The 111,872-nt window shown below is 64.1% G+C and carries 104 protein-coding genes, 2 tRNA genes and 1 pseudogene (2 of these 107 cut by a window edge); 48 read left to right on the plus strand and 59 right to left on the minus strand.

Features of this window, described 5'->3' with window-relative positions:
• On the minus strand, positions 1-86 hold the 5' portion of the coding sequence (folB, locus tag FJW07_RS13395; protein ID WP_140642958.1) for a dihydroneopterin aldolase. It extends 274 nt beyond the left edge of the window; the window shows 86 of its 360 coding nt (coding positions 1-86); the start codon lies at positions 84-86; the stop codon falls past the left edge of the window.
• 2 nt (positions 87-88) lie between these two features.
• Positions 89-943: a dihydropteroate synthase gene (folP, locus tag FJW07_RS13400; protein WP_140856906.1), complete on the minus strand. Its 855-nt coding sequence runs from the start codon at positions 941-943 to the stop codon at positions 89-91.
• Between the two features lie 84 nt (positions 944-1,027).
• Here folP and FJW07_RS13405 point away from each other — a divergent pair, with 84 nt between their 5' ends.
• Both FJW07_RS13405 and FJW07_RS13410 read left to right on the plus strand, forming a co-directional pair.
• The gene (locus FJW07_RS13405) at positions 1,028-1,648 is read left to right on the plus strand and encodes a DUF922 domain-containing protein (protein WP_140856908.1); all 621 of its coding nucleotides are present in this window, start codon (positions 1,028-1,030) and stop codon (positions 1,646-1,648) included.
• 223 nt (positions 1,649-1,871) lie between these two features.
• Positions 1,872-3,356: an MDR family MFS transporter gene (locus FJW07_RS13410; RefSeq protein ID WP_140856910.1), complete on the plus strand. Its 1,485-nt coding sequence runs from the start codon at positions 1,872-1,874 to the stop codon at positions 3,354-3,356.
• Positions 3,357-3,415: 59 nt separating this feature from the next.
• On the opposite strand, the gene FJW07_RS13415 is transcribed toward FJW07_RS13410, so the two are convergent.
• The 3 genes from FJW07_RS13415 to FJW07_RS13425 form a co-directional block, all read right to left on the minus strand.
• Complete coding sequence (locus FJW07_RS13415; RefSeq protein WP_140708651.1) at positions 3,416-4,447, minus strand: NAD(P)/FAD-dependent oxidoreductase; 1,032 nt, start codon at positions 4,445-4,447, stop codon at positions 3,416-3,418.
• A gap of 90 nt (positions 4,448-4,537) precedes the next feature.
• Positions 4,538-4,858: a 2Fe-2S iron-sulfur cluster-binding protein gene (locus FJW07_RS13420; protein WP_140642970.1), complete on the minus strand. Its 321-nt coding sequence runs from the start codon at positions 4,856-4,858 to the stop codon at positions 4,538-4,540.
• A 213-nt stretch (positions 4,859-5,071) separates the two neighbouring features.
• The gene (locus FJW07_RS13425; RefSeq protein WP_140856912.1) at positions 5,072-5,440 is read right to left on the minus strand and encodes an Hpt domain-containing protein; all 369 of its coding nucleotides are present in this window, start codon (positions 5,438-5,440) and stop codon (positions 5,072-5,074) included.
• A 301-nt stretch (positions 5,441-5,741) separates the two neighbouring features.
• Between FJW07_RS13425 and FJW07_RS13430 the strand changes: the two genes are divergently transcribed.
• Positions 5,742-12,044 carry a kinesin gene (locus tag FJW07_RS13430; RefSeq protein ID WP_140856914.1) on the plus strand — a complete coding sequence of 2,101 codons (6,303 nt, stop codon included), beginning with the start codon at positions 5,742-5,744 and terminating at the stop codon, positions 12,042-12,044.
• Between the two features lie 79 nt (positions 12,045-12,123).
• Here FJW07_RS13430 and FJW07_RS13435 read toward each other — a convergent pair whose 3' ends face one another.
• From FJW07_RS13435 to FJW07_RS13450, 4 genes are read right to left on the minus strand one after another with little or no spacing between them, the layout of a single operon-like run.
• The gene (locus FJW07_RS13435; RefSeq protein WP_140782875.1) at positions 12,124-12,834 is read right to left on the minus strand and encodes an ABC-type transport auxiliary lipoprotein family protein; all 711 of its coding nucleotides are present in this window, start codon (positions 12,832-12,834) and stop codon (positions 12,124-12,126) included.
• The gene (locus FJW07_RS13440; RefSeq protein WP_140648092.1) at positions 12,815-14,188 is read right to left on the minus strand and encodes an MlaD family protein; all 1,374 of its coding nucleotides are present in this window, start codon (positions 14,186-14,188) and stop codon (positions 12,815-12,817) included. Before FJW07_RS13440 ends, FJW07_RS13435 begins: the two co-directional genes overlap by 20 nt.
• Before the next feature lie 14 nt (positions 14,189-14,202).
• The gene (locus FJW07_RS13445) at positions 14,203-15,015 is read right to left on the minus strand and encodes an ABC transporter ATP-binding protein (RefSeq protein ID WP_140708645.1); all 813 of its coding nucleotides are present in this window, start codon (positions 15,013-15,015) and stop codon (positions 14,203-14,205) included.
• Position 15,016: 1 nt separating this feature from the next.
• Entirely contained in the window at positions 15,017-16,201 is a 1,185-nt protein-coding gene (locus FJW07_RS13450) for an ABC transporter permease (RefSeq protein WP_140648090.1), read from the minus strand.
• 77 nt (positions 16,202-16,278) lie between these two features.
• Between FJW07_RS13450 and dgcA the strand changes: the two genes are divergently transcribed.
• Positions 16,279-17,262: an N-acetyl-D-Glu racemase DgcA gene (gene dgcA / locus FJW07_RS13455; protein ID WP_140856916.1), complete on the plus strand. Its 984-nt coding sequence runs from the start codon at positions 16,279-16,281 to the stop codon at positions 17,260-17,262.
• On the opposite strand, the gene FJW07_RS13460 is transcribed toward dgcA, so the two are convergent.
• Both FJW07_RS13460 and FJW07_RS13465 read right to left on the minus strand, forming a co-directional pair.
• On the minus strand, positions 17,233-18,447 hold the full coding sequence (locus FJW07_RS13460; protein WP_140856918.1) for an MFS transporter: 1,215 nt from the start codon (positions 18,445-18,447) through the stop codon (positions 17,233-17,235). The two genes, dgcA and FJW07_RS13460, sit on opposite strands and share 30 nt — an antisense overlap.
• Positions 18,448-18,646: 199 nt before the next feature.
• Positions 18,647-19,477 carry a UDP-2,3-diacylglucosamine diphosphatase gene (locus FJW07_RS13465; protein ID WP_140648087.1) on the minus strand — a complete coding sequence of 277 codons (831 nt, stop codon included), beginning with the start codon at positions 19,475-19,477 and terminating at the stop codon, positions 18,647-18,649.
• A 119-nt stretch (positions 19,478-19,596) separates the two neighbouring features.
• On the opposite strand from FJW07_RS13465, the gene FJW07_RS13470 reads away from it, so the two are divergent.
• The 3 genes from FJW07_RS13470 to FJW07_RS13480 all read left to right on the plus strand — a co-directional run bounded on the left by FJW07_RS13470 (position 19,597) and on the right by FJW07_RS13480 (position 24,305).
• Positions 19,597-20,376: an SDR family oxidoreductase gene (locus tag FJW07_RS13470; RefSeq protein ID WP_140856919.1), complete on the plus strand. Its 780-nt coding sequence runs from the start codon at positions 19,597-19,599 to the stop codon at positions 20,374-20,376.
• A 162-nt stretch (positions 20,377-20,538) separates the two neighbouring features.
• Positions 20,539-22,863, plus strand: a complete 2,325-nt coding sequence (locus tag FJW07_RS13475; RefSeq protein WP_140856921.1) for an NADP-dependent malic enzyme — start codon at positions 20,539-20,541, stop codon at positions 22,861-22,863.
• 239 nt (positions 22,864-23,102) lie between these two features.
• Positions 23,103-24,305, plus strand: a complete 1,203-nt coding sequence (locus FJW07_RS13480; protein ID WP_246680754.1) for a DUF2865 domain-containing protein — start codon at positions 23,103-23,105, stop codon at positions 24,303-24,305.
• Here the strand turns inward: FJW07_RS13480 and gltX are convergent.
• A complete protein-coding gene (gene gltX, locus FJW07_RS13485) occupies positions 24,223-25,596 on the minus strand; it encodes a glutamate--tRNA ligase (protein WP_140856925.1) in 1,374 nt (457 codons plus the stop codon). The genes FJW07_RS13480 and gltX overlap by 83 nt on opposite strands.
• 713 nt (positions 25,597-26,309) lie before the next feature.
• Between gltX and FJW07_RS13490 the strand changes: the two genes are divergently transcribed.
• From FJW07_RS13490 to FJW07_RS13505, 4 genes are all read left to right on the plus strand, one after another.
• Positions 26,310-30,086, plus strand: coding sequence for a vitamin B12-dependent ribonucleotide reductase (locus tag FJW07_RS13490; protein ID WP_140708631.1), 3,777 nt, complete (start codon positions 26,310-26,312; stop codon positions 30,084-30,086).
• Between the two features lie 136 nt (positions 30,087-30,222).
• A complete protein-coding gene (locus tag FJW07_RS13495; RefSeq protein WP_140856927.1) occupies positions 30,223-30,717 on the plus strand; it encodes a hypothetical protein in 495 nt (164 codons plus the stop codon).
• A gap of 21 nt (positions 30,718-30,738) precedes the next feature.
• Positions 30,739-31,122, plus strand: coding sequence for a hypothetical protein (locus FJW07_RS13500; RefSeq protein ID WP_140856929.1), 384 nt, complete (start codon positions 30,739-30,741; stop codon positions 31,120-31,122).
• A 33-nt stretch (positions 31,123-31,155) separates the two neighbouring features.
• The gene (locus FJW07_RS13505) at positions 31,156-31,527 is read left to right on the plus strand and encodes a VOC family protein (protein ID WP_140856931.1); all 372 of its coding nucleotides are present in this window, start codon (positions 31,156-31,158) and stop codon (positions 31,525-31,527) included.
• A 279-nt stretch (positions 31,528-31,806) separates the two neighbouring features.
• Here FJW07_RS13505 and FJW07_RS13510 read toward each other — a convergent pair whose 3' ends face one another.
• The 3 genes from FJW07_RS13510 to FJW07_RS13520 form a co-directional block, all read right to left on the minus strand.
• Entirely contained in the window at positions 31,807-32,925 is a 1,119-nt protein-coding gene (locus FJW07_RS13510) for a GH25 family lysozyme (protein WP_140856933.1), read from the minus strand.
• 153 nt (positions 32,926-33,078) lie between these two features.
• Complete coding sequence (locus FJW07_RS13515; RefSeq protein ID WP_140856935.1) at positions 33,079-33,864, minus strand: phosphodiester glycosidase family protein; 786 nt, start codon at positions 33,862-33,864, stop codon at positions 33,079-33,081.
• 148 nt (positions 33,865-34,012) lie between these two features.
• Positions 34,013-34,885, minus strand: a complete 873-nt coding sequence (locus FJW07_RS13520) for an undecaprenyl-diphosphate phosphatase (RefSeq protein ID WP_140856937.1) — start codon at positions 34,883-34,885, stop codon at positions 34,013-34,015.
• Between the two features lie 205 nt (positions 34,886-35,090).
• Here FJW07_RS13520 and FJW07_RS13525 point away from each other — a divergent pair, with 205 nt between their 5' ends.
• On the plus strand, positions 35,091-36,020 hold the full coding sequence (locus FJW07_RS13525; protein ID WP_140856939.1) for a hypothetical protein: 930 nt from the start codon (positions 35,091-35,093) through the stop codon (positions 36,018-36,020).
• Between the two features lie 20 nt (positions 36,021-36,040).
• Here the strand turns inward: FJW07_RS13525 and FJW07_RS13530 are convergent, their stop codons facing one another.
• The 3 genes from FJW07_RS13530 to FJW07_RS13540 all read right to left on the minus strand — a co-directional run bounded on the left by FJW07_RS13530 (position 36,041) and on the right by FJW07_RS13540 (position 37,144).
• Positions 36,041-36,253 (minus strand): hypothetical protein, encoded by a 213-nt coding sequence (locus tag FJW07_RS13530; RefSeq protein ID WP_140647475.1) that lies wholly within the window; start codon positions 36,251-36,253, stop codon positions 36,041-36,043.
• A 129-nt stretch (positions 36,254-36,382) separates the two neighbouring features.
• Positions 36,383-36,778, minus strand: coding sequence for a GFA family protein (locus FJW07_RS13535; RefSeq protein ID WP_140659981.1), 396 nt, complete (start codon positions 36,776-36,778; stop codon positions 36,383-36,385).
• A 117-nt stretch (positions 36,779-36,895) separates the two neighbouring features.
• Positions 36,896-37,144: a ParB N-terminal domain-containing protein gene (locus FJW07_RS13540; RefSeq protein WP_140856941.1), complete on the minus strand. Its 249-nt coding sequence runs from the start codon at positions 37,142-37,144 to the stop codon at positions 36,896-36,898.
• Positions 37,145-37,291: 147 nt separating this feature from the next.
• Here FJW07_RS13540 and FJW07_RS13545 point away from each other — a divergent pair, with 147 nt between their 5' ends.
• The 4 genes from FJW07_RS13545 (at position 37,292) to FJW07_RS13565 (ending at position 42,061) form a co-directional block, all read left to right on the plus strand.
• Positions 37,292-38,932 carry a N,N-dimethylformamidase beta subunit family domain-containing protein gene (locus FJW07_RS13545; protein ID WP_140856943.1) on the plus strand — a complete coding sequence of 547 codons (1,641 nt, stop codon included), beginning with the start codon at positions 37,292-37,294 and terminating at the stop codon, positions 38,930-38,932.
• Position 38,933: 1 nt separating this feature from the next.
• Complete coding sequence (locus FJW07_RS13550) at positions 38,934-40,316, plus strand: aspartate aminotransferase family protein (RefSeq protein WP_140856945.1); 1,383 nt, start codon at positions 38,934-38,936, stop codon at positions 40,314-40,316.
• Between the two features lie 222 nt (positions 40,317-40,538).
• Positions 40,539-41,030 carry a GNAT family N-acetyltransferase gene (locus FJW07_RS13560; RefSeq protein ID WP_140856947.1) on the plus strand — a complete coding sequence of 164 codons (492 nt, stop codon included), beginning with the start codon at positions 40,539-40,541 and terminating at the stop codon, positions 41,028-41,030.
• Positions 41,031-41,032: 2 nt separating this feature from the next.
• Positions 41,033-42,061 carry a histone deacetylase family protein gene (locus FJW07_RS13565; RefSeq protein ID WP_140783329.1) on the plus strand — a complete coding sequence of 343 codons (1,029 nt, stop codon included), beginning with the start codon at positions 41,033-41,035 and terminating at the stop codon, positions 42,059-42,061.
• A 6-nt stretch (positions 42,062-42,067) separates the two neighbouring features.
• Here FJW07_RS13565 and FJW07_RS13570 read toward each other — a convergent pair whose 3' ends face one another.
• The 3 genes from FJW07_RS13570 to FJW07_RS13580 all read right to left on the minus strand — a co-directional run bounded on the left by FJW07_RS13570 (position 42,068) and on the right by FJW07_RS13580 (position 45,013).
• Positions 42,068-43,336, minus strand: a complete 1,269-nt coding sequence (locus tag FJW07_RS13570; protein WP_140856949.1) for a cysteine desulfurase-like protein — start codon at positions 43,334-43,336, stop codon at positions 42,068-42,070.
• 34 nt (positions 43,337-43,370) lie between these two features.
• Positions 43,371-44,438 carry an aldo/keto reductase gene (locus FJW07_RS13575; RefSeq protein ID WP_140856951.1) on the minus strand — a complete coding sequence of 356 codons (1,068 nt, stop codon included), beginning with the start codon at positions 44,436-44,438 and terminating at the stop codon, positions 43,371-43,373.
• Positions 44,439-44,554: 116 nt separating this feature from the next.
• On the minus strand, positions 44,555-45,013 hold the full coding sequence (locus tag FJW07_RS13580; RefSeq protein ID WP_140647523.1) for a hypothetical protein: 459 nt from the start codon (positions 45,011-45,013) through the stop codon (positions 44,555-44,557).
• 392 nt (positions 45,014-45,405) lie between these two features.
• Here FJW07_RS13580 and FJW07_RS13585 point away from each other — a divergent pair, with 392 nt between their 5' ends.
• Entirely contained in the window at positions 45,406-45,570 is a 165-nt protein-coding gene (locus FJW07_RS13585) for a DUF1127 domain-containing protein (RefSeq protein WP_095765222.1), read from the plus strand.
• 55 nt (positions 45,571-45,625) lie between these two features.
• Here the strand turns inward: FJW07_RS13585 and FJW07_RS13590 are convergent, their stop codons facing one another.
• The gene (locus FJW07_RS13590) at positions 45,626-46,132 is read right to left on the minus strand and encodes a DUF1993 family protein (protein ID WP_140856953.1); all 507 of its coding nucleotides are present in this window, start codon (positions 46,130-46,132) and stop codon (positions 45,626-45,628) included.
• A gap of 141 nt (positions 46,133-46,273) precedes the next feature.
• Between FJW07_RS13590 and FJW07_RS13595 the strand changes: the two genes are divergently transcribed.
• A complete protein-coding gene (locus FJW07_RS13595; protein ID WP_140856955.1) occupies positions 46,274-47,323 on the plus strand; it encodes a DUF1176 domain-containing protein in 1,050 nt (349 codons plus the stop codon).
• Between the two features lie 14 nt (positions 47,324-47,337).
• Here the strand turns inward: FJW07_RS13595 and FJW07_RS13600 are convergent, their stop codons facing one another.
• The 7 genes from FJW07_RS13600 to FJW07_RS13630 form a co-directional block, all read right to left on the minus strand.
• Positions 47,338-48,225: an alpha/beta fold hydrolase gene (locus tag FJW07_RS13600; RefSeq protein ID WP_140856956.1), complete on the minus strand. Its 888-nt coding sequence runs from the start codon at positions 48,223-48,225 to the stop codon at positions 47,338-47,340.
• 33 nt (positions 48,226-48,258) lie between these two features.
• Complete coding sequence (locus FJW07_RS13605) at positions 48,259-49,875, minus strand: molybdopterin-binding/glycosyltransferase family 2 protein (RefSeq protein WP_140856958.1); 1,617 nt, start codon at positions 49,873-49,875, stop codon at positions 48,259-48,261.
• Complete coding sequence (locus FJW07_RS13610) at positions 49,872-50,576, minus strand: XdhC family protein (protein ID WP_140856961.1); 705 nt, start codon at positions 50,574-50,576, stop codon at positions 49,872-49,874. Before FJW07_RS13610 ends, FJW07_RS13605 begins: the two co-directional genes overlap by 4 nt.
• A 5-nt stretch (positions 50,577-50,581) precedes the next feature.
• A complete protein-coding gene (locus FJW07_RS13615; protein WP_140647488.1) occupies positions 50,582-50,920 on the minus strand; it encodes an XdhC family protein in 339 nt (112 codons plus the stop codon).
• Positions 50,921-50,983: 63 nt separating this feature from the next.
• Complete coding sequence (locus FJW07_RS13620) at positions 50,984-52,234, minus strand: VWA domain-containing protein (protein ID WP_140856963.1); 1,251 nt, start codon at positions 52,232-52,234, stop codon at positions 50,984-50,986.
• Positions 52,235-52,239: 5 nt separating this feature from the next.
• Complete coding sequence (locus tag FJW07_RS13625; RefSeq protein WP_140856965.1) at positions 52,240-53,163, minus strand: MoxR family ATPase; 924 nt, start codon at positions 53,161-53,163, stop codon at positions 52,240-52,242.
• Positions 53,164-53,192: 29 nt separating this feature from the next.
• On the minus strand, positions 53,193-53,687 hold the full coding sequence (locus FJW07_RS13630; RefSeq protein WP_140659849.1) for a flavin reductase: 495 nt from the start codon (positions 53,685-53,687) through the stop codon (positions 53,193-53,195).
• A 192-nt stretch (positions 53,688-53,879) separates the two neighbouring features.
• On the opposite strand from FJW07_RS13630, the gene FJW07_RS13635 reads away from it, so the two are divergent.
• The gene (locus FJW07_RS13635; protein WP_140856967.1) at positions 53,880-54,965 is read left to right on the plus strand and encodes a branched-chain amino acid ABC transporter substrate-binding protein; all 1,086 of its coding nucleotides are present in this window, start codon (positions 53,880-53,882) and stop codon (positions 54,963-54,965) included.
• Positions 54,965-55,981, plus strand: a complete 1,017-nt coding sequence (locus FJW07_RS13640; RefSeq protein ID WP_140856969.1) for a P1 family peptidase — start codon at positions 54,965-54,967, stop codon at positions 55,979-55,981. The genes FJW07_RS13635 and FJW07_RS13640 overlap by 1 nt, the downstream gene beginning before the upstream one ends.
• Before the next feature lie 7 nt (positions 55,982-55,988).
• Here the strand turns inward: FJW07_RS13640 and FJW07_RS13645 are convergent, their stop codons facing one another.
• Positions 55,989-56,246: a DUF2171 domain-containing protein gene (locus FJW07_RS13645; protein WP_040982323.1), complete on the minus strand. Its 258-nt coding sequence runs from the start codon at positions 56,244-56,246 to the stop codon at positions 55,989-55,991.
• A 308-nt stretch (positions 56,247-56,554) separates the two neighbouring features.
• Between FJW07_RS13645 and FJW07_RS13650 the strand changes: the two genes are divergently transcribed.
• Together FJW07_RS13650 and purB are read left to right on the plus strand one after the other, a co-directional pair.
• On the plus strand, positions 56,555-56,968 hold the full coding sequence (locus tag FJW07_RS13650) for a hypothetical protein (protein ID WP_140856971.1): 414 nt from the start codon (positions 56,555-56,557) through the stop codon (positions 56,966-56,968).
• Positions 56,969-57,030: 62 nt separating this feature from the next.
• Entirely contained in the window at positions 57,031-58,338 is a 1,308-nt protein-coding gene (purB, locus tag FJW07_RS13655; RefSeq protein WP_140856973.1) for an adenylosuccinate lyase, read from the plus strand.
• Between the two features lie 189 nt (positions 58,339-58,527).
• On the opposite strand, the gene FJW07_RS13660 is transcribed toward purB, so the two are convergent.
• The gene (locus tag FJW07_RS13660; protein ID WP_140856975.1) at positions 58,528-59,340 is read right to left on the minus strand and encodes a VOC family protein; all 813 of its coding nucleotides are present in this window, start codon (positions 59,338-59,340) and stop codon (positions 58,528-58,530) included.
• A gap of 203 nt (positions 59,341-59,543) precedes the next feature.
• On the opposite strand from FJW07_RS13660, the gene FJW07_RS13665 reads away from it, so the two are divergent.
• Positions 59,544-60,101 (plus strand): alpha/beta hydrolase, encoded by a 558-nt coding sequence (locus FJW07_RS13665; protein WP_140647497.1) that lies wholly within the window; start codon positions 59,544-59,546, stop codon positions 60,099-60,101.
• Between the two features lie 7 nt (positions 60,102-60,108).
• Here FJW07_RS13665 and FJW07_RS13670 read toward each other — a convergent pair whose 3' ends face one another.
• Positions 60,109-60,882: an HpcH/HpaI aldolase/citrate lyase family protein gene (locus FJW07_RS13670; protein ID WP_040981238.1), complete on the minus strand. Its 774-nt coding sequence runs from the start codon at positions 60,880-60,882 to the stop codon at positions 60,109-60,111.
• On the opposite strand from FJW07_RS13670, the gene FJW07_RS13675 reads away from it, so the two are divergent.
• The gene (locus FJW07_RS13675; protein WP_140647498.1) at positions 60,872-61,099 is read left to right on the plus strand and encodes a hypothetical protein; all 228 of its coding nucleotides are present in this window, start codon (positions 60,872-60,874) and stop codon (positions 61,097-61,099) included. The two genes, FJW07_RS13670 and FJW07_RS13675, sit on opposite strands and share 11 nt — an antisense overlap.
• Before the next feature lie 2 nt (positions 61,100-61,101).
• On the opposite strand, the gene FJW07_RS13680 is transcribed toward FJW07_RS13675, so the two are convergent.
• Positions 61,102-61,422 (minus strand): DUF1476 domain-containing protein, encoded by a 321-nt coding sequence (locus FJW07_RS13680; RefSeq protein WP_140647499.1) that lies wholly within the window; start codon positions 61,420-61,422, stop codon positions 61,102-61,104.
• A gap of 274 nt (positions 61,423-61,696) precedes the next feature.
• Here FJW07_RS13680 and purC point away from each other — a divergent pair, with 274 nt between their 5' ends.
• From purC to FJW07_RS13705, 5 genes are all read left to right on the plus strand, one after another.
• Positions 61,697-62,491 carry a phosphoribosylaminoimidazolesuccinocarboxamide synthase gene (purC, locus tag FJW07_RS13685; protein ID WP_040995384.1) on the plus strand — a complete coding sequence of 265 codons (795 nt, stop codon included), beginning with the start codon at positions 61,697-61,699 and terminating at the stop codon, positions 62,489-62,491.
• A 65-nt stretch (positions 62,492-62,556) separates the two neighbouring features.
• Entirely contained in the window at positions 62,557-62,796 is a 240-nt protein-coding gene (gene purS / locus FJW07_RS13690) for a phosphoribosylformylglycinamidine synthase subunit PurS (RefSeq protein WP_140647500.1), read from the plus strand.
• A gap of 2 nt (positions 62,797-62,798) precedes the next feature.
• Complete coding sequence (gene purQ, locus FJW07_RS13695) at positions 62,799-63,467, plus strand: phosphoribosylformylglycinamidine synthase subunit PurQ (protein ID WP_140710352.1); 669 nt, start codon at positions 62,799-62,801, stop codon at positions 63,465-63,467.
• A 40-nt stretch (positions 63,468-63,507) separates the two neighbouring features.
• Positions 63,508-63,918, plus strand: coding sequence for a hypothetical protein (locus tag FJW07_RS13700; RefSeq protein ID WP_140856977.1), 411 nt, complete (start codon positions 63,508-63,510; stop codon positions 63,916-63,918).
• Positions 63,919-63,925: 7 nt separating this feature from the next.
• On the plus strand, positions 63,926-64,588 hold the full coding sequence (locus FJW07_RS13705) for a Pr6Pr family membrane protein (RefSeq protein WP_140856979.1): 663 nt from the start codon (positions 63,926-63,928) through the stop codon (positions 64,586-64,588).
• 4 nt (positions 64,589-64,592) lie between these two features.
• On the opposite strand, the gene FJW07_RS13710 is transcribed toward FJW07_RS13705, so the two are convergent.
• The gene (locus FJW07_RS13710) at positions 64,593-64,841 is read right to left on the minus strand and encodes a DUF1127 domain-containing protein (RefSeq protein WP_140857161.1); all 249 of its coding nucleotides are present in this window, start codon (positions 64,839-64,841) and stop codon (positions 64,593-64,595) included.
• A gap of 91 nt (positions 64,842-64,932) precedes the next feature.
• Here FJW07_RS13710 and FJW07_RS13715 point away from each other — a divergent pair, with 91 nt between their 5' ends.
• The 6 genes from FJW07_RS13715 (at position 64,933) to FJW07_RS13740 (ending at position 71,523) form a co-directional block, all read left to right on the plus strand.
• On the plus strand, positions 64,933-66,342 hold the full coding sequence (locus tag FJW07_RS13715; protein WP_140856981.1) for a PLP-dependent aminotransferase family protein: 1,410 nt from the start codon (positions 64,933-64,935) through the stop codon (positions 66,340-66,342).
• 149 nt (positions 66,343-66,491) lie between these two features.
• Positions 66,492-68,723 carry a phosphoribosylformylglycinamidine synthase subunit PurL gene (purL, locus tag FJW07_RS13720; protein WP_140856983.1) on the plus strand — a complete coding sequence of 744 codons (2,232 nt, stop codon included), beginning with the start codon at positions 66,492-66,494 and terminating at the stop codon, positions 68,721-68,723.
• A 24-nt stretch (positions 68,724-68,747) separates the two neighbouring features.
• Positions 68,748-69,275, plus strand: coding sequence for a hypothetical protein (locus FJW07_RS13725; RefSeq protein ID WP_140783306.1), 528 nt, complete (start codon positions 68,748-68,750; stop codon positions 69,273-69,275).
• A 100-nt stretch (positions 69,276-69,375) separates the two neighbouring features.
• Positions 69,376-69,609 carry a BolA family transcriptional regulator gene (locus tag FJW07_RS13730; RefSeq protein ID WP_140647507.1) on the plus strand — a complete coding sequence of 78 codons (234 nt, stop codon included), beginning with the start codon at positions 69,376-69,378 and terminating at the stop codon, positions 69,607-69,609.
• Positions 69,610-69,760: 151 nt separating this feature from the next.
• Complete coding sequence (grxD, locus tag FJW07_RS13735; RefSeq protein WP_059185116.1) at positions 69,761-70,096, plus strand: Grx4 family monothiol glutaredoxin; 336 nt, start codon at positions 69,761-69,763, stop codon at positions 70,094-70,096.
• 158 nt (positions 70,097-70,254) lie between these two features.
• Positions 70,255-71,523 (plus strand): multidrug effflux MFS transporter, encoded by a 1,269-nt coding sequence (locus FJW07_RS13740; protein WP_140650837.1) that lies wholly within the window; start codon positions 70,255-70,257, stop codon positions 71,521-71,523.
• 148 nt (positions 71,524-71,671) lie between these two features.
• Here FJW07_RS13740 and FJW07_RS13745 read toward each other — a convergent pair whose 3' ends face one another.
• The 4 genes from FJW07_RS13745 to FJW07_RS13765 form a co-directional block, all read right to left on the minus strand.
• Positions 71,672-72,499 (minus strand): inositol monophosphatase family protein, encoded by an 828-nt coding sequence (locus tag FJW07_RS13745; protein ID WP_140783305.1) that lies wholly within the window; start codon positions 72,497-72,499, stop codon positions 71,672-71,674.
• Positions 72,489-73,373: a tRNA 2-thiocytidine(32) synthetase TtcA gene (gene ttcA, locus FJW07_RS13750; protein WP_181181733.1), complete on the minus strand. Its 885-nt coding sequence runs from the start codon at positions 73,371-73,373 to the stop codon at positions 72,489-72,491. Before ttcA ends, FJW07_RS13745 begins: the two co-directional genes overlap by 11 nt.
• A 111-nt stretch (positions 73,374-73,484) precedes the next feature.
• The gene (gene rpsD, locus FJW07_RS13755; RefSeq protein ID WP_140627561.1) at positions 73,485-74,102 is read right to left on the minus strand and encodes a 30S ribosomal protein S4; all 618 of its coding nucleotides are present in this window, start codon (positions 74,100-74,102) and stop codon (positions 73,485-73,487) included.
• 635 nt (positions 74,103-74,737) lie between these two features.
• Positions 74,738-74,920: a DUF3008 family protein gene (locus FJW07_RS13765; RefSeq protein ID WP_140647513.1), complete on the minus strand. Its 183-nt coding sequence runs from the start codon at positions 74,918-74,920 to the stop codon at positions 74,738-74,740.
• Between the two features lie 178 nt (positions 74,921-75,098).
• On the opposite strand from FJW07_RS13765, the gene FJW07_RS13770 reads away from it, so the two are divergent.
• Complete coding sequence (locus FJW07_RS13770) at positions 75,099-76,481, plus strand: RNB domain-containing ribonuclease (RefSeq protein WP_140856985.1); 1,383 nt, start codon at positions 75,099-75,101, stop codon at positions 76,479-76,481.
• A 152-nt stretch (positions 76,482-76,633) separates the two neighbouring features.
• Here FJW07_RS13770 and murI read toward each other — a convergent pair whose 3' ends face one another.
• The 3 genes from murI to FJW07_RS13785 form a co-directional block, all read right to left on the minus strand.
• Positions 76,634-77,434, minus strand: a complete 801-nt coding sequence (gene murI, locus FJW07_RS13775; RefSeq protein ID WP_140647515.1) for a glutamate racemase — start codon at positions 77,432-77,434, stop codon at positions 76,634-76,636.
• 176 nt (positions 77,435-77,610) lie between these two features.
• Positions 77,611-78,219: a hypothetical protein gene (locus FJW07_RS13780; protein WP_140710324.1), complete on the minus strand. Its 609-nt coding sequence runs from the start codon at positions 78,217-78,219 to the stop codon at positions 77,611-77,613.
• Positions 78,220-78,300: 81 nt separating this feature from the next.
• A complete protein-coding gene (locus tag FJW07_RS13785; RefSeq protein ID WP_140710322.1) occupies positions 78,301-79,149 on the minus strand; it encodes an RNA methyltransferase in 849 nt (282 codons plus the stop codon).
• Between the two features lie 208 nt (positions 79,150-79,357).
• Here FJW07_RS13785 and FJW07_RS13790 point away from each other — a divergent pair, with 208 nt between their 5' ends.
• Both FJW07_RS13790 and FJW07_RS13795 read left to right on the plus strand, forming a co-directional pair.
• Positions 79,358-80,569, plus strand: coding sequence for an NADP-dependent isocitrate dehydrogenase (locus FJW07_RS13790; protein ID WP_140647518.1), 1,212 nt, complete (start codon positions 79,358-79,360; stop codon positions 80,567-80,569).
• An 83-nt stretch (positions 80,570-80,652) separates the two neighbouring features.
• Positions 80,653-81,279 carry a glutathione S-transferase family protein gene (locus FJW07_RS13795; RefSeq protein WP_140856987.1) on the plus strand — a complete coding sequence of 209 codons (627 nt, stop codon included), beginning with the start codon at positions 80,653-80,655 and terminating at the stop codon, positions 81,277-81,279.
• A 240-nt stretch (positions 81,280-81,519) separates the two neighbouring features.
• On the opposite strand, the gene alaS is transcribed toward FJW07_RS13795, so the two are convergent.
• Positions 81,520-84,189, minus strand: a complete 2,670-nt coding sequence (gene alaS, locus FJW07_RS13805; RefSeq protein WP_140856989.1) for an alanine--tRNA ligase — start codon at positions 84,187-84,189, stop codon at positions 81,520-81,522.
• 442 nt (positions 84,190-84,631) lie between these two features.
• Positions 84,632-85,729: a recombinase RecA gene (recA, locus tag FJW07_RS13810; protein WP_095765184.1), complete on the minus strand. Its 1,098-nt coding sequence runs from the start codon at positions 85,727-85,729 to the stop codon at positions 84,632-84,634.
• A gap of 281 nt (positions 85,730-86,010) precedes the next feature.
• On the opposite strand from recA, the gene FJW07_RS13815 reads away from it, so the two are divergent.
• A complete protein-coding gene (locus FJW07_RS13815) occupies positions 86,011-86,949 on the plus strand; it encodes a carbohydrate kinase family protein (protein ID WP_140856991.1) in 939 nt (312 codons plus the stop codon).
• A gap of 39 nt (positions 86,950-86,988) precedes the next feature.
• Entirely contained in the window at positions 86,989-87,906 is a 918-nt protein-coding gene (locus tag FJW07_RS13820) for a pseudouridine-5'-phosphate glycosidase (protein WP_140856992.1), read from the plus strand.
• Positions 87,907-88,161: 255 nt separating this feature from the next.
• Here the strand turns inward: FJW07_RS13820 and FJW07_RS13830 are convergent, their stop codons facing one another.
• Entirely contained in the window at positions 88,162-88,485 is a 324-nt protein-coding gene (locus FJW07_RS13830) for a TfoX/Sxy family protein (protein ID WP_140783295.1), read from the minus strand.
• A gap of 89 nt (positions 88,486-88,574) precedes the next feature.
• Between FJW07_RS13830 and FJW07_RS13835 the strand changes: the two are divergent.
• A pseudogene (locus tag FJW07_RS13835) lies at positions 88,575-89,071 on the plus strand (GFA family protein).
• Positions 89,072-89,086: 15 nt separating this feature from the next.
• Entirely contained in the window at positions 89,087-89,545 is a 459-nt protein-coding gene (locus FJW07_RS13840; RefSeq protein WP_140856994.1) for a RidA family protein, read from the plus strand.
• Between the two features lie 22 nt (positions 89,546-89,567).
• On the opposite strand, the gene sufA is transcribed toward FJW07_RS13840, so the two are convergent.
• The 8 genes from sufA to FJW07_RS13880 form a co-directional block, all read right to left on the minus strand.
• Positions 89,568-89,948, minus strand: coding sequence for a Fe-S cluster assembly scaffold SufA (gene sufA / locus FJW07_RS13845; protein WP_140647787.1), 381 nt, complete (start codon positions 89,946-89,948; stop codon positions 89,568-89,570).
• 88 nt (positions 89,949-90,036) lie between these two features.
• Complete coding sequence (locus FJW07_RS13850) at positions 90,037-90,429, minus strand: SUF system Fe-S cluster assembly protein (RefSeq protein ID WP_140647788.1); 393 nt, start codon at positions 90,427-90,429, stop codon at positions 90,037-90,039.
• A 5-nt stretch (positions 90,430-90,434) separates the two neighbouring features.
• On the minus strand, positions 90,435-91,676 hold the full coding sequence (locus FJW07_RS13855) for a cysteine desulfurase (protein ID WP_140856996.1): 1,242 nt from the start codon (positions 91,674-91,676) through the stop codon (positions 90,435-90,437).
• 99 nt (positions 91,677-91,775) lie between these two features.
• Entirely contained in the window at positions 91,776-93,047 is a 1,272-nt protein-coding gene (gene sufD / locus FJW07_RS13860; RefSeq protein WP_140856998.1) for a Fe-S cluster assembly protein SufD, read from the minus strand.
• Between the two features lie 22 nt (positions 93,048-93,069).
• Positions 93,070-93,825 carry a Fe-S cluster assembly ATPase SufC gene (gene sufC / locus FJW07_RS13865; RefSeq protein WP_140856999.1) on the minus strand — a complete coding sequence of 252 codons (756 nt, stop codon included), beginning with the start codon at positions 93,823-93,825 and terminating at the stop codon, positions 93,070-93,072.
• 33 nt (positions 93,826-93,858) lie between these two features.
• Positions 93,859-94,098: a hypothetical protein gene (locus tag FJW07_RS13870; protein ID WP_140647792.1), complete on the minus strand. Its 240-nt coding sequence runs from the start codon at positions 94,096-94,098 to the stop codon at positions 93,859-93,861.
• Positions 94,095-95,618, minus strand: coding sequence for a Fe-S cluster assembly protein SufB (sufB, locus tag FJW07_RS13875; RefSeq protein WP_140647793.1), 1,524 nt, complete (start codon positions 95,616-95,618; stop codon positions 94,095-94,097). The genes FJW07_RS13870 and sufB overlap by 4 nt, the downstream gene beginning before the upstream one ends.
• Before the next feature lie 239 nt (positions 95,619-95,857).
• Positions 95,858-97,018, minus strand: coding sequence for a cysteine desulfurase family protein (locus FJW07_RS13880; protein ID WP_140857001.1), 1,161 nt, complete (start codon positions 97,016-97,018; stop codon positions 95,858-95,860).
• 260 nt (positions 97,019-97,278) lie between these two features.
• Between FJW07_RS13880 and FJW07_RS13885 the strand changes: the two genes are divergently transcribed.
• A complete protein-coding gene (locus FJW07_RS13885; protein ID WP_140647795.1) occupies positions 97,279-97,953 on the plus strand; it encodes an alpha/beta hydrolase in 675 nt (224 codons plus the stop codon).
• Between the two features lie 26 nt (positions 97,954-97,979).
• Here FJW07_RS13885 and FJW07_RS13890 read toward each other — a convergent pair whose 3' ends face one another.
• Both FJW07_RS13890 and FJW07_RS13895 read right to left on the minus strand, forming a co-directional pair.
• Positions 97,980-98,849, minus strand: a complete 870-nt coding sequence (locus FJW07_RS13890) for a phosphatase PAP2 family protein (RefSeq protein WP_140857003.1) — start codon at positions 98,847-98,849, stop codon at positions 97,980-97,982.
• 47 nt (positions 98,850-98,896) lie between these two features.
• Positions 98,897-100,540 carry a glycosyltransferase family 39 protein gene (locus tag FJW07_RS13895; protein ID WP_140857005.1) on the minus strand — a complete coding sequence of 548 codons (1,644 nt, stop codon included), beginning with the start codon at positions 100,538-100,540 and terminating at the stop codon, positions 98,897-98,899.
• A gap of 223 nt (positions 100,541-100,763) precedes the next feature.
• Here FJW07_RS13895 and tyrS point away from each other — a divergent pair, with 223 nt between their 5' ends.
• Entirely contained in the window at positions 100,764-102,017 is a 1,254-nt protein-coding gene (tyrS, locus tag FJW07_RS13900) for a tyrosine--tRNA ligase (RefSeq protein ID WP_140857007.1), read from the plus strand.
• A gap of 11 nt (positions 102,018-102,028) precedes the next feature.
• Here tyrS and FJW07_RS13905 read toward each other — a convergent pair whose 3' ends face one another.
• Positions 102,029-105,457: a DUF3971 domain-containing protein gene (locus tag FJW07_RS13905; RefSeq protein WP_140783285.1), complete on the minus strand. Its 3,429-nt coding sequence runs from the start codon at positions 105,455-105,457 to the stop codon at positions 102,029-102,031.
• 95 nt (positions 105,458-105,552) lie between these two features.
• Here FJW07_RS13905 and FJW07_RS13910 point away from each other — a divergent pair, with 95 nt between their 5' ends.
• Both FJW07_RS13910 and FJW07_RS13915 read left to right on the plus strand, forming a co-directional pair.
• Positions 105,553-106,020, plus strand: coding sequence for a peroxiredoxin (locus FJW07_RS13910; RefSeq protein ID WP_140783284.1), 468 nt, complete (start codon positions 105,553-105,555; stop codon positions 106,018-106,020).
• Positions 106,021-106,160: 140 nt separating this feature from the next.
• Positions 106,161-107,441: a M23 family metallopeptidase gene (locus FJW07_RS13915; protein WP_140783283.1), complete on the plus strand. Its 1,281-nt coding sequence runs from the start codon at positions 106,161-106,163 to the stop codon at positions 107,439-107,441.
• Between the two features lie 17 nt (positions 107,442-107,458).
• Here the strand turns inward: FJW07_RS13915 and FJW07_RS13920 are convergent, their stop codons facing one another.
• Both FJW07_RS13920 and FJW07_RS13925 read right to left on the minus strand, forming a co-directional pair.
• Positions 107,459-108,685: an amidohydrolase gene (locus tag FJW07_RS13920; protein WP_140783282.1), complete on the minus strand. Its 1,227-nt coding sequence runs from the start codon at positions 108,683-108,685 to the stop codon at positions 107,459-107,461.
• Positions 108,672-109,850 carry a M24 family metallopeptidase gene (locus tag FJW07_RS13925; RefSeq protein ID WP_140857009.1) on the minus strand — a complete coding sequence of 393 codons (1,179 nt, stop codon included), beginning with the start codon at positions 109,848-109,850 and terminating at the stop codon, positions 108,672-108,674. The genes FJW07_RS13920 and FJW07_RS13925 overlap by 14 nt, the downstream gene beginning before the upstream one ends.
• 377 nt (positions 109,851-110,227) lie before the next feature.
• Between FJW07_RS13925 and FJW07_RS13930 the strand changes: the two genes are divergently transcribed.
• The gene (locus FJW07_RS13930) at positions 110,228-110,767 is read left to right on the plus strand and encodes a hypothetical protein (RefSeq protein WP_348639925.1); all 540 of its coding nucleotides are present in this window, start codon (positions 110,228-110,230) and stop codon (positions 110,765-110,767) included.
• Positions 110,768-110,847: 80 nt separating this feature from the next.
• Here FJW07_RS13930 and FJW07_RS13935 read toward each other — a convergent pair.
• Positions 110,848-110,923 (minus strand) — tRNA-Val (locus FJW07_RS13935).
• A 218-nt stretch (positions 110,924-111,141) separates the two neighbouring features.
• Between FJW07_RS13935 and FJW07_RS13940 the strand changes: the two genes are divergently transcribed.
• Positions 111,142-111,218 (plus strand) — tRNA-Asp (locus FJW07_RS13940).
• A gap of 45 nt (positions 111,219-111,263) precedes the next feature.
• Here the strand turns inward: FJW07_RS13940 and FJW07_RS13945 are convergent.
• A protein-coding gene (locus FJW07_RS13945) for a hypothetical protein (protein WP_140857011.1) crosses the window boundary here: on the minus strand, positions 111,264-111,872 show its 3' portion. 579 nt of this gene lie beyond the right edge of the window; only the last 609 of its 1,188 coding nucleotides appear in the window; its start codon lies beyond the right edge, outside the window; the stop codon is at positions 111,264-111,266.

Here is a 111,872-nt window from a genome sequence, read left to right on the forward strand (position 1 = left end):
TAGAAACGCTGGCCAAGCGTCTCCTCCTCGTCCAGCACGCCGTGGCGGGCGAAGAAGGCGCAGTTCTTCATACGGATGACGTACATGATCAGTGTCCGGGAGGAAGCTCGGTTTCGCGTTGAAGCATAGCATCGGTCACCGCCAGCGCATCCACGTTGATTGCGACATCGTGGACGCGAAACAGGTCGGCTCCCTTCAAGCGCAGGATGACGCTGGTGGCAGCCGTGCCGGCTGCCCGTTCGGCGGGCTCGCGCCCGGTCGCGGCGCCGATGAAGCGCTTGCGCGAGGTTCCGGCCATCAACGGGTAGCCGAGCGCCCGGAGCTCGGAAAATCGCGCCATCAGGTCGAGGTTTTCCTCCGCCGTTTCCTTGGCGAAGCCGAAGCCGGCATCGAGCACGATCTGGCTGTCGGCGACATTGCCGGCGCGCGCGATCTCCAGCGATCTGCGCAAGAAAAGCAACTGATCCTCGATCACGTCGGGCAATTTGTGCCGTTCGCGCCCAGTATGCATGATGACGAGCCCGGCCCCGGTCTCGGCGGCGACGCGCGCGATGCCCGGCTCGCGCTGCAGCCCCCAGACGTCGTTGACGATATGGGCGCCGGCGGCGACGCCAAGCCGCGCGGTTTCCTCCCGATAGGTGTCGACCGAAATCAGCGCCTCGCCGGAAGCGGCGAGCGCCGAGATGATGGGCAGCACGCGCGCCTGCTCTTCCTCGGCCGTGATCGGGGCGAAACCCGGCCGCGTCGACTCTCCGCCGACATCTATGACGGCCGCGCCCTCCTTCACCATACGGCGCGCTTGCTCCAGCGCCTTTTCAGGCGCGATGAACAGGCCGCCGTCCGAAAAACTGTCGGGCGTGACGTTCAGGATGCCGACGACGACCGCCTTCGGACCGAGGTCGAGATAGCGCCCATGCGCCAGCTGCCATCGCCTTGTCGTCATCATCCATCAACCATGCGTGATCCGCGCGAAATCAATTCCGTTGCGCTGGTGACGGCCCTAAAGCAAGGTGCGTGAAGAGGCAATATGATGAACCGATCCCTTCTCTGCGCCCTGATGCTCGCGTTGACCGCCATGCCGGCGGGCGCGGCCAATCTGGTCAAGACTTACAGCTATTTCAGCGTCGGTGGCCGCACGCTCGACGATATCCAGAACCAGCTGTCGAGAAACGGCCCCAAGGTGAAGAGCACCGGCTTGCGGCATCCTGGCGCCACGCAGATGGCCTTCACCACCCGCATCAGCTACGCGCAGAGTGCAGGGTCCTGCCGCGTCGCCGACGCGGCCGTCACCGTGAAGGTCAAGGTGATCCTCCCCGAATGGCGGCGCCCGCGCAAATCCGATCCCGGCGTCAGGCTGGTCTGGGATACGCTGTCGGCCGACATCAAGCGGCATGAGGAGCGCCATGTCGAGATCGCCAAGAACCATGCGCGCCTGCTCGAGGATGCGCTGAAGGCCGCCCCCGTGCAGAAGACTTGCGAACAGGCGAAGGCGAAGGCCGCCGCGATCCAGGCAGCCGAGCTCGCCAGGCACGATCAGGACCAGTTGCGCTTCGACCGCGTCGAGAGCGTCAATTTCGAAAGCCGCATCCTTCGGCTGATGCGCTACCGCATGGAACGCGTCGAAGCCGGCCAACTGCCGCCGCCTTGACTTGAGAGTCAGCCCCATCCCGGGCCAATTTCGTCCAAGCATGGTGCCAGACTGGAAAAACTTTCGAGCGGCGGTCGAAATCGGCCTATATCGAACGACAGATAGCGGGTTCGAAGCAGCCCTCCGGGCCTCGAACAGTGAAGAGAAATAACAGACGCCAGGCACGACGGGTCGGCCGCAGCCGTTTTGGCGCACTGAGCATCAGCCTTTGAAAGAATGACGCATGGACCAGACCGTCGAGAACCAGGCGATGGCGCCGAAAGCCGCGCCGACGATGAGCGAGAGCGAGAAAAATGCCATCATCGGCGGCGTGCTGTTGTCGATGTTGCTGGCGGCCCTTGATCAGACCATCGTAGCTCCTGCCCTGCCGACGATCGCGCGCGCGCTCGGCCATGCCGAGTATCTGCCTTGGATCGTCACCGGCTATCTCTTGACCGCGACCGCGATGGCGCCGCTCTACGGCAAGATTTCCGACGTCTACGGACGCCGCCCCGTCATCTACGCCGCCATCCTCGTCTTCCTGCTCGGGTCGCTGGTCAGCGCGCTCGCGCCCAACATGCTGGTGCTGGTCATCGGCCGCGCCATCCAGGGCGCCGGCGGCGGCGGTCTCTTCGCGCTGGCCCAGACGGTCATCGGCGATCTCGTGCCGCCGCGCGAGCGAGCGCGTTATGCGGCCTGGATCTCCGGCACCTGGGCGGTCGCCAGCGTCGCCGGCCCGCTGCTCGGCGGCGTATTTGCCGAACATTTGCACTGGTCGCTGATCTTCTGGATCAACCTGCCTATCGGCTTCCTGGCCATGGCCATCATCAACAACCCGCTGAGGAAGCTGCCGATCGCGGCCAAGAACCACCGCATCGACGGCCTGGGCGCGGTGCTGCTGGTTATCGCCACGTCGCTGCTGCTCCTGGCGCTCAATTGGGGCGGCAGCGCCTATCCCTGGTTCTCCCGCGAAATCCTTGGGCTGGTCGCCTGCTCGGTCGTATTCTGGGCCTTCTTCGCGTTGAGGGTGCTCAAGGCGGCCGAGCCTTTGATCTCGCTCGAAGTCCTGAGCAACCCGATCGTGCTCGCCGGCACAATATCGATGTTCCTGCTGCAGGCCGCCAACATCGGCGCGTCGGTATACCTGCCGGTCTATCTGCAATCGGTCGTCGGGCTTTCGGTCAGCGAATCCGGCACCGCGATGCTCGGCCTCTTGCTGGGCACGGTCGCCGGCGCGACCTTCAGCGGCCGCACCATCCCGCGCTTCGTCCACTACAAGCGCATCGCCATGATCGGCGTCAGCTTGGCCATCGTCTGCATTGGCGTGCTCAGTGCCATTGCGGAACACGCCTCGCTGCTCGAGGTGGAAATCCTGACCACTCTGATCGGCCTGGGCAGCGGCACGACATTCCCGGTCGCCACCGTCTCGGTCCAGAATGCCGTCGATCGCGCGCATCTGGGGGTCGCGACAGGCGTGCTGACCTTCCTGCGCACGCTGGGCGGCGCGCTCGGTGTCGCTTTGCTTGGCGCCGTTGCGCTCGGCTACGGCCTGCCGCTCTCCGCCGAAGGCTCGCAGACGCATATCCAGCTGGCATCGGCGTTGCCGTTCGTGATGATTTTCGTCGCCGCCGGCATCATGCTCGTTCTGGCGCTTGCCGTGCTCTTCCTGATGCCGGAAAAGGAACTGCGCGGCCGCGACGAGCACGCCGCGCCTGTGCTGGCGGAATAGGTGTTGAGATTCAGGTGCTGCCGTTCGCAGGGCCGGCGTCACCTGGATATCAATACGCCTTAATCGTGGACGCCGAGCTTCTTCTGCAAACTGGTCGACGAGGTCGTATACTGGAAAACGATCCGCTCGCCCGGGCTGACGATGCGCTTGGCGGCCTGCGCCATCAGCGCCACCTCATGGAAGCCTGACAGGATCAGCTTGAGCTTGCCGGGATACCAGTTGATGTCGCCGACGGCGAAGATGCCCGGGATCGACGTCTGAAACTTCTCGGTGTCCACCGGGATCAGGTTCTCGTGCAGGTTAAGGCCCCATTCGGCGATCGGCCCGAGCTTCATGGTGAGGCCGAAGAATGGCAGCATGCGGGTGCACGGCACCTCGACGTCGCCGTCCGGGCCGCCCTTGATGGTTGCCGATGCGAGCTGGCCGTCGGCGCCGGCTAGGCCGCTGACCTGGCCGACCAGGAATTCGAGCTGCTTCATCTCCTGCATGGCATACATCTTGTTGACGCTGTCGGGCGCGGCCCGGAATTCCGGACGGCGATGCACCAGCGTCACGCTTTTGGCGATCGGCTGCAGGTTGAGCGTCCAGTCGAGCGCCGAATCGCCGCCGCCGACGATGACGAGGTCATGGCCGCGGAATTCCTCCATGCGCCGGACGGAATAGAAGACGCTCCTGCCTTCATAGGCCTCGATGCCCGGAATGGGCGGACGCTTGGGCTGGAACGAGCCGCCGCCGGCGGCGACCACCACCACCTTGGCCTCGAACATCTCGCCTTCGTCGGTCGCGACGCGAAAGGTTCCGTCCTCGAGCTTTTCCAGGCTCGACACCATGCGGTTGAAGGTGAAGTCCGGCTTGAACGGATGGATCTGCTCCATGAGCTTGTCGACCAGGCCTTGCGCGGAGATCGTCGGCCAGCCGGGAATGTCGTAGATCGGCTTTTCCGGATAGAGCTCTGCGCATTGCCCGCCGGGACGGTCGAGAATGTCGATGAGGTGGCATTTCATGTCGAGCAGGCCGAGCTCGAACACGGCAAACAGGCCGACCGGCCCTGCCCCGACAATAAGAACGTCCGTCTTGATAGTCTCGCTCATGCGCTGCGCCCCAATTGGGAATGCCGCGAGACTGCATGAGCTATCGGCTGCTGCCAAGCAGCCAGCGCGAAAGAAAATTGGAAAATCGGCTTAACCCTGGCGTTCGGGGACCCGAACGATCAGCCCGTCCAGCGCGTCGCGCACCTTGATCTGGCAGGAGAGGCGCGAGTTTGGCTGGACCTCATAGGCGAAGTCCAGCATGTCCTCCTCCATCGCCTCCGGCTCGCCGACCTCTGCCGTCCATGCTTCGTCGACATAGACATGGCAGGTCGCGCAGGCACAGGCGCCGCCGCATTCGGCTTCGATGCCCGGAACCGCGTTGCGGATCGCGTTTTCCATGACCGTCGAGCCGTTTTCGGCTTCCACGTCAAATCGGGTCCCGTCATGGGCGATGTAAGTCAGCTTGGTCATTAAGTCACCTGAGGAGTCGCAGCCGAGATAATCACTCTACCGGACAAGTCAACTGCGGCGCGAAAGCGCCACGAAATGACGTTTTTCAGAAAGATAGCGCTAGAGCATGATGCCGAAAAGTGTGAAGCGGTTTTCGGGCGACACCATGCTCTATCCCTTTGATCTAGAGACGGATTCAGATTTCAGGTCGATTCGACCTGAAATCGTCCGGCTCTAGCGGCTGATGCCGGCGATGAAGTCGCGCACTTCCTCGATCAGCGTGCCGAGCCGCTTGAGCGCCCGGACGTCTTCCGGCTGCCCTTCGATGATCGCCGCGCAATCGGCCACCGCAAAGGCGCCGATGCCGCGCGCCGAGCCTTTCAGGCCATGCGCCAGAAGCACCCTTTGCCTGGCGTCGGCATCCGCGATCTGGTCGCGGACGGACAGCGACTGTTGCACGAACAGCGCCAACACTTCCCGTTCGAGGTCACGGTCGCCCATCGTCTGGCGCGCCAGATGGCCGAGGTCGACCGGTCGGGCTCCGGCCGTTCCGGAGGCATCTCCCCCCGGCATGGAAAACGCAATACCACTTTCGCCACGCATACGCACTGCAACTCCATCAAGCGGGCAGACGGGCCCACGAAAATAGGCGCTTCCGGTCGCCAACGGGTTAACGATTGCAGGGGAAAAATGTTGTCACGGAGGCAGCCGGATCACGTCTCCGTTAACCTTATATTTAAAGTTTTACGTATCTCCCGGAATGCATGTTTTCTTTACCCCTGTGTGTCATTACGATACGAAGGTCCATTTTTCAGCCTCCTGCTCGGGATAGACAAGCCAGAATCGGGCCAGAATCAGGCCAAAATCATAAGTCCCGCGGCAGCTAGTACAGGGTAGCGAAGGCATGGCTAAGAAACCAACGACGACCAAGTCTCTCGAGAATGACGTAGCCGCGGAACTGGAAAAGGCGCTTGACCTTGACCTTAACGGCGACGACGGCGGCCTCGATATGGCGGCGTCGATGGAGGATCTCGAAGCGCAGATTTCGGCGGCGGCCGATGAACTGGCGCGCGAAGGCCGCAGCCAGAGGACGGAGCCGGCAAACAATCCCCAGCCTGGCAACCCCCAGTCTCCCAGGGCGCCCGCGGCCAAGCCGGCCGAGTTGCGCCCGGTCGAGCCGCGTAATGGGCAGCCGTCCGGCCTTACGCCTCCCACCGGCTTCACGCCCGCCAATGACGACCGCCAGAAAGACTATAAGACGCTGCTGCACAGCCTCAACCGCCGTGCGTCGAGCACCGTCTACTGGGTGATCGCCTTTATCTCGCTGGCCTGGATCGCCGGCGCCGGCGGCCTGGCCAACCTGTTGTTCGGCCCCGGCATCTGGAAGATCCGCACCTTCGACCAGTTCTTCGCCCGTCCCGAGCTGATTGGCCTGGCGGTTGCCGCGATCGTTCCGGTCATCCTGTTCTGGGCGTTCGCCGCCATGATCCGGCGCGCGCAGGAAATGCGTATTGCCGCGCAATCCATGACCGAGGTCGCCTTCCGCCTGGCGGAGCCCGAAAACCTCGCCCAGGACCGTGTCATGATGATCGGCCAGGCCGTTCGCCGCGAGGTGGCGGCCATGGGCGAAGGCATCGAGCGCACCCTGGCCCGCGCGGTCGAGCTCGAAACGCTTGTCCACGGCGAAGTCAGCCAGATCGAGCGCTCCTATTCCGAGAACGAGGCCCGCATCCGTTCGCTGGTCGATGGTCTCGGCAGCGAGCGCGAGGCGGTCGTCACCCATGCCGAGCGCGTGCGCGCCTCCATTGCCAGCGCTCACGAGACGCTGCGCGACGAGATCGGCTCGGCCAGCGATATCATCCGCGACTCCATCCTTAACGCATCGACCAAGCTGTCGATGACGATCAACAATTCCGGCGACACGCTGATCGATCGCATCAATGAAAGCTCGACGTCGATCTTCGATTCCGTCGAATCGCGCCTGGACAACATCACCGACCGGCTTTCGACCTCCGGCGAGGCTTTCGCGAGCCTCCTCGACACCCGTATCGCCAAGCTGACCGACACCACGGACGGCCTCACCCGCTCGCTGACCGACCTGCTCGATGACCGCACCAATGGCATGGTCTCGCTGCTCGGCGGCGCGGCGCGCACCTTGAGCTCGGAATTCGAGACCAGCCTCAGCGGTATCGAACGGACGCTTGCCGAACGGGGCCAGGCGCTGATCAGCGAATTCCAGACCCGCGCCGAGGCGCTCGACACCGGCACGCAGAAGCTCAACGCCGCCCTCGAGGCGCGCGCCCGCCAGATCAACGAGACGATGGTGGAGCGCGCGAAGGAAATCGCCCACGCCTTCGCGGAGAGCAAGGACACGCTGTCGGCGATGATCGATCAGGGCAAGACCCAGATCGGCGCCGATATGGCCGACATCATCTCGTCGACCTCCTCCATGCTCGAAGCCCGCGCCACCGACTTCGCCGGGCGCATGGAAGCGGCCCGGCATGTGGTGTCGCGCTCCTTCGATTCCGACATCCAGCGGCTGGCCAATGCCCGTGTCGGCATCGAGGAAGCGGTCGAGAACCACAGCCGCGCGCTCTCGGAGAGCCGCGAACGCATGGCCACCGCTATGCAGGCGGACCTGGCGAAATTCGCCGAAAGCCGCGCGGCGATCGATTCCGCCGTCACCAACCAGGTGCAGAAGCTGGCGGAAGGCCGCGGCCTGATCTCGCGCGCGCTCGAAGAAGATCTGCGCAAGGTCAACGAGTCGCGCGCAGCTATCGATGCGTCGCTGGGCGGCCATCTGGAGCAGCTCGAGGAAGGCCGCAATCGCTTGTCTCAGGCCTTGAACGAAGACTCCGGCAGGCTCGTCCAAGCCCGTACAATGATTGACGAAATGGTCGCCGGCCATGTCGGGAAGCTGGCCGAGGGCCGCAACATCCTGGCACGCGCCCTGGAGGCCGATCTCGGCAAGTTGCAGGACAGCCGCGCCTCGATCGACGGCATTGTCGCCGGTCAGGTCGAGAAGATCGCCGAAGGTCGCGCCGTGCTCGCCAAGGCGCTCGAAACCGACATCATCGGCATCAGGACCCTGATCGAGACGCACTCGAGCAAGCTCGCCGAGGACCGCGGCGAACTCAGCCGCGCGCTTGAAAACGATCTGAGCGGCATCCGCGGCCTCATCGACAGCCACGCCGGCAAGCTCGCCGATGACCGCGGCCTGCTTTCGCAGACGCTGGAAGCCGACCTCGCCAAGCTGGCCGAAAGCCGCGCCTCGATCGACGGTCTTGTCGCCGGCCAGGTCGAGAAGCTCGCCGAAGGCCGCGATATCCTCAAGCGCGCCCTGGAGGCCGACCTCAACACCATCAAGGGTGCCATTGCGGGACATTCGGACAAGGTGCTGGAAGATCGCTCGCAGCTGTCGAAAGCGCTCGAAGCCGACCTGCAAGCCGTCAGCGGCGCCATCGCCGATCACCAGGACAGGCTCGCGCAGGATCGCTCGACCTTGTCGAGGGCTCTGCAGGACGACCTCCAGAATGTGAGCGGCGCCATTGCCGACCACCAGAACAGGCTCGTCCAGGATCGTTCGGTGCTGTCGAAGTCGCTGGAGGACGATCTCGCCAAGCTGGCCGAAAGCCGCTCCAGCATCGATGGGCTGGTCGCCGGCCAGGTCGAGAAGCTCGCCGAGGGCCGCGATATCCTCAAGCGCGCGCTGGAAGCCGACCTCAACACCATCCAGGGCGCGATCGTCGATCATTCGCAGAAGATCACCGACCATCGCGCCGAGCTTTCGCGTGCGCTCGAAGCCGATATGGCCAATGCCAGCGGCCTCATGCAGACCCATGCCGACCAGCTGTCGCAGAACCGCACGTCGTTGTCCAAGGCGCTTGAGGACGATCTTGCCAAGCTCGCCGAGAGCCGCGCCGGCATCGACGGCCTGGTGTCCGGCCAGGTCGAGAAGCTCGCCGAGGGCCGTGACATCCTCAAGCGTGCGCTGGAGGCCGACCTTGCCAAGCTGGCCGAAAGCCGCGCCTCGATCGACGGCCTCGTCGCTGGCCAGGTCGAGAAGCTTTCGGAAGGCCGCGACATCCTCACGCGCGCGCTTGAAGCCGACCTCGCCAAGCTCGCCGAGAGCCGTTCCGGCATCGACGGCCTTGTCGCCGGCCAGGTCGAGAAGCTCGCCGAAGGCCGCGATATCCTCAGGCGCGCCCTCGAAGCCGATCTCCAGAAGCTGACCGAGAGCCGCTCGGAGATCGACGACGTCATCGCCGGCCATGTCGGCAAGCTGTCCGAGGGCCGCGACATGCTTGCCAGGGCCCTGGAGGACGATCTCGTCAAGCTCGCCGACGCGCGCAAGGACGTCGATCGTTCGGTTTCCGGGCATATCGACCAGATCGCCGCCAGGAGCAGCGACATCTCGGCGGCCATTGCAGCCGACGTCGAGAAGATCGAGCAGGCCTTCAGCCGGCAGACCGGTGTGATCGAAGAACGCGCCGGCACCATGGAGCGCGCGCTGTCGACCGGCGTCGACAATGTCCGCGGCGTGCTGGAAAAGACCGCAGTGTTCGTGGCGGGCGCGCTGCGCGACAAGGTCATGGAAGTCACCAGTGCCCTGCATGAGCAGGCAGGTGCTGCCTTCAGCGACGCGGACCGCAAGATCGCCGAACGCGCCGAGCAGACGTCCTCCGCGCTGCTTTCCAGGGCCGAGGACATCGCCCAGGCCTTCGAGGCGGCGGACCGCCGCCTGCACGAGCGTGCCCAGGATACGTCCAACATGCTGATGGCGCGCGCCGACGATGCGTCGAACGCGATGATGGCCCGCGCCGAGGAAACCGCGGACAAGCTGGCGACGCGCGCCGGCGAGATCGCCAACACCTTCGACACGGCCGACCAGAAGCTGGTTGCCCGCGCCGTCGAAACGGCGCAGTCGCTGGCCGCCCGCGCCGGCGACATCCTGCGCAACTTCGAGGGCGCCGACGAGCGGCTCTCGATGCGCATCACGGAATCGGCCGAAGCGCTGGCCGCCCGCGCCTCCGATCTCGGCCGCATCTTCGACAGCGCCGACCAGCAGCTCATGTCGCGCATTGCCGAGGGTTCGGAAGCGCTTTCCGCTCGTGCCGGCGAGATCGGCCGCATCTTCGACGACGCCGACAACCGCCTGGTGTCGCGCATTGCCTCGAGCAGCTCGACCATCGGCGAGCATGCCGACACGATCGTCAGCGCCTTCGCCGCCACCGAGCAGCGTGTCGCAGACCGCGCCCGCCAGACCGGCCAGGAACTTGCCGTGCATGCCCGCGAGATCGAGCAGGCGCTGGCCGGCGCCGACGAGCGGCTGGCCGCAAGCGCCTCCGCCGCGGCCGCCCGTGTCGAGGACCAGGTCGCGAGCGTGGAAAACCGCCTCGCCTACACCGCCGAGACCATGGGCCAGAAGCTCAACGAGCAGGTCTCCAGCGCCGAGGCCCAGCTCATCTCGCGCGCCAATGTCATCGCCGAGACCTTCACGGCGGTCGGCCAGCATATCGGCCAGAGCACCAACGAGGCCGCGCGCACGATCGGCGCCAACACCCGCGAGCTCAACACCATGCTGGCGGCGCGTTCGGCCGAGATGGCGAAAATCCTCGACGAGACGGCCAAGCCGCTGGTCGAGCGCTTCGCCCAGGGCGGCTCCGAACTGCAGCGCAGCATGGAAGAGGTCACCGAACGGGCGGCCGAGAAGCTGCGCAGCGAGAACACGAACCTCGTCAACGCGCTGGCCAGCCGCACGGCCGAGACCCTGTCGGCCGTCGAAGGCGCGCGTTCCTCGCTTGCCGACAGCGTGGCCGATCTCATCGGCCGCATGACGACCTCCAGCGCGCAGCTCGGCCAGCTGATCGAGCAGGCTGCCGTCAACCTCGGCCAGGTCGAGGAGCGGCTCTCCGGCAGCACGCAGAGCTTCGCCACGACCACGGAGAAGGCCGCCCAGACCTTCGCCAGCTCCGCGCGTCTCGTCGATTCCAACACGACGCGGCTCACCGATCTGTCCTCGGCAACGCTGCGTGAGGTGGCCTCGATCGCGACCAAGTTCGACGAGCACAGCCGCCTGCTCTCCAGCGCCTCTAACCTGCTCAGCTCCGCGCAGAGCAATCTCGAGCACACGCTGGAGCGTCAGTCCTCGCTGGAAGACCTCGCCGTCGGCCTGGTCAAGAAGTCGGAAGACCTCGAGAAGGTGATGCGTTCCTTCGAAAGCCTCGTCGGCCAGACGATGCAGACCGCGGAGGGCCGCACGATGGAATCGGCGGAAAAGATCCGCACCGCCATCGCCGAGGTCGTCGATTCGGCGACGCGTCGCTTTGCCGACGCGACCGAGGAGATGCGCCGCACCGCGGGCTCGATCAAGAGCGAGCTCGACCTGACCCGCGCCGAGCTGAAGAAGGGCGTCATCGAGATGCCGGAAGAGGCCAAGGAATCGACCTCGGCCATCCGTCGCGCCGTCGCCGAGCAGATCAATGCGCTCAAGGAACTGTCGGATATCGTTGCGAAATCCGGCCGCAGCGGCAGCAGCGAACAGGGCGAACCGCGCGGTCTGCGGCCTGCTCCGCAGGCGCCGGCCCGCGCCGCCGAGCCGCCGCTGCGCCGTCCGCCGGCCCCTCAGCCCCAGCCGCAGCCCACGGCTCGCGCCCCTCAGGCGCCGCTCGCCGAGACCACGCTGCGCGGCACGCTCGACCTCGAACGTCCTGCCGAGGCGCCGCGCCGCGACCCGAACAGCAAGCCGCCGCAGGGCGGCTGGGTGCGCGACCTCCTGACCAACGCTTCGCGCGAGGAGGAGCTGCGGCCGGCAGCGCCGGCGGAAGCGCCGCGCGCGACCCCTGCCCAGCGCTCGCCGCTGCATGTCATGGAGTCGCTCAATTCGCTCTCCGTCGACATCGCTCGCGCCATCGACCATGACGCTTCGATCGAGCTCTGGAACCGCTACCGGCGCGGCGAGCGCGACGTCTTCACGCGCCGCCTCTACACGCTGAAGGGCCAGCAGACTTTTGACGAGATCCGTCGCAAGTACCAGGCAGAGGCGGAATTCCGCGCCGCGGTCGATCGCTACTGCGAGGATTTCGAGAAGCTGCTCAAGGATGTCTCGCGCAACGACCGCGACAACATCATGGCGCAGACCTATCTGACGTCCGACACCGGCAAGGTCTACACCATGCTGGCCCACGCCAGCGGCCGCCTGCACTGAAGCCGATCGGCGGACTGAAACAGAAAGGCGGGCCGGGGTCCGCCTTTTTTATGTTGGAGTTTGATTGCCTGTCCGGCGCTCAGATCGCCGAATCCGTCCAGCGGACGATGTCGGTCGCCGCTTGGCCGAAGGCGTTGTCCAGCGCGCCGACATAGGCAGCGTTGCCGCTGCCGGAGACCGGCGCGCTCGCGGTGAAGTTCTTTGAGGCGCGCACCTCGCCATCGCGGTCGTTGAGGATGCGTACGAACAGGTCGACATCGGCATGCTCGCCGCCATCGACGCGCACCTCGAAGGAGCGTACCTCGACGATGATCTGGTAGTCGATCGCCAGCCCCTCACCCGGCTTGCCGACACCGGCAAAGCTGCCGGAGCGCTGGAAGGTTTCGGCCAGCCTCGCCTGCACGATCAATGGCAGCCGGTCCGCCCATTGCGCGCCCTTGAGGAACTGGATCGACCGGTCGGAAGGCCTGATGACGATGTTCTGGCTGTCCAGCGCCTTGAGCGCCGACGGCTGGGCTATCAGGATCTGGCGGCGGCTGTGGGCATGCATGTCGACCGACGGCGCCGACAATTCGAACGTGTCGAGCGGCGCCGGCTTGCCGCCCAGGGCCGCGCAACCGGCAACCGAAAGCACCAGCAACGCTGCCGCGGACAATCTCAGACGACCCGCTCCCACCCTGACCGACTTCACGCGTGATCCCCGTTGTCCCCGGATCTTACGATCAACCCGCATTCGCGGTTCATTTTCTTGGCGGTCGCGGCAGCCGAAGTCAACGCCGTGTCCTTCCATCGAACTGCCGAACCTCGCCGTCGCCACCGGACAGAATGCGCTGCGGATTGCGGCTGAGGTCGGTCACCGCTTCCTCGATGCGGTTGATCGAGCGCCGGCTGTCCTGCACGAGCGCCTCGACGTTCTGCAGGCCCTGGCCGGAGAAACGCGCCAGATTGTCGGTGATGGTGCCGAGCCGCGCATTCAGCGTGTCGGCCACCTGCTTGAAGGATTTCAGCGTCGCCCTGGCATCGGCCATCACGCCGTCGGCCTCGCCCGAGCCGAGGATCTTGTCGACCTTGGCCAGGATGCCGTCGACGCGCACCGAGGCATCGTTGAGCCGCTGCGCGAGCTGGCGGGCGTCCTTGATGGTCTGGTCGATATCGTCGGAGCGGTTGGCGATCTTGTCGGTCACCTTGGCGATGTCCGAGGCCGCCTTGTCGGCGCTGGCGCTGGCCTTCTGGATATTGGCCAAAGCGGCCTTGACGTCGGCCGGATCGATGCCGTCGAGCACGCCGTTGACCTTGGCCAATGTCCCTTGCGTCTGCTTGGCGAAATCGTTGATCGAGCCGACTGCCGTGTTGACGTTGCCGATGACTGTATCGAACTGCTTCGAGGTCTCCTTCAGATTCGCCGTCACCGTGTCGACATTGGCCACGATGCTCTTGATCTGGTCCTTGTCGACGGAATTGAGCAGGCCTTCGGCGGCCTTCAGCGTGCTGTCGAGTCGGCCCGAGACATTCTTCAGTTGATCCGAAAGCGAGCTCACCGCCGACAGGAACTTGTCGATCCCGTCGGAGTTCTTGGCCAGCGCATCCGAGAAGGTCTCGACATTCTTGACCGTCTGCGTCAGCGGGCCGCGAACGTCCTTGGTGAAGCCTTCGAGCTCGCTCAGCACCTTGTCGGCGCGGGTGAAGATGTTCTGCGCCGTCTGCAGAAGGTTGGTGACCGCCGACGGATTGGCGGTTATCTCGGGGATCCTGCCCTCTTTTTCCGCCTCGTCGAGCAGCTTCGCTTCCTTGGGGTCGGCGCCCCGGAGTTCGATATTGGCCTGGCCGGTCAAGCCGGCAAGGCCAATATCGGCCTGTGTCGACTTGGTGATCGGCGTCATGCGGTCGATCTCGGTGTCGGCAATGGCTACCGTCGGATTGTCGACGTCGATATACACACGTTTGACGTCACCGACCTTGACGCCGTTGAACAGCACGAAGCTGCCGCGGCCGAGGCCCGAAGCCGAACCTGGAATGCGCACGCGCAGCATTGTCGTTTCGCCTCTGTCGCCGATCGCCGCGGTCCAATAGACGAAGGCAAAGGCCGCCAGGATCGCACCCAGCGTGAAGATGCCGACAATAATGTAGTTGGCTCTTGTTTCCATCGCCTCACTTATGGCTATGCGCGCGCCGCAAGATCAAGTTGCCGGGCCCGTTTTCCGCGGAAATAGGACTTCACCCACGGCTCCTCGCTCTTCAGCATATCGTCGATCGTGCCTTCGACCAGCACCCGCTTCTTGCCGAGCACCGCCACGTGGTCGCAAGCGGTGAACAGCGTGTCGAGATCGTGCGTGACCATGTAGACGGTCAGGTCCATGGTGTCGCGAAGCTTGACGACCAACTCGTCGAATTCGGCCGCGCTGATCGGATCGAGGCCGGAGGTCGGCTCGTCGAGAAAGACGATGTCAGGGTCGAGCGCCAACGCACGGGCGAGCGCCGCGCGCTTGATCATGCCGCCGGACAACTCGGACGGAAACTTCTGCGCGGCGTCGGCCGGCAACCCGACCAGCTCGATCTTGAGCAAGGCGAGCTCATCCATAAGCGCCCTGGGCAGGTCGAGATATTCACGCATCGGCACCTGCACGTTTTCCAGCACCGTCAGCGCCGAAAACAGCGCGCCATGCTGGAAAAGGACGCCGAGCCGCATGTCGATGCGCAGGCGGTCGGCGTCGCTCGCCTTGTCGACATCGACGCCGAACAGGCTGATCGTCCCCGATTGCTTCGGCATCAGCCCCAATATGGTGCGCAACAGCACCGATTTGCCGGCGCCCGAAGCGCCGACAAAGCCAAGGATCTCCCCGCGCTTGATGTCGAGCGAGAGCTTGTCGAGGATCAGCTTGCCGTCGATGGCCACGGTGACGTTGCGCACCGAAAGCACGATTTCGTCGTCGTTGGTATCCTGCGCTGCCGCTGCGCCGTTGCCGTTCGCCATCTCAGAACCCGATCGCTGCGTAGAACATGGCGAAAAGCCCGTCGAGGATGATGACGACGAAGATCGACTTCACCACCGATGCGGTCACGTGCAGGCCGAGCGATTCGGCGCTGCCGCCGACCTTCATGCCCTCGACCGAGGCAATGATGCCGATGATCAGGGCCATGAACGGCGCCTTGATCAGGCCGGCAAAGATGGTGCTGAGATCGATGGCGACGCGCAGCCTGTCGATGAACGCGGCCGGTGGAATATCGGAATAGAGCCAGGCGGCGACGATCCCGCCGGCAAGCGCGGCGAAATTGGCGATGATGGTGAGGCACGGCAGCCCGATCACCAACGCGACGAGCCGCGGAAAGACCAGCACGCCGATCGGATTGAGGCCGATCACCTTCAGCGCGTCGACTTCCTCGCGCATCTTCATGGAGCCGATCTCGGCGGTGATGGCGCTGCCTGAACGTCCCGCGAGCATGATCGCCGTCATCAGCACGCCGAGCTCGCGCAGGATCAGCACCCCGACCAGGTCGACGACGAAGATGTTGGCGCCGAAATAGCTGAGCTGGTAGGCGCCCTGCTGGGCGACGATGGCGCCGACAATGGCCGACATCAGCACCACCACCGGTATCGCGCCGACGCCCATGCGATCGATCTGGTTGAAGATCGCGGCCAGGTTGACCGCGTGGCCGCGGCCAAGCTTCATCTGCGCGCCGCGGATCGTGGCGCCGAGGATGTTCATCGAAGCGAGGAAATCGTCGCGCATCTCATAGACCCGCCGGCCAACCAGCTCCAGCGCACGCAGGATGATGTTGGGCGGCCCGGACGGGCCTGATTCGGGCTCACGGCGAACCGCATCGCCGACCGCGCCGAGCAGGATCGAGGCGATCTCGCTCTGCCCCTGCAAATGGACCTCGACGCCTTTCTTCTCGAAGGCGCTCGCCAGTCGGTCGATAAGCCAGGCGCCGGCTGTGTCCATCTTTTCGATGTGGGAAAGGTCGAGCATCAGCTGCTTTGCGCCGCTTTTCCCCTCGATCTTGCGCATGTCGGCATCGACCAGAGCCACGGTGCGCGTCGTCCACACACCAGAAAAGGCGCAGCCCAGCACGCCTCCTTCCTCGCCCACGGCAACGCGTGGCCGATGCTCGGCGTCCTTGGCCTCGCCGCTTGCGTCGCGTTTGCGAATGGTCAACATGGCGTCCTGTTTAGCGTGACCGGACTGGCGTGTCGATTTGCCTGCAGACTGGTGTCGCATAGCCGGAGAAGAAAATTATGGCGCGTGTCATTTCGGTCGAAATGGAGCGATTTCCGATCGCCGGCACCTTCACCATCTCGCGCGGATCCAAAACCGAGGCCGAAGTCATCACCGTAACGATCGCTGACGGGGGACGTTCCGGCCGTGGCGAATGCGTGCCCTACAAGCGCTACGGCGAGACCATGGAGGGGGTGCGCGCGGCCATCGAGGCGATGCACGATCCGATCGTCGCTGGCATCGACCGGACCGCCCTGCTTGCGGCCATGCCCGCGGGCGCGGCGCGGAACGCCATCGACTGCGCCCTATGGGACCTGGAAGCCAAGCTGACCGGCACGCCGGTGGCGGCGGCAATCGGGGCCCTTCCTGCCGAGCCGCTGGAAACCGCCTACACCCTGTCGCTCGCCACACCGGAGGCCATGGCCGCGCAGGCGCGCGCCAACGCCACGCGGCCCTTGCTCAAGGTCAAGATCGGCGGCGACAATGATATGGCCAGAATCCGTGCGGTGACGGAAGCCGCTCCCGAAAGCCGCATCATCCTGGATGCCAATGAGGGTTGGACCGACGAAAATGTCGAGGCGAACCTCGCTTTCGCCGCGCAGCACGGCATAGCGCTGGTCGAGCAGCCGCTGCCGGCGGGCAAGGACGACATCCTGCGCCGGATCGCACATCCGGTGCCGGTCTGCGCCGACGAAAGCGTTCATGCGGCGAAAGACCTAGATGCGCTGGTCGGCCTCTACGACGCCGTCAACATCAAGCTCGACAAATCAGGCGGCCTGACGGAGGCGTTGAAGCTGCGCGACCGCGCGCGCGACCTTGGCTTCGGCATCATGGTGGGTTGCATGGTCGGCACCTCGCTCGCCATGGCGCCGGCGGTGCTCCTGGCGCAGGACGCGGACTTCGTCGACCTCGACGGCCCGCTGCTGCTTGCGCGCGATCGCGAGCCCGGCCTTGTCTACCGGGGATCGCTGGTTTCACCCCCTGAGCGGGTGCTTTGGGGCTGAGCGGGAAGCGAGGCCTATCAGCACCATGCCGATGATCGCGATCGGGATCATCGCCAGGAAACCGTCGACGCCAAGCCGCTCATAAAGGGGGCCGGAAGCGAGCGTCACCGCCGCCATGAAGAAGCCGTTGAAGAAATAGGCGATGCCTTGCGCAGCGCCCGTCCGCTCTTCGGAGACCGTCTCGCCAATCATCTTCTGCAGGCCGATCAGCACCATCGCCACCGACACCGAATGCAGCGTCTGGACAAGGAAGAAGCCGGCGACGCCCAGGCCGAGCGGCCAGACCAGCGGAAAGGCGATCCAGCGCACGATCGAACCGATACCGGCGATCACCATCACCCTGACAACCGAGATGGATGCAAAAATACGGTTGAAAAACAGGAACATGCAGACTTCGGAGACCACGCCCCAAGCCCATAGCAGGCCAACGACGGAATCGCCGATGCCGATCGATTTCCAATAGATCGAGACGAAGCCGTAGAGGAAGGCGTGGCTGGCGGTGATGATGCCGACGCCAAGCGTGAAATAGAGGAAATAGGCGTTGAACAGGCTCGGCGCCTTATGCTGGATCTCGGTTGCCGAAAGCGGCGAAGCCTTGCGTGGCCGCCCCATGCGCGGCGCCGCCAATGCCGCGACCAGGGCCGCGCCGAGGGCAAAGAAGATGATGACCGGAACCGCCCGCGGACCCGTGGCTGCCAGGATGAAGCCACCCACGACATTGGCGCCGAGATACGAGATCGAGCCCCATTTGCGCATCGCCGTGTAATTCGAGCCGAAGCGCCGCACGCCTGACAGCGCCAGCGAATCGGCCATCGGCGAATGCGGCGTCCAGACGATCGTCAGCAAAAGCGAGACGGCGAGCACTATGGCGTAGGTGGCCGGCAGGAAATAGCCGGCGGAGACGACCATCGAGCCGGCGACCAATGCGATATAGACATTGGCGCGGTCATTCGCGCGGTCGGCGAACGCGGTCAGCACCGGCGTCGTCACGACACGCAGGAACATTGGCGCCGCCAGGATGACCGCGATCTGCTCGGCATGAAAACCTTTCGCCTGCAGCCAGAGCGGAAAATAAGGCAGATGGGTGCCCTGCGACACGAACAAGGTCGCGAAGATCAGGCTCATGCGCAGTTCGAAATGGCTTGGCTTGACAAGTTGTTCTGGCGATAGCGGCGGCAGCGACATGAATCGATCCAATTTCGCTGCATACGACACCCATGCAACGTGTCTCGATCCCTAACATGCAGCAAAGCGCGGCGGAACTGGCTGGATCAATCGATCAAGAGCAAAGCTGTTGACGGACGGGGCCCGGGAGTGAGCGCCGCGCGCGCCCCATGTCAGCGCGACCAGGGAAGCAGGCGGAACCGCGAAAAGGCAGCTGCATTCAAGCCGCCTGAGCCGCCCTGCCTTTCAGGTCGATGATGTCGACCGGCACCAGCACGTCGCTGCCTGCCGTGGTCTCAGGTAGGACATGCGCCCAAGTCAGGATCTCCATGCGGCCATCGAAATGCTCGACCACCGCCGTGCAGCTTTCCACCCAGTCGCCGGTGTTGATGTATTGCACGTCGCCATAGCTTTCGATCGCCGCGTGATGGATGTGGCCGCAGATCACGCCGTCGACATGCGAGCGCCGTGCCTCTTCTGAAAGCACGGTCTGGAACGAGCCGATGAAGTTCACCGCCTTCTTGACCTTGACCTTCGCCCATGACGAGAACGACCAGTAAGGCAGGCCGAGCAGGTGGCGCAGCTTGGTCACCACCCGATTGATCACCATCGCCGTGTCATAGGCATAGTCGCCGAGATAGGCGAGCCAGCGCTGGTTGTGCACCACCGTGTCGAACTGGTCGCCGTGGATAACCAGCAGGCGCCGGCCGTCGGCGGTCTCATGGATGGCGCGGTCGGCGACGACGATTCCGCCGAAATGCACACCCTGGAACTGGCGGGCGAATTCGTCGTGATTGCCGGCGATATAGGTGATCGAGGCGCCCTTGCGCGCCTTGCGCAGCAGCTTCTGCACCACGTCGTTGTGGCTCTGCGGCCAGTGCCAGCTGCGCCGCAGCCGCCAGCCGTCGACGATATCGCCGACCAGATAGATGATTTCGGCGTCGTGATAGCGCAGGAAGTCGATCAGGAAATCGGCCTTGGCCGCTTTCGAGCCGAGATGCACGTCGGAAATGAACAGGGCGCGGAAAGTGCGGGGCTCTGGGTCTGACATGACGATTTTACCCTTTGCTTTCGCGTGCCTATGCCCCGATTCATGCAACAACCGTATGACGGTTGCGGTTGGTCCAGCCCAGGCGCTAGCTTGCGCAAGTCAATCAGGAGAAAACCGTCATGGATCTCGGCATTCGCGGAAAGAAGGCCATCGTCTGCGCCTCGAGCAAGGGACTGGGGCGCGGCTGCGCCATTGCACTTGCCGAAGCCGGCGTCGATCTCGTCGTCAACGGCCGCAACGCCGAACTCTTGGCCAAGACCGCCAAGGACATCCGCGACTGGTTCGGCGTCAAGGTCATCGAAGTTGCCGGCGACGTGTCGAAGCCGGACGTGCAGAAAGCGATACTCGCCGCCTGCCCCGATCCCGACATCCTCGTCAACAACAATGGCGGCCCGCCGCTGCGCGATTTTCGCGAGCTCGACCGCGCAAAGATCCTCGAGGGCGTTACGCAGAACATGGTCACGCCGATCGAACTCGTCCAGGCGGTGATCGACGGCATGGCCAAGCGCGGCTTCGGCCGCATCGTCAACATCACCTCGCTGTCGGTCTATGTGCCGATCCCCGGCCTCGACCTGTCGTCCGGCGCGCGCGCCGGCCTGACCTCGTTCCTCGCCGGCGTGGCGCGCACGGTGATCGACCGCAACGTCACCATCAACAGCCTCTTGCCCGGCAAGCTCGATACCGACCGGCTGCGCGGCCCGCATGAGGCCGGCACCGAGGAAGATCCGGCCGCGGCCGCCGCGCGCAAGGCCCGCATCAGCGCCGACGTGCCGGCAAAACGTCTCGGCACGCCGGAGGAATTCGGTCAGATCTGCGCCTTCCTCTGCTCCGTCCATGCCGGCTACCTCACCGGCCAGAACATCCCGGTCGACGGCGGTCTCTACGTCAGCGCGTTTTGACCGCCGCCAATCCAATACGCCTGAGGCTTCCGAGCCAACCGTCTGGAATCGGTTGATTATTTTTGCTCCGGCATTGTGAAGGCCGGGGTCCGCGATTTGCCGTCGCGAAGACTCGCCGGCGCATGCTAAAAGGCTCCAAATCACGAACAGAGGGAGGGCCGGATGGACGGCGAGAGCAAGAAAACGGCCCGGTCGGACCTCGACGAGGCCGCCCTCTTCTTCCACAAGCATCCGACACCGGGAAAGCTCGAAATCCAGGCGACGAAGCCGCTCGGCAACCAGCGGGATCTGGCGCTTGCCTATTCGCCGGGCGTCGCCGCGCCCTGCCTCGAGATCCGCGACGACCCGGCAACCGCCGCCGACTATACCGCCCGCGCCAACCTCGTCGGCGTCGTTTCCAATGGCTCCGCCGTGCTTGGGCTCGGCAATATCGGTCCGCTCGCCTCCAAGCCGGTGATGGAAGGCAAGGCGGTGCTGTTCAAGAAATTCGCCGGCATCGACGTCTTCGACATCGAGATCGATGCGCCGGAGATCGACCGCATGGTCGAGACCGTCGCGGCGCTCGAACCGACCTTCGGCGGCATCAACCTCGAGGACATCAAGGCGCCTGAATGTTTCGAGGTCGAGGAGCGGCTGAAAGCCCGCATGGGCATCCCGGTCTTCCACGACGACCAGCACGGCACCGCGATCATCGTTGCAGCCGCGGTGCTCAACGGGCTGGAATTGGCCGGCAAGGCAATCTCCGACATCAAGATCGTCACGTCCGGAGCGGGTGCCGCGGCGCTCGCCTGTCTCAACCTTTTGGTCTCGCTCGGCGCCAGGGTCGAAAACATCTGGGTCACCGACCGTTTCGGCGTCGCCCACAAGGGCCGCGTCGAGGAGATGGATCGCTGGAAAGACCCGTATGTGAAGGATACCGAGGCGCGCACGCTGGCCGACGTCATCCCCGGCGCCGACGTCTTCCTCGGCCTTTCCGCCGCCGGCGTGCTGAAGCCGGAACTGCTGCAGCATATGGCGCCGAAGCCGCTGATCCTGGCTTTGGCCAACCCTAATCCCGAGATCATGCCGGAAGCGGCAAGAGCCGCGCGGCCGGACGCCATGATCTGCACCGGGCGCTCGGATTTTCCCAATCAAGTCAACAACGTGCTCTGCTTTCCTTACATCTTCCGCGGCGCGCTCGATTGCGGCGCCAGCGCCATCAACGAGGAGATGAAGATGGCGGCGGTCCGCGCCATCGCCGCCCTTGCGCGCGAGGAGCCATCGGATGTCGCGGCGCGCGCCTATTCCGGCGAGACGCCGATGTTCGGTCCCGATTTCCTGATCCCCTCGCCCTTCGACCCGCGCCTTATCCTGCGCATCGCGCCGGCGGTGGCCAAGGCTGCCTGCGACACCGGCGTCGCGACGCGGCCGATCGCCGACTTCGCCGCCTATATCGACAAGCTCAACCGCTTCGTCTTCCGCTCCGGCCTGGTGATGAAGCCGGTGTTCTCCTCCGCCAAGGCTTCGAGCGCCAAGCGCGTCATCTATGCCGACGGCGAGGACGAGCGCGTGCTGCGCGCCGCGCAGGTGGTGCTGGAGGAAGGCATCGCCGAACCGACCTTGATCGGCCGCCCGCATGTGGTGGAGGTCAGGCTGAAGCGCTACGGCCTGCGCATCCGGCCGGGCGTCGATTTCGCCCTGATCAACCCGGAGGACGATCCGCGCTATCGCCACTATGTCGACCTCCTGATCGAGCTGGCCGGCCGGCGCGGCGTGACGACGGAAGCCGCCCGCACCATGGTGCGTACCGACAACACGGTGATCGCGGCCCTGGCGCTGAAGCGCGGCGACGCGGACGCGATGGTCTGCGGCCTCGAAGGCCGCTTCGAGCGGCATCTGCGCAATGTCACGCTGATCATTGGGCCGCGCGCCGGCATCAAGGATCATGACCTGTCGACGCTGTCGATGCTGATCTCGCAGCGCGGCATCATCTTCCTCACCGACACACATGTCTCGGTCGACCCGACCGCGGAGGAGATCGCCGAAATGACGGTGCTGGCGGCGGAGGAAATCCAGCGCTTCGGCATCGAGCCGAAGGCAGCGCTTCTGTCGCATTCGGATTTCGGCTCGCGCGATTCCCCGAGCGCGCTGAAGATGCGCCGCGCGGCGGAAATCCTCGGCCGCATCGCGCCCGGCTTGCAGTGCGACGGCGAAATGCACGCCGATACAGCACTTTCGGAACATCTGCGCCAGCGCGTCTATCCGCATTCCAGGCTGAAGGGCGAAGCCAATCTGCTGGTTTTCCCGAACCTCGATTCGGCCAACATCACGCTGACGGCGCTGCGCGCCATGATGGACGCGCTGCATGTCGGGCCGATCCTGCTCGGCACGGACAAGCCCGCGCATATATTGACGCCGTCGGTGACGTCGCGCGGCGTCGTCAACATGACCGCGCTAGCCGTGGTCGAGGCAGCGCACAAGGCGCAGGCGCTCGTCGACTTGAACTGAGGTGGCGCGACAAAGCGCAATTGTGCCGGGTCGCAGACAAGAGCAATTCCAGGAAAAGCGTGAGCGGTTGGGCTCGGCGACTCCGTAGCCTTCCGTCGGAATTGCGTAAAAACAAAGAAATAGGGCGTTTCGCCGTTTCCGTGAAACGGTGAAACGCATAGCGAACAGTTAACCACGAACGCGATAGTCTTCCGGCCACGGGAAATCGGGATTCCAGGCGAATGAAGGGGCTGAAGCTGATGCATCTTGCGACGCTGCTTGCAGCGCTTGCAGGCTCAGCTGTCGCCGTCGCAGAATCCCAGGCGGCCTCTCGCATATGCAGGCAGCTCGAAGCCGAACTCGCCGCGACACGCGGTGGCGGCGGAGGGCCGGGCATCGTGCGCAAATATGATGATGCCATCCAGCGCCAGCGCGAGCAGCTTGCCAAGGCCCGCAGCCGGGCGGGCGACGCCAATTGCGGCTTCACGCTGTTTTCGCGCAATGTCAGCCAATGCGCGGCGATCAATGCCTCGATCCAGCGCATGAACGCCAACCTCGACACGTTGCAGGCCAAGCGCGAGCGGCTGGCCGCCGGCGGCACGCGGCGCGACCGCAGCCGCATCCTGGCGGCGCTCGACGCCAATGACTGCCGCGATGACGAGATCGCGCCGCGCCGCGCCCCGCTTCGGGAGGCGGCCCGCGACAATGGCGGCGGCAATCTGTTCGAGCAGCTTTTCGGCCGCCAGGACCAGCAGCTCGAAACGCCCGATGCCCCCGATATGCCGGACTCGGAGGTGCCTTCCGATGATCCCGGCGAGCGCAACATCCGCCGCGTCATCAACCAGCCGGACGGCATGGACCTGCCGCGACTGGGCGGCGAGTTCCACACCATGTGCGTGCGCACCTGCGACGGCTATTTCTTCCCGATGTCGAACGCGGCTTCCATCGGCGACTTCGAGCGCGACCAGAAGAATTGCGAATCGAGCTGCCCGGGCACCGAAATGCAGGTCTTCTATTCGCGTGGAATGGACGACGACTCTGGCTCGATGACTTCGTCGGCGACCGGTCAACCCTACAGCGAGCTGCCGACCGCCTATCTCTACAAGCAGGCCAATTATTCACGGCCGCCGACCTGCGGCTGCAACGCGCAGGCCGGCAACTTCACGATCATCGGCGGCAACCCGCCCAATCCCGAACAGTCGCAGCCCGACGGCGAGGCAGCGCCCTTCATTCCCGTGCCGGCGTCCAAGCCGGATCCCGGCGCCGATCCGGAAACGCTCGCCAATGCCGAGGGCGGGCTGGACCAGGCTGCGATGACGCGGCTGACCACCAAGGTGCCGGTGTCGCCGGTCTCGGCGCTGCCGCCGGATCAGCGCAAGGTCAGGGTCGTCGGGCCAGCGTTCCTTCCCGACCCATCAGCGGCAATAGATCTGAAAGCTCCGGCCCCGAAGTCCGCCCGGTAAGGGCGAGCCTCAGCGGCATGAACAGCGGCTTGCCCTTGCGCCCCGTTGCTTCCCTGATCTTGCCGGTCCAGTCCTTCCACACCGTGCCGTTCCACGGTTCCTCCGGCAAAAGCTCGAAAGCCTGATTGAGGAAATCACGGTCCTCGCCGGAAAACTCGGCCGGCTCCTGCGGGCCCTCGCTCAGGATTCGCCACCAGGCGACCGCGTCCGACAGGCGGTCGAGATTGCCGCGCACGGCCATCCAGAACGGCTCGGCCTTGTCGCCGGAAATGCCCAGCACCATCAGCCGGTCGCGCGCCTCCTCGAAAGGCATATGATGGATCAGCGTGCGGTTGAGCACGAAGAGCTCGTCCGGGTCGAATTTGGAGGCGGACTTGGACGTCGCCGCCGGGTCGAAATGGCCGGCAAGCTCGTTGAGGTCATGCGCGGCGGTGACATTTTCCGACGTGCCGACCAGCACCGCCAGCGAAGCCACCGCCATCGGCTCGATGCCGTCCTCGCGCAGGCTTTCGATCGACAGCGCGCCGGTGCGCTTCGACAGCCCCTCGCCCGACACAGTAGTGAGCAGATTGTGGTGGCCGAAGACCGGCGGCTCGGCGCCGAGCGCCTTGAAGATGGCGATCTGCACGCCGGTGTTGGTGACGTGGTCGTCGCCGCGAATGACGTGGCTGACGCCCATATCGATGTCGTCGACCACCGAAGGCAGCGTATAAAGGTAAGTGCCATCCTCGCGAACCAGGACGGGATCCGACAGCGAGGCGAGGTCGACGGTCTCCTCGCCGCGCACCAGGTCATTCCAATGCACGTCGGTGCGCTCCGGCTGCAGCGGATCGCCGATGAAGTTGGGCAACAGGAAACGCCAATGCGGCCGGCGGCCATCCGACTGGTATTCGGCCACCTGCTCCGGCGTCAGCGTCAGCGCCTCGCGGCCATAGACCGGCGGCAGGCCGCGCGTGCGGCGCACCTTGCGGCGCAGATCGAGTTCTTCAGGCGTTTCGTAGCAGGCATAGAGCACCCGCGCCGCCTTCAGCCGCTCGACCGCAGCGTCATAAATCTCGAAGCGACGCGACTGGTATTCGGTGACATCCGGGAAGATGCCCAGCCAATGCAGGTCGTACAGGATGGAATCGGCATATTCCTGCTTCGAGCGGGCAATGTCGGTGTCGTCGAAGCGCTGGATGAAACGGCCCTTGTTGTTCATGGCGAAAAGCCAATTGAACAGCGCGGTGCGCGCATTGCCGATATGGATGCGGCCGGTCGGCGATGGGGCAAAACGTACAGTAACTGTCATGAGCGGGGCGTAGCGGATGCTTTTGGTGTTGACAAGGCGCGCCCCCGCGCGAACGCAACAGATAGTGCAAGCCAGCTAAAATGAAAAGCCGACGGCCCGACACGGCTTCGCGGCAGACTGATAAACCGCGTCAAGTGCCTGCGAACCCAAGCTTCCTATGTCCCCGTTATCCACATATGTGACACACAAGATGTTGGGGTCACAAAAGCTACAAAAACGAATCCTTGACGGGTCGGAACGAGTCGCTTTTTATAGGCCATGCGCTCCTGTTGCGGGCGCGACCGGAGAGTTTCGAGCCCGGTCTTTTTTCCCGGATTTTGTGCGTTTTGCCCGGATTTCCGCCTGTTCACGAGGCCGGCGGAAGCGTGGGGATCTTTAGAGCTTGGGTGGGCGAAAGGGAGAATTGTCGGTCTGGAAAAAATGATCTGTTAACACTATATTTAGTGTTTGCAGGCAGGCTCGACGCTAGATAGTGTGAACCTCCCTCTACGGAGGGAATCGACAAAAGTTTCAGTTTAGGGACCCGCGAGGGTCGGCCTGCAGCCCGGGCGGATGCTTGGGAAAGCGTCTTGCTGTCTGCGTGCCGGCACTTGCGACGAGGAGAGTGTCGGCGTCGCCCGCGATGCCGGCAAACGGCGGACTGCGCTTTTCGCCATGTGGGGCAGCAATCCCTGGGGAAAAGCGCTATATATAGACACAAAGGAACGGGACCAATGCGCATCGAGCGTCGCTTCACCAAGCCAGATCAGTCTGCCTATGCGGAGATCGAATTCCGCAAGGCTTTGTCGGAGATCAAGAATCCCGACGGCTCGGTGGTGTTCCGCCTCGATAACATCGATGTGCCAGCGCAGTTCAGCCAGGTCGCGGCCGACATCCTGGCGCAGAAATATTTCCGCAAGGCCGGCGTGCCGGCGCGCCTGAAGAAGGTCGAGGAGAACGACGTCCCCTCTTTCCTGTGGCGTTCGGTTGCCGACGAGGCTGAGCTCGCCAAGCTGCCCGAGGCTGAGCGCTATGGTTCGGAAACCGACGCCCGCCAGGTCTTCGATCGCCTCGCCGGCACCTGGACCTATTGGGGTTACAAGGGCGGCTACTTCAAATCCGAGGACGACGCGCGCGCCTTCCGCGACGAGCTCGCCTATATGCTCGCCACCCAGCGCGTCGCGCCGAACTCGCCGCAGTGGTTCAACACCGGCCTGCACTGGGCCTACGGCATCGACGGCCCGAGCCAGGGCCACTTCTATGTCGACCCCTTCACCGGCAAGCTGACCAAGTCGAAGTCCTCCTACGAGCATCCGCAGCCGCATGCCTGCTTCATCCAGGGCGTGCAGGACGATCTCGTCAACGAGGGCGGCATCATGGATTTGTGGGTGCGCGAGGCGCGCCTGTTCAAATACGGCTCCGGCACCGGCTCGAACTTCTCGATGTTGCGCGGCGAAGGCGAAAAACTGTCCGGCGGCGGCCGCTCGTCCGGCCTGATGAGCTTCCTCAAGATCGGCGACCGCGCGGCGGGCGCCATCAAGTCGGGCGGCACGACGCGCCGCGCGGCGAAAATGGTCATCGTCGACGCCGACCACCCGGATATCGAGGACTTCATCGACTGGAAGGTCAACGAGGAGCAGAAGGTCGCCTCGCTGGTGACCGGCTCCAAGATCGTCAAGAAGCATCTCGAAGCCATCATGAAGGCCTGCGTCAATTGCGAAGGCCATGACGACGACTGCTTCGATCCGGCTTTGAACACCGCATTGAAGCGCGAGATCAAGGCGGCCAAGAAGGACGCCGTGCCGGAGAACTACATCTACCGCGTCATCCAGTTCGCCCGCCAGGGCTACACCTCGATGTCGTTCAAGACCTACGACACCGACTGGGATTCGGACGCCTATCTCACCGTCTCCGGCCAGAACTCCAACAACTCGGTGTCGCTGAAGGACAATTTCCTGCGCGCCGTCGAGGCCGATGGCGACTGGCAGCTTACCGCCCGCAAGGACGGCAAGGTGCTGAAGACGCTGAAGGCGCGGGATCTGTGGGAAAAGATCGGCTACGCCGCCTGGGCTTCCGCCGATCCGGGCCTGCATTTCAACACGACGATGAACGACTGGCACACCTGCGCTTCCGCCGGTGCGATCCGGGCCTCCAACCCGTGCTCGGAATACATGTTCCTCGACGACACGGCCTGCAACCTCGCCTCGATCAACCTTTTGCCCTACCGCCGCGAAGACGGCACGATCGACATCGCCGCCTACGAGCACACCGTTCGCCTGTGGACCGTCGTGCTCGAAATCTCGGTGATGATGGCGCAGTTTCCGTCCAAGGAGATCGCCAAGCTCTCCTACGACTACCGCACGCTCGGCCTCGGCTACGCCAATATCGGCGGCCTGCTGATGACCTCGGGCATCCCTTACGACTCCGACGAGGGCCGCGCCATCTGCGCAGCGCTCACCGCCATCATGACCGGCGTTGCCTATTCGACTTCGGCCGAGATGGCCGCCGAGCTCGGCGCCTTCCCGGACTATGACCGCAACGCACAGAACATGCTGCGCGTCATGCGCAATCACCGCCGCGCCGCCTACGGCGACAAGGACGGCTACGAGAAGCTCGCCGTCAACCCGGTGCCGCTGGTCGCCGCCGACCTGAAGCAGCAGGCTTTGGCCGAGCATGCCCGCGCTGCCTGGGACCGCGCCATCGAACTCGGCGAGGAGCATGGCTACCGCAACGCGCAGGCGACCGTGATCGCGCCGACCGGCACGATCGGTCTGGTCATGGATTGCGACACCACCGGCATCGAGCCCGACTTCGCGCTGGTGAAGTTCAAGAAGCTCGCCGGCGGCGGCTATTTCAAGATCATCAACCGCGCCGTGCCGGAAGCGCTCAGGACGCTGGGCTACTCCGAAAGCCAGATCGCCGAGATCGAGGCCTACGCGGTCGGCCACGGCAACCTCAACCAGGCGCCCGGCATCAACCCGTCCTCGCTCAAGGCCAAGGGCTTCAGCGACGAGAAGATCGCGGCGCTGAATGCCGCGCTGAAGTCGGCCTTCGACATCAAGTTCGTGTTCAACCAGTGGACGCTCGGCGCTGACTGGGTGAAGGAGACGCTCGGCTTCACCGACGAGCAGCTCGGCGACATCTCCTTCGAGATGCTGCCGGCTCTCGGCTTCTCGAAGAAGGACATCGACGCCGCCAACATCCATGTCTGCGGTGCCATGACGCTCGAAGGCGCGCCCTTCCTCAAGGCCGAGCATCTGCCGGTGTTCGATTGCGCCAGCCCCTGCGGCAAGATCGGCAAGCGCTCGCTCTCGATCAACAGCCACATCCTGATGATGGCGGCCGCGCAGCCCTTCATCTCGGGCGCCATTTCCAAGACCATCAACATGCCGAACGAGGCGACGGTCGAGGACGCCAAGAACGCCTATATGCTGTCGTGGAAGCTGGCGCTGAAGGCGAACGCGCTTTATCGCGATGGCTCGAAGCTGTCGCAGCCGCTCAATGCCTCGCTGCTCGCCGACGGCGAGGACGACGAAGACGAGGCGGTCGAGCAGCTGATCGCCGCGCCTGCCGCGCAGCGCGCCGTCCAGGTGACGGAAAAGATCGTCGAGCGCGTCATCGAGCGGCTCTACCGCGACCGCGAAAAACTGCCGAACCGCCGCAAGGGCTACACGCAGAAGGCCGTCGTCGGCGGCCACAAGGTGTATCTCCGCACCGGCGAGTTCGACGACGGCCGCCTGGGCGAGATCTTCATCGACATGCACAAGGAAGGCGCCGCCTTCCGCGCCATGATGAACAACTTCGCCATCGCCATCTCGCTCGGCCTGCAATATGGCGTGCCGCTCGATGAATATGTCGAGGCCTTCACCTTCACCAAGTTCGAGCCGGCCGGCATGGTGCAGGGCAACGACGCCATCAAGAACGCGACGTCGATCCTCGACTATGTGTTCCGCGAGCTTGCCGTCTCCTATCTCGGCCGCCACGACCTCGCCCATGTCGACCAGTCGGACTTCGACAAGACCGCGCTCGGCCGCGGCATCACCGAAGGCAAGGCGACGCCCTTCTCCAAGGGCCTCTATCGCGGCGCCTCGCCGGTGAAGCTGGTGTCAGCTGCTGGCTCAGACCCGAAGGGTTTCGGCGGCTCGGGGCCGTCGACCGCCCCTGCCCGCGCGGCGCCCACCGCCTTCTCAGGCTCCAACGTGCTGGCGCTGAAGCCGGCCAGCGACGAGGCCATCGCCTACAAGCGCGACTATGAGGAGCGCGCCAGGGAACTGGCCGAGGATATGGTGGAAGAGGAAGCCGAGGCCGCCGGCGGCGCGGAAGCCCTCTTCACCGACGCTGCCGCCAACGAGGCCGCCGAGGCGAAGAAGCTCGCCGCGACAAGGCGCCAGCAATCGCTGCTCCAGGGCTACACCGGCAACGAATGCTCCGAGTGTCACAACTTCACCATGGTGCGGAACGGCACCTGCGAGAAGTGCGATACGTGTGGTTCCACGAGCGGGTGCAGCTGAGACAGGGGCCACCACCATGGCGCCTCGGGAACGTCCCAGCTTTCGATTGATTGAGGGCGGCAACCAAAGGTCCTCCAAGTGGTTGTCGCCTCCGTCGACAACCATCGGAAGGTCGCCTCTGGAGATGGACCGGATCATGGCCTACAGGGTCGCGACCGGTGACGTTCGAAAACATTTGCAGGCAGGCAGGCGACAGCCAATTTTGGACCTATGGTGGCACGTTCATGGAGAGGTACCGCCGGTGCCCGGCGTATCTGCTTCCAGCATTGGCAGCTCCCAAGGAACGCCCGGCTTGGCCGGCGCGCATGCTTGTTTTCGAGGTCTGATGCGGCCTGCCGGGGAAGACGACCGCGGCTTCGATTTCGCGGCATTTATAACCAAACCGGCGACGGGATTTAGGTATGAGCCGTCTATGGCCTGCCCAATCAGGCAGTACCAGATTCCGGGCGACCTGGTGTTTGTGATCTACGCTCGCCTTGATTTTCCAGAGGGCCGAAGGCATAATCCAGTAGATGGCAAGCCGCCGGTCACTGAAGGCGTGATCATGCTTTGGCAGTTCGTTGAGTGCGATCCCAAAGACCCCATGCTGCCAATCGATCATCAATTGCGGTTTCGTCGAAGACTGTGGTAAAGCAGGGTTAACGCGATGGGCATGTCGGCCACGCCCTTGGATATTTACAAGCCAAAGGCTCTATACTACGAAGACGCTGACTCGCTTGAGTATGTCAGAGTTGATGTACCCTCTGTCTACAGGCGTATCGACGAATTCCTCACTTTGATACTTGATCTTGAGACCAGAGAGCCCATCGGATTCAAGATAAAAGGCTTTAAAAACTTTTATCTGCGGACAATACGGCCGAACTCGCGGAACGCGGAAGCTCCATTCCTTCGATTAATAACTGTCGTTGAGAGCTTGATGACTGAGCTGGGCGCCGGAATATTTTCCGAAACACCACGCCGTGATGCCTATAAGACGGCCGCTGATATCGCAAGCGAGGATCAGGTGATCTTGTCCGACCTACCAAAGGCCGCATAAGAAGGTCGCCACAGCCAAGCTGTCCCACACATCATGATCGACCACATCACCATCGAAGTGAGCGACCTCGACAAGAGCAAGCTCTTCTACGAACAGGCTTTTGCGCCTCTGGGCTACAGCCTGTCCTTCGGCAAGGAAGGCGTCTTCTGGGCCTTCAGTATCGGCAATGGCTGCCTGTTCGAGATCCAGCGCACGGGCGAGAAGCCGCCGCTCACCCATCTGCATGTCGCCTTCCGGGTGAAGAGCAAGGCCGAGGTCGACGTGTTCCATCGCGCGGCGATCGAGGCGGGCGCCGCGGACAAGGGCGCGCCCGGTCCGCGCCCGGACTATGGCCCGAATTACTACGCTTGCTTCGTGCTCGATCCCGATGGTTACAACATCGAGGCGATGATCAACGAGGCGTAGTGTGGCGGCGGCCCTCCGCTTCGTCATTCCAGGGCGGAGCAAGGAGCGCAGCGACACGCGCAGACCCTGGAATCCATGCCGTTACATCAACACGTTGCAACGGTTCAGAATTCTGCGCCGTTGCGCCCTACGATAAAGGTCACGGCATGGATCCTCGGGTCTGCGCGCGTCGCTTCGCTCCTTGCTCCGCCCGTGGATGACGAAGGCGTGCGATGCCCGATTCTTCAACGGAGCGGCCTTCCCTGGAGCACTCCTCTCCGGCCGACTCCAGAAAAAATCCTAATCCGCGTCGGCCACCATCTGCCCGCCGCCCAGCCAGGCGCGCCACTGGCGCTCGTCGCCATGGAACACGTTGAGGTCGATGCGGCCGCTGACACCATGCGACAGGCCGGAGCCCGAATACTGCCAGAACAGCCACCTGCGGCCCGGATAGACTTTTGAAGGGTGCGCCGCCACCGCGCGCAGCCAGAAGGGATAATCCTGGAAGGCGCCGCGCAGGTTGTCGCGATAGAAGTCGGGGCTGGTGTAGATGATGGGCCGCTGGCCGTAGTGGCGTTCCAGTTTGTCCATGAACACCTGCATTTTTTCCAGCACCTTTTCGCGCGATGGCCGGCGCTTGCAGGAGGAATCGCCGTTCCACTCGACGTCGATGACCGGGGGCAGCGCGCCATCGACTTTCGGCACGTTGCGGATGAACCAGTCGGCCTGCTCGCCGGCGGTGCGGCACCAGTAGAAGAAATGATAGGCGCCGCGCTTAAGCCCGGCGGCATCGGCGTTGCGCCAGTTCTTCATGAACATCGGGTCGAGATGGTCGCCGCCGTCGGTCGCCTTGATATAAGCGAAGTTGGCGCCCTGGGCGCGCAGCTTCTGCCAGTTGATGTTGCCCTGCCAGCGCGAGACATCGACGCCGTGAACGGCCAGATGGCGAGGTGAAGAGCGGCCGAAATTGATCGGCTTGGCGTCGCGGAACGCATAACGGGTGACCGGGCCGGCGAGCATAGCGGGCGCGGCACGCGACAGCCGCTTCGGCGGCGAGACGAGCGCTGCCTCCTGCACCGGCGGCTCGACGCTGTCCGGCAATTCGGTCGCGGGAAAATTCACCGTCTCCTCCTCGGCAAGGCCGAAGGGGCGAGTGTCCTCGTCGCCGGGGCTCGCGTTACCCTCGTCGAGCAACGGCGCCGGCGGCTTGATGCGCGCGGCGCCCGACATCGACGCGGTCTCGACGGTTCTTTCGGTGACCGCGGTCCTCGCGCCCTTCGACACCGGCGCGCTCGGCCGCACGACCGAGCTCGTCGTCTCGTTGGACGGCATCTGCAAGGCATCGACGCCCGACGTCGACGAGCAGCCGGCAAGGCATAGCGATGCGAGCACGAAACTGACGACGCCAAAAATCCGCATCTTGACCTGTACGCAAAAACAAAACAGACCGAAGGCAGGAACAGCGCCGCCGGAACCCCCATTCCTAATGAGAAATTACCAACAAAGTTTGAATCAAAATTTACCTTTGGCGCGACCGGATGATTCGGAGCAGCGCCGAAGGGAGCTTCTTGGCTAGCGCCTGAACACGCCGATCATCGGACCGAGATTCCAGAAATCGTCGTTGCGGCCGATCGCGGGCGCATAGAGGCTCGAGATCGAGCCGTCGAGGAAGAGCGCGTTCGGGCAGCCGAGTTGGTCGCGGAAAAGCCGCGCGAATTCGTGAAAGGTCACGACACCGTCCGAGATCGCGAAGACCGCGACCCCGTCGGCGCGCACGCCAACGCCGTCGCGGATCTTGCGCGAGGTGCCGTCGTAACGGAATTTCGGATGCAGCTTGCCGTCGATGACCAGCATCGGCCCGGACTGCGTCGCGTAATCCACGCGCGGCGGACGCTTGAGGTAATCCTTGGTCGCGCGAACGCCGGCCTTGCCGGCGCTGAGATAGAAGATGCCGTTGGGCTGCATGGAGAAATTGCCGGACCCCGATCCGGTCTTCGCCGACGTGATCTGCTCGCCGCGTTCGACATAGAGCCCGACCGGCGCGAGGTTCGGATGATACATGCCCGCATTGATGCCGAAAAGCAGGGTGCGCCCGGTCGCTTGCTGCGCGCTGCGCAGATTGTGCAGCGACCGGTAGAAATCGCCGTCCTTGTTCTTCCAGAACAGCTCGATGGAAAAATGCTCCGGATCGGCTTCGCAGACCAGATAGGCCGCGTTCTCGAAGGTCTGGTCGCGGCAGGGCGGCAGCGCCGCCAGCCATTGGCCAAGGCCCATGCCGGCGCCGATTGCCGCCGGCGCCGCCGATTTCACCAGCGTCGCCAGCAACGGCACGGATTGCAGCAGAGTCACAAGATCCATCAGCGCACCCGAGCGTCGGCGTCGATACAGCGGATTGGGTCGAGACCTCTAATGCATGTCGCGCAAAAGTGGCCTCGGTTTTGCGACAACGACATGCATCAAGCAACGACCTAAAGCGTCGCGTGAATCCGTTTCGACGCGACGCGCTTTAGACAAGCCAGCCAGTGGCGACCCCGATCAGCAGCACCACGCCGAGCAGGCCGCGATAGATGACGAACGGCCAGGCGGAGAAGCGCTCGAGCACCCGCATCAGCCCCCATATCGCGAAGAAGGCCGAGATCGAGGCGACGACAAGGCCGACGGCCAGGATCGACCAGCCATGCGCGTCGAGATGCACTTTGTGTAGTTCATAGAGCTCCTTGAGGCCGGCCAGCGCGATGGCCGGCAAGCCGAGCAGGAACGACAGGCGCGCCGCCTCCGGCCGGGCAAAGCCCAGCCCCATCGCCGCCGTCAGCGTCGAGCCCGAGCGCGAGACGCCGGGAATGAGCGCGCCGACCTGGGCGATGCCCACCAGCAGCGCGTCGAGGATCGATGCCTGGCGCAGCACGAGCTTGTGGCTGGCGAAGATTTCGGCGAGCGCCAAAAGGATCGCCATGGCGATGCAGGCCCAGCCGATGACGGCGAGCCCGCGCAAGGGCGAATTGCAGGCGTTGAGCACGCCGGAAAGGGCAAGGCCCGCAATGACGATCGGAACGGTCGCAAGCACGATGCTGATCGCGAGGCGGAAATAGCGGTCGCCGAAATCGCGGCGCGAGATCGCCGACAGCGATCCGAACAGCACGTCCCTGACATCGCTCCAGAAATAGCTGATCACCGCCGCCAGCGCCGCCAGCTGCATGGCGGCGGAGAAGGCCGAGCCGGGGTCCTGCCAGCCCAGCACGGCCGGCACGATGCGCATGTGCGCCGTGGATGAGATCGGCAGCAATTCGGTGATGCCTTGCACGATGCCGAGGAACGCCACCTTGGCGTAACCCAGGCCGACAAAGCCGGTATCCAGTCCTTGCGTGCAGACGTCGGTCATCCCGGTCCTTTCCCCGTGCCCCGGCCGTCATCCGGGGCAAAAAGTGAATCGTCATCGAAAGCCCATCGGGGACAGGCTTAGCCTCACGACAGCGTGATTCCAACTCACGGATTTGTAAGGTGCCGCTAATCCTGCTTGACAACAGGCGACAGCATATTATTCTCCACTAATCTTACACTGTAAGGCAAATCGGAGGAGCATCCCCATGTCGACCGCCGCCCTCTCGGAACTGCAGCCAGTCGTGCCGCCGCAAACGCACGTCCCGGACATCGCGATCGAGCCGGTGTCGCGCGATTTCAGCCGCGCCATCGAACGCGCCGAAGTTGCTGCCTGGCTCGACCTTTACGAGGCGGCGCCCGTCGATTTCGCGGCACGGCAAGGCTTGTCGATCGCCAAGGACGGCGACCTTGTCTGGACCACCTGCACGACGATCCCTTTCATCCATTTCAACTGCGTGAAGAATATCGGCGTCGATGGCCCGGCGACGGAAGAACAGGTCGATGCGCTGCTCGCGCACTACCGCGCGGCCGGCATCGTGCGGCCGTGGTTCTATACCAATCCGCACACCGAGCCGTCGCGGCTGAGATGCTGGCTGGAAGCGCGCGGGATGCAGCAGCAAAGCGGCTGGGAGCGCATCTATCGCGACGCGACGCCGCTGCCGGACGAACCGCTTTTCCCGGGCGACCCGCTGATCCCGGTCGACGATCTGGCGATCGAGGAGATCACACCCAAGACAGCTTCGGAATGGGCTTCTTTCATCGATGCCAAATACAGGCTTCCCACCTCGCCCTGGCTCACGGCGCTTGTCGGTCGTAAGGGCTGGCGTCATTACATGCTGAAACGCAAGGGCGCGGTCGCCGCCGTGCGCTCGCTGTTCATCTCAGACGGCGCCGCCTGGAGCGGCATCGACGCCCCAGTGCCGGGAATCATGGCGCCGAGCTTCGATCTTGATGCCATGCTCGGCGAAAGGCTGGTTCGCGACGGCATCGCCGCCGGCGCGAAACTGTTTGTCGCCGACATCGAGGCGCCGCGCCCCGACCGCGATGGACCGGCCTATCGCAACTACGACCGGCTCGGCTTCAGGCTCGCCTATTTGCGCAGCCACTACAGTTACTTGCCCGCGAATTCGAGCTGACCATTTTCTGCGGAGTTGCCTCAACGGTACAACCACTGCTTCAGGCAGCTTCTTGCCACAACATGCGCTGGCGGCACCGAAGCCTGGTCGATGCGAGAATCCTCGCCCGCCCTGTCGCGAGCCTTTTCCAGAAGCAGGCGAAGCTCGGCGGGGCGCACGCGGTCGCGCGCCATCACGAGCTGGACCATCGGGTCGTTCAAAAGCTCGTCCAGGGTGTTGATGCTCTCGCTCATCCGTCGCCTCCTCGATGCCTTCCCGCATGGCGCTTAGATAGGCAGCCAATGATGGCCCGCCAATGACGCTTTGCCGGCTATCTCGTGAATCCAAGATGAAATTTTTGTGCAGGCCTGCGTCGCGATGACTCAGGCCGGCGGCGCGCCTTCATGTTGCGGCAGGCCATCGTCAAGCATCAGCCAGGGCTGCTTCGAAGCAGTCCAGAAATGCATGTCGGGCTTGAACAGCGATGGATCGTCGAGCGAGCCGGACGTGACGCCGAGAATGCCCCTGGAGTCGCGGCGCGAAAACATCGTCGTGCCGCACACCGGACAGAAGCCGCGCTGGAGGTCGGGCGTGGAATTGATCGTCGCCACCGGCCCCTCGATCGTCACATCGTCGATGCGGAACAGAAGCCGCGCGTTGAATGCGGCGCCGATCGCCTTCTGGCAGATCCGGCAATGGCAAACCCGTTCGTTGACCGGCTCGGCATCGGCCCGATACCGCACCGCGCCGCACAAGCAACCGCCCTCATACTTCGCCATGATAAGCATCCTGTTCGCGAGTATCGGAACGCTCTAGCCGCCGGCATGGCGGCGTCAATCAAAAAGCTTTGATGGGACGCGATCGCTAACGGTGATAGGCCAGCCCCGGACGAGAGATCAATGGCGCTTGGCCTGGACGAGATAGGCGTCGATCACGGTCTCGCCGAGCCATTTCGCGGCTTCGAGCCTATGCAGCCCCTCGACCAGAATGTGGCGCTTGCCGTCGTGCCGCACCTGTATCGGCGTCTTCATGCCGTTTTCGAGAATATCCTCGGCGAGATGGCGCACCGTCTCGGGATGCAGCGTCTTGCGCCGCGCCGTCGGCACGTAGATGTCGTCGACCTTGACCTTTTGCACACGCAGCATGTCGGCTCCTCGGCGGAGAATGTCGCCTCAGCATGAATAGTTGGTTTGCCGGCGGCGGCCAAGCGCGAGCCCGCTGGCCCGATGCTTTCCATTTGACGCTTGGCCAGCCGATGGTCTCAATGACGGCCTCGTGATCTCAGGTGTTCCTTGACGCAACTGCCCAGTGAATTCCCCGATTTCGGGCTGACGCCCGAGCAGCGCCGCGAGGCGGTGCGCGGCCACTATTACGAATGGCCGGGAATGGATGGCTCGAGCGGCGAGATCTGGTGCTACAGCGACCGGTTTTCCTATCGCCCCGGCGAGCTAGTCACGCTCTTCGTCAGCGCGTCGGCGCCGCAATTCAGCCTTGCCGTCGTTCGCGACGGCGACCGCGAAACAATAGTCTTCGAGGGAGCGGGGCTGTCGGCGCGCTGGCAGGACACGCCCGACCAATGCTCTGTCGACGGCTGCGGCTGGGAGGCCTCGTTCGAATTCCGTGTCGGCGACGATTGGCCGTCAGGCGCCTATCGCGTGACGCTCTCGGCCGAGGGCCGTGGCGGCAAGCCGATCCACAGCCAACATCTCTTAATCGTCACACCCCTGCCCGGACGCAAGCCCGGTCGCCTGCTGCAGGTCGCCGCCACCGGCACGTGGCTCGCCTACAACACATGGGGCGGCTCGAACCACTATCAGGGCATCACCGGCGCGAACCGCGACCAATACGCGACGATGGTGTCGACGCAGCGTCCCTGGTGCCGCGGCTTCATCGTGCTGCCCAAGGATGCGCCGCGCGTGCCGCTCGAAGTCGCGGTGCCGCCGAAGGCCGTGCCGCGTTACCCGCATATGGAATGGGCTTTCGCCACCGGACATTCGAAGAAATACGCCTCTTCCGGCTGGGCGAGCTATGACAGCCATTTCTTCCGCTTCGCCGAGCGCGCCGGCTATGCGGTCGACCTTGCCAGCCAGCACGACTTGCATTTCTTACCCGAAATCCTCGATGGTTATGACTGCGTCGTCTTCGTCGGCCATGACGAATACTGGACCTGGGAGATGCGAGACGCGGTCGACACCTATGTGACCAGCGGCGGGCATGCGGCGCGCTTCGCCGGCAATTTCATGTGGCAGACGCGGCTGGAGGACGAGGGCCGCCGCCAGGTTTGCTATAAATACAAGGCGCGCGCGCAAGATCCCGCCTATCGCGGCGGCGATGTCACCCGCGCCACCAATTCCTGGGAAGCGCCCGAGATCGGCCGTCCGGGCAGCGCCACCTTCGGCCTCAATGCGACGCGGGGCGTCTATGCCGGCTGGGGCGGCTGCGCGCCGCGCGGCGTGCGCGGCTTTCCCGTCTACCGTCCGGAGCATTGGGCCTTCGCCGGCACCGGCGTCTATTATGGCGACCTGCTCGGCGCCGACAGCCATGTCTATGGCTATGAGGTCGACGGTCTCGATTTCGAGATCCGCGGCGGCCTGCCCTACCCGACTGAAACCAGCGGCGCGCCGGATGGCTTGCAGGTGCTGGCTGTCGGCATGGCGAGCCAAGTCGAGGAGAGCGCCGACATCCCAATCGAGGACCAGTTCCTCACCGACGAAGATGGGCGCTTCACCGCCGAAACCTTGTTCGGCGAGGCCAGCGACGCCAATCTCGACAAGGTCAAGCGCGGCAACGGCATGATCGTCAATTTCCCGCGCGGCAAGGGCGAGGTGTTTCACGCCGGAAGCTGCGAATGGGTCGCCGGCCTGCTGAGGCAGGACGCGATGATCGAACGCGTGACCAAAAATGTTCTCGACCGCTATCTCGGAAAGTCCTGACATGTCGAAGCTGCAAGCCAAGTCCTCGCCCGAAATCGAAACGCGGCCGCCATCGCATCTGTTCTATCTGTCCAGCTTGCGCCGGCCGCTCGTCGACCGCGCCGAGGGCATCTATTTCTGGACGCAGGATGGGCGCCGCTTCATCGACGGCTCGAGCGGGCCGATGGTCGCCAATATCGGCCATTCCAACCGCAACGTGCTCGACGCCATGAAGCGGCAGATGGACAAGACCACCTTCGCCTACCGGCTGCATTTCGAGAACGAGCCGGCCGAAGAGCTTGCGCGCGCGCTGGCCGGCAAGCTGCCCGAAGGCATGGACCGCATCTTCTTTGTTTCCGGCGGCTCGGAAGCAACCGAATCCTGCATCAAGCTCGCCCGGCAATGGGCGGTCGCCACCGGCCAGCCCAAGCGCTGGAAGGTGATCACCCGCTTCCCGTCCTATCATGGCGGCACGCTGGGCTCGCTTTCCGTCACCGGCGACGATGCGCTCGCCGAAACCTTCACGCCGATGATGAAGGCGATGCCGGCAGTGCCTGCGCCCACAGCCTGGCGCGACCGCGACAATCTCTCGATGGAGCAGCGCGGCCTCCGCTATGCCGACATGCTGGAGGAAAAGATTCTCGCCGAAGGCCCGGAAAGCGTTTTGGCCTTCATCATGGAGCCGATCGGCGGTGCCGCAACCGCTGCCCTGGTCGCGCCCGACAGCTATTATCCGCGCATCCGCGAAATCTGCGACCGCTACGGCATCCTTCTGATCCATGACGAGGTGATGAGCGGCGCCGGCAGGACAGGCAAGTTCCTCGGCGGCGACCACTGGAACTGCAGGCCCGACATCGTCGCTCTTTCGAAGGGCCTGGGCTCAGGCTACGCGCCGCTCGGCGCTCTGGCAGCACCCATGCGCCTGGTCGAGCCGCTGCTTGCCTCGGGCGGCTTCCAGCATGGGCACACCTATGCCGGCAATCCGCTCGCCTGCGCCGCCGGCCTCGCCGTGCTTGGCGAGATGGACCGGCTCGATCTCATCGCCAACGCCGCCGCCATGGGTGACGTGCTGATGGCGGAGTTGAAGGGCTTGCAAAAGCGCTTCCCCTTCATCGCCGACGTGCGCGGCAAGGGCCTGCTCACCGGCGCCGAAATGGTCGCCGATCCAGAGACTTTGAAGCCGATCGACCCGGCCAGCAAGGCGACGCAGCGCCTGCTCGACCACGCCTATGCGCGCGGCCTCATCATCTATGGCCGCAAGGTCAAGGGCGGCGTCGACGGCGACAATTTCATGGTGGCGCCGCCGATGATCATCACGGCCGAGCAGATCGGCGAGATGATCGCCATCATCGGCGACTCGCTGGAGGCGCTGGCGGAGGAACTCGATCTGCCGGTGGAAGGCTGAGGCCGGGCAACGTTTGAGCCATCCTGAAATGTTTGCGATCTCTCGCACCCCCCTCTGGCCTGCCGACCATCCCCCCCGCAAGGGGGGAGATCAGCTGTGTTTTTCGCTTTCGCCATTTTTCAGCGCTGCAGAATTGGCGGCAAGGCCCAAGCTGCCAATCTCCCCCCTTGCGGGGGAGATGTCCGGCAGGACAGAGGGAGGTGCCTCGGCACCGTATTTGTCGTGAGTACAATCACCCTCCGCCCCGGTCGCATCGAGGACGTCGAAACCATCCACGCCGCCTTGCTCCGTCTCGGCACCCATATCGGCGCGCCGGAAGAGATCCAATCGACGCCCGACGACCTTCGCCGCTACGGCTTCGGCGCAAGCCCCGCCTTCTCGACCCTGATCGCCGAGATCGATGGCGAATTCGCTGGGCTTTGCCTGCATTTCCCGATCTTCTCGACCTGGATGGGCCGTCCTGGCGTCTATGTGCAGGACCTATACGTCGAGGATCGCTTCCGCGGCCGCCGGATCGGCGAAAAGCTGCTTCGACGCGTGGCCAAGGAATGCCGCGTGGCGGGCGGGGTCTATTTGAGGCTGTCCGTCGATACCGACAACGAGACCGCCAGGGCCTTCTACGAAAGACTGGGCATCGGCTGGTCGAGCTACGAGCAGGTGCAGAAGATCGTCGGCGATGCCTTTTTCGCCTTTGCCGATATACCGGAGGAATGACGATGAAAACCTTCTACGCCGAAGAGCAGAAACGCCACGACCCCAAGGCTTTCCTCTCCAGCGGCGCACCGCAGCCCAACCCGGAAAGGCCGGAACGGGTCGAGAGATTATTAGCCGGCGCAATATCGGCCGGGCTGACGATCGAGCGTCCAGGGAATCATGGGCTTGGCCCGATAGCGGCGGTGCATACGCCCGAATATCTCGACTTCCTCGAGCACATTTTTCCGCGCTGGCAGCGCATCGAAGGCGCCTCGGCGGAAGTCATCCCGAACATCCACCCGATCGCCCGCAACGGCTCCTATCCGGCCTCGGCTGTCGGCCAGGCCGGCTACCACATGGCCGACACTGCCTGCCCGATCTCGGCCGAGACCTGGAACAGCGCGCTATGGAGCGCCTGGAGCGCGGTGGAGGCCGCTGAAGCGGTGATGGCTGGAGCACCGTCGGCCTATGCGCTGTGCCGTCCGCCGGGCCATCACGCCTTCGCCGATGTCGCCGGCGGCTTCTGCTTCATCAACAATTCGGCCGTCGCGGCACAGGTGCTGCGCAAGAGCGCTGCGCGCGTCGCCATCCTCGATGTCGACCTGCACCACGGCAACGGCACGCAAGGCATCTTCTACGCCCGCCCCGACGTGCTGACCGTCTCGCTGCACGCCGATCCGGTGCGCTTCTACCCGTTCTTCTGGGGGCATGCCGACGAGCGCGGCGAAGGTCCCGGCCTCGGCTACAATCTCAACCTGCCGCTGCCGCGCAAATCCGGCGACGCAGCCTTTCTCGAAGCGCTTGCCGCAGCCTTCCAGCGCATCCGCGCCTTCGCGCCGGAAGCGCTGGTCGTGGCGCTCGGCCTCGACGCATTCGAGGGCGATCCGTTCGGCGGCCTGTCGGTGACGACGCCCGGCTTCTCGCGCATCGGCGAAGCGATAGCCGGACTTGGCCTGCCGACGGTCATCGTCCAGGAAGGCGGCTATCTCTGCGATGCGCTCGGCGACAACCTCACCGCTTTCCTGACCGGCTTCGGCGGCAAGCAGGGTTAGATAGCCTTAGGAATGCTGCTGCCGCAGCATCGCGATCACGCGGTGCACGCTTTCCAGCGTCTCTTCGATCTCGGCCGCCGTGTTGTAATGCGCGATGCCAATGCGCACGACGCCCTGCTCGGCGGGTATGCCGAGCTGGTGGACGACCTCCCACGCATAGTTGTGGCCTGACCACAGGAAGATGTTTTCGGCGTTCATCTGCCGCACGATCGTTTCCGGCTCGATGCCTTCGACGGTGAAGGAAATGGTCGGCACCCGCTCGGTAAGCCGTTCCGGATCGGTGATGCCATGGGTGATCAGGCCTTCGATATCGGACAGGCCTTCGATCAGTTGCCGGGCCAGCGTGTTCTCGTAGGCGATCGACACCTCGAACGCCTTGGCGATCCGCTGCCGCCGCGAGCCGTCCTCGCCGGCGGCAGCGCCGAGATCTGCAAAATAGTCGATTGCCGCCGTCAGCCCGGCCATCAGCTCGATCTGCGGCGTGCCAAGCTCGAACCGCTCGGGCAGGACGTTCGAAGAGCATCGGCATTTGTAGGGCTCGAGACCGTCGAGGACGTCGCGGCGGCCCCACAATATCCCCATATGCGGCCCGAAGAATTTATAGGCCGAGCAGATCAGGAAATCGCAGCCGAGTTCCTGCACGTCGATCAGCCCGTGCGGAGCGAATTGCACGGCATCGACATAGACCAGCGCGCCGGCCTGCCTGGCAATCGCCGTCAGCGCTTTCACGCGATTGATCGAGCCGGTGAGGTTCGAGGCATAGTTCAACGCGACAAGGCGCGTTTTCTCCGAAAGCAGCGACTTGAGCGCCGCCTCCTCCACCTGCCAGCTCCGCTCGTCGAACGGCAGGAAGCGCACGACCAGGCCGAGATCCTCGGCAAGTTGCAGCCATGGCGAAACATTGCCCTCGTGGTCCATGCGCGTGACGACGATCTCGTCGCCGGCCTTCATCGTGCGGCCGAGCGTGCGCGACATGTGGTAGGTCAGCGTCGTCATGTTGGCGCCGATTACAATCTCCTCCACGCTCGCGGCATTGAGGAAATCGGCCATCGCCGCATGGGCGTCGTCGACCACTTTTTGGGCCGCGACCGTGGTCTCGAAGAAACCGCCGAGATTGGCATTGGTCGACAGCAGGCAGCGCGACACCGCCTCCGCCACCGCCAGCGGCACCTGCGTGCCGGCAGGATTGTCGAGATAGATGCGCCGGCGCCCGTCATCGGCCAGCGAAAGCGCCGGAAATCTGCCGCGCACGGCCTCGATCGGAAACTCTGCCATCGTGTCCATCCCCTTGTTTTTTAACGATTCCCGATCACGGGCACGGATTGCCGACACGCTGATGGATGGCGTCGACCGCCGTCTGCATCTCTTCCGTCCAGCTGACGTCGGCCGAGGACAGCGCCATATCGAGCTGCGCGATCGTGGTCGCGCCGACGATGTTCGCGGTCACGAAGGGCCGGCTCGCCACATAGGCGTTGGCGAAAAGTGCTGGCTCCATGCTGAAGGAGCGCGCCAGCTCGGTGTATTCCAGCAGCACTTCCGCCGCATTCGGCGTCTCGTAGCGCTGGCCGCGATTGAAGAGCTGCGAGCGCGAGCCCTGCGGTCGCGCGCCATGATTGTATTTGCCGGTGAGATAGCCCTGTGCAAGCGGCGAATAGGGAAGAAACGCGATCTCCTCGCGCTCGCAGACCTCGGCAAGGTTCACCTCGAAGGTGCGGTTGACGAGGCTGTAAGCGTTCTGCAGCGAGGCGACGCGCGGACCGGTCCCCTTTTCGGCTTCGAAGACGAAGCGCATGACGCCCCAGGAGCTTTCGTTCGAGAGGCCAAGATGGCGTATCTTGCCCGCCTTCACCAGTTCCTCGAAGACGGAGAGCGTTTCGGCAATCGGCGTCTCGTCTCCCGGGGCGCCTGCCGCATCCGCGCGCCGCGCCACTGCTCCAACGCGCGTCGGATTCGAGCCCCACGGAATGTCCCGGTCCGGCCAGTGGATCTGATAGAGGTCGATATAGTCGGTGCCGAGCTTGGCCAGCGATTTCTCGACCGCGTCGAAAATGTCGGCGCGCACCAGCTTCGACGGACGATCGCCCCGGAACCACGCGTTGGCGGTGCGGCCGACGACCTTTGAGGCGAGGATGACCTTGTCGCGGTTGCCGTTGGCCTTCATCCAGCTGCCGATGATCTTCTCGGTTCGCCCTTGCGTCTCCGCCTTGGGCGGGATCGGGTAAAGCTCGGCCGTGTCGATGAAATTCACCCCTCGCGAGAACGCCAGATCCATCTGCGCATGGCCTTCGGCCTCGCTGTTCTGCTGGCCCCACGTCATCGAACCGAGACAGATTTGCGAAACAAGGAGATCGGTCCGACCGAGGCGGCGTTTATGCATGGAATGTCTCCGGCGGGAGTTTTTGCGCGAGCTGCGCGGGGAGGAAGTTCAAGCATAAAGCAAAGGCCGGAGTTTCTCCAAGCCCGCTGTCTTCGACTTTTGAGTGAATTGCGCGGCTAGCGGCGCGCCCCGGCCAGCGCCCGCCGCTTGGCCTCGTCGATCAGCATATTGGCCACCTGCATGCGGATCATGGCGCGCTGGCGCAGATGCGGCGCGACCCGGTCCGGATGGTTGGCGAAGGCGAAGTTACGGCGGATGCGGCCGAGATCGGCGTTCTTGGCGGGACGGTCGAGGCCGAGCTCGCCGGCAATCGCTTCGGGATCGATCGGCGGCAGCTTTTCCTCCGGCCGGTGCTCTTCGCCAGCAAGAGCCAGTTTCGCCTGGTCGAGAAGTGCCGCGAACTCGGCCGCAAGGTCGGCGCCTTGCTCGCGATATTCGGCGGCGACGCTCTCGCCGGCGACCTTGATGCGGCCGGAATGCAGCTCATCGGCCACGGACAGATAGTCGAACGGGATAGACGGCCGGGCGCCCTCATCCTCGCCTTTCTCCGAGGCGACGATCAGGTCGTCGAGCAACGAAGCGAAATCGAGCTTGTTCCCGGTGCCGATCTCAACCTCCCTGTCGTGACGGCATGCATTGATGCCGCCGAACATAGGAGCCTCTCGTTAAAAATGAATGCTGGCGATGCTAACAATTGCCGCTTTTCCGCCCGGCAAGACGACATCGGAAAATAAAAAGCCGGACTGCTCTTCGTGCAGTCCGGCAAGATCGCCAGGAGTGGCGAGGAAAAGCCAGCCATGTGCCGGCACGAGTGCGTACGGTCGAGCCCACCGAAAAGTTTCACGGAAAATCGATTGTGGCGGAAAAAATTCCGTGCGGCATGGCAGCCATGCAATTGCTGCACTGCACAATTTTAACAAATCACCTATATCGTGATGTCGGGAGGACCAACAGGGGCAACTGAGTCATGGGGTTCTTCACTGAAATGTTCGCTCGGCCACGGCCGCAGGAACACCAGCGTTACCGCTCGGCGCTCGCGCTTCTGAACGCGATGAGCAATGCGGACCGCGCCGATATCGGCATCAAGCCGGCGGATTTTCCGCGCATCGCGCGCGAGATGTCGATCCGCTGAGCTGAACAAAAGAGGTTTCCCAGGACGCCTGGGAAACCTCCAAGCCATTCAAAGGTCAGCGATTTCCGAGGAAAGTTTGCTTGCCGAGCGGCACGCCATTGTGGCGCAGGATGTCGTAGGCGGTTGTGACGTGGAAGTAGAAATTCGGCGTCGCCACATGCAGCAGATACTGCAGGCCGGGCAACGTAGCTTCGCGCCCGCCGAGCCTTAGTTCGACCGTCCTGTGTTCCGATCCTTCCAGATCGGCCGCCGCGAATGTCGCCAGATGATCGAGCGTCTTGGTGATCCGGGCCTGCAGCTCGGCAAAGCTCGCTTCATTGTCCTCGTATTTCGGCACCTCGCGGCCGGCCAGCCGCGACGGCGCGCCCTTGGCATGGTCGGTGGCGATCTGGACCTGCCTGGTCAGCGCGAACATGTCGGGCGCCAGCCGCGCGGTGAGGAACACTTGCGGATCGATCTTGCGCTCGCCGGCATTCTGCTCCGCCGCCGTCAAGACGCTGGCCAGCGCTTTCAGCCTGGCCGAAAACACGCCCACCGATATGTCGTACATGGAAATGGTCACGGGGTATCTCCCACGCGGCCCCAGCGCCGCGGGCCGTGAACTAGCGCCTCCCGCCACGATTCTTCAAGCGGCCCTGCCCATGGCGTCACCGCGCCGCCGCAATCGCCGTGGTAGTATTTTCGTTACCGAGCGGAGGATTCGATGAAAAGAGCCACTTTCGCAGCGATTGTCTTTTTCTCACTGGCCGGCTTCACGCATTCCGCGCCTGCGGCGGATGCGCCCTATATCGATGACCGATCAAGCGCCGATGCGGTCGTCCGCTCGCTTTATAGCGCCATCAACCGCCACGAATTCGCCCGCGCCTGGGGTTATTTCGGCGATACGAAGCCGGCAAAGGACTTCAACGCCTTCGTCAAGGGTTACGACGGCACCGGCAGCGTCGAAGTCAAGACTGGCGCCGTCTCGGAGGACGGCGCTGCCGGCAGCATCTATTACAGCGTCCCGGTCGCCATCCAGGCGACCGACAAGAAGGGCGACGCCAAGGTTTTCGCCGGCTGCTACACGGTCCGCCAGGTCAACGCGCAGATCCAGGAACCGCCCTTTCAGCCGATCTTCATCGACAAGGGCGCCCTGAAATCCTCGACCGAGGATTTCCACAGCGCCGTGCCGGCAAGCTGCGGCGACGGTCCGCCGCCGCCGAAGAAGGACGCAGCGCTGGAGCAGGCCAAGAGGGCCTTCCTCGCCACCTATGGCGACCAGTGCGACAAGCAAGATCCGGACGGCAAGCCGATCGGCGAGCCCGAGGCTCATTCGATCCATTACAAGGACAAGGACGCCCAGCCCAACGACCCGGAGCGCGAGACGCGGCTGTTCCGCTTCTTCTGCTCGATGGCCGCCTACAACGAGACGGCGGTCTACTACGTCGCCGATGACGTCAACGGCGTCTCACAGTTGCAGTTCACCGAGCCGGAGCTCGACATCCGCTACGAGAACAACAACAGCGAAGGCAAGGTCGAATCGATCCACATCATCGGGTTCAAGACCAGCGGCTGGGCGACCAACTCGGACTATGACGACAACACAAAAACCATCACCACATCCGACAAATGGCGCGGTGTGGGGGATGCCTCGTCATCGGGAACCTACCTGTTTCGCAATGGCGATTTCTCGCTCGTCCAGTATGACGTCGATGCATCCTATGACGGCGAGCAAAATCCGCAGACCGTCATCGATTACAACACGGCGCCTTGAGCCTCGCGGAAGAGTCAGGGCGCCTTCGTCAGCATCCAGTTGAGCGTGCCGCGCCAGTCGACCATGCGGATCGGCGTGCCGTGCGTGCCGGTCTCGAAGCGTACGAAGCGGGTCGGATAAGACTTCCTGGCGAGGATTGAGCGGAAGAAGGCTTCCTGCTTCTCCACCGGGAAGACCACGTCATGGCTGCCCTGGCCGAAGAACACCGGCACGCGGCGCTTGAAGGCGGGGCTGGTGAGGAAACTGTCGTCCCATAGCGAACCGAGCAGCAGCAGGCCGTTGACGCGGCTGCCCGTATCCTTGCGCGCGGCGAGCTTCCAGCAGATCATGCCGCCCATCGAGCCGCAGGCGACGAAGATTTTCGCGCCCGGCGATTGCTCCGCATAGTGATCGATCAACGCCGCGACCTGCGCCGCGCCCTTGTCGCCGAAATCGGGGAAATCGGGCGAAAGATAGAGACCGTTGTTGGCGGCCATCAGGTTCTTGATGCGGTTGAAATTGCCGCCGAAGGTGAAGTCGTCGACGCCTTGCTTGCGGCTGCCGCCCTGTCCGTGCAGGTAGAGCACGATGATGGAAGCGCCTTGCGTCCTGCCGACCGCGACATGCCTGATATCGCCGGCGTCGGTCTTCAGCATCAGGTCCTGCTGCACCTTGCGCACGCCGGGGTCGGTGTATTGCGCATGCACGCGCCTCTCCGGCACCTCGTCGCGCTGGTTGATGTCGCGCGTCTCGCGATAGTCGAGGACGGTGTAGGCGCCGTTATCGCTCGTCGACAGCGTCGCCGGATAAGCGAACAGATCGTCCTTGAACGATTTTAGCGAAAGCGTTTGCCCCTCGGCGGCCGAAAGGGAAAGCGCTGTCGCGGCGATCAGGGCGAAGAAAAGTCGGAAACGGAAAGCCATGCCGAGAGCCATGCGAAATTCGGCTCTGCTTTGTCAATCCTGCAGAACGCCGCCCGCCCCTTCCAGCGCCTCGCGCGTGTCGACATCGATCGAGGCGCCCTGCCCGATCTCGACATCGATGACGTCGAGACCCTCGGCTTCGACCAGATGCCGCGCCCCGGTATCGCCCTCGAGTTGCGCGACGGCCGCGAAAAGCGATCGCGGCAAAAGCACCGGATTGCCGCGCTTGCCCTGATGCGAGGCGCGGACCACGGCGTGACCGCCGGCGCGGCGAAACGCATCGATCAGGCTATCGAGGTCCGTCGACGAAACGCCGGGCATGTCGCCAAGCACGATCATGGCGCCGGCCGCATCGGTCGCGACCTTCGCGATGCCTGTCTTCAACGACGAGGCAAGGCCGTCGACGAAATCGGGATTGTCCACAAATGTTACGCTGAGACCGCCAAGCGCCGAACGCACGCGCTCGCGCTGATGGCCTGTGACGACAATGGTGCCGGCGGCCTTCGAGCCCAGCGCACGCCCGGCGGTGCGGCGCACCAGTGGCTCGCCGTCGAACAGCGCCAGAAGCTTGTTCGGCCCGCCCATGCGGCTCGAACGGCCGGCGGCCAGAAGCACGATATCGACTTTCAGCGCCGACCTTGCCGGCTGCGGCGCCGGTTCGCGTGGCTGCGGCCTGGTCGGGATTTCCATCAAAAGCCCGCCGACGCCCATGCCGGCAATATCGCCCGCGGTCACCTCGAGCCCGGCAACCAGACGATCGAGCACCCAGTCGAAGCCATTCTCCTTCGGGCTGCGCGCGCATCCCGGCGCGCCGACGACACGCTTGCCGTCGAGCGTTCCCAGCACCAGCAGATTGCCGGGATCGACCGGCATGCCCGCGCGGACGACTGTACCGCCTGCGCGCTCGATCGCGGCCGGCACGACATCGGCGAAGTCGCTCATCGCCGATGCCCCGAAGATCACCACCATGTCGTTGTCGCGCGCCAGCTGGGTTGCGGCCGCCGCGACGGGCGCAATCTCGTGCGGCGTGCGCCGTTCGGCCGTCAGCCGGCCGCCGGAACGCGCCAGCCGCGCCTCGGTGACGCGCAGCGTCTTGTCGAGCACGCTCGGCTTGACGCCGGGAAGCACCGTCTGGATGACGCCGACGGTGATGGGGCGATAGGCGTTGACGGCAAAGATCTCGCGGCCGGCGCAGATCCTCGCCACGCTGTCCACCAGGCTTGCGGCGACGGCAAAGGGGATGATTTTCACAGTCGCCACCATCTGGCCCTTCTCGACCGGCGCATGCTGCGCCAGCGTGGCGATGGTGATGGCCGGGTCGACGGCATTGATGGCGTCGATCATTCCGGCGTCGACGGTAAAGACGCCTGCGGCTCCCGCATGCAAATTCACCCGCCCGGTCGCGGCCGGCTTGACCTCGATGTTGCGGTGGCTCATGGCGGCCGCGATCGTCGCGGCGGCGGCATCCTCGCCGAGATCGTTCTCGGCAAGAACCGCGGCGACGACTTCACCGATGCCCGCGGCTTTGAGCGCCGCGATGTCCTCACGGCTCAGCCGGTGCGCCTTGCGGAACCGTTTTTCGCCGGCGGCGGTCGCATGCGCCAGCACCGCCCCTTCCGCCTCATCGATCGGAACCGGTCCGAATTTCACGCCACGGCGCCTTTCGTTTCGAGACCGCGCGAGCGGAAGGCGTGGATGGTCTGCGCAAGGACGGCGACGGCGATCTCGGCCGGACTGGCAGCACCGATATCGAGGCCGATCGGCGCGTGGATGCGGGCGATCTGGTCAGCGCCGGCGCCGAGCGCCAGCAGGCGTTCGACACGCTTGGCGTGGGTCTTGCGGCTGCCGAGCGCCCCGACATAGAAGCACCGCGCGTCGAGCGCCGCCTTCAGCGCGAAATCGTCGATCTTCGGATCGTGGGTGACGGCGGCGAGCGCGGTATAGCTGTCGAGCGGCGCGCGCTTGAGCACATCCTGCGGCCATTCGGCATGCAGCGCGACATCGGGAAAGCGTTCCGGGGTGGCGAAGGCGGTGCGCGGATCGATGATCTCGACGGGATAGCCGGCGATCCTGGCCATCGGCGCCAGCGCCTGACTGATATGCACGGCGCCGATCACCACGAGGCGCGGGCGCGGCAGATGCGCGTTGAGAAAGAAGGTCCGCCCTTCTACCTCCACCGACCGCGAATTTCCGGTGCGGAACGCGTTGGCGATGGCCGCCCCGAGATCGCCTGCAACATGGTCGCCCTCGCGCACGATGCGGCCTCGGCCGTCGCCAAGCTCGGTGACAAGCACCGCGGCGCGGCGGGCGCGGCGTTCTTCGTTGAGCGTCTTCAGGACATACGGATCCACGATGGTCAGCCCAGCCTTTCGACATAGACCTTGATGCGGCCGCCGCAGGAAAGGCCAACCTGCCAGGCGGTTTCGTCGGCGACGCCGAACTCCAACATCTTCGCCTTGCCCGAATCGATGACGTCGATCGCCTCGGTCACCACGGCGCCCTCGACACAACCGCCGGAGACCGAGCCATGGAAATTCCCATCGGCGTCGATGACCAGATGGCTGCCGACCGGACGCGGCGCCGACCCCCAGGTCTCGACCACGGTCGCGATGGCGACATCCTTGCCGTCCTTCATCCAGCCTTCCGCGATGATCAGGGGATCGCGGGCCTCATCGAGATAAATGCTCTCATCCATCGTCGCTTCTCACAAAGTCTGTTTTTCAAGGAAAACTTTAATTTCCCCATCACGAACATATGGCTACGCGGCCTGCCTCTCGCCAGTTCGCAGCCAGCGGCGCGGATCAACCGAAGCAGCCGGCCGCTGGTCGAGAGAGGCGCAAAGATCGGCCAGCGCATCGAGATTGTGCACTGCCCGGAACTCGTCGACATGCGGCAGCATCGCCTTGACGCCGCGGGCGCGCGCCTCGAACCCGCCGAAGCGCAACAGCGGATTGAGCCAGATCAGCCGCCTGCAGGATTTATGCAGCCGCTCCACCTCCTGCGAAAGGCCGGTGACGTCGTCGCGCTCCAGCCCGTCGGTGATGAGGAGCACAACCGCGCCCTGCCCGAGCACGCGCCGCGACCACAACCGGTTGAACTCGGCGAGCGTGTCGCCGATGCGGGTGCCGCCCGACCAGTCCTTCACCGCCGCCGAGCAATCGGCCAGCGCCTCGTCCGGATCGCGATGGCGCATCTGACGGGTCAGGTTGGTCAGCCGCGTGCCGAAGACGAAGGCATGCACGCGCCGGCGCTTTTCCGTCAATGCGTGCAGGAAATGCAGGAAGATGCGCGTGTACTGGCTCATCGAGCCGGAAATGTCGGCCAGCACCACCAGTGGCGGATGCACTTCGCGCGGCGACCGGAATTTTGGCAGGATAAGCTCACCGCCGGTGCGGGAGGCCGAGCGCATCATGGCGCGCGGATCGATGCGGCGCCCCTGCGCGGCGGCCTTGAAGCGCCGCGTGCGGATCAGATCGAAGGGCAGGCGCAAGCCCGCGATCGCCTTTTTGGCTTCGGCCATCTCCGCCGCATCCATCTGGGCAAAATCCTTGGCCCGCAGCACCTCGTTGCCGGAAAAGGTGAGGCGCGCATCGACTTCGATCTCCGGCACTTCGCGCACGGGCTGGTTCTTCCGATGGCCTTCGAACATCGCCTGGCTGACGCGGTTCTCGGCCGCTCGCGGCTTCTGCTTTTCGCGATCGTCCGGCGCGACAGGCGAAAACATCGCCAGCAGCTTCTCGATCAGCTCTCGCGATTTCCAGAACAGGCGGAAGGCCTCGTCGAAGACCGGATGATCCTCGTGCCGCGAGACGAGCACCGCATGCAGCGTCCAATAGAAATCGTCGCGCGAGCCGATGCCGGCGGCAAGCACCGCCTCGATGGCGTCTTTCACCGAGGCCGGGCCAACGCGCATGCCGGCCTTGCGCAAGGCGCGGGCGAAATAGACGATGTTGTCGGCGATGCGCCCATCCGCCATCGCCTCTCTGGGTTCCGAATGCGGCGACGGCATCGTGCCTACTCCGCCGCCGAAAGCTCGGCCTTCACCTCATTGAGGATGCGCCGGCCCTCGCCCTCGCCGATACGGGCGATGTCGTCCTGGTATTTCAAAAGCACGCCGATCGTGTCCGACACGGTCTCCGGATCCAGCGCCACCTTGTCGAGTTCGGTCAGCGCGCCGGCCCAATCGATGGTTTCGGCGACGCCCGGGGCCTTGAACAGCTCGACCTGGCGCAGCTTCTGGATGAAGGACACGACCTCCGCCGACAGCCGTCGGTTCGCCTGCGGCACCTTGCGGCGCACGATCTCCAGTTCGCGCTCGGCGTTCGGGTAGTCGACCCAATGATAGAGGCAGCGACGCTTCAGCGCGTCGTGGATCTCGCGCGTGCGGTTGGTTGTGATGATGACGATCGGCGGCTCTTCCGCCTTGATCGTGCCAAGTTCGGGAACCGTAACCTGGAAATCGGAAAGGATTTCGAGCAGGAACGCCTCGAACGCTTCGTCCGTGCGGTCTAACTCGTCGATGAGGAACACCGGCGCGGCACCCGCCTTGCCGGTCAGCGCATCGAGCACCGGACGGCGGATCAGGTATTTGTCGGAAAAGACGTTCCGCTCCATGTCGGAGCGCACGACCTTGCCGGCCGCCTCCTCCATGCGGATCTCGATCATCTGGGCGGCATAATTCCATTCATAGACGGCCGAGGAGACGTCGAGCCCTTCATAGCATTGCAGGCGGATCAGCCGCCGGCCGAGCGCGTCGGCCAGCACCTTGGCGATCTCGGTCTTGCCGACACCCGCCTCGCCTTCCAGGAACAAGGGGCGCTTCATGCGCAGCGATAAAAACAGCACGGTCGCCAGCGAACGATCCGCGACATAATCCGCGCCGGTCAAAAGATCGAGCGTTTCGTCGATCGATTTCGGCGCGGGGCGCGGCGCGGTCATCTTGTCTCCGTGGATCCCGCTTGCCCGTTTCAAAGAAAATGGTAGCCGCGGTTGTGGTAGATCAGCGGCCGCAAATTATCGCCGATGCGCAGGCCTGTCACCTTGCCAAAAAGCACACGGTGAGTGGCTAAATCCTTGCTGTCGATGATCTCGCAGTCGAACACGGCAAGGGCGCCTTTCAGCGTCGGCGCGCCGGTCGAGATCACATCCCACTCGGCAAGCGCAAAGCGCTCCTCCGCCGGCAGGCCGGTGACGCCCGAAAAGCCGACCGAGACGGCTTCCTGGTCCGATGCGAGCGTGTTGAGCGCGAACTTGCCGTTCTTGACGAAAGCTTCGTTCTTGGCGTTCTCGCGGTTGAGGCAAACCAGCACCGTCGGCGGCGTGTCCGAAACCGAACAGGCGGCGATCACCGTCGCGCCCCTTTTGCCGCCGGGCCCGTCCGTCGTCACCACATGCACATGGCCGGCAAAATGCGCCATCGCATCGCGATAGTGCTGCGGCCCGATATCATTGATCTTCAGCACCCGATAATCCACCTGTCGGAACCAGTTCGTTATATATGGCGGCATATTGCACGCCACAAGTTGCATAGCACGGGCGAAGTGCTTGACTGCAATCCGCAAATTCGCGTGTTGCGCGGCGCTTAGCCAGCCTTTAGGTCTTTCCTGGAATAGTGTCGGAACCATACGCCCGGCACGGAGGACCTCTTCGCCCGAATGCGCCTTCTGACGACGACAATAGCCGCGCTGACGACGGCGATAGCCGCGTTGTTTTGGCTGGCAGCGAACGCTGACGCCGAGACGCTGGTCGGCGTTGCCGCGCCGCTTTCCGGCACATCGGCGATCCTCGGCAAGCAGGTCGAGGCTGGCGCCGGCCTGGCAGCCGAGGCAAACAGCATCGCGTTCAAGGCCGTCGACGATGCCTGCACCGCCGAGGGCGGCGCCGCGGCGGCAAGGGAATTCGTCGACGCCAAGGCCAATGTCGTGGTCGGCTTCCTCTGCACAGAGGCGATCGAAGCCGCGCTGCCGATCCTGAAGGACGCCAACATACCGGTGATCACCGTCGGCGTGCGCACCGAAAGCCTGACCGACCGGCGCGCCAAGACCGGCTGGCCGGTCTACCGGCTCGGCCCGCGCGGCGACGATGAGCGCAACGCGGTCGCCGCCAAGCTCACCCAGCTCTGGCGCGACGACCTGTTCGCCATCGTCGACGACGGCACCATCTATGGCCGCGAGATGGCCGAGACCCTTCGCGCCGCGGCCGAGCAGGCGGCGCTGAAACCTGCCTTCGTCGACACGTTCCGGCCGCAGCTCGACAACCAGATCGGACTGGTCGGCCGGCTGAAGAAGGCCGGCGCGACAAAGGTGTTCGCCGGCGGCGACGGCGACGACATCGCTATCATGGGCCGCGACGCCGCCCAGCTCGATGCCGGCATCACCTTTGCCGGCGGCGAGAACCTTCGTACGCCGCAGGGCGATGTGCCCTACACCGTCGGCACACTGATGATCGCCCCACCGGAATGGTCGGAGGTCGCCGATCCCAACGTGGTGCAGGCTTTCGCCGCGAAGAACATCGTGCCCGACGGCTACACGCTGCCGGCCTATGCGGCGGTCGAGGTCGCCAAGGCCGCGCTGGCTGGCGCGGAAAGCTCTGGCCAGCCACTCGCCGATGCGCTGACCGGCCATGATTTCACCACCGCGATCGGCACCGTTCGCTTCGACGACAAGGGCGACCTCAGCCAGAACCTGTTCCGCGTCTTCCGCTTCGACGGCACGCATTTCGTACCGCTGGAGGACAAGTGATGTTCCGCACCGGACCGCGCAACCTCATCACCGATGTTGCCGGGCTTCGTGTCGGCAATACAGCCAATAGCAAGTTGAAATCCGGCGTCACGGTGGTGATGTGCGATGAGCCTGCCGTGGCCGGTTTCCAGGTGCTGGGCGGCGCGCCGGGCACGCGCGAGACCGATCTGCTCGAGCCGCAGAATTCGATCGTGACGATCCATGCCGTCGTCCTGTCCGGCGGCTCCGCCTTCGGTCTCGATGCCGCCTCCGGCGTGCAGGCGGCGCTGCGCGAGAAAAACATCGGTGTCGAGGTGGGTGGCTTCCGCGTGCCGATCGTGCCGGCCGCGATCCTATTCGACCTGCGCAATGGCGGCGACAAGGATTGGGGCCGCTATCCGCCCTATCGCGACCTCGGCTATGAGGCCGTGCAGGCGGCGACAGTGGATTTCGAAATCGGCACGGCTGGCGCCGGCACCGGCGCGCTGAGCTCCGGGCTGAAAGGCGGGCTGGGCTCCGCCTCGACTGTGCTCGACAGCGGCGTCACCATTGGCGCCCTCGCCGCCGTCAACCCGACCGGCTCGGTGACGGTCGGTCGCAGCCGCCATTTTTGGGCAGCACCCTTCGAGATCGGCGACGAGTTCGGCGGCCTGGGTTATCCAGAACCCATGCCTGACGACGCCAGGAAGATCCTGCTGAAATACCGCGACAGGCGCGTCGGCAGGCATGGGGAAGCCGGCAGCACCACCATCGCCGTCATCGCCACCGACGCGGTCCTGACCAAGGCCGCGGCCAAGCGGCTGGCGATTTCGGCGCATGACGGCTTCGCCCGCGCCATCTGGCCGACGCATACGCCGGCCGACGGCGATCTGGTGTTTGCGCTGGCGACCGGCACGAGCGGCATCGAACTCGGCGCCGACGCCGCGATCGACCTGTTCGCGGCGGCCGGCGCGACCATGGCGCGCGCGATCAGCCGCGGCGTATATGCCGCGATACCCGCGAACGGCGACCTGTTTCCGGTCTGGTCGTCGCGTTGACGGCTAATCAAGTCGGATCGGATTTCTCTTCCTCGAAGGTGACCGCGACATCGGAATTCGCGGAGAGCCATACCTTCTGCCCGTCGATCTCCGCGACCAGGGCAAGCGAAATGTAGTGGTGATGGCCCTTGTGCGAGCCCATGCCGCTGTCAGCCTTGGTCAGCTTGATCCGGTCACCCTCGACCTTGTCGACGGTGCCGATATGGACGCCATCGGCGCCGATCACTTCCATATGTCCGCGTATCTTGCTGATGTCGGTGCTCATGCTGGTCCTCCGCTGGATGGCGATTTGCCCTTTCGGATGCGAGACGGCCGACAATAACAAATGAACGCCGGATTGGATGCATCGCACGGCACGTCTCGTTCACCATGGCGTGATAGGCATGACGCTGATGAGACAGATGTCATGCAGGTGACGCCTAGCCTGCCCGGCCACCCGACGCGCGATACGGCTTGCCGCCCATGATGCCGCTGCAGCAAGTTCCCTTGCGCCGCGGTCTCACCGATCGGTTGCGCGCCGCCGTTCCGTCGGCAAGCGAGGCTGTTGTTGGAACTTTGCTCTGGGGCGCCGCCATGGGTGCGAGTGCGCTGGCAAATCTTCTGCTGGCCGCCTGGGAGACGCCCGACAGCATCCGTTTCGTGGCGCTGCTTTATGGTTTTGGCGGCGTGCTTGCCTTCCCGGTTGGATTGATGCTGGCCAGACTGGTTTCCCGCGGCCGTCTTTGGGAAACAGCCTTCGCCGCGGCATTCGTGTCGCTTCTGGCGGCAACCCTCGCCTTCACCGGCGGCCTGTTCGCGCTGCAATATCGCTCCTACTATGCCGAATGGCACGCGCCGGCGTTCACGCCGACCTGGGCGTTCGAATTCGCCTTCACCATGCTGACCGCGCTCTATCAGTTCGTCGTGCTCGGCGTGCGGCTCTATTTTCCGCTGGGTTTTGCAGCGCTTGTCGCGGCAAGTATCTGGTTTGCGCGGCAGCGGCGTTGAGCATCGGGCCCGCCTCTGTTAGGACGCGGCCAACGCTTTTCCCATCAGGACTCAAAAAACGGATGATCCCTCGCTATTCCCGGCCGGAAATGGTCGCCATCTGGTCGCCCGAAACCCGCTTCCGCATCTGGTTCGAGATCGAGGCGCATGCCTGCGATGCGCTGGCGGAGTTAGGCGTCATTCCGAAGGAAGCAGCAAGGACCATCTGGGAGAAAGGCGGCGCCGCCAAATTCGACGTCGCCAAGATCGACGAGATCGAGCGCGTCACCAAGCATGACGTCATCGCTTTCCTGACCCATCTTGCCGAATTCGTCGGACCGGATGCTCGCTTCATCCACCAGGGCATGACGTCGTCGGACGTGCTCGACACCTGTCTTGCCGTGCAGTTGACGCGGGCCAGCGACATCCTGCTTGCCGACATCGACGCCCTGCTCGCGGCGCTGAAGCGCCGTGCTTTCGAGCACAAGGACACCGTCACCATCGGCCGCAGCCACGGCATCCATGCCGAGCCGACCACCTTCGGCGTCAAGCTGGCGCAGGCCTTTGCCGAATTCTCGCGCTGCCGCGAGCGGCTGGTGCATGCGCGGGAGGACATCGCCACCTGCGCCATTTCCGGCGCGGTCGGCACTTTCGCCAACATCGAGCCTTATGTCGAAGAGCATGTGGCGGCAAAGCTTGGGCTGAAGCCGGAACCGGTGTCGACGCAGGTCATCCCGCGCGACCGCCACGCCATGTTCTTTGCGACGCTCGGCGTCATCGCCTCCTCGGTCGAACGCCTCGCCGTCGAGATCCGCCATCTGCAGCGCACCGAGGTGCTGGAAGCGGAAGAGTATTTCTCGCCGGGGCAGAAGGGCTCGTCGGCGATGCCGCACAAGCGCAACCCGGTGCTGACCGAGAACCTCACCGGCCTTGCCCGCATGGTGCGCTCGATGGCGCTGCCGGCCATGGAAGACGTGGCGCTCTGGCACGAGCGTGACATTTCGCATTCCTCGGTCGAGCGCATGATCGGACCGGATGCGACGGTGACGCTGGACTTCGCGCTGGCGCGCCTGACCGGCGTCGTCGACAAGCTGCTCGTCTACCCCGAGAACATGGAGAAGAACCTCAACAAGTTCCGCGGGCTGGTGCACTCGCAGCGCGTGCTTCTGGCGCTGACCCAGGCCGGCCTGTCGCGCGAGGACTCCTACCGCCTGGTGCAGCGCAACGCCATGAAGGTCTGGGAACACGGCGCCGATTTCCTTGAGGAACTGCTTGCCGACAAGGACGTGACGGCCGCGCTATCTGAAGCAGATATCCGCGAGAAATTCGATCTCGGCTATCACACCAAGCATGTCGACACGATCTTCAAGCGGGTGTTCGGGGAAGCTTGATCTTTCCTTCGCCCCGTCTCTATACGGGGAGAAGGTGCCCGAAGGGCGGATGAGGGGCGGCGCCGACTTCGGTGACTATCGCACCCGTCTGTCGTGAAACATCCTGACGCCGGCGCTGCCCCTCATTGCCCTGCCGGGCATTTCTCCCCGTATAGTGACGGGGAGAAAGACGCTGTCACCAACGCCTGATCAAGCCTTCCCTGGCACAGCCCTGATCACCGTGCCCCACGGGTCCTCTCGGCTCGTCTCTTCCTTCACATTGTCCGAGCGCATCTCTACCCAGGCGAGGCCGGAGCGGGAGGGGTCGCGGCGGCCGGCGCCAGCGCTCTGCCAGGCATTGGCGCCGATATGATGGTGGTAATGGCCGGACGACAGGAACACCGCCTGGCCGCCATATTTGGCGACGGTGTCGAAGCCGAACTGGTCATGCCACCAGGCCTCCGCATCTTCCGGCCGGCCGACGCGCAGATGCACATGGCCGACAATGGTGTTTTCCGGCGCGCCTTGCCAGCCCGCATCGCCCGTCGGCACGCTGCCCACCACCGCCGGCAGGTTCAGCCGCTCGGTCGCCATGGCGATCTTGTCGCCATTCCACTTCCAGTCTTGCGGGCGGCGATCCGCATAGATCTCGATGCCATTGCCCTCCGGGTCGGTCAGGTAAAGCGCCTCGCTGACCAGATGGTCGGAAGCGCCCTCGATACCGATGCGGTTGGCGGCGGCGTGGCTGATCCAGCGGCCAAGATCGGCGCGCGATGGCAAAAGGAAAGCAGTGTGGAAGAGCCCGGCGCCGCGCGGATCGTCGGGCTTGGCCGAAGAATCCTGCTCCAGCACCAGCAATGGTCGGTTGGCCGCGCCGAGCGTGATCGCGCCATCGGCGCGGCTCAGTTCCTGCAGGCCGACAACGGCCCGGTAATAGGCCGCCAGGCTTTCAGCGTCTCGCACCTTCAACCCGACACGCGAAACGCTGACCGGGGTGGTCGCGGCAAAAGGCAGTTCGCTCATCAAACTCTCCGTTCGGACGACGCTTCCCGATATGGGATGGGATTTTCAAAGCCGCCAGCTCTTGTTCCTTCTTCCTCTTCCAACTCGTCGATTGCAATCGTTCACACAAGACAGCAAGAACCGAACAAGGTGTTCACAAAAGTGCATTCGGTCGAAATGCAATGAGGGTTGCAGGCGAGAAGACCGCTCGCTACATCCGCGCCATGAAAGTCAAAGATGCAGATATTCTGATCGTGCCGGGCTACACCAATTCCGGTCCCGAGCATTGGCAGACCCGCTGGCAGTCGAAACTATCGACGGCGCGCCGTGTCGAGCAGGCGGAATGGACCAAACCCGTGCGCGAGGACTGGACGGCGAGCGTAGCGAACGCCGTCAACGAGGCCGAGCGGCCGGTGGTTCTCGTAGCGCACTCGCTTGGCGTCGCGGCCGCGGTGCAGGCCATCTCGCAATTCAAGAAGCCGGTCGCGGGCGCCTTCTTCGTCGCGCCGCCGGATGTCTCCAATCCGGAAATCAGGCCGAAACATCTGATGACCTTTGGCCCTTATTCGCGCGATCCGCTGCCCTTTCCGTCCATCGTGATCGCCAGCCGCAACGATCCGTTTTGCGCTTTCGAGGTCGCCGAGGACATTGCCGCCGCCTGGGGATCGCTCTTCATCGACGCCGGTGAGGCCGGCCATCTCAACCACGACGCGGGCTTCGGCCCCTGGCCCGAGGGTTCGATGACTTTCGCCAAGTTTCTGACGGAACTGAAAGAACCCTAATCGGCGTCTAGGAGCCGATCGAATCCCGCATGCTCTTCAGCAGCGTCTTCGCGCCGAGTGAAATCAGCGTGTGGTCCGAGCCCATGGCGAGCAGCCGGAAGCCCATCGAAACGACGCGCCCGGCGATCGCCGGTTCGATGACATAGATCGCGGCATGCTTGCCGGCCTTGCGTGTCCGCTCGGCGATCGACGCGACCGTCTCCATCATGCTTTCCAGCGTCGAACTGACCGTGGCGCCGTTCGACCAGGCGATCGAGAAATCCGACGGGCCGACGAAGATGCCGTCGATGCCCGGCGTATCCAGAATACCGTCCAGCGCCTCGAGGGCCGCCCGCGTTTCGACCATCGCGAAAGCCATGGTGCGCTGGTTCGTATCGCGCAGCCATTCGGCATGGTCGCCCTTGCCGTGGCGCGGGAAGGCATAGGTCGGCCCCCAGGAACGCTCGCCCAGCGGCGGGTATTTCATCGCGGCGGCGAACTGCCTTGCATCGGCCACGGAGTTCACCATCGGCGCGATCACCGCCTCGGCCCCGAAATCGAGCGCGCGGCTCGCCATGTCAAAGCGCCCGACCGGAATGCGCACCAGCGCCGGCTTGTTGGCGGCCAGCACCGGCACCAGGCCGCGCAGCACGCTGTCCTCATGATGGCCGCCATGCTGCATGTCGAGGGTGACCGCATCGAAACCCTGCTTGGCGATGATCTCGACCGTCAGCGCATCCGGCACGCCCGACCATGCGGTGAACAGCGTTTCGTCGGCGGCCAGGCGGGACTTGAGCGACATCGGAACTTTCCTTGTTAACAATCCGCAGTTTCGGCTGGAAACGACGCTAAGGCAAAGAAAAACCGCCCGGTTTGGCCGGGCGGTCGATTGGTCCAGTCAGAGCAAATTCCAGGAAAAGTGTGTAACGGTTTTCCGTCCGGAATTGCGTAAAAACAAGGAGATAGGCATGATGGCGAGAGGCGTGAAGCGGTTTTCCGGCGACATCATGCCCACATAGCCTCAGCTGTTCTTGATCTGCTCGATCGCCTGCGCCATCAGTTCGTCCATGGTGCGGCGGATCTGGTGGTCGGACTGAGCGACGCCGGCGGCATCGAAATCCTTGCGGATCTTGCGGAAGACATCATGGTCGCCCGCTTCCTCGATATCGGAGACCACCACTTCCTTGGCATAGGCTTCGGCATCGGCGCCGGATTTGCCGAGTTTCTCGGCGGCCCACAGCCCCAGCGCCTTGTTGCGGCGCGCCGCGGCCTTGAAGCGAAGTTCCTCGTCGAAGGCGAATTTGCGCTCAAAACCCTCTTCGCGGTCTTTCATGCTGCTCATAACGTCCCTCCGATCAATCCGATTCGCTTGGCGATGAATATGTGTGATGGGCAAGCACAAACCAAAAGGCCGCGGGCCGGTCAATATGCTTCGTGGCATGCTGCGCTGCGGCATTTCGGTTCCGAAAGCGGTTGATTCGCGGGATTTGCCGATTGAGCAAACAGGACGATTGCGATAACACCGGCATTGAACGCCGCCTTCGCCATACTAACTTAGGCAAACGGACAGGAACTGGTCACTTGCCGCCTGCCCGCAGATCCAGAGAAAAAATCAGATGAAAAATCGCCGCCGCATCTACGAAGGCAAGGCCAAGATCCTCTATGAGGGCCCTGAGCCGGGGACGCTGATCCAGTTTTTCAAGGACGATGCCACCGCCTTCAACAAGAAGAAGCATGAGGTGGTCGATGGCAAGGGCGTGCTCAACAATCGCATTTCCGAGCACATCTTCAACCACTTGAACCGGATGGGCATCCCGACCCATTTCATCCGCCGGCTCAACATGCGCGAGCAGCTGATCAAGGAAGTCGAGATCATTCCGCTCGAGGTCGTGGTGCGCAATGTCGCCGCCGGCTCGCTGTCCAAGCGCCTCGGCATCGAGGAAGGCACGGTGCTGCCGCGCTCGATCATCGAATTCTACTACAAGGCCGACGCGCTCGACGACCCGATGGTGTCGGAAGAGCACATCACCGCCTTCGGCTGGGCAAGCCCGCAGGAAATCGACGACATCATGGCCTTGGCCATCCGGGTCAACGACTTTCTCTCCGGCCTGTTCCTCGGCGTCGGCATCCAGCTCGTCGACTTCAAGATCGAATGCGGCCGCCTGTTCGAGGGCGACATGATGCGCATCGTCGTCGCCGACGAGATCTCGCCGGATTCCTGCCGGCTGTGGGACGTCGCCACACAGGACAAGCTCGACAAGGACCGTTTCCGCCGCGACATGGGCGGCCTGGTCGAAGCCTATCAGGAAGTTGCCCGCCGTCTCGGCATCATCAACGAGAACGAGCCGCCGCGCCCGACGGGTCCCGTGCTCGTCGCTTCCTCCGAGGCGCCCAAGGGCCTGAAGCACTAAGTACTGACGGGCCTGCCAGACAATGGCAGGCCTTTTGCCAAACGACGATCTGCCCAGGAGCATCGATGAAAGCCCGTATCACCGTGACCCTCAAGAACGGCGTCCTCGACCCGCAGGGCAAGGCGATCGAGCACGCGCTCTCCGGGCTGGGCTTCGACGGCGTCGGCCAGGTGCGCCAGGGCAAGGTGTTCGACATCGAGCTGACCGGAGCCGACAAAGCCAAGGCCGAAGCCGACCTCAAGGCCATGTGCGACAAGCTTCTGGCGAACACGGTGATCGAGAACTACGCGGTGGAGATTGCCTGACAATGAAATCAGCCGTCGTCCTCCTGCCTGGCCTCAACCGCGACCGCGACATGATCGCGGCGCTGACCAAGATTTCCGGCCAGGCGCCGGCGACCGTCTGGCAGACCGACACGGAAATCCCCGATGTCGATCTGATCGCCATCCCCGGCGGCTTCTCCTTCGGTGACTATCTGCGCTGCGGCGCGATCGCGGCGCGCATGCCGGTGATGCGCGCGGTCGCCGAAAAGGCCGCCAAGGGCGTGACCGTCGTCGGCGTCTGCAACGGCTTCCAGATCCTGGTCGAGGCGGGGCTGCTGCCCGGAGCGCTGATGCGCAACGCCTCGCTGAAGTTCGTTTGCCGCCAGGTGAAGCTTGAGATCGCCAACGCCAACACCATGTTCACGCGCGGCTATCAGCCCGGACAGGTCATCCGCTCGCCGGTGGCGCATCATGACGGCAATTACTTCGCCGACGCCGAGACGCTCGCCCGCCTCGAAGGCGAAGGCCAGGTGGTGTTCCGCTATGCCGAAGGCACCAATCCCAACGGCTCGATCAACGACATCGCCGGCATCGTCAACGACAAGGGCAACGTGCTCGGCCTGATGCCGCATCCCGAGAACCTGATCGAAGCGGCGCATGGCGGCAATGACGGGCGAGCGCTGTTCGAGAGCGCGCTCGGCATCGCGGCTTGATCCTTTAACATCCTATCGGAACGCGGGGGGCGGACTGACCATGAGACTGACGATTGCTCGCCTTGCTCTCCTGGCCGCCGCCGGGCTCGCCTTGGCTTCCTGCCAATCCAGCCCCAAGACAACGCCGGTTCCCTCAGGCAAGAGCGCCTCTCTGCTTGCCATGGAACAGGTCGCGATCGCCGCGCACAAATGCTGGATCGCCAGCAAGGATCCGGCCTTCAAGGCCTACCAGATGGCCAACGAACTCAATTCCTACAGCGGCACGCCGCGCTTCCTGCTGGTGCCCGCCAAGCACTATGGCGGCAAGCCGCTGCTGGTCGTGCAGGCGCAGGGCAATTCCAGCCGCGTCGACGCCTTTGGCCCGCTGATGAATGAGCCGCTCGGCGCGCGCATCGGTGCCGACATCGCCCGCTGGCAGGCGGGCAATCCGTCCTGCGCGGCTGCCGCCTGAGCTTGCCATGGGCCGGTTCCTGCAGATCGCGGGGCTGGTTGTCGGGCTGATTGCGCTTGTCCTGCAATTCGCCATCACCATGCCGGCATCCGTGACCGCAGGCCGTGGCTTGCTCGGCTCGATCGTCTTCTATTTCAGCTTCTTCACCATCCTGACCAACATCGCGGCGGTGATGGTGCACGCTTCGTTGCTGTCACCCGCCGGCTATGCCTGGTTCCCGGCCTTTGCCGGGCAGCGGACGCGGGCCGGCGTGGCGGTGGCCATAACTCTGGTTTTCATCGTCTACGCCACGGTTCTGGCGAGGCTCTGGCAGCCGCAGGGTTTGTTCCTGCTCTGCGACGTCCTTTTGCACTATGTGACGCCGGTGATGTTCGTGCTGTGGTGGCTGGTGGCGGGCGCCGATGGCAGGCGGCAGTGGAGCGACATCGCCTGGTGGATGATCTACCCGGTCGCCTATCTCGCCTACGCGCTGATACGCGCGCCCTTCGCCGGCGAAGTACCTTACCCGTTCCTCGACGTCGCCAAGAACGGCGCTGCCAGCGTCGCGGTTTCAGCGCTGGCCGTCACCGCCCTTTTCGTCGGGCTGAGCGTACTCGCCGTACTTGTCGATCACGGCATCGGCCGGTTGCGGGGAAAGCCCGCAGCCCGGGTTCAATCGAGCCGCCGCTAGATCGCTACTCCCAGAACGCCCGGATGCCTTCGCGATGGGCGTCGCAGCGCGAGACGCCGATATCCTTGAGCTGCTCGTCCGTCATCTCGAGCAGCGCAAGGCGGCCGCGCCGACGTTCGAGCATGCGATCGATCTGCCTCGCGATGGAACGGAGCACAACCACCAGGCGACCGACGAAGCCGCGATGGGCCAAGGGCTCGGACTGCGCGCCAGAACCCGGGCGAGCATAGCGAATTGTCTCGATTGTATCCATTGTCATTCTGCCTTGTTCCGATTGTACCTTCCCAATCGCGAGATCGATATGAATTGACTCATCGCGCGGTGCAATATAGAAAATTGTCACCATGACAAATTGGCTCCCTGACCTCTCCTCTGGCTCCGGTCCGCTGTATCAGCGTCTTGCTGACAGCATTGAGTCAGATATCGACAAGGGCGTCATCGACGCCGGTGCAAAACTGCCGCCGCAGCGCGACCTCGCCTATGACATCGGCACGACCGTCGGCACCATCGGCAGAGCCTATCAGTTGCTGCGCGAGCGGGGCCTTGTGAGCGGCGAGGTCGGCCGCGGCACCTATGTGCTAGGCCAGCGCGCCGCAGACCCGAAGCCGGATTTGGAACCTGCCATCCAGGGCACGCGCCCCATCGATGCGCCAAGCGGCAAGCTGCGCTTCGACAGCACCGCCGCGCCCGATGTCGGCCAGGGCGCGGTGATCGCCGACATGCTGGCGCGCACGGCGCAGGAGCATCCGCACGACATTTCGAGCTATACGCGGGATTTTCCCGAACGCTGGTATGAGGCGGGCAGCCGCTGGCTGGCGCGCAATGCCTTCCGCCCCTCGCCCGATTCGATCGTGCCGACGCTGGGCACCCACGCCGCGGTCATGGCGGCGATCGCGGCGCTGACCATGCCCGGCGACTATGTCGTCTTCGAGCACCTCACCTATTCGCAGATTTCCCGCAGCGCCGGCCTGATCGGGCGCCGCACGGCGCTGGTGGCATCGGATGACGAAGGCATCGATCCCGAGGATTTCGAGCGGGTCTGCGCGCAAAAGCACCCGAAAATGATCTTTCTGATGCCGACGGCGCAGAACCCGACGCTGGCCATCTTGCCGGCGTCGCGCCGCGAGGCGATCGCGCGGATCGCGCGTGAGTACAATGTCGTCCTCATAGAAGACGATCTTTACGGCGGCTTAACCGAAGACCCGACGCCGCTGATGGCCGAATACGCGCCTGAGCGCACCATCGTCGCCGGCGGCCTGTCGAAATCCGTGGCTGCCGGCCTTCGCGGCGGCTGGCTGTCGTGCCCGCCTGCCTATCGCCATCGCATCCGCGTCGCCCACAAGATGATGACCGGCGGCATGCCCTTCCTGCTGGCCGAGGTGAATGCGCGGCTGGTGCTGTCCGGCCAGGCTGGCGACATCCGCCGGCGCAGCATCGCCGAATTCGGCGCTCGCATCGCGATCGTGCGCGAGACCTTGGCCGGCTTCGCCTTCAGGTCGCACGACAAAGTGCCCTTCGTCTGGCTCACCTTGCCCGACCCATGGCTGTCCGGCACCTTCAAGAAAGCCTGTCTCGAACATGGCCTGCTCATCGACGACGAGGACGAATTCAAGGCCGGCCGTTCCGAGCAGGTCTTCCACGGCGTGCGCTTCGGTATTTCGCAGCCGAGGCGGCGCGAGGATGTCGCCGGCGGCGTCGCCGTCATCCGCCGCCTGCTCGACGAAGGCCGCGCCGGCTACGACAGTTTTTCCTGATCAAGCTGGCGAGCTCTAGGCCCTGACCTCCGCCGGCAGGGGCAGTTTTCCGGCTTTTTTCGTCATCCGATGGGGTGTATCGCGCGAAAGCTTGCGATAAGAGGAGACTCAAGGAAACTCCCCTCTTCCACGGACAAAAATCGCCGCTCATGACCATTTCCAATTCCGTGCCGATCACTCCCGAGCTCGTCGCCGCGCATGGGCTGAAGCCGGACGAATACCAGCGCATCCTCGATCTGGTCGGCCGCGAACCAAGCTTCACCGAGCTCGGCATCTTCTCTGCGATGTGGAACGAGCACTGCTCCTACAAATCCTCGAAGAAATGGCTGCGCACGCTGCCGACCAGCGGCCCGCGGGTCATCCAGGGTCCGGGCGAGAATGCCGGCGTGGTCGACATCGGCGACGGCGACTGCGTGGTCTTCAAGATGGAGAGCCACAACCACCCTTCCTACATCGAACCTTATCAGGGTGCGGCGACCGGCGTCGGCGGCATATTGCGCGACGTCTTCACCATGGGCGCCAGGCCGGTGGCGGCCATGAACGCGCTGCGCTTCGGCGCGCCAGATCATCCGAAAACCCGGCATCTCGTTGCCGGCGTGGTTTCGGGCGTCGGCGGCTACGGCAATTCCTTCGGCGTGCCGACCGTCGGCGGCGAGGTCAATTTCGATGCCCGCTACAACGGCAACATCCTGGTCAACGCCTTCGCGGCGGGCCTCGCCAAGACCAACGCCATCTTCCTGTCACAGGCCAAGGGCGTCGGCCTCCCGGTCGTCTATCTCGGCGCCAAGACCGGCCGCGACGGCGTCGGCGGCGCCACCATGGCCTCGGCCGAATTCGACGACAAGATCGAGGAGAAGCGTCCGACCGTGCAGGTCGGCGATCCCTTCACCGAAAAATGCCTGCTGGAAGCCTGCCTCGAGCTGATGGCGTCGGGCGCCGTCATCGCCATTCAGGACATGGGCGCGGCCGGCCTCACCTGCTCGGCGGTCGAGATGGGCGCCAAGGGCGACCTCGGCATCGAGCTCGATCTCGACAAGGTGCCGGTGCGCGAGGAGCGCATGAGCGCCTATGAGATGATGCTGTCGGAAAGCCAGGAGCGCATGCTGATGGTGCTGCGCCCCGAGAAGGAGGAAGAAGCCGAGGCGATCTTCCGCAAATGGGGGCTCGACTTCGCCATCGTCGGCAAGACCACCGACGATCTGCGTTTCCGCGTCATCCATCAGGGCGACGAGGTCGCCAACCTGCCGATCAAGGACCTGGGCGACCAGGCACCGGAATATGACCGCCCCTGGGTCGAGCCGAAGAAGCCGGCGCCGCTCGCCGCGAACGATGCGCCGAAGGCCGATGTCGCCGACGCGCTGCTGAAAATGCTGGGCGGGCCGGATCTCTCTTCGCGCCGCTGGGTGTGGGAGCAGTACGACACGCTGATCCAGGGCAATTCGCTGCAGCTTCCGGGCGGCGACGCCGGCGTCGTGCGCGTCGAGGGTCATCCGACCAAGGCGCTGGCCTTCTCCTCAGACGTCACGCCGCGCTACTGCGAGGCCGACCCGTACGAAGGCGGCAAGCAGGCCGTGGCCGAATGCTGGCGCAACCTGACCGCCACCGGCGCCCTGCCGCTTGCGGCCACCGACAACCTCAATTTCGGCAATCCGGAGCGGCCCGAGATCATGGGCCAGTTCGTCGGCGCGGTTAAGGGCATCGGCGATGCCTGCCGCGCTCTCGGTTTCCCGATCGTCTCCGGCAATGTCTCGCTCTACAACGAAACCAACGGCCGCGGCATCCTGCCGACACCGACCATCGGCGGCGTCGGGCTGATTGCCGACTGGTCGAAGATGGCGCGTATCGGTTTTGCCGCCGAAGGCCAGATGATCGTGCTGGTCGGCGCGCCCGCCACCTGGGGCAGCCATCTCGGCCAGTCCGTCTATATGCGTGACATCCACGGTCGAGGCGACGGCCCGCCGCCGCCGGTCGACCTCGATCATGAGAAGCGGGTTGGCGACCATGTGCGCGCGCTGATCGCGTCCGGCATCGTGACATCGGCGCACGACGTCTCCGACGGCGGCCTTGCGATAGCGCTCGCCGAAATGGCGATGGCCTCCGGCATTGGCGCCACCGTTCCGGGGCTTACCGGCACCGATCCGATCCCGGTCTGGTTCGGCGAGGACCAGGGGCGCTACCTGCTGACGCTGTCGATCGACCCGCAAAGCGGCGAATGGGACAGGATCCGCGAAGAGCAGGGCATGCTCGGCATCTTCGCGCCCTGGATCGGCACCACCGGCGGACGTGAATTGAAGCTCGGCGAGGCCCGACCGATCCCCGTCAGCGAGTTGACCGCCGCCCATGAGGGCTGGTTCCCGCGCTTCATGGATCAGGCCAGTTGACCGGGCTAGAAGCAATCCTTTTTTATGCGACATGATTTAACCGCCAGGGCGCTGATTGCAGTCGTCTTCTGGCCGTCCCTGTTCTTCTTCTGGTTTCTCGGGCCGTTCGTCCTGTTCCTGTTGTCGACGACCTCGAGTGAGGTCTGCCCGCGGCTGGAAACCCGCGCCGAGTTCCTTGCCGCGGCCAACGGCACGCTGCCGATGCTGGTATTGCAGACCCTGATCTACGCCGTTCCAGTCGTCTGCCTGGTGCTCTGGAACAGGCTTTCTCCGGAGCCGGCGCGGGCAAGGCACGTCGCGACCTGCATCAAGCTCTTCGCCGTCGCCGCGTTGATCGGGGCCATTTGGGACTATGGCTCGTCCTTGACCTGCGACGGCTATGGTCGGCCCTTCTTTTCAACCGCATGGCGGATTACGAGCTATCTTCCGATCGTCAGCCTGTTGATCAACCTCCCGCTCTACGTGCTGGTCTTCAGCCTCGGCCGCGCCTATTCGACGCGCGATGACATCACCGAAGACGGCGTGGTTCATTCGAGCCAGGATAACCCATAGGGCCTCATCACCCGACGGAACGGCTTCAATCCGGGCTGGAAAGGCTTTAGGCTCACCCGAGTCACATACACAGCCTGCCCGCTTGAAACAGGATTTTGCCATGGCAATGGATGCTCACGACATCGAAAAATTGATCAAGGAAGGCATTCCGGACGCCAAGGTGACGATCCGCGACCTGGCCGGCGACGGCGATCATTACGCGGCCGAGGTCGTGGCCGAGAGCTTCCGGGGCAAAAGCCGTGTGCAGCAGCATCAGATGGTCTACAACGCGCTGAAGGGCAATATGGGCGGCCTGCTGCACGCGCTGGCTCTGCAGACCAGCATTCCCGACTGAGCGCCGGCGCCGCTCAGGCTTAGCCCAAAATCGCGTTATCCCTTGCGCCATTGGGCCGGCGTCGCGGCTAACGTCTTGTTTCAGCCAACCTATGGGTTTATTTGAAGGACATGTTTCGAGCCTGACTCCCACAGGCGTGAAAGGACCGTCCATGACCGGCATTAACGACTACATCGACAATGAAGTGAAGAGCAACGACGTCGTGCTCTTCATGAAGGGCACGCCCGGCTTCCCGCAATGCGGCTTCTCCGGCCAGGTGGTGCAGATCCTCGATTACATCGGGGCCGACTACAAAGGCGTCAACGTGCTCGACTCGGCCGAATTGCGCCAGGGCATCAAGGACTATTCCAACTGGCCGACCATCCCGCAGCTCTATGTGAAGGGCGAATTCGTCGGCGGTTGCGACATCGTGCGCGAAATGTTCCAGGCCGGCGAGTTGCAGGACTTCCTCGTCGAAAAGGGCGTCAGCGTCAAAGGCGCCGCCTGATTCAATTTTGCTCGCCGGCGCGGAGGCTAACCCTCCGGCCGGCAAGCATCGCTCGGGGCCGCCCCCACCTCGGCAACATAACCCCCGGGTCTCGGGGATGAGACGAACCAGCGCGCCGGCCAGCCGGCGCCTGTTCGTTTGAAAGATCGGACTTTGCCGTGGACAAGCAGGTAGAAGCGTCGCAACGGGCAAGCAGCTTGCCCATTCCGCGCTGGGAATTCATCGCGCTCTGCGCCGCGCTCATGGCGCTCAACTCCTTGGCCATCGACATCATGTTGCCGGCGTTGCAGCAGATCGGCGCCTCGCTCGGCGTCGAGAGTGAGAACCACCGCCAATATGTCATCACCGCCTATATGCTCGGCTTCGGCGGCGGGCAGCTTTTGTTCGGGCCTATTTCGGATCGCTTCGGACGCCGAGCGCCACTGGTCCTTGGCCTGGTCGTCTATGTCGTGGCTGCGGCCGCGGCCGCCATAGCTCCCAGTTTCACCCTGTTGCTGACCTGGCGTCTCATACAGGGCATCGGCGCGGCCGCGACCCGCGTCATCGCCGTCTCGATCGTGCGCGACACGTTCGAAGGCCGGCGCATGGCCGAGGTGATGTCGCTGATCTTCATGGTGTTCATGGCCATCCCGGTCATCGCGCCCGGCATCGGCCAGTTCGTCATGCTGTTCGCCAGTTGGCACTGGATTTTCGTGACCATGGCTATCGGCGCGTTGATCGTTTCGACATGGGCTCTGCTGCGCCTGCCGGAGACGCTGCATCCGGAATATCGCCGACCGCTGACGGTAAGCTCCGTGGTCAGCGGCTTCCGCATCGTGCTCACCAACCGGCTCACGCTTTGCTACGCTTTCGCCAGCACGTTCATTTTCGCCGCCATGTTCGGCTTCATCAGTTCGGCGCAGCAGATCTACATCGACATCTTTCATGTCGGCGAATTGTTCCCGCTGATCTTTGCCGGCGTCGCCGGCGTGCTTGCCTTCTCCAACTATCTCAATTCGCGGTTGGTCGGACAGATTGGCATGCGCCGCCTGTCGCAAGGCGCGCTGCTCATCTTCCTGTGCATCAGCCTTGCCTGGTTGGTGGTCTCGCTGGAGATACAGATGCCGCTCTGGCTCTTCGTCACCTTCTTTGCCGGCGCGATGCTGCCATTCGGCGGACTGGGCGCGAATTTCAACGCTTTGGCCATGGAGCCGCTCGGCGAGCTCGCCGGCACGGCGGCATCCATCCTGGGCTTCATGCAGACCTTCCTCGGTGCCCTCATCGGCGCGGCGATCGGCCAGGCCTATAACGGCACGGTCACGCCTCTGGCCGCCGGCTTCTGCAGCGTCTCGGTCGCGGCTTTGCTGATGATCCTGATCGCCGAGCGAGGCAGGATGTTTCAGCCCCACAATCCCCCTGTTTCGGGACACGTCACCGATCTGCATTAATGCATGTCGCGCAAAAGTGCGCAGCGGTTTTGCGATAACGACATGCATGAAAACAAAGGTTTTAGAGCGCGTCGCCTGAATCCGCTTTAGCGCGACGCGCTTTAATTGCTATCCGGCCGGCAGATCGCCGGCCGAGCGCAGGATTACCCTACTCGGCCCAGAGCTCGCGGCGCAACTCGTCCCAGCTTTGCTTGTCCGGCGCGACCAGCAGGCCGCCGTCGACATGCGACGGCAGGTAGGCGGTGCCGTCGACGCGCGCGACATGGCCGCCGGCTTCCTGATGGATCAGCGCACCGGCGAGATGATCCCAGGGCATCAGCTTGTTGTAGAGCACGAAATGGGCGTGACCGCTGGCAAGCAGCCGATATTCATGCGCCGCGCAGCGATAGGCGAATTGCGACAGCGTCTTGGTCTGGTTGCGGGCAAGCCGCGAGCGTTCAGGCTCTTCGAGAAACTGCCAGGAAACGGCGCCCGTCATCTGCGACATGGGCACCGGTGCCGCGACGCGGACCTTCTCCAGCGCGCCATGCGCGTGGCGGATATGGCTGCCCGCGCCCTTGGCGCCGATCAGCCAGTCCTTGCCGACCGGATCGTGGATGATGCCGGCGACAGTCTCGCCGTTGACGACGACGCCGGCCATGACGCCGAACAGCGGCACGCCGGAAGCGAAGTTGAAGGTGCCGTCGACCGGATCGATGACGAAGGCCAGCGCGGCATCGCCAAGGCCAGATAGCAGCGCCGGGTTGTCGGAACAGGCCTCTTCACCGACCACCATGGCCTGGGGATAGCGTTCGAGCAGCCGGGCGGTGATCAGCCTCTCGGCATTGACGTCCGCCTCGGTCACGAGGTCGGCGGCGGACGTCTTCTGGCGCACGTCGCCCTCGCCCAGCCGGCGGAAGCGCGGCATGATTTCAGTCCTGGCGGCGTCGGCAAGAAGCTCGGCCAGCCAGTCAATCGAACGGTCGTCAAATTTCATCGGAAATGTCTCGTCCTGGATTCGCATCGAGCCCCGCGAAGTCGAATAGCTTCCTGTCCAGGAGATGCGAGAGCCTTACATTGGTCATGGCGCGGATCATCGTGTCCTTGCGGCCCGGCATGCGCTTCTCGATGTCGTCGAGCATCGCCTTCATGGCGTTGCGCTGCAGCCCTTCCTGGCTGCCGCAGAGGTCGCACGGAATGATCGGGAATTTCATCGCGTTGGCGAATTTCTCGAGGTCGGCCTCAGCACTATAGGCGAGCGGCCGCAGCACCAAGACGTCACCTTCGTCATTGAGGAGCTTGGGCGGCATGGCGGCGAGACGCCCGCCATGGAACAGGTTCATGAAGAAGGTTTCGAGTATGTCCTCGCGGTGATGGCCGAGCACCAGCGCCGAGCATCCCTCCTCGCGCGCGATGCGGTAGAGATGGCCGCGCCGTAGCCGCGAGCAGAGCGAGCAATAGGTGCTGCCCTCGGGCAACTTGTCGGTCACCACCGAATAGGTGTCCTGGTATTCGATGCGGTGGGCGATGCCGTTGGCGTTGAGATAATCGGGCAGGATGTGCTTCGGGAAATTCGGCTGGCCCTGGTCGAGATTGCAGGCGAGCAGTTCGACCGGCAGCAGGCCGCGCCATTTGAGATCGAGCAGCAGCGCGAGCAGGCCATAGGAATCCTTGCCGCCCGACAGCGCCACCAGCCAACGCTCGCCGGGTTTCACCATGGCGAAATCCTCGATCGCCTGGCGCGTCAGCCTCAACAGCCGCTTGCGCAGCTTGTTGAACTCGACCGAGGACGGCACGTCGGCAAACAGCGGATGGAAGCCGCCGTCGGTCTCGTCGCCGATCGGCTCGAGCGTTTTGACATCTGGCAGCATATTCATGGCGCCGGCCCTGCGTTCTGTTGGCGCCCGGCTTAGCGGACATAGCGGACAAAGAAAAGGCCGCCTCGAGAGGCGGCCTTGGATGCTGCGGCTGATTGATGTCGATCAGCGCGAGTAGAATTCGACGACCAGGTTCGGTTCCATCTGCACGGCGAACGGAACGTCCGACAGGCCGGGAACGCGAGCAAAGGTCGCGGTCATCTTGTTGTGGTCGGCTTCGATATAGTCCGGCACGTCGCGCTCGGCGAGACCAACCGATTCCAGCACGATCACGAGTTGCTTCGACTTCTCGCGCACCTCGATGACGTCGCCCGGCTTGCAGCGATACGAACCGATGTTGGTGCGCTTGCCGTTGACGTTGACATGGCCGTGGTTGACGAACTGACGGGCGGCGAAAATGGTCGGCACGAACTTGGCGCGGTAGACGACCGCGTCGAGACGCGACTCGAGCAGGCCGATCAGGTTCTCGGAGGTGTCGCCCTTGCGGCGGTTGGCCTCTTCATAGACCTTGCGGAACTGCTTTTCCGAAACGTCGCCATAGTGACCCTTCAGCTTCTGCTTGGCGCGCAGCTGCAGGCCGAAGTCGGAAAGCTTGCCCTTGCGGCGCTGGCCGTGCTGGCCGGGGCCGTATTCACGCTTGTTGACCGGGGACTTCGGGCGGCCCCAGATGTTTTCGCCGAGACGGCGGTCGATCTTGTATTTCGCGGATTCGCGCTTGCTCATCGCATTCCCTTTCAAAACAATATACCCGGAACCCCATGGCTCCGGGTGAAGGAAACGCGCCCTCCTCTGGCCTCCGTTTTCGAGACCTGACAGGGTTTTCCACGCAAAGCGACGGAAAACCCACGGGACACGTCAAAAGAAACCACCGGGCGTCGCCACCCGGTGTTGGTGGGGCTGTTAAACACAGATTTAACCGCTGTCAAGCTTACGGCTGGCCGCGCGGGTCGCAAGCCGATAACATTTCCCGCGTTGCGTGCGGTGCCGGTTGTGGCGAAGGCCACCGGCAGCAGAGCGGCGTAGCTTTCAAGGAGCCGCGCTGCTCTGCCATCTTAATGAAGGGACTGGAGCAGAGGAGCCCGAATTCCCATGAAAAAGTTCTTCCTTACCCTGACCGGGGCCGCTGTGCTGGCGGGGTCCATGGCTGTCATGACGCCGGAACCCGCCATGGCCAGGCATTGGAGTGGCCACAGGCAGGTATGCCGCGTCGTGGTGACGAAAAGAGTGGTCTGGCGCCACGGCCATCGCCACGTTGTCCGTTACAAGACGAAGCGCTGCTGGTGGCGATAGCGGGCAGCTGAGTCAACCTGAACAAGCCCGCGAGCGATACCGCGGGCTTCTTCATGTGATGCTGCGATCTATGACTTTTTGCCGGGCAGATCCTTGCGTTTGGTTTCGGCGAACTCTTCGAGTTGCTTCTCGCTCATCGATTCATACATTTCGCGCGAAGCGCCCCTGAGCTCGCTTTTCTTGATCTCGCCGCGCTTGGCGGAAAGTGCTGCCCCGGCGGCCTTTTGCTGTGCTTGTGATGTGGCAGGCATGGCGATTTCTCCGGTTTCTCCTTTGCTGTGAGAAGAAACGCCGCGCTGAAGCGGCAGTTCCAGCGGCAGCGGCTCGGCCCGTCGGTCTGCTTGGGGCCGGCCGTCGGGCGGGCGGGCGGCCTTGGCGGTTTCGCTGGCAAGCCTTCCCGTGTCGGGAACGCCAGTGTAGGACGGCTGCATGAAATCGCTGACCGATCCCTCACAAGCGCTCTCCACCGGCCTCGCCAAAATCCGCACCGAGTTCCATGTGCCGGATGGATTTCCGCCTGCTGTGGTTGCCGCGGCGGAAGCGGCGGCCAGGCGTGTGCCCGGGCAGCATGCCGATCGCACCGCGGTGCCCTTCGTAACACTCGATCCGGCAAGTTCCACCGATCTCGACCAGGCGTTCTCGATCGAGGCCAGCGGTGGCGATCTTCTCTTGCATTATGCCATTGCCGACGTCGCCTGGTTCGTCGAGGACGGCGACGCGATTGATATCGAAGCCTGGAACCGGGGCGAAACGCTCTATTTGCCGGACGGCAAGGCCGGGCTCTACCCGCCGGTGCTCGCCGAGGCTGCGGCCAGCCTGTTGCCCGATGGACCGCGCCCTTCGGTCATCTTCACGGTCCGGATCGCTGGCGACGGCGCGGTGAAATTGGACGGCGCGGAACGGGCCATTATCCAAAGCCGCGCGAAGCTCGCCTATGACAGCGTGCAGCCCTCGGACGTTCCAGCCGGCTTCGCGGAACTGGCGCGGCGCATGGCGGCAAACGAAGAGCGGCGCGGCGCCTCGCGCGTCGATCCGCCCGAGCAGGAGGTGGAGAAGCTCGCCGACGGCACGTTCCGGCTTTCGTTCAGGCCGCTGCTGCAATCCGAGCAGGACAATGCAGCACTTTCGCTGGCCGCCAATATGGCGATTGCCGACGCCATGCTGGCGCACAAGACCGGGTTGTTCCGGGTGATGTCGGGGCCGGACGCCTCCAAGGTGCAAAGACTGCGCAACGCGGCACAGGCGCTTGGGCTTTCCTGGCCCGCCTCCACCAGCCTGCGCGACTATCAGCGCACGCTCGATCCGGCCGATCCGAAACAGGCCGCGCTGATGCTGGAAATCCGCCGCGCAGGCAACGGTGCGTCCTACCAACCCTATCACGAGGGTGTCGTCCCCTGGCATGAGGCGATGGCTGCGACCTATGCGCATGCCACCGCGCCGCTCAGGCGGCTGGCCGACCGCTATGTCGTGCGCTGCACGCTGGCGATCGCCAACGGCCAGCCCGTGCCGCAGGCCGTCACCGACGCGTTCGCCAGATTGCCGAAGATGATGGGGCGTGCGGATGCCCGCGCTTCGCAGATCAACCATGCTGCCATCGACCTTGCCGAGGCGGTCATGCTCAAGGGACGCGAGGGCGAGACGTTCAAGGCCGTCGTCACCGACTTCGTCGATCATGGCGTGCGCGCGCAGCTTGCCGACATGCCCGTCGTCGCCAACGTGAAGGCCTCCGGGCTCAGGCAGGGCGACAATCTCAACCTGAAGCTGGTCTCGGCCGATCCGGATCAGCGCAGCATCGTCTTCGAGCCTGTTTAGCGGCTGGGTGAAGGCGCGTTGAGATTCAGGTCAGGCCGAGTCGAAAATGGCGGGTTCCGAGAACCGGAGCGGAGCGTACTTAAGGTACGTGAGCACCGGAAGCGCAGGAACCTGGCATTTGCAGGCCGGCCTCACCTGAATATCGACACGCCTTAGCGCGCGGTCAGTCCAAAGCCCTGGATGAGTCGCCTGGTGGCAAAATCCACCTTGCCGGAAGTGAAGACGGCGAGATCGGGCTCGCTCTCGCCCGATGTCTCTCCGACCGGTTCGATGAGCGACATGGCGCGCCGCGCGATCGCCTCGGCCGGATCGATCCAGTCGACCGGCCAGGGCGCGGTCTTGCGCATGCGGTTGGCGAGAAACGGATAATGCGTGCAGGCGAGCACGACGATGTCGGTGCGGTTGCCGTCGCGCTCGATGAAGCAGGGCGCGATTTCGGCGCGCACGGCCTCCTCGTCGACGAAACCTTGGCGCATGTAAATCTCGGCGAGCCCGGCCAGCCGGTCGCTGCCGACCAGGCGCACATGGCATTTCTGCGCCCATTTGCTGATCAGATCGCGCGTGTATTGGCGCTTCACCGTGCCGGGCGTCGCCAGCACCGATACCAGGCCGGAGCGGGTGCGTTCGGCGGCCGGCTTGATTGCCGGAACGGTGCCCACGAAAGGATGGCCGGGGAATTTGTCGCGCAGCGCATCGATCACCAGGGTCGAGGCGGTGTTGCAGGCAATGACCGAAATCGCCGGCTGAAGCCGATCGAGCAACTTGCGGAACAGCGTAAGTATGTGATCCTTGAGCGCCGGTTCCTCCCAGGCGCCATAAGGAAAAGCCGCGTCGTCGGCGACATAGACGAATCGGCGATCGGGCATCAGCACGCGCGCCTCGCGCAGCACGGTGAGCCCCCCAACGCCGGAATCGAACATCAGGATCGGGCGTTGGCTTGATCGATCGCTCATTGTCATCCGGCCATGAGAAGCGTCAGGCCCATGATTGGACCGACGGCGCTTCTATCGCGAATGATCGTGGTCTTGAAGAGGCGAATGCGAGCAGCTTTTGCGCAGGCGCCAGGGCATGGTGCCGAAAAGTGTGAAGCGGTTTTCGGACGACGTCATGCTCTATCTCTAAGACTTACTCAAATCCCGCGCTTGCCGAAGCCGGCGGGGCGCGGCCTGCCGAAAGGCTGCGGTGCCGGCGGGACGCGCGCGGCGGAAGCGGCGGCACGTGGGGCGGCCGGCACGCTGGCTGTTACGGTGCGTCCGGCACGCGCTGGTGCCGGCAGCGGACCGTCGAAGTCGAAAACATCGGTCAATTCATCGATATTGCTGCCCGCGACGGGCTTCGCCCACAGGATCGTGCACCAGAGGCCGAACACCGAAAGTCCAAGCAGGTTCAGCCCGCCTGGAATGCTCTCGGGATCGCCGAATTTGACGACCAGCAGCACGCCTGCCTGCAAAAGCGCGTAGACGGCGGAAAGGGCGATGTAGGCCCACAGGATCCATCGGCGCCCGTTGGCATCGCGGGTGCGGCGCGAGGCGATGTTGCCGCGCAGCGCGACAAAGACGAGGGAGGCGATGAGGACGGCGCCCGCCATGCCCTGCCGCGCCGGACCAGGCCCCGAATTGATCAGCCCTTCGAAGCCGATCGTGCTGACAATGCAGATAAGGATCACCACAGTCTCGGCCACGGCGAGGCCGAGAGAGTAAAGGAAAAAGCGCAGTCGACCAATATTGGACGAAAACATGTGCCACCCCCACTATTGCGGTCAGGATGGCGTATAACCGAATAAAATTCGGTTACTTCAAATGCTCACAGCTTACCGATTTTAACTTTCTTCGTCTTTGGCGCGACTGCGTGCACCGGCCGGCAATCGTCTCGGATCGTCCCCGGGCGAGCCGTCGCCGCGCGGCATGGCCGGCGAGAACCGGTCGAGCGACGAGATGATGCCGCGCAGCACCTTCAGTTCCGGCTCGGCAAAGCCCGCGCGAGTCAACACGGCGCGCAGATTGTCGACCATCTTCGGCTTCTTTTCTTCCGGGCGGAAGTAGCCTCGCGCTTCCAGCGCGTTTTCCAGATAGGCGAACAGGCTGTGCAACTGCTCCTTGGTCGCCGGCACAAGCTCCGGTCCGGAGAAGTTGGTCCGGGTCTCGTCGGCGAGGCCGGACTTCATCCATTCATAGGACATCAGCAGCACCGCCTGGGCGATGTTGAGCGAGGAAAAGCCGGGATCGACCGGGAAGGTGACGATCTCGTCGGCGAGCCCGACCTCGTCATTATAGAGGCCGAAGCGCTCGCGGCCGAACAGGATGCCGGTACGCTCGCCCACCTCGACACGTGCTCTCAGCGCCCTGCCCGCTTCCACGGGACCGCGCACCGGCTTGAAGCCGTCGCGCTCGCGCGCCGTCGTGGCGAAGACGAAGTTCAGGTCGGCGACCGCCGAGGCCAGATCGTCGAAAACCCTGGTGGCGTCGATGACGTGGTCGGCCCGGCTGGCGGCCGCGCGCGCCTTCTCGCTCGGCCAGCCGTCACGCGGGTTGACCAGCCTGAGCTCGGATAGGCCGAAATTTGCCATTGCGCGGGCGACCATGCCGATATTCTCGCCGAGCTGCGGCTCGACCAGGATGATGGCCGGTCCGGCGGAAGCGGTCTTGGCTGTATTTTCGATGGCTGGCATAGCTGTGGGTAACCGGGGTTTGCGGCGTTTCGGCGTCCCCTGCCACATCCGGACCGGAAAATGAAGCATTCACGACAGCGGCACCCGTCCGCTCCGGCGCGGATCGCGGTTTGCGCGCTGAAAAAGCCTTTGATATACGCTCCGCATCCCCGGCCGAAACCATGCGGGCAAGGCCGTTCAGATCCCCCAGCAACGAGGCATTCTTTCCATGGCGAAGATCAAGGTGGCGAACCCGGTCGTCGAACTCGACGGCGACGAGATGACCCGCATCATCTGGCAGTTCATCAAGGACAAGCTGATCCACCCCTATCTCGACCTGAAGCTTGAATATTACGACCTCGGCATCGAGAACCGCGACGCCACCAATGATCAGGTGACGATCGACTCGGCCAACGCCATCAAGAAATACGGCGTCGGCGTGAAATGCGCGACGATCACTCCCGACGAGGCGCGCGTCGAGGAATTCAAGCTGAAGAAGATGTGGAAGTCGCCCAACGGCACCATCCGCAACATCCTCGGCGGCACCATCTTCCGCGAGCCGATCATCATGAAGAACGTGCCGCGCCTGGTGCCGGGCTGGACCAAGCCGATCGTCGTCGGCCGTCATGCCTTCGGCGACCAGTACCGCGCCACCGACTTCCGCTTCCCCGGCAAGGGCAAGCTGACGATCAAGTTCGTCGGCGAAGACGGCCAGGTGATCGAGCATGACGTCTATGACGCGCCGGGCGCCGGCGTGGCCATGGCCATGTACAATCTCGACGAGTCGATCCGCGAGTTCGCCCGCGCCTCGCTGAACTATGGCCTGCTGCGCAACTTCCCGGTGTATCTCTCGACCAAGAACACCATCCTCAAGGCCTATGACGGCCGCTTCAAGGACATCTTCCAGGAAGTCTACGAGAAGGAGTTCGAGGCCGAATTCAAGGCGCGGAAACTCTGGTACGAGCACCGCCTGATCGACGACATGGTCGCCTCCAGCCTGAAATGGTCGGGCGGCTATGTCTGGGCCTGCAAGAACTATGACGGCGACGTGCAATCCGACACCGTGGCGCAAGGCTTCGGCTCGCTCGGCCTGATGACCTCGGTGCTGATGACGCCGGACGGCAAGACGGTGGAAGCGGAAGCCGCGCACGGCACCGTGACGCGCCACTACCGCCAGCACCAGAAGGGCGAGGAAACCTCGACCAATTCGATCGCCTCGATCTTCGCCTGGACGCGCGGCCTGGCGCACCGCGCCAAGCTCGACGACAACGCCGCGCTGAAGCGCTTCGCCGAGACGCTGGAAAAGGTCTGCATCCAGACCGTCGAGTCTGGCTTCATGACCAAGGACCTGTCGCTGCTGATCGGCCCCGACCAGCCTTGGCTCTCGACCACCGGCTTCCTCGACAAGATCGACGAGAATTTGCAGAAGGCGATGGGGTAGCCCAACCTTACGGCACACAGAAGGCTCCGCGAGGAGCCTTCGCTTTTTTGGACACTGCGACGGGCAAAATTGAGAGCTGATCGATGGCCAAGCCAACTCTCTACGGCGCCGACTACAGCGTCTATGTGCGCATCGCGCGAATGGCGCTGGAGGAGAAAGGCATCGGCTACGAGTTGGTGCCGCTCGACATCTTCGCCGCCGAGGGCATTCCGGTCTGGTATCTGGAGCATCATCCCTTCGGCCGCATCCCGGCCTTCGAGCATGACGGTTTTCACCTGTTCGAGACCGGCGCAATCGCGCGCTATGTCGATGAAGCCTTCGATGGTCCCGCGCTGCAGCCGGCCGACGTGCGCGGCCGCGCCAGGATGGGCCAGATCATCGGCATGCTCGACGCCTATGGTTATCGCGCGATGGTCTGGGACGTTGCCGTCGAACGGCTGGAAAAGACGCCGGCGAATGAGGCACTGATTGCCAGCGGGCTGAGCCAGGCTGAGACGGTGCTCAAGGTTCTGACCTCGCTGAAGGCTAAGGGCCCGTGGCTGCTCGGGGACCAGTTGACGTTGGCGGACCTGCATGCGGCCCCGATCATCGCCTATTTCCTCAAGGTCGCGGAAGGACGCGATCTGCTGGCGCGCTTTGCGGATATCCGGGATTGGTATGCCCGAATAGCCGGACGGCCGAGCTTTACGCGGACGGAAAAGGTCGCGTAACTCGCTCAGCCTCGGCGCCGCCCCTCATTGCCCTGCCGGGCATTTCTCCCCGTAAAACGGGGAGAAAGAAGCGATTGCAACGCCGGCGCCTTTTCTGCAACGCAGACTATTGGCGAAAGCCGCGATAACAGCGCCCTTCTCCCCGTTCAACGGGGAGAAGATGGCGGCAGCCAGATGAGGGGCAGCGCAGCCCTCGGAGAGTTGGGAGCCGGCCTGAGCTACAGCCGATCGCCCCGACCGTCACGCCGCTTCCAGCGCCGCCCTGACCGCCGCGATCGCGTCGTTTGCCTTGGAGGCATCGGGGCCGCCGGCCTGCGCCATGTCGGGACGGCCGCCGCCGCCTTGACCGCCAAGCGCGGCGGACGCGACGCGCACGAGATCGACGGCGCTGAAGCGGCCGGTCAAATCGTCGGTGACGCCGACGACCACGCTCGCCTTGTTGTCCTCCCCGGCGCCGACAAAGACGACCACGCCGGAGCCGAGCGTCTTCTTGCCGGCGTCCGCCAGCGGCTTCAGGTCCTTCGGCGCCACGCCGCTGACCGCCTTGCCGAGGAAGCCGACACCTGCGACGGTCTCGTTGGTGGGCGGAGCATCGGATACGGCCGGGCCGGCGCCAAGCGCCAGTTTCTTGCGCGCTTCGGTAAGCTCCTTTTCGAGCTTCTTGCGCTCTTCGAGCAGCGCCTCGACGCGCGACGGCACATCGGCCGGCGAGATCTTCAAGGTCGCCGCCGCGGCTTTCAGCCGCCTGTCCTGCTCGTCCAGATGCCTGCGCGCCGCCTCGCCGGTCAGCGCCTCGATGCGGCGCACGCCGGCCGCCACCGCGCTGTCCGACAGGATGCGCACCAAGCCGATATCGCCGGTCGATTTCACATGCGTGCCGCCGCAAAGCTCGACGGAATAAGGCCGGTTTGCCTTGGCGCCATGCAGGCCGGTGCCCATCGACACGACGCGTACCTCATCGCCGTATTTCTCGCCGAACAGCGCCATGGCGCCCTCGGCGATCGCGTCGTCGACCGACATCAGACGCGTCGTCACCGGGCTGTTCTGCACGACGATCTCGTTGGCCATGCGCTCGACCTCCTCGAGCTCATCGGCCGAGATCGGCTTGTTGTGCGAGATGTCGAAGCGCAGCCGGTCGGGCGCCACCAGCGAGCCCTTCTGCGCGACATGGGTGCCCAGCACCTCGCGCAGCGCCTCGTGGATGAGATGCGTCGCGGAATGGTTGGCGCGCAGCCTTGAGCGGCGGGCATGATCGACCTTCAGCTCGACGGCATCACCCGTCTTGACCGTACCTTTGGCCACCTTGCCGAGATGCACGAACAAACCATCGGCCTTCTTCTGCGTGTCCGAGATATCGATTGAAAAACCCTCGCCGGAAATCACGCCAGTGTCGCCCATCTGGCCGCCGGATTCGCCGTAGAACGGCGTCTGGTTGACGACCACGGCGACCGCATCGCCTTGGCTCGCGCTGTCGATGGTCTTGCCGTCCTTGACCAGGGCCTGGACGATGCCTTCCGCCTGCTCGGTCTCATAGCCGAGGAATTCGGTGGCGCCGCTCTTTTCGCGCACCGAGAACCATACCGTTTCGGTCGCGGCCTCGCCCGAGCCCGTCCAATGCGCGCGCGCCTCGACCTTCTGCCGCTCCATCGCGTCGGTGAAGCCGGCGATATCGACCGAGATGCTGCGCTGGCGCAGCGCATCCTGCGTCAGATCGAGCGGGAAGCCATAGGTGTCGTAGAGCTTGAAGGCCGTCTCGCCATCCAGCATGTCGCCGGCATGCAGCGTCTCGGTGGCGTCCGAGAGCAGTCCGAGGCCGCGCACCAGCGTCTTGCGGAAGCGCGTTTCCTCGAGCTTCAAGGTTTCGGTGATCAGCGCCTCGCCGCGCACGAGCTCGGGATAGGCCTGGCCCATCTCGCGTACCAGCGCCGGCACCAGCTGCCACATCAGCGGCTCCTTGGCGCCAAGCAGCTGCGCATGGCGCATGGCACGGCGCATGATGCGGCGCAGCACATAGCCGCGCCCCTCATTCGACGGCAGCACGCCATCTGCCACCAGGAACGAGGACGAGCGCAGATGATCCGCGATGACGCGGTACGACCCGACGTTCTCCTGGTTCGGCCCCTGGCCTAGCGCCGAGGACGCCGCGTCGATCAAATGCCTGAACAGGTCGGTCTCGAAGACGCTTTCGACGCCCTGCAGGATGGAGGCCATGCGCTCCAGGCCCATGCCGGTGTCGATCGAGGGACGCGGCAGGTCGATGCGCTCTTCCTTCGTCACCTGCTCATACTGCATGAACACCAGGTTCCAGAATTCCAGGAACCGGTCGCCGTCCTCTTCCGGGCTGCCGGGCGGGCCGCCCCAGATATGCTCGCCGCGATCGATGAAGATTTCCGAGCACGGACCGCACGGGCCGGTGTCGCCCATCGCCCAGAAATTGTCCGAGGTCGGGATGCGGATGATGCGGTCGTCGGAGAAGCCGGCGATCTTCTTCCAGTAACCGGCCGCCTCGTCGTCGGTGTGATAGACGGTGACGAGCAGCTTGTCCTTCTTCAGGCCGAAACCCTTGGTGATCAGGTTCCAGGCAAGCTCGATCGCGCGCTCCTTGAAATAGTCGCCGAACGAGAAATTGCCGAGCATCTCGAAGAAGGTGAGATGGCGCGCGGTATAGCCGACATTGTCGAGGTCGTTGTGCTTGCCGCCTGCACGCACGCTCTTCTGCGCGGTGGACGCTCGCGAGTAGGGACGCTTCTCCAGGCCGGTGAAGACGTTCTTGAACTGCACCATGCCTGCGTTTGTGAACATCAGTGTCGGATCGTTGCGCGGCACCAACGGGCTGGAGGCGACGATCTCGTGGCCCTCCTTGCGGAAGTAGTCGAGAAATGTCGACCGGATATCGTTCACGCCACTCATTGCGTACTGCCTTTTCGCGAGAACCGCCGGCGTCGCCGGCGGCTGATGGGCTTTGGTGTTTCCAGAAGATAGATGGGCCTTTTAGCCGTAGCTCTTGAGCCTGTCCAGAAACACGGAGTTAGTGCATGTCGCGCAAAAGTGACCTCGGTTTTGCGACAACGACATGCATCAAGCAACGACCTAAAGCGCGTCGCGTGAATCCGTTTCGACGCGACGCGCTTTAGGTCAATCCGCCGGCGAGCGACGGCCCGGCGCCGCCTGCAAAATGCAAAACCGCCGGCGCGAAGGCCGGCGGTTCGGGTATGCAATACTCAAGAACTCGATTACATAAGTATAAGACGATAAACAAGGATTGTGGCCGAACTCCGGCTAAGCCGACGAATAGCTTTCGCCCAATCCCGAACAGGAAACTGCTGGGCGGTCTTCCTGCAACGAACCGGCCCTACAAGGCGCCGGCTTCGTCCTCGAAACCGTCGTCGCCGCCTTCGGAGCCGCCATTCTCGAGGAATTTCTCGGCGATCAGCCCGGCATTCTGGCGCAATGCAAGTTCGACCTCACGCGCCGTATCGGGATTGTCGCGCAGGAACAGTTTTGCGTTCTCGCGACCCTGGCCGAGGCGCTGCGAATTGTAGGAGAACCAGGCGCCCGACTTCTCGATGACGCCAGCCTTGACGCCGAGATCGATCAGCTCGCCAGTCTTCGACACGCCCTCACCATACATGATGTCGAACTCGACCACCTTGAAGGGCGGGGCCAGCTTGTTCTTCACCACCTTGACGCGGGTCTGGTTGCCGACGACCTCGTCGCGGTCCTTGACCGAGCCGATGCGGCGGATGTCGAGGCGCACCGAGGCGTAGAATTTCAGCGCGTTGCCGCCGGTGGTCGTCTCGGGCGAGCCGAACATGACGCCGATCTTCATGCGGATCTGGTTGATGAAGATGACCATTGTGTTGGAGCGCGAGATCGAGGCGGTCAGCTTGCGCAGCGCCTGGCTCATCAGGCGAGCCTGAAGACCGGGCAGCGAATCGCCCATCTCGCCTTCGATTTCGGCCCGCGGCGTCAGTGCCGCCACCGAGTCGACGACCAGCACGTCGATGGCGCCCGAGCGCACCAGCGTGTCGCAGATCTCCAGCGCCTGCTCGCCGGTGTCGGGCTGCGAGATCAAAAGGTTCTCGAGGTCGACGCCAAGCTTGCGGGCATAAACCGGATCGAGCGCGTGCTCGGCATCGACGAAGGCGCAGATACCGCCCTTCTTCTGGGCTTCCGCCACCGTATGCAGCGCCAGCGTCGTCTTGCCCGAGCTTTCCGGCCCGTAAATCTCGATGATGCGGCCGCGCGGCAGGCCGCCGACGCCGAGCGCGATATCGAGACCGAGCGAGCCGGTCGGCACGGTTTCGATCTCGACCACCTGCTCGTTGGCGCCGAGCCGCATGATCGAGCCCTTGCCGAAAGCGCGCTCGATTTGCGACAGCGCCGCATCCAGAGCCTTTGATTTGTCCACTGCCTTATCCTCTACAAGCCGCAAAGAATTCTGAGCCATGATACATCACCCCTTGGTCGTCAATGAAGGCCGGACAATCCGTGATCCCTGCTTGTTTTGTACCTTTTTTGTTCTCATTTGGCAAGAGGCGGCAAGCAGCTGAAAAGCAATCAATATCTGGATATGTTCTTTCTTTGTCCCACCAGGGCTGGAGCGAAACAGAACCACTGGTCCAGAAGAGATTTGATATCCGCATGTCCCGAATCGCGGCGCCGATTGCGGGGCGACGCGCAGAAACCTAGTGTGCGCAGCCAACTATCAACCAAGGTTACCATATCCGCATGCCGACATCCCCAACAATCCTGGCGCTGGGCGGAGCCCATATCGACCGGCGCGGCCAGGTCTCGGGCGCCTATGTGCCCGCCGCTTCGAATCCCGGCATCATGCGCGAGGACGTCGGCGGCGTGGTTTTCAACGCGCTGCGCAGCGTGGTGAAGCGCGGCGTGTCGGCCTCGCTGATATCGGTGCGCGGCGGCGACGCTGCGGCCGACACCGTCGCCTTGGCGATCGACAACGCCGGAATAGCGGACCTCTCGGTGGTGTTCCTCGACCGCACGACGCCGAGCTACACGGCGTTGATCGACGCCGAAGGTGAGCTGATCGTCGGGCTGGCCGACATGGCGCTCTACGATCTTGCCTTCCCCAAGCAGATGAGGCGTTCCAAGGTGCGCGAGGCGATAGCCGCGGCCGACGCCATCCTGTGCGACGCCAACCTGCCGACGGCGGCGCTGGAGCGCCTGGTAGCGCTTGCCGGTGGCCGGCCGGTCTTCGCCATCGCCGTCTCGCCGGCCAAGGTCGTCCGCCTGGCGCCGCTGCTCGACGACCTGTCGCTGCTTTTCATGAACCGCCGCGAAGCCGCCGCGCTGGCCGGCGCCGAGCTATCCGGCGAAACCCTTGTCGACGCGCTCAGGCGGGCCGGCCTGAATGCCGGCGTGGTCACGTCCGGCAGCGCCCCGGTTCTGGGCTTCGACGACACCGGCGTCTTCGAGATCGATCCACCCGCGCCGCGCAAGGTTGCCGACGTGACCGGAGCCGGCGACGCCTTGACCGGCGCAACCGTCGCCGCCTTGCTGCGCGGCCTGCCGCTGCGTGCCGCGCTGCGCGAGGGCCTTGCCGCGGCGATGCTTGCCATCGAGAGCCCGGAGGCCGTTCCGTCCTTCACGGCGGGCAACTTCACGCAGGCGCTCGGCCTTGTGCCGGAGGCGCGGGAGGTGGCATAGGGCCACCAGACATCCACTTCCTCCTGATCGGAGACAGCCGTGACACCCGACACCGCCCGCCCCTTCGTCGACATCCACCCGCCCGTGGCGGAGGCGCTTGCCGCCGGCCGGCCAGTGGTGGCGCTGGAAAGCACCATCATCACCCACGGCATGCCCTACCCCGACAATGGCGCGATGGCCGCCAAGGTCGAACAGATCATCATCGATGGCGGCGCGCTGCCGGCGACGATCGCCGTGGTCGACGGCCGCATCAAGATCGGCCTGTCCGACGGCGAGCGCGAATCGCTTGCCATGACCGGTGACGCCATGAAGCTGTCGCGCGCCGATATCGGCTTCGCCGTCGCTCAAAAGCGTACCGGCGGCACCACCGTTGCGGCCACCATGATCGCCGCGCATATGGCCGGCATAAAGGTCTTCGCCACCGGCGGCATAGGCGGCGTCCACAAAGGCGCGGAAAAGAGCTTCGACATCTCGGCCGATCTCGACGAGCTGGCGCGCACGCCGGTTGTCGTCGTCTCTGCCGGCGCCAAGGCGATCCTCGATATCGAAAAGACGCTGGAAGTGCTGGAGACGCGCGGCGTGCCGGTGATCGGACATGGCTGCGAGACCATGCCCGCCTTCTGGTCGAGGCAGTCGCCCTTCCGCGCGCCGCTGACGCTCAATGCGCCGCAGGACATTGCGCATTTCTATCGCACGCGGCAGGCGCTGGGCCTCGGCGGCGGCATCCTCATCGCCAATCCGGTGCCGCGGAACGACGAGATCCCGGCCGACGAAATGGCCGGCTATATCGAAGCCGCGCAGAAGGCCGCCGAAGCCCAGAACGTCACCGGCAAGGCGGTGACACCGTTCCTTTTGTCGAAGATCCTGGAGCTCACCGGCGGCCGCAGCCTGAAGACCAACATCGCGCTGGTAGAGAACAATGCTCGGCTGGCGGCGGAGATTGCCAAGGCGTTGTAGGCGCGAAACGCTCAGCTACCGGCAGCGATAGCCAAAAGCGAACGCCGCGTTCCGTCACACCCCCTCTGGCCTGCCATCTCCCCCGCAAGGGGCGAGATTAGCAGCTTGGCCGCCGGCATTCTTCTTGCAACGTCGGCGATTGGCGAAAGTCGTGGCGAGGGTCAATCTCGCCCCTTGCGGGGGAGATGTCCGGCAGGACAGAGAGGGGTGCTGTCCCTCGGCATCTCCAAAAGGCCGCCACAACGCCCTCGAAAATTATCTCCCCGCCCTTCGTCCCGCCTCGTAAGCGCGCCGCGCCCATACCGCCATTTCGTCGGGGTCGTCGAAAGCCTCGTCGGGAATGCTCCAGTATGGCATCGCCACCTCCTTGCCGTGCCGCGAGCCTGTATAGGTCCATTGCTTGCAGCCGGCGGCTTCGAAGTCGGGGATGCTCTCCTCGTCGGCCTTGAGCAGCAATTCGCCGCGCACGACGACCGCGACGATGACGCCGTCGCAATAGATGCCCTTGCCCCCGAACAGTTTTCTGATGCTGATCGGTCCCAGGCTTTCGAACAATTCTTCAAGGCGCGCGTTGTCCATGCCGCGATCATCTCATCCGGCATGGGCCTTGTCATCGCCGCAACCAAAAGCATGCTGACAGGTTGAGATCGGAAAACGGAGATCCCGCCATGCCCGTCCTGCTCAAAGGCTCCTGCCGCTGCGGCGCCGTCCGCTTCGAGGTGGAAAGCCACACCCCGGTGCCGTTCATGCTCTGCTACTGCTCGATCTGCCGCAAGCAGCAGGGCGGCGGCGGTTTCGCCATCAATCTCGGCGCCGACTGCGAGAGCTTGATATCAGCGGCAAGCGCAATCTCGGTGTCTACCGCGCCGAGATCGAGGACGACGAGCATCCGCATTGCGAGGTCTCGACCGGCGAACGCAATTTCTGCAGGAAATGCGGCGCAGCGCTGTGGCTCTACGACCCGACCTGGCCGGACCTCGTGCATCCCTTCGCCTCGGCGATCGACAGCGACCTGCCGACGCCGCCGGAAAAGGTGCATCTGATGCTGAAATACAAGGCGAACTGGGTCGAGCCGGTGGTCGGGAAAAAGGACAAGGTGTTCGACGTCTATCCCGAGGAATCGATCGCCGACTGGCACAAACGGACGGGGATGTGGGTGGATTAGCGACAGGAGGCCGAAATGAACCTCACGACGCACAAGAAATTCAAAGGCGATCGTTTGATGCCTTGGGGCAAGGGCACGGTCGTCTCGGACGCGAAGGGATATGTTTTTCTGTCCGGCAACACCGCCACCATCGACGATTACGATCCGTCGAAACACCAAGGGGGCGCCGTTGGCGACGCGGCAACGCAGTGGCGCGAGATCCTCGCGAACATCAAGTCGGATCTGGAGGAGCTTGGCAGCTCGCTCGACCATCTGGTCAAGGTGACGTTCTACGTCAAAGGACCTTTCCCGTCCGGCGGCGTTCTCAGCTCACCCAACTTTCGTCTGGACGTGCTGGACGAATTCTTCGCCGAACATTGCCCGAAGCACTGCAGCCACAACAACCCGCCGCCATCGGAAGTGATCGGCGTCGCCGCCCTGGCGCAGCCGGATCTTGTTGTCGAGCTCGTCGTCATTGCGGCGCTGCCGGACTGAGCGGAAGCGCCGGCGGGCTTGGTCAGGCCGAGGCGCGTGCCTCGGCAAGCGCCTTGAGGTCGGCAGGCTTCAGCTCGACGGATTCGCCGCAGCCGCAGGCCGAGCTCTGGTTCGGATTCCTGAAGGTGAAGCCGGTGCGCAGCGTCGTCTGCTCGAAATCCATCTCGGTGCCAAACAGGAACAACGCCGCTTCCGGCGCGACATAGACATGCGCGCCGTCGCGTTCGATATGGTCGTCCTTGGGGTTCGGCTCGGTGACCAGGTCGACCGTGTATTCCATGCCGGCGCAGCCGCCCTTCTTGATGCCGAGCCGGATGCCATGCGCACCTTCGCGCGTGGCGACGATCTCGCGCACCCGGTCGGCGGCCTTTTCGGTCATCGTGATGACGGCGAAGCGTCCCATATCATTCTCCACGTTCGCGCGGGTTCAAGGCCCGCGGAATGAGTCTGCCCTTAAGATGGTGAAGTTTCACCTAGCGTGCAAGTCAAGCTCAATACCACCCGACCGCGACCTGCGCCTCTTCCGACATGCGGTCGGGCGTCCATGGCGGGTCGAACGTCATGTTGACCTCGACGCCGGAGACGCCTTCGACGGCGCCGACGGCGTTCTCGACCCAGCCAGGCATCTCGCCGGCCACCGGGCAGCCCGGAGCGGTCAGCGTCATGTCGATCTTGACCGAGCGGTCGTCCTCGATGTCGATCTTGTAGACGAGGCCGAGCTCATAGATGTCGGCCGGGATTTCTGGGTCGTAGACCGTCTTCAGCGCCGAGACGATGTCGTCGGTCAGCCGCGCCAGCTCATCGGCGGGGATCGCCGAGGCCGAAACGATGCCGTTCGCGGCCGTTTCCGGCGCTTTTTCTGCGGTGGTGCTCACGTCGTCCATCATCGTCACCCGAAGAACTTTCGCGCCTTTTCAAGCGCCTCGGCCAAGGCGTCCACTTCGGCCCTGGTATTATACATGCCGAACGATGCCCTGCATGTGGAGGTTACGCCGAAGCGTTTCAACAGAGGCTGGGCGCAATGCGTGCCGGCACGGACCGCGACGCCTTGCCGGTCGATCACCATCGACACGTCGTGCGCATGGATGCCCTGCAATTCGAACGAGATGATGGCGCCCTTGCCGGGCGCGTCGCCGAAGATGCGCAGCGAGTTGATCGCCCGCAGCCGCTCATGCGCGTAAGTCTTGAGGTCCGCCTCGTGCGCGACGATGCGCTCGCGGCCGATTTTTTCCATGTAATCGAGCGCGGCGCCCAGCCCGATCGCCTGCACGATCGGCGGGGTGCCGGCCTCGAAGCGGTGCGGCGGCTCGTTATAGGTGACGATGTCCTCCGTCACTTCCTCGATCATCTCGCCGCCGCCCATGAAGGGACGCATCTCTTCCAGCCTGTCCTTCTTGCCGTAGAGCACGCCGATTCCGGAAGGGCCGTAGACCTTGTGTCCGGTGAAGACGAAGAAATCGCAGTCGAGATCCTGCACGTCGATCGGCATGTGGACGGCGCTCTGGCTGCCATCGACGAGGACCGGAATGCCGCGCGCATGCGCGACGCGCACGATCTCCTTGATCGGCGTCACCGTGCCCAGCGCATTCGACATCTGGGTGATGGCGACGAGCTTGGTACGGTCGGTCAGCCGTCTTTCGAATTCCTCGATATGGAAGGCGCCGAGATCATCGACCGGCACCCAGATCAGCTTGGCGCCCTGCCGCTCGCGGATGAAATGCCACGGCACGATGTTGGAGTGGTGCTCCATGATCGAAAGCACGATCTCGTCACCCTCGCCGATCCGGGGCATGCCCCAGCCATAGGCGACCGTGTTGATCGCCGAGGTGGTGTTGGACGTGAAGACGATGTTGTCGGTGCTCGGCGCATTGAGAAAACGCTGCACCGACTTGCGCGCATTCTCATAGGCGTCGGTCGCCGCGTTCGACAGGAAATGCAGACCGCGATGCACGTTGGCGTATTCCTGGGAATAGGCGTGCTGGATGGTGTCGAGCACCACCTGCGGCTTCTGCGCCGAAGCGCCATTGTCGAGATAGACCAGCGGCTTGCCGTAGACCTGGCGCGACAGGATCGGGAAGTCGCGGCGGATCGCCTCGACGTCATATGGGGTGGTTTCGATCTTCTGGTCCATTTCGAAGTCCTTGTCGGCCGAAGCCGCGATCCTTCCAACACCCCTCATCCGACCGAGCTTCGCTCGGCCACCTTCTCCCACAAGGGGAGAAGGTAGGCGCTACCCGTGCGTCAAAAACCAGCCGTCGAGCCGCGCTTCCAGCGCTTCGACCAGCGCCTCGTCGTCCAGTTCCTCGATCACTTCGGCCACGAATGCCTTCACCAGAAGGCCCCGCGCCGACTTCTCGTCGATACCGCGCGCCATCAGGTAGAACAGATGGTTGTGGTCGATCTCGGTGACCGTCGCGCCATGGCCGCAGACGACGTCGTCGGCGAAGATCTCCAGCTCCGGCTTGGTCGAGAACTCGCCGTCGTCCGACAGAAGCAGCGTGTTGCAGGCCATCTTGGCGTTGGTCTTCTGCGCGTATTGATGCACGTTGATGCGGCCCTGGAAGACGCCGCGCGCCTTGCCGGTCACCACATTGCGGATCACTTCCGTCGAGGTCGTGTGCGGCACGGCGTGGTCGAGCACCATGGTGGTGTCGGTATGGGTGTCGCCAGCGAGAAGGTTGATACCGCGCAATTTGAAGTCGGCGCCTTCGCCCGTCGTCCTGACGACGACCTCCTGGCGAACGAGCCTGCCGCCGGCGTTCATCACGAACAGCGTCAGCTTGGCATCCTTGCCGATATGCGCCTTGAACTGGGCAAGATGCGTTGCCGTGTCCGGCTGCTCCTGAACGATCAACCAGGTCACTTCCGCGCCGTCGCCGACCACGAGCTGGCTGACCGAAGAGACGAGCGCCTCGTCGCCCTCGCCCGTCTGGCGCTCGACGACAATCGCCTTGGCGCCGGCGCCGACACGCGCCAAGAGCCGCACATGCGACTGGCCGCCGGCCTGCAGGTTTTGCAATTCGACCGGCTTTTCCAGTTCCACACCGTCGGCGATATCGACGAATAAGCCGTCGGCGACGAAGGCGGTGTTGAGCGCGCCGATGGCGTCGTCGCTGCCGTAGGGGTCCAGTCCCGGAGCCACGCTGCCATCGGTCAGCTTCTCCGACAGGCGCTGCACCGCGACGCCTTCGATCTCCTGCAGCTTCGACTGCGAGACGCCGTTCAGCACCGGCAGCACCGCCGAGCCTTCAAGGATCGGCGCCAGCGCCTTGACGACAGCGTCGGTCTCGAACGCCGGCACCGAAGTGAGCAGCCGGCGCAGGTCCGTATAATGCCAAGATTCGACGCGGCGCGTCGGCAGGCCGTGCTTGATCGCCTCGATCGCGCCGTCGCGCTTGACCATCACCGCGCCGTCGCCGGGCAGCAGCGACAGCCGCTCGCCGAAGGCATCGATCAGCGCCGTCTCGGCCAATGTGCGCTGGGGCTGTGCATGCATATTCATGGCTCTTGCCTCGACTGCCATCTCACGCCGCTTCGCCGATCACGCCGGCATAGCCGTTGGCCTCGAGATCGAGCGCCAGCGACTTGTCGCCCGACTTGATGACCTGGCCCTTGTAGAGCACGTGCACCGAGTCCGGCACGATGTGCTCGAGCAGGCGCTGGTAGTGGGTGATGACGACGATGGCGCGCTCCGGCGAACGCAGCGCGTTGACGCCGTCCGAGACGATCTTCAGCGCATCGATGTCGAGGCCGGAATCGGTCTCGTCGAGCACGCAGAGCTTCGGCTCCAGAAGCTTCATCTGCAGGATCTCGGCGCGCTTCTTCTCGCCGCCGGAGAAGCCGACATTGAGCGGCCGCTTCAGCATCGCCATATCCATGTTGAGCAAGGCAGCGGCATCCTTCACGCGCTTGAGGAATTCCGGAACCTTCAGCGGTTCCTCGCCGCGCGCCTTGCGCTGCTCGTTCATCGCCACCTTCAGGAATTCCATGGTCGCCACGCCCGGTATCTCCATCGGATACTGGAAGGCGAGGAAGATGCCGGCCGTGGCGCGCTCGGCCGGATCCATTTCGAGGATCGACTGGCCGTTATAGAGGATGTCGCCCTCCGTCACCTCATAGTCCTCGCGGCCGGCGAGGATGTAGGACAGCGTCGACTTGCCCGAGCCGTTCGGGCCCATGATGGCGGCGACCTCGCCGGCTTTCACCGAGAGATTCAGGCCGCGGATGATCTCGGTGCCGTCGTCGACGATGCGGGCGTGCAGGTTCTTGATCTCAAGCATTTTCGTTCCGTTCCAAAATCTGTCCGTTCAAATTCAATGCCAACGCCAGCGCCAGTCGCCGTCCGTCTTGGCTTTAATGAGCGGGATTGTCGCGCCCGTCAGGGCAACGACAATGAGAATGATCAGCCAAGCCGGGACTCCGAGATCGATCAGACCTATCGATAGCGCGACAGCGATCAGGATCCAGGCGACCACGAAAGCCCAGCCTTTCCAGTTGTCGGGCGTCGCGCCATAGCCGAGGCGCTTCGGCCTGAACCATTTCTCTGCGCTCATCCGACACTGCCTTCGAGGCTGATGCCGATCAGCTTCTGCGCCTCGACGGCGAACTCCATCGGCAGCTGCTGGATGACATCCTTGACGAAGCCGTTGACGATCAGCGCGATCGCCTCTTCCTCGGGGATACCGCGCTGCATGACGTAGAACTTCTGGTCCTCGGAGATTTTCGACGTCGTCGCCTCGTGCTCGAACTGCGCCGTCGAATTCTTGGCTTCCATGTAAGGCACGGTGTGCGCGCCGCACTGGTCGCCGATCAGGAGCGAATCGCAATTGGTGAAATTGCGCGCATTGGCCGCCTTGCGGTGCGCCGAGACCTGGCCGCGATAGGTGTTTTGCGAGAAGCCGGCGGCGATGCCCTTGGAGATGATGCGGCTCGACGTGTTCTTGCCGAGATGGATCATCTTGGTGCCGCTATCCACCTGCTGATAACCGTTCGACACCGCGATCGAATAGAACTCGCCAGAGGAATCGTCGCCGCGCAGGATGCAGCTCGGATATTTCCAGGTGATCGCCGAACCCGTCTCGACCTGCGTCCACGAAATCTTCGAACGGTCGCCGCGGCAGTCGCCGCGCTTGGTGACGAAATTGTAGATGCCGCCCTTGCCCTCGGCGTCGCCGGGGTACCAGTTCTGCACAGTCGAATATTTGATCTCGGCATCGTCGAGCGCGATCAGCTCGACCACCGCCGCGTGCAGCTGGTTCTCGTCGCGCTGCGGCGCCGTGCAGCCTTCGAGATAGGAGACGTAAGCCCCCTCCTCGGCGATGATCAGCGTGCGCTCGAACTGGCCTGTGTTCTTCTCGTTGATGCGGAAATAGGTCGACAGCTCCATCGGGCAGCGAACGCCCTTGGGCACGAAGACGAACGAGCCGTCGGTGAACACGGCGGAATTCAGCGTCGCGTAGAAATTGTCCGAGGTCGGCACGACCGAACCCAGATACTTCTTGACCAGTTCCGGATGCTCGCGGATCGCTTCCGAGATCGAGCAGAAGATGACGCCGGCCTGCGCCAGCTCCTTCTTGAAGGTGGTGACAACCGAAACGGAATCGAACACGGCGTCGACCGCGACGCGGCCGGACTTGTAGACGTTGTCGCCAACCTCGTCTTCTTCCGCGTCGACAGCTGCGGTCTTCTGCACGCCGGCCAGGATCTCCTGCTCCTTGAGCGGGATGCCGAGCTTCTCGTAGACCTTGAGCAGTTCAGGGTCGACTTCGCTCAGCGACTTCGGTCCCGGCGTGCTCTTCGGCGCGGCGTAGTAGTGGATGTCCTGGAAATCGATCTTCGGATAGTGGACGCGCGCCCAGGTCGGCTCTTCCAGCGTCAGCCAGCGACGATAGGCCCCCAGACGCCATTCGAGCATCCAGTCCGGCTCGTCCTTCTTGGCCGAGATGAAGCGAATGATGTCTTCGCTCAGGCCCTTGGGGGCCTTGTCCATCTCGATCTCTGTCTGGAATCCGTATTTATACTGGTCGACGTCGATCTTTCGAACCCGATCGATCGTCTCCTGCACAGCAGGCATAAGCGTTCTCCATCCACGCCGGGGTCAAGGCCCGGCAGTTTTCAAACTATGGCACCGCCGAAATCGCGTCCCACGGAGGGACTCGCGGCGGAGTAAGTTCCATATAGTGCGTATCGGCCGGAAATTCACCCGGCCAGGACAAAACGCACGGCTCTACCAGGCCCTAAAGCCTGAATTCGTTTTCGAGCAGCGGAAATCCGAGGCCGCAAGGCGTTTCTCGTTCCGATGCTCCGCCGTCCTCAGGCGGCTTCTTCCTTGCCCGCGCGGCGGGCGACGATGCCGGCCAGTGCTGTCCGGAAGGCCTCGATATCCTCGGCGCCGGTCGCCCGACCGATCGAGACCCGCAACGCGCCCAGGCTGTCGCCGTGGCCCATCGCCTTCAGCACATGGCTTGGCCCGACTTTTCCCGACGAGCAGGCCGAGCCCGCCGACAACGCGACGCCGGCAAGATCGAAAGCGATCTGCGCCGTCTCGGCCTTGATGCCGGGAATAGCGAAGAATGTCGTGTTGGCAAGCCTGGGAGCGCCATTTCCGAAGATTTCCGCGTCCGGCGCCAGTTCGGTCACGATGGCTTCAATCTCATCGCGGCGCCGCGAAACGGCATCGACATCGTCCAGGCCTGCAAGGGCAACCCGCGCGGCTGCGCCGAAACCGACGATCCCGGCGACGTTTTCCGTGCCGGCGCGATGGCCCTTCTCCTGGCCGCCGCCATTGATCAGCGGCCGCGGCATCATCAAATCGGACGCGGCAACGATCGCGCCGACGCCCTTGGGCCCACCGATCTTGTGCGACGACAGGATCAGGTAGTCGGCATAAGGGGCTGACATATCGAGCGGAATCCGCCCGGCGGCCTGCACGGCGTCGATAACCAGCACGCCGCCGGCGGCCTTGACGATTTCGCCGATGCGCCCGACCGGCTGGACGACGCCGGTCTCGTTGTTGGCGGCGTGGATCGCCACCAGCGGCAGCCCGGCGGCCTTGTCATGCGCGGCAAGCGCGGCAGAAAGCGCCTCGATATCGGCAATGCCGTTCCGGTCGACGCCGATCTTCGTCACCTGTGCCGGCGAAAACCGCACCCCATTCAGGATGCAGGGATGGTCGGCCGCAGAGACATAGAAGTGGTTCATGCGCACCGAGCCGCGCCCCATCTGCCAGTCGGGCCCAAGCAGCGTCGAGGCGGCTTCGGTGGCACCGGAGGTGAAGACGACATGCTCTGGCCTGGCGTCGACCAGCCGCGCCACGTCGCGGCGCGCATCCTCGACTAGCCGCCGCGCCGCGCGGCCTTCGGCATGGACCGATGACGGGTTGGCGGCATCGAGCGCGGCGACCATCGCCGCCCGCGCTTCCGCAATGAGCGGCGCGCTGGCGTTGTAGTCGAGATAGGCGCGGGTTGCGGCCATTTTCGCTCAGTTCGTCCTTCCGCCAACTATCCCGCGAGGATAGCGCGTTATTTCCTTGAAATTGCAAGGCAAGCCGTCCTATTTACCCGGCTTGCCGCGCGGGCGGCCGAACCATCGGGTTTCGGCCTCCCAGTTTTGAACAATTCTAAACTAGCTTCTAGGAAGACGCTCGCCCGGCGTCAAGGCCACAGAAGGTGTGGGGCCTGGTTGGGCCAGAAGAGTTCCGGGCTAGCGCATTCATATGCCACGTGGAGTATTTTATGCCTGAGGTCATTTTCGCCGGTCCGGCCGGTCGCCTGGAGGGACGCTATCAGCCCTCGAAGGAAAAGAGCGCCCCGATCGCCATCGTGCTTCACCCCCACCCGCAATTCGGCGGCACGATGAACAACAAGATCGTCTACGACCTCTTCTACATGTTCCAGAAGCGCGATTTCACCACGCTGCGCTTCAATTTCCGCGGCATCGGCCGCAGCCAGGGCGAGTTCGACCATGGCACCGGCGAATTGTCGGACGCGGCCGCAGCCCTCGACTGGGTGCAGTCGCTGCATCCGGATTCCAAGAGCTGCTGGGTCGCTGGCTATTCGTTCGGCTCGTGGATCGGCATGCAGCTTTTGATGCGCCGGCCGGAGATCGAAGGTTTCATCTCGGTCGCGCCGCAGCCCAACACTTATGATTTCTCGTTCCTGGCTCCCTGCCCGTCGTCCGGCCTCATCATCCATGGCGATGCCGACAAGGTGGCGCCGCCGAAGGACGTGCAGGGGCTGGTCGACAAGTTGCACACCCAGAAGGGTATCACCATCACGCAGAAGACGATTCCTGGCGCCAACCACTTCTTCGCCAACGATTCCGAACTGCTCATCCACGAATGTGCCGACTATCTCGACCGGCGACTGGCGGGCGAGCTGGCCGATCCGAGGCCGAAGCGCCTGCGCTAGGCACGCTGGCTGCCCAATCCGGGCGCCTAATGGGTCTGCGTTTGGTCGACGCTTATCTGGCCGTCCTCAGCCGGGCCGGCCATCGAAACCCTGCCTCTTGGCGCGTTGGACGGCTTCAGCCGAAATGTGCGCTTGCGAACGGGCAGCTTCGAGTTCGTCTGGCCGAAGATGAAGCCGAGCCGGGCGAACACCAGCCCCGAGACCACTGCAAACGCCAGCCCGAGGCCAAAGCCCGCAACCGTGTCGCTTGGATAGTGCGCGCCGACGAAGACGCGTGTCGAGGCGATGCAGGCCGTGACCGCCAGCGCGATAGTCCAGCGCCGCGGGAACAGCAGCAACAGGATGCCGAACACCGCGCCCATCGTCGTGGCATGGCCGGAGGGAAAACCGGCAAAGCGCGCGTCCATGGCGAAAGGATGCAGCGACAGCACGCCGAAGCTGTCGAAGTAAAGCGGCCGGGCCCGGCCGATGCTGTATTTCAGCACGTTGACGGCAAGGCCGGACAGGCCGACCGCGCAAAGCACCAGGAAGGCGAAACACGTCCAGTTATAGACAAGCATCCGCCCGTCCCTGGACAGGCGACGCCAGTCCGTCAGGTTGGCGGCGACGAGGCAGAGCGCTGCCGGAATGAGATACCAGCCGCCCAGGCCGAATTGCGTGAAGAAATCGGTGAAGCGCGCGAAGCCGGGCGACCATTCGCCGCGCATCTCGCCGGCGTTGGCGTCAAGGCGCAGGAAAGCCGCCACGATGAGCAGCAGCCAGGCCAGCAGCCAGACACCCCACAAAATTCGCGGATAACGCGCCGGGCGCACGGCAAAGCGCCGCCTCACGATCGACATCGTGTCGCGGAAATTGCCGAGCGAGCGGCGGTAAAGGGCAAGGGGCGCGGCGGACATGGCTTTAGCGCGTGCTCATAGGGACATTCGATATCCGACGCTATTGTTCACGGCGCCACCCGATAAAGCCCCAGCGACAGTCTGTCTCCTGACGAATAGTTGATGCCGACGATCTCGGTCAGCCGCTTCGCCGACTTGCCCTGGGCGGTCAGCACATCGGCAAGCTTCTGCTCGTCCTTGATCGGCGCCAGCCCAAGCGCGCAGGACGGATCGGCCAGCAGATGCCGCGCCACGCCCTCGACGTCGGTCAGCACCGTCTTGGTGCCGACCAGGAAGACCAGGCTCGGCTCCTGGAACTTCGCCGAGGCAAGCACGGTGGTGTCGCAAAGGCGGTTGGTGTCGACGGCGGCCCTGACGGCGGGGCTGAGCCAGATCGGCGTCAGCGACGGCGCGATGACGCCGAACAGCAGACTGAAAGTGATGCCGGCGCCAACCGCGATCGCGGCGATGCGCGAAAGCGGCACCTGCAATTGCCGCGGGAAGGCAAGATAGCCGGTGACCAGAGCGGCGATCGCCGCCGGAATGCTCCACCAGGAGAAGGTCTTGGCCAGATAGAGCGGCGCGCCGACGCAGACCACGGCCAAGCCGATCGCGACAACGGCAAGGCCGAAGGCGGTCGCCCACCAAAGCCATGTCTGCCAGCGCTTGAGCGGCGCGTTGGCCTGGTCCGCCGGCAAGGTGAGCAGCCAGCCGATCAAAAGCGCCATGCCTGGATAGGCCGGCATCACATAGTGCGGCAGCTTGGTCGGGATCGCCTCGAACACCAGCCAGAACGGAATGTACCAGGCGAGGCAGAAGCGCAGGCGCGGATCGTCCCAAAAACGGTTGATGGCCTGCAGCCCGGCGCCGACCGCGATCAGCCCGAAGGGCCACATGAACAGCGAATAGGTCAGCATGTAGAAGCCGGGCGGCAGGCCGTGCGATTCCTCGCCTTGCGCCACCTTGTTCAGCATGTCCTTGCCGACCGCTTCCTGGAAGAAGGCACCGCCGCTCTTCCAGCTGATGAGGACGATCCATGGCAGCACGATCACGAGCACGATCAGGACGCCGCGCACCAGCTTCATCTTGAGCAGCCAGCGCCAGTCGCGGTCGAAGGCAATGAGCGCCGCGGCCGTGAGCAGGGATAGCAGTGGTGAGACAGGTCCCTTGATGAGGATGCCCAACCCCTGCGCGATCCAGAAGATCCAGGGCAGATGCCCGGGTACCGGCTCGTTGCGCTTTGCCACCCAATAGACCTGTGCCAGCGCGCCTTGCGCCGCCACGCAACAGGCGAGCAGCATCGCGTCGGTCTTGGCGTCGCGCCCCTCGAAGGCGGTGGCGAAGATCGCCGCCATCATCAGGCCGGCGGCCAGCCCGGCATTGGCGCCGAAGAGTTTTGTCCCGGTCCAACCGACGCCGACGACGGCCAGCGCGATGCCCAGCATCGAGACCAGGCGATAGACCCAGATCGGCGCCGCGGCCCCCTCGCCGCTCAGCGCGACCGCCGCCGACTGCAGCCAATAGATGCCGATCGGCTTCTTGTAGCGCGTGACATCCTGCAGGCGGATATCGACATAGTCGCCCGTCTCGACCATCTGCTTGGTCGCCTGGACGAAGCGGGATTCATCGCGGTCCACCGGCGGCAGGCTGGCCAGCCCACTGACGGTCATGACGATGCTGAACAGAAAGAGGAAGAGGTAGTTCCTGTTCATCGCGGGAGCTTTTCCGATCTGAAACTGCGGGATGGCCCCGTCGCGGCGCGCTTGTTTTGCGCGGCGCTTCATTACGCCAGCAAAAAGGGTGAAGCAAGGACGGCGCCGCCGCGCTCGATCGGACGCAAAACCGGATTCCACTTTTGCTGTCCGCGGTTGGATGCTAAACGCGCGCCTTCATATCAAGCATGGCCAAGCGCCCGGCGATCTCCAGGAAGAAAAAATGTCCGCCTTCAAATCCGATTTCCTGCGCATCATGAGCGAGCGCGGCTTCATCCACCAGATTTCGGATGAATCCGCCCTCGACCAGCTTTTCGCCAAGGAAACGGTGAGCGCCTATATCGGCTTCGACGCCACCGCCAAAAGCCTGCATGCCGGGTCGCTGATCCAGATCATGATGCTGCACTGGCTGCAGCAGACTGGCCACCGGCCGATCGCGCTGATGGGCGGCGGCACCTCGATGATCGGCGACCCGTCCTTCAAGGACGAGGCGCGCAAGCTTTTGACCCCGCAGGACATCGATGACAACCTCGTCGGCATCCGTCGCAATTTCGCGCCTTACCTGAAGTTCGGCAACGGCCCGGGCGACGCGGTCATGGTCAACAATGCCGACTGGCTGATGCAGATCAACTACGTCAACTTCCTGCGCGATGTCGGCCGACATTTTTCCGTCAACCGCATGCTCGCCTTCGATAGCGTAAAACTCAGGCTCGACCGCGAGCAGTCGCTGTCCTTCCTCGAATTCAACTACATGATCCTGCAGGCCTACGACTTCGTCGAGCTCTACAAGCGCGTCGGCTGCCGGCTGCAGATGGGCGGCTCGGACCAGTGGGGCAACATCGTCAACGGCATCGATCTCGGCCACCGGATGGAGGGTGTGCAACTCTTCGCAATGACCACCCCGCTGCTCACCACCTCGTCCGGCGCCAAGATGGGCAAGTCGGCTTCCGGTGCGATCTGGCTCGATGGCGACATGCTGAGCCCCTACGAGTTCTGGCAGTACTGGCGCAACACCGAGGACGCCGATGTCGGGCGCTTCCTGAAGCTCTACACCACGCTGCCCCTGGACGAGGTGGCGCGGCTGGCGAAGCTCGGCGGCTCGGAGATCAACGAGGCGAAGAAAATCCTCGCCACCGAGATCACCGCCATGCTGCACGGCCGCGACGCGGCCGAGACCGCGAGCGAGACGGCGCGCAAGACCTTCGAGGAAGGCGCGCTCGCCGACACGCTGCCCAGCGTCGAGGTAGCCAAATCGGACCTCGAAGCCGGGATTGGCATCCTGGCGCTGTTCGTGAGCGCCGGGCTGGCCGGCTCGAACGGCGAAGCGCGCAGGCATATCCAGGGCGGCGCCGTGCGCATCAACGACCAGGTCCTGACCGACGACCGGCACGTCGTCACGCTTCAGGATCTCGGTCCGGAAGGTGTCGTGAAGCTTTCGCTCGGCAAGAAGAAGCACGTGCTGGTGCGGCCGGTCTGACCGGCCGCACCTTACTGCGCATTTTGGGATGGCTGTTGTTGCCTGTACTCGAAGATCGAGCGGAATATGCCTGGCGCCACCACCGATAGCGGGTTGATGTTGAGCGTCGGCTTGTTGGCGTTGCCGCGCAGCCGATAGGTGACACCGATCAGGCCGCGGTCGCGCCCGTTGCCGAGCAGCGGCCCGAACAGCGGCAATTCGCCGAAGATGCGGTTGAGGCCATAGACCGGCATGAAGGTGCCGGTCATGTCCATGTTGTTATTCGGGTCGTAGAGCGTGCCCTGGAAGGTCGTGCCGATGCGCGGGCCGCGCAGCAGGCCGTTCGCCAGTTTCAGATAGCCGGAACCCTTGTCGATCTCGGCAAAGCCGCGCTCGAACTGCACCCTCGATGTATCGATGTTGCCTTTGACGGCTTCGTTCAGGCTGCGTGTATCGCCGGCCGGCGTTGTCGACACGATCGAAGCCAGCTTGGGCTCGTTGACCACATAGAAATTGCTGGCATCCACCTGCCCCTTCATCGGCCCGTCGCCGGCGCCCGAGAGCGACAGCGTGATCGCGCCGCCTTCCATATGCTCGTAAACGTTGAGGAACCGCAGGATCGCGCCGGCATCGGCCGACTTGACCCGAAGCGAGCGGCCGCCCTCGCTGGTGGTGTTGTTGATCGCGATCGCGGCGCCGGAGCTTGCCGCGGCCGTGACGTTGAGCCCGTTCACGCGCGATCCAGCAGCGCTGTATTCGAGCTTGAGGTTGGAGAGCACCTCGTCATGGAAACCGGTCAGCGATGCCACATCGGCGCTCACCGAGATCGCACCGTTGCCGGCGCCCTTCGTGGCGGTATCGACATCCGAGGTGAACTGCTTGATCAGTGAGCGGGCGTCGAGCGACGCGCCGCTGACATCGACAGCGTAGCTCTTGCCGGAACGCTTGACCGAAACGGCAACGTCGTCGCCTCTGTTCAACGCGACTTTGCTGAAGCGGGCCGCGGACAGCGAGCCGTTGACCAGCGTCACATTGCCATCGATCGAGAAGCTTTTTCCGCCGAGATCGAAATCCGTCAATGTGGTGGTGCTGCCGGACTTCGCCATGTCGAAAGCGACCTTGGCGGGAATGCCGGCGCCCTTGCTCCAGCCTGCCCAGGGAATGTCGAGCCTGGCGTTGGTCAGGTCCGCCGAAACCTGCTGGGCGCCCTCGCCGCTCTTGTCGATCGCCACCTTGATGGTTCCCGAAAGCAGGTCCGACAGGCCGGGCATGCTGGCGTTGCGCGTCTTGTCGTCGAGGACCAGTGTAACCTTGCGTCTTCGCGCCGGCCCGTCGTCGGCAAGCGGCTCGATCAGATCGAGTTCGGCCGGAATGCCGTTGAGCTTGGCCTCGGCGGAAATCACCGCCTGCTTTGGCCCGACGGTGATTGAGCCATCGGCCTCGGTCACCGTCTGATCCTCGAACGGCTTCGCCAGCGACAGGTTTTGATAGTAGAGCGAAACCAGCCAATCGAGCGTCGAGGTGTCCATGCCCCTAGTCAGGGGAATGTCCGCCCTGACGTGGCCGGTGAGGGTGCCGGACAGGTCTTCCGGCGCCAGTCCGACATGGCGCATGGCATTGATCGGCTCGTAGGAGGCGAGCTCGGCGATCGCCGGCGCCTCACCCGCGACGTCGATGTCGAGCTTGCCGACCACAATCGGCAGGTTCGCGTTCTTGATCGTCAACGTGCCGCCGCTTGCCGCCACGGTGCGGCCGCTCGGCATATAGACGCTGCCCGAGGAGAGCGTGATGTCGACATCGTTGCCGTGGAACGCAACGACGCCGGCGGCGTCGCGGACCGGCGGAATGCGCCCGGCGGTATCGAAGCGCGATCCCTCGATCTGGAAACGGCCGAACACTTCGTCGCCGGTAAGCGGCACGCCGTTGCCCAGGCGCCCCGGCACGACCTGGAACTGCAGATTGGCGTCGGTCACCGTGCCGCCGAACAGATTCCCCAACACCCAAAGCCGCGCATTGCGGGCCGAGAACCACGGCCATAATTGCTTGACATGCGAGACCGGCATGTCGTGCACGTTGAGCGACAGCGATACGCCTGGCGGGCCGTTGTCGATGAAGGCGACAGTGGCCGCGCCCAGCACCTCGCCCGATCCGCCGGAGCGCACGCCGATCTGCTCGGCGACGAGCTTGCGGCTCTTTGGCTGGTAGACTCCGGCGATACGGGCCAGGAACTGAAGCGCCGGTTCCGGCGATTCCGAAGGCGCCAGCGTCGAACCGTCGCTGGTGAGGTCATAGCGGTAGGCGGGCTCCTCCCCCGCCACTGCCGGCTTCGGCCCGATCGATCCGGCGAGGTCGAAGCTGGAGCGGCCGCTCCTGATCCGCAGCCGGTCGACCGAGATCTTGTTCGAACCGGCCACCAGCGTGGCATCGGCATCGACATCGGTCGGCAACAGCCCGCGTTCGTCCAGGTCGAGCACCGAACCGTCGAGCGAGAGCGAAGCCGCCAGGCGCGATGGGCTGTCGCCCGACGCTTCCGAGCCGGAAAGCTTCAACGCGATCGAACCCAGTCTGGCGCCATCGGCCGCCGGGGCGACCTCGGTCGAACTGCCCTCGGCGGGGGCGCCTTCTATCTCGAGGTTGGCGTCCAGCGACGAAATGCTCCTTGCCGTCGCATCACGCGTCGCCGAGGCGGTCAAGGTCGCGCGCCGGCCATCGACAACGGCATCATAGGAGGCCTGCATGCTTCCCGTACCGGTCTGAGCGACGGTCGCCGAGGCGACGGTCACGCGCTTGACCGGCCCGGTGTCCGGCAGTTCGAACTCGACATTGCGCAGATCGATCTGGCGCATGGAGTCCTCGCGCACCGCATCCAGCGCGTCATTGACGCCTGAAAACACCGCCGCCGACACTTTCTCCGGGTCGACAAGGCCGTCCTCGTTGCGCAGCGCCGCCGTCCAGTCGCCGCCGCCGGAGGGCATGGCGGCCACCACGATGCGGGCGTCGGAAAATCTGGCGCTGGTCAGCCTGACATCGCCGGAAAGCAGCGGCAGCAGGCGCATGCCGAAACGCACGCGCCCGATATCGGCCATCGGCTTGCCGTCGGCCGTCTTCAGGCTGACATCGTTCACCTGCAGGGCGACGAAGCTCGACCCGTCGAGCGTCAGCCGCGCCGCGCCGACGGTGACGTGGACATCGACGCCGGCCAGCTTCTCGATGGCGGTCTCCGCCTCGGTCCGGAGGCGCTCCGTGCCGATACCGGAGGCGCCGAGGACATAGACGCCCGCCGCCGCCAGAAGCACGAGCGCGCAAAGTCCGGCAAACATCCGGCCGAGGGTGCGGAAACGCCGCCGCACCGCTGCCCGGCCGAGCGGCGGCACGCTGCACGCGGACGGAAGCCTCGCCAGGTCGGTGATCTCGTCACGCCTGAACCTGATCTTCTCGTGCTGCGGTTCTTCCTGATCCAAGCAATATTCCGTTGTGACGAACTCGTCGTGGACGAATCCCCGCTTCACGTTATATCGATGATTTCCCGCGCGTAACCGCAAACAAGGGCATCGATATGGCTGATCTCGACGTGGGCGACGCAGCACCCCAATTCGATCTTCCGCGTGACGGCGGCGGCTCTTTCAGCCTCGCCGCGCTCCGGGGTAAGCCGGTTGTACTCTACTTCTATCCGCAGGACGACACCACAGGTTGCACCGCCGAGGCTATCAGCTTCTCGCAGTTGAAGCCGGAGTTCGAGAAGGCTGGCGCCGTGGTGATCGGGCTGTCTCCCGATAGCGTGAAGAAACACGACAAATTCAAGGCGAAGTACGATCTCACCATCGATCTCATCGCCGACGAGGAGCGCAAAGTGATCGAGGCCTATCAGTTGTGGGTCGAGAAGACGATGTACGGGCGCAAATATATGGGTGTCGAGCGCGCCACCTTCCTGATCGGCAAGGATGGGCGGATCGCCCGCGTCTGGCGCAAGGTTCGCGTCAAAGGCCACGCCGAAGAGGTGCTTGAGGCCGCCCGCGCGCTCTGAGCCGCCGACACGTCTTATCACAACCTCGCACTCGCGATGCGGGCAAAGATTGCGCCGAGATCCCGGCCGGCAAAACTTTGTTAACCCTAATAATGTGTAATCAGGCTTGTCGTTGGTCCCGTAACGAAAGCTTGGTCCCCGTGAAACCAACCCGTCAGTCAGCTGTCTTCGGCAGGCGTAAGGAACCGCACACGGTCATCATCGCCCGGGGCAACGAGATAAGGCATTTCACCATCCGCCCCTGGCTCGCCGCGTTCATCGGCTCGGCCCTGGCGGCGATCGCCATCGGCTATTTGCTCGCGACTTCCTATCTGGTGCTGCGCGACGACCTGATCGGCGCCACGACGGCAAGACAGGCGCGCATGCAGCAGGCCTATGAGGACCGCATCTCGGCCCTTCGCGCCCAGGTCGACCGCATCACCAGCCGCCAGCTTCTCGATCAGCAGCTGATGGAGACCAAGGTCAGCGAGTTGCTGGCCAGGCAGACCCAGCTCAGCGAGCGGCACGGACGGCTTGGGCCGATCCTCGAGCGCGCCGAGAACGAGGTCGGCGACGTTCCCGCGACGAGCGCAGCGGCGCCTAAGCCGGACGCAAATCCAGAGGTCACCGGCAGCCTTTCGCAGGCGCCGACCTATTCCGTCGCATCCTTGAGCGCCGGCGACACCAGGCCCTTCTCGCTCTGGTCGACAAGATCCGACCCGCTTGACAGCGAAACGGCCGCCGACCGCGCCGACAAGCTGTTCGTCTCGATCAATACTTCGCTGAAGGCCATCGAGAACCAGCAGCTTTCGCGCATCACCACGCTTGCCGACAACGCCTACAAGAATGCCGACGCCATCGCCCAGGCGCTGGAAGCGGCGGGCCTGCCGGTCGACAGCGAGTTCGGCAAGAGCGACGTCGGCGGCCCACTGGTTCCGATTGATCCCTCGATGGTTTTCGACAGCAAGGTCAAGGAACTGGACGAGGCACTCGATGCGCTCGACGGGGTCAAGAAGGAGGCGCGCAAGCTGCCGCTCGCCAACCCCGCTCCGGGCCATACGGTGACCAGCCCGTTCGGTGTGCGCACCGACCCGATCCTCGGCACCGCCGCCTTGCATACGGGAATGGATTTCAGGGCGCCGATCGGCATGCCGGCCAAGGTCACGGCCGCCGGCACCGTCACCAGGGCCGGCTGGGCCGGCGGCTACGGCCGCATGGTCGAGGTCGACCACGGCAACGGCTTTGCCACACGTTACGGGCATTTGAGCGAGATCGATGTGAGTATCGGCCAGAAACTCGCCGCCGGGGAGGTCATCGGCAAGACCGGCAGCAGCGGCCGTTCGACCGGGCCGCACCTCCACTACGAAGTGCGTCACGACGGCGAGGCGGTCGACCCGCTGCGCTTCCTGACTGTCGGCAAGAAGGTCGCGCAGTACCTCTAACAGATTGGCGGTCCTCGCTAGACGCCAGGATTCTCCTGCCCGGCCAGGTACATCGTTGCCGCGGAAACCAACGTAAGGACGCCATTCTTCAACGCGGCATCGTCGACGCGAAACCTGGAATGGTGAAGCGGATAGACCGATCCGACCTCCTCGTTGCGGATGCCGAGCCGGAAATAGACCGCCGGACGCTTCTCGCTGTAGTAGCCGAAGTCATCGGCGATGCTCCAGCCGGGCATGGTGAGGACATTGTCCGCGCCGATGCTGGCCTGCGCGCTGGCAAGGATCAGTTCGGCCATTTCCGCATCGTTGACGACGCCGGGTTCGCCGCGATGGATGTCGACCTTCACCTTGGCGCCATGGCTGACCGCTACGCCCTCCAGCACCTCGCGAAGCCGGCGCCAGGCGCGCTCGCGGGTGGCATCATTGCCGCTGCGTATTGTGCCTTTCAACGCGACCTTGCCGGCGGTGACATTGTAGGCATTGCCGCCATTGATGGCGGTCACCGAAATGACCAGCGGATCATAGGGATCGGTCTCGCGCGAAACGATCTTCTGCAATTCGCTCACCATGGAGCAGGCGACAGTCAGCGCGTCGACACCTTCATAGGGTTTAGCCGCATGCGCCGCCGAGCCGGTGACCAGCACGTCGAACGTGTCGCATGCCAGAGTGTACGGCCCGGAGCCGACGGCGACCTTGCCGGAAAGCGTGTACGGATCGACGTGGACGCAGATCGCCGCGTCGACGTCGTCGAGAAGTCCCTCCTCCACCACCCGCTTGCCTCCTGACGGCTCGTCTTCCTCGGCCGGCTGGAAGATGAGCCGAACAGTCCCGCCGAAACTTTCGCGTGAGCGATGCAGATGCGCTGCCACCGCAAAGCCCATCGCGGCATGGGCGTCGTGGCCGCAGGCATGCATCACGCCTGAATTTTCCGACGCATAATCGACGCCGGATTCCTCTTCGATCGGCAAGGCGTCTATATCGGCGCGGATGGCGAGCTTGCGGTTGGACGGCCGGCCGGTGCCGACGATATCGACTGCAAGCCCATAGCCGGCAACGTCGCGAATCTCGGCGATGCCTTCGCTCTCGAGCATCTCCCGCAAATAGCGTTGCGTGCCCGCCTCGCGGTTTGAAAGCTCCGGGTAACGATGCAAGTGACGGCGGATCTCGATCATCCGATCGAGAATTCCGGCATCGATGTCGGCCGCGGGATCGCTCGCGCCGGCCGGTCGGTCAGGCTTTGACATGGATATCCCGCGGGAACTTCGTCAGCGTCTCGTTGCCGGTATCGGTCACCAGAATGGTCTCGCTGATCTCGATGCCCCAGCCGTCCATCCACATGCCCAGGATGGAGTGTACGACATTGCCGGGTTGGAGCACCGTCTTGTCGCCGGGTCTCAGGCTGATCGTATGCTCGCCCCAATCCGGCGGATAGGCAACGCCGATGGAGTAGCCGATGCGCGACTCCTTCTTCAGCCCGTGGCGCTGGATGACCTTGCGCCACGCAGCTTCGACCGCTTCGGCGGCCGTGCCCGGCCGGACCGTATCGAGCACCGCATCCATGCCCTCGATCACAGCCTTCGCCGTGTCCGCGACGCGGGTCGGCGTCTTGCCGAGCTGCATCGTCCTGGCGAGCCCGGCGGCATAGCGGCGGCAGACGCCGGCTAGCTCAAGCGCGATCGTTTCGTCCTTTCCGAACCGCCGGTCGCTCCACATGATGTGCGGCGCGGAAGCGTTTTCGCCGCCGAGGATCGTCGGCGGCAGCGCCGTGATGTCGCCGGCGAAATCGGGACTTCCGGCAATCTGCGCCGCCTGGATGGAAGCAATCGCATCGCATTCGCGCACACCCGGCGCAATGACTTCGTAGGCCCGCGCGACCGCCGCCTCGGCCAGCCTCGATGCCTTGCGCAGATAAGCGATTTCCGGCGCCGATTTCACCGCGCGGATCCAGTTCACGAGCAGGTCGGCGTCGTGCCATTTCGCATTGGGCAACCCAGCGACGAGCCGCGCATGAGCCTTCGGTGAAAAATAATAGGCTTCGAGCTCGATGCCGATGTCTCGGCTGCCCCAGCCCTTGGCGACGATCCACGCCGAGATCCAGTCCATGGGATGCCGATCGGCGCGCTGGACATGGTCCTCCGGAAATCCGACCACGTTTTCCGGCTTCATCCAGGCCGTCAGCAAGCCGCCGGCGGCATCCATGGCGCGGCCGATCCAGACAGGCTCGGCGTCCTCGATCGGAACAAGCACCACCTGCGGCGTGTAGAACGACCAGCCGTCATAGCCGGTGATGTAATGCTGGTTGGCCACGTCGTTGACGATCAGGAGTTCGATGCCGCGCTTTGCCATCTCGGCGCGGATTCTTGCGAGCCGCTGCTGATACTCTTCGCGGGCAAAAGGCAGTTCAATCATCTTTTCTCCTCACCGGATCGATCTGGTCGGGGACGAGCCGCGGCTTCCCCTGCCGCCCACCATCGCGGTGGTTTTGACGGTCGGCAATCGGCCAGGCCAATGCATAGGCAGGGCCTGTCCCGATGATTGCCCCCCGCTCCTGGCCGGTAAGGTCGTGGCACCCTGATCCTGACACGGCAGCGACTTGTCAACAGCTCCCGGCCGTTGGCTTGAGTGCCGAACGCGACCGAAGCCCAAAGCTCGATGTCGGCTATGGCGGCCGGCAGACGGCCGTCAAAGTGCTTGCCTGACAGCTCCCGACAGCAATCAGGCATTCATCGCGCATTTAGTCGGTCTGCGATAGGATGCCTGCGTACAACCAAACCGGGAGACAATTCGTGTTAAAAACTTTTCACGTCTCGATCCGAACGATGCTGGCCTTCATGTGTCTGGCCGGGCTGGTCGCCGCGGCGTCCGCCCTTTTCCCCACCTCGGCCTCGGCGCAGCAGCTGCGGCGATGCGCCGATGAAGGCGGCATATGCCGCTTGCCCTATCCCACGGAGGTCGTTTACGGCGCACGGGGTCGAACAACCTCGCGGTTTTTCGATCGTCAGTCCGTGCCCTGCTCGAATCGCCTTTTTGGCGACCCCGCTCCCGGCCGCGACAAGGCCTGCTATTTCGTGGCGCGCGGCGGCGGTTATGGCGATGACAACAATTACGGGGACAATGATTACGGCTCACGCCCGGACCGCGGCGAATGGGTAGCCTGCGCCAGGGAGGGCGAGTTCTGCGGTTTCCGCGGCCGCGCGATGGTCAGATACGGCGCACGTGGCCAATACACGCAGAATGTTTTCAGAAACGGCGTCCGCTGCGGCAACAACGCTTTCGGCGATGATCCCGCGCCGGGCGCCCACAAGCGCTGCTACGTGAGGCAATAGCGGCCTGAACCCGGCTCTCGACAAGGTGGCGGCCCGGCAAGGGCCGCTGCCGCATTCTGCGTTCTGCTTGTCCGGCGGACTGGTGGGCGATGACGGGCTCGAACCGCCGACATCTTCGGTGTAAACGAAGCGCTCTACCAACTGAGCTAATCGCCCGCTTGAGCGCGGACCTTTAAGCAGTTAGGGCCGTATTCGCAAGGCCAAATGAACGGACGGCGTGCGCCCTGCAGTGCGGATTTTCCCAGGCTCAATGGCGCTGTCAAAAAACCTTCTCCTGATTGCTATAATGCTTGAATACCGCGCTTGACACCCGCAGGCGAACCCCTTATCCAGCGCCCCAACGACGAACACGGCTGACACGTGCTCGTCAGTGCGCGGGTGTAGCTCAGTCGGTTAGAGTGCCGGCCTGTCACGCCGGAGGTCGCGGGTTCGAGCCCCGTCACTCGCGCCAGTCTTTTCAAGGGCTTAGGCCCTGCCCTCCAAAAAGTTTCAACTTTCATTTTCCGGAGAGTTTCAACTTTTTGTATTCGTTGCGTTCTTCGGCCAGCGCCTTGCGGCCGGCGCGACGCGACTGGTCGGCCGCGCGAACCGCGGCCAGGTTGACCGGCATATAGGTCTTCTGCAGCGCCTTGTTCTCGTCGATCGAGTTGCCCATCTTGGCGGCGATGGCCTCGACGGAGGCACCGCCGGCATTGGCCTCGACCGCGCCGGAACGCCGCATGTCCATCAGGCGGCGCTTTTCGTTCTCCCCGAACACCAACCTGCGGACGTCGGCGAAATCGTCGACAAGGCTGTCCTTCGTATAGGGCACGCCGGCGCGCGGCCGGCCTCCCTTCGGACCGGGCGCGAAGCCGCGCGAGCGGAAGATCGGCGCATCGTCGAGCAAGGCGACGCCGAGCTGCTCGACATAGGCGAGCACCAGGCGCTGCGTGCGCCGCGACAGCGTGCCGAAGGCGCTCTCGCCGCTCTTGGTGCGCGCGATCAAAAAACCCCATTCCTCCGCCGTCTGCATCGCCTGCGCCGGCGTCAGCGTGCGCACGTCGACCGGCGAGAAGCTGGTGTCCCAGGCCACGGCGATGATGCAGGCAAGGCCCTTGAAGCCGGC

This window comes from Mesorhizobium sp. B3-1-9 (assembly GCF_006439595.1).
In the GTDB taxonomy this organism is placed as follows: domain Bacteria; phylum Pseudomonadota; class Alphaproteobacteria; order Rhizobiales; family Rhizobiaceae; genus Mesorhizobium.

What these genes read in the sequence shown, in the direction of transcription:
- folP (WP_140856906.1), bottom strand. Translation starts at nt 943, where the DNA reads ATGACGACAAGGCGATGGCAGCTGGCGCATGGGCGCTATCTCGACCTC.
- FJW07_RS13405 (WP_140856908.1), top strand. Translation starts at nt 1,028, where the DNA reads ATGATGAACCGATCCCTTCTCTGCGCCCTGATGCTCGCGTTGACCGCC.
- FJW07_RS13410 (WP_140856910.1), top strand. Translation starts at nt 1,872, where the DNA reads ATGGACCAGACCGTCGAGAACCAGGCGATGGCGCCGAAAGCCGCGCCG.
- FJW07_RS13415 (WP_140708651.1), bottom strand. Translation starts at nt 4,447, where the DNA reads ATGAGCGAGACTATCAAGACGGACGTTCTTATTGTCGGGGCAGGGCCG.
- FJW07_RS13420 (WP_140642970.1), bottom strand. Translation starts at nt 4,858, where the DNA reads ATGACCAAGCTGACTTACATCGCCCATGACGGGACCCGATTTGACGTG.
- FJW07_RS13425 (WP_140856912.1), bottom strand. Translation starts at nt 5,440, where the DNA reads ATGCGTGGCGAAAGTGGTATTGCGTTTTCCATGCCGGGGGGAGATGCC.
- FJW07_RS13430 (WP_140856914.1), top strand. Translation starts at nt 5,742, where the DNA reads ATGGCTAAGAAACCAACGACGACCAAGTCTCTCGAGAATGACGTAGCC.
- FJW07_RS13435 (WP_140782875.1), bottom strand. Translation starts at nt 12,834, where the DNA reads ATGGAAGGACACGGCGTTGACTTCGGCTGCCGCGACCGCCAAGAAAAT.
- FJW07_RS13440 (WP_140648092.1), bottom strand. Translation starts at nt 14,188, where the DNA reads ATGGAAACAAGAGCCAACTACATTATTGTCGGCATCTTCACGCTGGGT.
- FJW07_RS13445 (WP_140708645.1), bottom strand. Translation starts at nt 15,015, where the DNA reads ATGGCGAACGGCAACGGCGCAGCGGCAGCGCAGGATACCAACGACGAC.
- FJW07_RS13450 (WP_140648090.1), bottom strand. Translation starts at nt 16,201, where the DNA reads ATGTTGACCATTCGCAAACGCGACGCAAGCGGCGAGGCCAAGGACGCC.
- dgcA (WP_140856916.1), top strand. Translation starts at nt 16,279, where the DNA reads ATGGCGCGTGTCATTTCGGTCGAAATGGAGCGATTTCCGATCGCCGGC.
- FJW07_RS13460 (WP_140856918.1), bottom strand. Translation starts at nt 18,447, where the DNA reads ATGTCGCTGCCGCCGCTATCGCCAGAACAACTTGTCAAGCCAAGCCAT.
- FJW07_RS13465 (WP_140648087.1), bottom strand. Translation starts at nt 19,477, where the DNA reads ATGTCAGACCCAGAGCCCCGCACTTTCCGCGCCCTGTTCATTTCCGAC.
- FJW07_RS13470 (WP_140856919.1), top strand. Translation starts at nt 19,597, where the DNA reads ATGGATCTCGGCATTCGCGGAAAGAAGGCCATCGTCTGCGCCTCGAGC.
- FJW07_RS13475 (WP_140856921.1), top strand. Translation starts at nt 20,539, where the DNA reads ATGGACGGCGAGAGCAAGAAAACGGCCCGGTCGGACCTCGACGAGGCC.
- FJW07_RS13480 (WP_246680754.1), top strand. Translation starts at nt 23,103, where the DNA reads ATGCATCTTGCGACGCTGCTTGCAGCGCTTGCAGGCTCAGCTGTCGCC.
- gltX (WP_140856925.1), bottom strand. Translation starts at nt 25,596, where the DNA reads ATGACAGTTACTGTACGTTTTGCCCCATCGCCGACCGGCCGCATCCAT.
- FJW07_RS13490 (WP_140708631.1), top strand. Translation starts at nt 26,310, where the DNA reads ATGCGCATCGAGCGTCGCTTCACCAAGCCAGATCAGTCTGCCTATGCG.
- FJW07_RS13495 (WP_140856927.1), top strand. Translation starts at nt 30,223, where the DNA reads ATGGCCTACAGGGTCGCGACCGGTGACGTTCGAAAACATTTGCAGGCA.
- FJW07_RS13500 (WP_140856929.1), top strand. Translation starts at nt 30,739, where the DNA reads ATGTCGGCCACGCCCTTGGATATTTACAAGCCAAAGGCTCTATACTAC.
- FJW07_RS13505 (WP_140856931.1), top strand. Translation starts at nt 31,156, where the DNA reads ATGATCGACCACATCACCATCGAAGTGAGCGACCTCGACAAGAGCAAG.
- FJW07_RS13510 (WP_140856933.1), bottom strand. Translation starts at nt 32,925, where the DNA reads ATGCGGATTTTTGGCGTCGTCAGTTTCGTGCTCGCATCGCTATGCCTT.
- FJW07_RS13515 (WP_140856935.1), bottom strand. Translation starts at nt 33,864, where the DNA reads ATGGATCTTGTGACTCTGCTGCAATCCGTGCCGTTGCTGGCGACGCTG.
- FJW07_RS13520 (WP_140856937.1), bottom strand. Translation starts at nt 34,885, where the DNA reads ATGACCGACGTCTGCACGCAAGGACTGGATACCGGCTTTGTCGGCCTG.
- FJW07_RS13525 (WP_140856939.1), top strand. Translation starts at nt 35,091, where the DNA reads ATGTCGACCGCCGCCCTCTCGGAACTGCAGCCAGTCGTGCCGCCGCAA.
- FJW07_RS13530 (WP_140647475.1), bottom strand. Translation starts at nt 36,253, where the DNA reads ATGAGCGAGAGCATCAACACCCTGGACGAGCTTTTGAACGACCCGATG.
- FJW07_RS13535 (WP_140659981.1), bottom strand. Translation starts at nt 36,778, where the DNA reads ATGGCGAAGTATGAGGGCGGTTGCTTGTGCGGCGCGGTGCGGTATCGG.
- FJW07_RS13540 (WP_140856941.1), bottom strand. Translation starts at nt 37,144, where the DNA reads ATGCTGCGTGTGCAAAAGGTCAAGGTCGACGACATCTACGTGCCGACG.
- FJW07_RS13550 (WP_140856945.1), top strand. Translation starts at nt 38,934, where the DNA reads ATGTCGAAGCTGCAAGCCAAGTCCTCGCCCGAAATCGAAACGCGGCCG.
- FJW07_RS13565 (WP_140783329.1), top strand. Translation starts at nt 41,033, where the DNA reads ATGAAAACCTTCTACGCCGAAGAGCAGAAACGCCACGACCCCAAGGCT.
- FJW07_RS13570 (WP_140856949.1), bottom strand. Translation starts at nt 43,336, where the DNA reads ATGGCAGAGTTTCCGATCGAGGCCGTGCGCGGCAGATTTCCGGCGCTT.
- FJW07_RS13575 (WP_140856951.1), bottom strand. Translation starts at nt 44,438, where the DNA reads ATGCATAAACGCCGCCTCGGTCGGACCGATCTCCTTGTTTCGCAAATC.
- FJW07_RS13585 (WP_095765222.1), top strand. Translation starts at nt 45,406, where the DNA reads ATGGGGTTCTTCACTGAAATGTTCGCTCGGCCACGGCCGCAGGAACAC.
- FJW07_RS13595 (WP_140856955.1), top strand. Translation starts at nt 46,274, where the DNA reads ATGAAAAGAGCCACTTTCGCAGCGATTGTCTTTTTCTCACTGGCCGGC.
- FJW07_RS13600 (WP_140856956.1), bottom strand. Translation starts at nt 48,225, where the DNA reads ATGGCTTTCCGTTTCCGACTTTTCTTCGCCCTGATCGCCGCGACAGCG.
- FJW07_RS13615 (WP_140647488.1), bottom strand. Translation starts at nt 50,920, where the DNA reads ATGGATGAGAGCATTTATCTCGATGAGGCCCGCGATCCCCTGATCATC.
- FJW07_RS13620 (WP_140856963.1), bottom strand. Translation starts at nt 52,234, where the DNA reads ATGCCGTCGCCGCATTCGGAACCCAGAGAGGCGATGGCGGATGGGCGC.
- FJW07_RS13625 (WP_140856965.1), bottom strand. Translation starts at nt 53,163, where the DNA reads ATGACCGCGCCGCGCCCCGCGCCGAAATCGATCGACGAAACGCTCGAT.
- FJW07_RS13635 (WP_140856967.1), top strand. Translation starts at nt 53,880, where the DNA reads ATGCGCCTTCTGACGACGACAATAGCCGCGCTGACGACGGCGATAGCC.
- FJW07_RS13640 (WP_140856969.1), top strand. Translation starts at nt 54,965, where the DNA reads ATGTTCCGCACCGGACCGCGCAACCTCATCACCGATGTTGCCGGGCTT.
- FJW07_RS13645 (WP_040982323.1), bottom strand. Translation starts at nt 56,246, where the DNA reads ATGAGCACCGACATCAGCAAGATACGCGGACATATGGAAGTGATCGGC.
- FJW07_RS13650 (WP_140856971.1), top strand. Translation starts at nt 56,555, where the DNA reads ATGGGTGCGAGTGCGCTGGCAAATCTTCTGCTGGCCGCCTGGGAGACG.
- purB (WP_140856973.1), top strand. Translation starts at nt 57,031, where the DNA reads ATGATCCCTCGCTATTCCCGGCCGGAAATGGTCGCCATCTGGTCGCCC.
- FJW07_RS13660 (WP_140856975.1), bottom strand. Translation starts at nt 59,340, where the DNA reads ATGAGCGAACTGCCTTTTGCCGCGACCACCCCGGTCAGCGTTTCGCGT.
- FJW07_RS13665 (WP_140647497.1), top strand. Translation starts at nt 59,544, where the DNA reads ATGAAAGTCAAAGATGCAGATATTCTGATCGTGCCGGGCTACACCAAT.
- FJW07_RS13670 (WP_040981238.1), bottom strand. Translation starts at nt 60,882, where the DNA reads ATGTCGCTCAAGTCCCGCCTGGCCGCCGACGAAACGCTGTTCACCGCA.
- FJW07_RS13680 (WP_140647499.1), bottom strand. Translation starts at nt 61,422, where the DNA reads ATGAGCAGCATGAAAGACCGCGAAGAGGGTTTTGAGCGCAAATTCGCC.
- purC (WP_040995384.1), top strand. Translation starts at nt 61,697, where the DNA reads ATGAAAAATCGCCGCCGCATCTACGAAGGCAAGGCCAAGATCCTCTAT.
- purS (WP_140647500.1), top strand. Translation starts at nt 62,557, where the DNA reads ATGAAAGCCCGTATCACCGTGACCCTCAAGAACGGCGTCCTCGACCCG.
- purQ (WP_140710352.1), top strand. Translation starts at nt 62,799, where the DNA reads ATGAAATCAGCCGTCGTCCTCCTGCCTGGCCTCAACCGCGACCGCGAC.
- FJW07_RS13700 (WP_140856977.1), top strand. Translation starts at nt 63,508, where the DNA reads ATGAGACTGACGATTGCTCGCCTTGCTCTCCTGGCCGCCGCCGGGCTC.
- FJW07_RS13705 (WP_140856979.1), top strand. Translation starts at nt 63,926, where the DNA reads ATGGGCCGGTTCCTGCAGATCGCGGGGCTGGTTGTCGGGCTGATTGCG.
- FJW07_RS13710 (WP_140857161.1), bottom strand. Translation starts at nt 64,841, where the DNA reads ATGGATACAATCGAGACAATTCGCTATGCTCGCCCGGGTTCTGGCGCG.
- FJW07_RS13715 (WP_140856981.1), top strand. Translation starts at nt 64,933, where the DNA reads ATGACAAATTGGCTCCCTGACCTCTCCTCTGGCTCCGGTCCGCTGTAT.
- purL (WP_140856983.1), top strand. Translation starts at nt 66,492, where the DNA reads ATGACCATTTCCAATTCCGTGCCGATCACTCCCGAGCTCGTCGCCGCG.
- FJW07_RS13725 (WP_140783306.1), top strand. Translation starts at nt 68,748, where the DNA reads ATGCGACATGATTTAACCGCCAGGGCGCTGATTGCAGTCGTCTTCTGG.
- FJW07_RS13730 (WP_140647507.1), top strand. Translation starts at nt 69,376, where the DNA reads ATGGCAATGGATGCTCACGACATCGAAAAATTGATCAAGGAAGGCATT.
- grxD (WP_059185116.1), top strand. Translation starts at nt 69,761, where the DNA reads ATGACCGGCATTAACGACTACATCGACAATGAAGTGAAGAGCAACGAC.
- FJW07_RS13745 (WP_140783305.1), bottom strand. Translation starts at nt 72,499, where the DNA reads ATGAAATTTGACGACCGTTCGATTGACTGGCTGGCCGAGCTTCTTGCC.
- ttcA (WP_181181733.1), bottom strand. Translation starts at nt 73,373, where the DNA reads ATGCTGCCAGATGTCAAAACGCTCGAGCCGATCGGCGACGAGACCGAC.
- rpsD (WP_140627561.1), bottom strand. Translation starts at nt 74,102, where the DNA reads ATGAGCAAGCGCGAATCCGCGAAATACAAGATCGACCGCCGTCTCGGC.
- FJW07_RS13765 (WP_140647513.1), bottom strand. Translation starts at nt 74,920, where the DNA reads ATGCCTGCCACATCACAAGCACAGCAAAAGGCCGCCGGGGCAGCACTT.
- FJW07_RS13770 (WP_140856985.1), top strand. Translation starts at nt 75,099, where the DNA reads ATGAAATCGCTGACCGATCCCTCACAAGCGCTCTCCACCGGCCTCGCC.
- murI (WP_140647515.1), bottom strand. Translation starts at nt 77,434, where the DNA reads ATGAGCGATCGATCAAGCCAACGCCCGATCCTGATGTTCGATTCCGGC.
- FJW07_RS13780 (WP_140710324.1), bottom strand. Translation starts at nt 78,219, where the DNA reads ATGTTTTCGTCCAATATTGGTCGACTGCGCTTTTTCCTTTACTCTCTC.
- FJW07_RS13785 (WP_140710322.1), bottom strand. Translation starts at nt 79,149, where the DNA reads ATGCCAGCCATCGAAAATACAGCCAAGACCGCTTCCGCCGGACCGGCC.
- FJW07_RS13790 (WP_140647518.1), top strand. Translation starts at nt 79,358, where the DNA reads ATGGCGAAGATCAAGGTGGCGAACCCGGTCGTCGAACTCGACGGCGAC.
- FJW07_RS13795 (WP_140856987.1), top strand. Translation starts at nt 80,653, where the DNA reads ATGGCCAAGCCAACTCTCTACGGCGCCGACTACAGCGTCTATGTGCGC.
- alaS (WP_140856989.1), bottom strand. Translation starts at nt 84,189, where the DNA reads ATGAGTGGCGTGAACGATATCCGGTCGACATTTCTCGACTACTTCCGC.
- recA (WP_095765184.1), bottom strand. Translation starts at nt 85,729, where the DNA reads ATGGCTCAGAATTCTTTGCGGCTTGTAGAGGATAAGGCAGTGGACAAA.
- FJW07_RS13815 (WP_140856991.1), top strand. Translation starts at nt 86,011, where the DNA reads ATGCCGACATCCCCAACAATCCTGGCGCTGGGCGGAGCCCATATCGAC.
- FJW07_RS13830 (WP_140783295.1), bottom strand. Translation starts at nt 88,485, where the DNA reads ATGGACAACGCGCGCCTTGAAGAATTGTTCGAAAGCCTGGGACCGATC.
- FJW07_RS13840 (WP_140856994.1), top strand. Translation starts at nt 89,087, where the DNA reads ATGAACCTCACGACGCACAAGAAATTCAAAGGCGATCGTTTGATGCCT.
- sufA (WP_140647787.1), bottom strand. Translation starts at nt 89,948, where the DNA reads ATGGGACGCTTCGCCGTCATCACGATGACCGAAAAGGCCGCCGACCGG.
- FJW07_RS13850 (WP_140647788.1), bottom strand. Translation starts at nt 90,429, where the DNA reads ATGGACGACGTGAGCACCACCGCAGAAAAAGCGCCGGAAACGGCCGCG.
- FJW07_RS13855 (WP_140856996.1), bottom strand. Translation starts at nt 91,676, where the DNA reads ATGGACCAGAAGATCGAAACCACCCCATATGACGTCGAGGCGATCCGC.
- sufD (WP_140856998.1), bottom strand. Translation starts at nt 93,047, where the DNA reads ATGAATATGCATGCACAGCCCCAGCGCACATTGGCCGAGACGGCGCTG.
- sufC (WP_140856999.1), bottom strand. Translation starts at nt 93,825, where the DNA reads ATGCTTGAGATCAAGAACCTGCACGCCCGCATCGTCGACGACGGCACC.
- FJW07_RS13870 (WP_140647792.1), bottom strand. Translation starts at nt 94,098, where the DNA reads ATGAGCGCAGAGAAATGGTTCAGGCCGAAGCGCCTCGGCTATGGCGCG.
- sufB (WP_140647793.1), bottom strand. Translation starts at nt 95,618, where the DNA reads ATGCCTGCTGTGCAGGAGACGATCGATCGGGTTCGAAAGATCGACGTC.
- FJW07_RS13880 (WP_140857001.1), bottom strand. Translation starts at nt 97,018, where the DNA reads ATGGCCGCAACCCGCGCCTATCTCGACTACAACGCCAGCGCGCCGCTC.
- FJW07_RS13885 (WP_140647795.1), top strand. Translation starts at nt 97,279, where the DNA reads ATGCCTGAGGTCATTTTCGCCGGTCCGGCCGGTCGCCTGGAGGGACGC.
- FJW07_RS13890 (WP_140857003.1), bottom strand. Translation starts at nt 98,849, where the DNA reads ATGTCCGCCGCGCCCCTTGCCCTTTACCGCCGCTCGCTCGGCAATTTC.
- FJW07_RS13895 (WP_140857005.1), bottom strand. Translation starts at nt 100,540, where the DNA reads ATGAACAGGAACTACCTCTTCCTCTTTCTGTTCAGCATCGTCATGACC.
- tyrS (WP_140857007.1), top strand. Translation starts at nt 100,764, where the DNA reads ATGTCCGCCTTCAAATCCGATTTCCTGCGCATCATGAGCGAGCGCGGC.
- FJW07_RS13910 (WP_140783284.1), top strand. Translation starts at nt 105,553, where the DNA reads ATGGCTGATCTCGACGTGGGCGACGCAGCACCCCAATTCGATCTTCCG.
- FJW07_RS13920 (WP_140783282.1), bottom strand. Translation starts at nt 108,685, where the DNA reads ATGTCAAAGCCTGACCGACCGGCCGGCGCGAGCGATCCCGCGGCCGAC.
- FJW07_RS13925 (WP_140857009.1), bottom strand. Translation starts at nt 109,850, where the DNA reads ATGATTGAACTGCCTTTTGCCCGCGAAGAGTATCAGCAGCGGCTCGCA.